General features: G+C 44.5%; 108 protein-coding genes, 3 pseudogenes, 1 riboswitch and 1 other annotated feature (1 of these 113 running past the window's edge). Of the genes and pseudogenes, 20 read left to right on the forward strand and 91 right to left on the reverse strand.

Translation table 11 applies throughout. The features are described from left to right. From gerE to sdhC, 5 genes are all read right to left on the reverse strand, one after another. On the reverse strand, positions 1–148 hold a 148-nt coding region (gene gerE / locus BTW01_RS00005), incomplete at its 3' end, for a spore germination transcription factor GerE (RefSeq protein WP_095252457.1). A gap of 115 nt (positions 149–263) precedes the next feature. Beyond that, entirely contained in the window at positions 264–707 is a 444-nt protein-coding gene (locus tag BTW01_RS00010) for an acyl-CoA thioesterase (protein WP_162101021.1), read from the reverse strand. Positions 708–994: 287 nt separating this feature from the next. Beyond that, positions 995–1,756, reverse strand: coding sequence for a succinate dehydrogenase iron-sulfur subunit (sdhB, locus tag BTW01_RS00015; protein ID WP_162101022.1), 762 nt, complete (start codon positions 1,754–1,756; stop codon positions 995–997). Between the two features lie 2 nt (positions 1,757–1,758). Continuing rightward, positions 1,759–3,519 (reverse strand): succinate dehydrogenase flavoprotein subunit, encoded by a 1,761-nt coding sequence (gene sdhA / locus BTW01_RS00020; protein ID WP_162101023.1) that lies wholly within the window; start codon positions 3,517–3,519, stop codon positions 1,759–1,761. A gap of 33 nt (positions 3,520–3,552) precedes the next feature. Continuing rightward, on the reverse strand, positions 3,553–4,161 hold the full coding sequence (gene sdhC, locus BTW01_RS00025; RefSeq protein ID WP_162101024.1) for a succinate dehydrogenase cytochrome B558: 609 nt from the start codon (positions 4,159–4,161) through the stop codon (positions 3,553–3,555). Between the two features lie 291 nt (positions 4,162–4,452). On the opposite strand from sdhC, the gene BTW01_RS00030 reads away from it, so the two are divergent. Next, positions 4,453–4,899: a YslB family protein gene (locus tag BTW01_RS00030; RefSeq protein WP_162101025.1), complete on the forward strand. Its 447-nt coding sequence runs from the start codon at positions 4,453–4,455 to the stop codon at positions 4,897–4,899. 41 nt (positions 4,900–4,940) lie between these two features. On the opposite strand, the gene BTW01_RS00035 is transcribed toward BTW01_RS00030, so the two are convergent. The 13 genes from BTW01_RS00035 to zapA form a co-directional block, all read right to left on the reverse strand. Next, positions 4,941–6,173 (reverse strand): aspartate kinase, encoded by a 1,233-nt coding sequence (locus tag BTW01_RS00035; protein WP_162101026.1) that lies wholly within the window; start codon positions 6,171–6,173, stop codon positions 4,941–4,943. Between the two features lie 125 nt (positions 6,174–6,298). Then, positions 6,299–6,480, reverse strand: a riboswitch (Lysine riboswitch). A gap of 64 nt (positions 6,481–6,544) precedes the next feature. Next, entirely contained in the window at positions 6,545–8,317 is a 1,773-nt protein-coding gene (uvrC, locus tag BTW01_RS00040; RefSeq protein ID WP_162101027.1) for an excinuclease ABC subunit UvrC, read from the reverse strand. Between the two features lie 135 nt (positions 8,318–8,452). Next, a complete protein-coding gene (gene trxA, locus BTW01_RS00045) occupies positions 8,453–8,767 on the reverse strand; it encodes a thioredoxin (protein WP_162101028.1) in 315 nt (104 codons plus the stop codon). Between the two features lie 416 nt (positions 8,768–9,183). Next, positions 9,184–10,161: an electron transfer flavoprotein subunit alpha/FixB family protein gene (locus BTW01_RS00050; protein ID WP_162101029.1), complete on the reverse strand. Its 978-nt coding sequence runs from the start codon at positions 10,159–10,161 to the stop codon at positions 9,184–9,186. 35 nt (positions 10,162–10,196) lie between these two features. Then, positions 10,197–10,970, reverse strand: coding sequence for an electron transfer flavoprotein subunit beta (gene etfB, locus BTW01_RS00055; RefSeq protein WP_162101030.1), 774 nt, complete (start codon positions 10,968–10,970; stop codon positions 10,197–10,199). Between the two features lie 14 nt (positions 10,971–10,984). After that, positions 10,985–11,761: an enoyl-CoA hydratase gene (locus tag BTW01_RS00060; protein ID WP_162101031.1), complete on the reverse strand. Its 777-nt coding sequence runs from the start codon at positions 11,759–11,761 to the stop codon at positions 10,985–10,987. Positions 11,762–11,774: 13 nt separating this feature from the next. Continuing rightward, positions 11,775–12,359, reverse strand: a complete 585-nt coding sequence (gene fadR, locus BTW01_RS00065; protein WP_162101032.1) for a fatty acid metabolism transcriptional regulator FadR — start codon at positions 12,357–12,359, stop codon at positions 11,775–11,777. 117 nt (positions 12,360–12,476) lie between these two features. Further along, a complete protein-coding gene (locus BTW01_RS00070) occupies positions 12,477–14,159 on the reverse strand; it encodes an AMP-binding protein (RefSeq protein ID WP_162101033.1) in 1,683 nt (560 codons plus the stop codon). 188 nt (positions 14,160–14,347) lie between these two features. After that, complete coding sequence (locus BTW01_RS00075) at positions 14,348–14,752, reverse strand: DUF350 domain-containing protein (RefSeq protein ID WP_162101034.1); 405 nt, start codon at positions 14,750–14,752, stop codon at positions 14,348–14,350. A gap of 14 nt (positions 14,753–14,766) precedes the next feature. Then, positions 14,767–17,124 (reverse strand): endonuclease MutS2, encoded by a 2,358-nt coding sequence (locus BTW01_RS00080; RefSeq protein ID WP_162101035.1) that lies wholly within the window; start codon positions 17,122–17,124, stop codon positions 14,767–14,769. Positions 17,125–17,144: 20 nt separating this feature from the next. Then, entirely contained in the window at positions 17,145–18,857 is a 1,713-nt protein-coding gene (gene polX / locus BTW01_RS00085) for a DNA polymerase/3'-5' exonuclease PolX (protein WP_162101036.1), read from the reverse strand. 73 nt (positions 18,858–18,930) lie between these two features. Beyond that, positions 18,931–19,464: a CvpA family protein gene (locus tag BTW01_RS00090; RefSeq protein WP_162101037.1), complete on the reverse strand. Its 534-nt coding sequence runs from the start codon at positions 19,462–19,464 to the stop codon at positions 18,931–18,933. Between the two features lie 6 nt (positions 19,465–19,470). Next, positions 19,471–19,728: a cell division protein ZapA gene (zapA, locus tag BTW01_RS00095; protein WP_162101038.1), complete on the reverse strand. Its 258-nt coding sequence runs from the start codon at positions 19,726–19,728 to the stop codon at positions 19,471–19,473. Between the two features lie 133 nt (positions 19,729–19,861). Here zapA and rnhC point away from each other — a divergent pair, with 133 nt between their 5' ends. Then, the gene (gene rnhC / locus BTW01_RS00100) at positions 19,862–20,803 is read left to right on the forward strand and encodes a ribonuclease HIII (protein WP_162101039.1); all 942 of its coding nucleotides are present in this window, start codon (positions 19,862–19,864) and stop codon (positions 20,801–20,803) included. Positions 20,804–20,838: 35 nt separating this feature from the next. Here the strand turns inward: rnhC and pheT are convergent, their stop codons facing one another. Both pheT and pheS read right to left on the reverse strand, forming a co-directional pair. Next, positions 20,839–23,253: a phenylalanine--tRNA ligase subunit beta gene (gene pheT / locus BTW01_RS00105; RefSeq protein ID WP_162101040.1), complete on the reverse strand. Its 2,415-nt coding sequence runs from the start codon at positions 23,251–23,253 to the stop codon at positions 20,839–20,841. 15 nt (positions 23,254–23,268) lie between these two features. Beyond that, positions 23,269–24,303, reverse strand: coding sequence for a phenylalanine--tRNA ligase subunit alpha (pheS, locus tag BTW01_RS00110; protein WP_162101041.1), 1,035 nt, complete (start codon positions 24,301–24,303; stop codon positions 23,269–23,271). Between the two features lie 80 nt (positions 24,304–24,383). Between pheS and BTW01_RS00115 the strand changes: the two are divergent. Further along, positions 24,384–24,591 (forward strand): annotated as a pseudogene (locus BTW01_RS00115) (hypothetical protein). Between the two features lie 66 nt (positions 24,592–24,657). Here BTW01_RS00115 and BTW01_RS00120 read toward each other — a convergent pair. Next, complete coding sequence (locus BTW01_RS00120; RefSeq protein WP_162101042.1) at positions 24,658–25,404, reverse strand: TrmH family RNA methyltransferase; 747 nt, start codon at positions 25,402–25,404, stop codon at positions 24,658–24,660. A gap of 118 nt (positions 25,405–25,522) precedes the next feature. Here BTW01_RS00120 and sspI point away from each other — a divergent pair, with 118 nt between their 5' ends. From sspI to BTW01_RS00140, 4 genes are all read left to right on the forward strand, one after another. Beyond that, the gene (gene sspI, locus BTW01_RS00125) at positions 25,523–25,738 is read left to right on the forward strand and encodes a small acid-soluble spore protein SspI (RefSeq protein WP_162101043.1); all 216 of its coding nucleotides are present in this window, start codon (positions 25,523–25,525) and stop codon (positions 25,736–25,738) included. Positions 25,739–25,807: 69 nt separating this feature from the next. Continuing rightward, a complete protein-coding gene (locus tag BTW01_RS00130; RefSeq protein ID WP_162101044.1) occupies positions 25,808–26,911 on the forward strand; it encodes a CdaR family transcriptional regulator in 1,104 nt (367 codons plus the stop codon). Positions 26,912–27,013: 102 nt separating this feature from the next. Beyond that, positions 27,014–28,426 (forward strand): glycolate oxidase subunit GlcD, encoded by a 1,413-nt coding sequence (gene glcD, locus BTW01_RS00135; RefSeq protein ID WP_162101045.1) that lies wholly within the window; start codon positions 27,014–27,016, stop codon positions 28,424–28,426. Further along, a complete protein-coding gene (locus BTW01_RS00140) occupies positions 28,423–29,757 on the forward strand; it encodes a (Fe-S)-binding protein (protein WP_162101046.1) in 1,335 nt (444 codons plus the stop codon). The genes glcD and BTW01_RS00140 overlap by 4 nt, the downstream gene beginning before the upstream one ends. A gap of 36 nt (positions 29,758–29,793) precedes the next feature. Here the strand turns inward: BTW01_RS00140 and BTW01_RS00145 are convergent, their stop codons facing one another. From BTW01_RS00145 to BTW01_RS00205, 13 genes and pseudogenes are all read right to left on the reverse strand, one after another. Then, positions 29,794–30,174 carry a VOC family protein gene (locus BTW01_RS00145; RefSeq protein ID WP_162101047.1) on the reverse strand — a complete coding sequence of 127 codons (381 nt, stop codon included), beginning with the start codon at positions 30,172–30,174 and terminating at the stop codon, positions 29,794–29,796. A 33-nt stretch (positions 30,175–30,207) separates the two neighbouring features. After that, positions 30,208–32,004 carry a carbon starvation protein CstA gene (cstA, locus tag BTW01_RS00150; protein WP_162101048.1) on the reverse strand — a complete coding sequence of 599 codons (1,797 nt, stop codon included), beginning with the start codon at positions 32,002–32,004 and terminating at the stop codon, positions 30,208–30,210. Between the two features lie 150 nt (positions 32,005–32,154). Then, positions 32,155–33,657 (reverse strand): alpha-L-arabinofuranosidase AbfA, encoded by a 1,503-nt coding sequence (abfA, locus tag BTW01_RS00155; RefSeq protein WP_162101049.1) that lies wholly within the window; start codon positions 33,655–33,657, stop codon positions 32,155–32,157. Positions 33,658–33,676: 19 nt separating this feature from the next. Continuing rightward, complete coding sequence (araQ, locus tag BTW01_RS00160) at positions 33,677–34,522, reverse strand: arabinose ABC transporter permease AraQ (RefSeq protein WP_162101209.1); 846 nt, start codon at positions 34,520–34,522, stop codon at positions 33,677–33,679. Continuing rightward, positions 34,523–35,464, reverse strand: coding sequence for a carbohydrate ABC transporter permease (locus BTW01_RS00165; protein WP_162101050.1), 942 nt, complete (start codon positions 35,462–35,464; stop codon positions 34,523–34,525). It abuts the gene before it with no gap. Between the two features lie 35 nt (positions 35,465–35,499). Then, positions 35,500–36,801: an ABC transporter substrate-binding protein gene (locus BTW01_RS00170; protein WP_162101051.1), complete on the reverse strand. Its 1,302-nt coding sequence runs from the start codon at positions 36,799–36,801 to the stop codon at positions 35,500–35,502. A 30-nt stretch (positions 36,802–36,831) separates the two neighbouring features. Continuing rightward, positions 36,832–38,016, reverse strand: a complete 1,185-nt coding sequence (gene egsA, locus BTW01_RS00175) for a sn-glycerol-1-phosphate dehydrogenase (RefSeq protein ID WP_162101052.1) — start codon at positions 38,014–38,016, stop codon at positions 36,832–36,834. Next, the gene (locus BTW01_RS00180) at positions 38,013–38,831 is read right to left on the reverse strand and encodes an HAD-IIA family hydrolase (RefSeq protein ID WP_162101210.1); all 819 of its coding nucleotides are present in this window, start codon (positions 38,829–38,831) and stop codon (positions 38,013–38,015) included. Before BTW01_RS00180 ends, egsA begins: the two co-directional genes overlap by 4 nt. Then, on the reverse strand, positions 38,809–39,498 hold the full coding sequence (araD, locus tag BTW01_RS00185; RefSeq protein ID WP_162101053.1) for an L-ribulose-5-phosphate 4-epimerase: 690 nt from the start codon (positions 39,496–39,498) through the stop codon (positions 38,809–38,811). The genes BTW01_RS00180 and araD overlap by 23 nt, the downstream gene beginning before the upstream one ends. After that, positions 39,491–41,197 (reverse strand): ribulokinase, encoded by a 1,707-nt coding sequence (araB, locus tag BTW01_RS00190; RefSeq protein WP_162101054.1) that lies wholly within the window; start codon positions 41,195–41,197, stop codon positions 39,491–39,493. The genes araD and araB overlap by 8 nt, the downstream gene beginning before the upstream one ends. A 15-nt stretch (positions 41,198–41,212) precedes the next feature. Further along, the gene (gene araA / locus BTW01_RS00195) at positions 41,213–42,703 is read right to left on the reverse strand and encodes an L-arabinose isomerase (RefSeq protein WP_162101055.1); all 1,491 of its coding nucleotides are present in this window, start codon (positions 42,701–42,703) and stop codon (positions 41,213–41,215) included. A gap of 147 nt (positions 42,704–42,850) precedes the next feature. Beyond that, positions 42,851–43,161: pseudogene (locus tag BTW01_RS18590) on the reverse strand (arabinan endo-1,5-alpha-L-arabinosidase); the annotation flags it as partial. 53 nt (positions 43,162–43,214) lie between these two features. Continuing rightward, complete coding sequence (locus tag BTW01_RS00205; protein ID WP_162101057.1) at positions 43,215–44,300, reverse strand: M42 family metallopeptidase; 1,086 nt, start codon at positions 44,298–44,300, stop codon at positions 43,215–43,217. 168 nt (positions 44,301–44,468) lie between these two features. Between BTW01_RS00205 and BTW01_RS00210 the strand changes: the two genes are divergently transcribed. Next, positions 44,469–44,861 carry a sigma-w pathway protein ysdB gene (locus BTW01_RS00210; protein ID WP_162101058.1) on the forward strand — a complete coding sequence of 131 codons (393 nt, stop codon included), beginning with the start codon at positions 44,469–44,471 and terminating at the stop codon, positions 44,859–44,861. A gap of 16 nt (positions 44,862–44,877) precedes the next feature. Here the strand turns inward: BTW01_RS00210 and BTW01_RS00215 are convergent, their stop codons facing one another. The 8 genes and pseudogenes from BTW01_RS00215 to BTW01_RS00250 all read right to left on the reverse strand — a co-directional run bounded on the left by BTW01_RS00215 (position 44,878) and on the right by BTW01_RS00250 (position 50,648). After that, on the reverse strand, positions 44,878–45,147 hold the full coding sequence (locus BTW01_RS00215) for a DUF1294 domain-containing protein (protein WP_162101059.1): 270 nt from the start codon (positions 45,145–45,147) through the stop codon (positions 44,878–44,880). A 55-nt stretch (positions 45,148–45,202) separates the two neighbouring features. After that, a complete protein-coding gene (gene rplT, locus BTW01_RS00220; protein WP_162101060.1) occupies positions 45,203–45,562 on the reverse strand; it encodes a 50S ribosomal protein L20 in 360 nt (119 codons plus the stop codon). A 31-nt stretch (positions 45,563–45,593) separates the two neighbouring features. After that, on the reverse strand, positions 45,594–45,794 hold the full coding sequence (rpmI, locus tag BTW01_RS00225) for a 50S ribosomal protein L35 (RefSeq protein WP_003184267.1): 201 nt from the start codon (positions 45,792–45,794) through the stop codon (positions 45,594–45,596). Positions 45,795–45,806: 12 nt separating this feature from the next. Next, the gene (gene infC, locus BTW01_RS00230) at positions 45,807–46,328 is read right to left on the reverse strand and encodes a translation initiation factor IF-3 (protein WP_082022621.1); all 522 of its coding nucleotides are present in this window, start codon (positions 46,326–46,328) and stop codon (positions 45,807–45,809) included. Positions 46,329–46,386: 58 nt separating this feature from the next. Further along, positions 46,387–46,517 (reverse strand) — a sequence feature (ribosomal protein L20 leader region). Between the two features lie 355 nt (positions 46,518–46,872). Further along, positions 46,873–47,568 (reverse strand): antiholin-like protein LrgB, encoded by a 696-nt coding sequence (gene lrgB / locus BTW01_RS00235; protein ID WP_162101061.1) that lies wholly within the window; start codon positions 47,566–47,568, stop codon positions 46,873–46,875. 20 nt (positions 47,569–47,588) lie between these two features. Then, a complete protein-coding gene (gene lrgA, locus BTW01_RS00240) occupies positions 47,589–48,029 on the reverse strand; it encodes an antiholin-like murein hydrolase modulator LrgA (RefSeq protein WP_162101062.1) in 441 nt (146 codons plus the stop codon). Between the two features lie 133 nt (positions 48,030–48,162). After that, positions 48,163–48,888: a LytR/AlgR family response regulator transcription factor gene (locus tag BTW01_RS00245; RefSeq protein ID WP_162101063.1), complete on the reverse strand. Its 726-nt coding sequence runs from the start codon at positions 48,886–48,888 to the stop codon at positions 48,163–48,165. Continuing rightward, positions 48,866–50,648 (reverse strand): annotated as a pseudogene (locus BTW01_RS00250) (LytS/YhcK type 5TM receptor domain-containing protein). Before BTW01_RS00250 ends, BTW01_RS00245 begins: the two are co-directional and overlap by 23 nt. Before the next feature lie 166 nt (positions 50,649–50,814). Between BTW01_RS00250 and BTW01_RS00255 the strand changes: the two are divergent. Continuing rightward, positions 50,815–51,597: an HAD family hydrolase gene (locus BTW01_RS00255; RefSeq protein WP_162101065.1), complete on the forward strand. Its 783-nt coding sequence runs from the start codon at positions 50,815–50,817 to the stop codon at positions 51,595–51,597. A gap of 40 nt (positions 51,598–51,637) precedes the next feature. On the opposite strand, the gene thrS is transcribed toward BTW01_RS00255, so the two are convergent. The 9 genes from thrS to BTW01_RS00300 form a co-directional block, all read right to left on the reverse strand. Further along, positions 51,638–53,569, reverse strand: coding sequence for a threonine--tRNA ligase (gene thrS, locus BTW01_RS00260; protein ID WP_162101066.1), 1,932 nt, complete (start codon positions 53,567–53,569; stop codon positions 51,638–51,640). A 399-nt stretch (positions 53,570–53,968) separates the two neighbouring features. Continuing rightward, positions 53,969–54,808, reverse strand: coding sequence for a putative sporulation protein YtxC (gene ytxC / locus BTW01_RS00265; RefSeq protein WP_162101067.1), 840 nt, complete (start codon positions 54,806–54,808; stop codon positions 53,969–53,971). Positions 54,809–54,886: 78 nt separating this feature from the next. Then, the gene (locus tag BTW01_RS00270; RefSeq protein ID WP_162101068.1) at positions 54,887–55,528 is read right to left on the reverse strand and encodes a TVP38/TMEM64 family protein; all 642 of its coding nucleotides are present in this window, start codon (positions 55,526–55,528) and stop codon (positions 54,887–54,889) included. Between the two features lie 33 nt (positions 55,529–55,561). Next, on the reverse strand, positions 55,562–56,497 hold the full coding sequence (gene dnaI / locus BTW01_RS00275) for a primosomal protein DnaI (protein WP_162101069.1): 936 nt from the start codon (positions 56,495–56,497) through the stop codon (positions 55,562–55,564). Positions 56,498–56,524: 27 nt separating this feature from the next. Next, positions 56,525–57,946, reverse strand: coding sequence for a replication initiation membrane attachment protein DnaB (dnaB, locus tag BTW01_RS00280; protein WP_162101070.1), 1,422 nt, complete (start codon positions 57,944–57,946; stop codon positions 56,525–56,527). A 114-nt stretch (positions 57,947–58,060) separates the two neighbouring features. Continuing rightward, a complete protein-coding gene (gene nrdR / locus BTW01_RS00285) occupies positions 58,061–58,519 on the reverse strand; it encodes a transcriptional regulator NrdR (RefSeq protein WP_162101071.1) in 459 nt (152 codons plus the stop codon). A 269-nt stretch (positions 58,520–58,788) separates the two neighbouring features. Continuing rightward, positions 58,789–59,169 carry an adenosylmethionine decarboxylase gene (speD, locus tag BTW01_RS00290; protein WP_162101072.1) on the reverse strand — a complete coding sequence of 127 codons (381 nt, stop codon included), beginning with the start codon at positions 59,167–59,169 and terminating at the stop codon, positions 58,789–58,791. Positions 59,170–59,407: 238 nt separating this feature from the next. Beyond that, complete coding sequence (locus BTW01_RS00295) at positions 59,408–60,430, reverse strand: glyceraldehyde-3-phosphate dehydrogenase (RefSeq protein WP_162101073.1); 1,023 nt, start codon at positions 60,428–60,430, stop codon at positions 59,408–59,410. 201 nt (positions 60,431–60,631) lie between these two features. Further along, a complete protein-coding gene (locus tag BTW01_RS00300) occupies positions 60,632–61,012 on the reverse strand; it encodes a winged helix-turn-helix transcriptional regulator (protein ID WP_162101074.1) in 381 nt (126 codons plus the stop codon). 180 nt (positions 61,013–61,192) lie between these two features. Here BTW01_RS00300 and BTW01_RS00305 point away from each other — a divergent pair, with 180 nt between their 5' ends. Both BTW01_RS00305 and BTW01_RS00310 read left to right on the forward strand, forming a co-directional pair. After that, positions 61,193–62,383: an MFS transporter gene (locus BTW01_RS00305; RefSeq protein ID WP_162101075.1), complete on the forward strand. Its 1,191-nt coding sequence runs from the start codon at positions 61,193–61,195 to the stop codon at positions 62,381–62,383. A gap of 29 nt (positions 62,384–62,412) precedes the next feature. Next, on the forward strand, positions 62,413–63,255 hold the full coding sequence (locus BTW01_RS00310; protein ID WP_162101076.1) for an aldo/keto reductase: 843 nt from the start codon (positions 62,413–62,415) through the stop codon (positions 63,253–63,255). Between the two features lie 37 nt (positions 63,256–63,292). Here BTW01_RS00310 and coaE read toward each other — a convergent pair whose 3' ends face one another. From coaE to BTW01_RS00360, 10 genes are all read right to left on the reverse strand, one after another. Next, positions 63,293–63,886, reverse strand: coding sequence for a dephospho-CoA kinase (coaE, locus tag BTW01_RS00315; protein ID WP_162101077.1), 594 nt, complete (start codon positions 63,884–63,886; stop codon positions 63,293–63,295). A 15-nt stretch (positions 63,887–63,901) separates the two neighbouring features. Then, positions 63,902–64,579: a sporulation membrane protein YtaF gene (gene ytaF, locus BTW01_RS00320; protein WP_225493884.1), complete on the reverse strand. Its 678-nt coding sequence runs from the start codon at positions 64,577–64,579 to the stop codon at positions 63,902–63,904. 120 nt (positions 64,580–64,699) lie between these two features. Next, positions 64,700–65,530, reverse strand: a complete 831-nt coding sequence (gene mutM, locus BTW01_RS00325; RefSeq protein WP_162101079.1) for a DNA-formamidopyrimidine glycosylase — start codon at positions 65,528–65,530, stop codon at positions 64,700–64,702. Between the two features lie 22 nt (positions 65,531–65,552). Next, on the reverse strand, positions 65,553–68,195 hold the full coding sequence (gene polA / locus BTW01_RS00330; protein ID WP_162101080.1) for a DNA polymerase I: 2,643 nt from the start codon (positions 68,193–68,195) through the stop codon (positions 65,553–65,555). A gap of 244 nt (positions 68,196–68,439) precedes the next feature. Next, on the reverse strand, positions 68,440–70,179 hold the full coding sequence (pnpS, locus tag BTW01_RS00335; protein ID WP_162101081.1) for a two-component system histidine kinase PnpS: 1,740 nt from the start codon (positions 70,177–70,179) through the stop codon (positions 68,440–68,442). Beyond that, the gene (gene phoP / locus BTW01_RS00340) at positions 70,172–70,894 is read right to left on the reverse strand and encodes a two-component system response regulator PhoP (protein WP_162101082.1); all 723 of its coding nucleotides are present in this window, start codon (positions 70,892–70,894) and stop codon (positions 70,172–70,174) included. Before phoP ends, pnpS begins: the two co-directional genes overlap by 8 nt. Before the next feature lie 214 nt (positions 70,895–71,108). After that, positions 71,109–72,047 (reverse strand): malate dehydrogenase, encoded by a 939-nt coding sequence (mdh, locus tag BTW01_RS00345; protein WP_162101083.1) that lies wholly within the window; start codon positions 72,045–72,047, stop codon positions 71,109–71,111. A gap of 42 nt (positions 72,048–72,089) precedes the next feature. Then, positions 72,090–73,361, reverse strand: a complete 1,272-nt coding sequence (gene icd, locus BTW01_RS00350) for an NADP-dependent isocitrate dehydrogenase (protein ID WP_162101084.1) — start codon at positions 73,359–73,361, stop codon at positions 72,090–72,092. A gap of 164 nt (positions 73,362–73,525) precedes the next feature. Further along, positions 73,526–74,644, reverse strand: coding sequence for a citrate synthase (citZ, locus tag BTW01_RS00355; RefSeq protein ID WP_162101085.1), 1,119 nt, complete (start codon positions 74,642–74,644; stop codon positions 73,526–73,528). Positions 74,645–74,977: 333 nt separating this feature from the next. Beyond that, on the reverse strand, positions 74,978–75,442 hold the full coding sequence (locus BTW01_RS00360; protein WP_162101086.1) for a DUF441 domain-containing protein: 465 nt from the start codon (positions 75,440–75,442) through the stop codon (positions 74,978–74,980). Positions 75,443–75,538: 96 nt separating this feature from the next. Between BTW01_RS00360 and ytvI the strand changes: the two genes are divergently transcribed. After that, positions 75,539–76,654, forward strand: coding sequence for a sporulation integral membrane protein YtvI (gene ytvI, locus BTW01_RS00365; RefSeq protein ID WP_162101087.1), 1,116 nt, complete (start codon positions 75,539–75,541; stop codon positions 76,652–76,654). Positions 76,655–76,686: 32 nt separating this feature from the next. Here ytvI and BTW01_RS00370 read toward each other — a convergent pair whose 3' ends face one another. From BTW01_RS00370 to dnaE, 7 genes are all read right to left on the reverse strand, one after another. Beyond that, on the reverse strand, positions 76,687–77,070 hold the full coding sequence (locus BTW01_RS00370) for an FxsA family protein (protein WP_162101088.1): 384 nt from the start codon (positions 77,068–77,070) through the stop codon (positions 76,687–76,689). A gap of 92 nt (positions 77,071–77,162) precedes the next feature. Continuing rightward, a complete protein-coding gene (pyk, locus tag BTW01_RS00375; protein ID WP_162101089.1) occupies positions 77,163–78,920 on the reverse strand; it encodes a pyruvate kinase in 1,758 nt (585 codons plus the stop codon). A 42-nt stretch (positions 78,921–78,962) separates the two neighbouring features. Then, the gene (gene pfkA / locus BTW01_RS00380; protein WP_162101090.1) at positions 78,963–79,922 is read right to left on the reverse strand and encodes a 6-phosphofructokinase; all 960 of its coding nucleotides are present in this window, start codon (positions 79,920–79,922) and stop codon (positions 78,963–78,965) included. 181 nt (positions 79,923–80,103) lie between these two features. After that, entirely contained in the window at positions 80,104–81,081 is a 978-nt protein-coding gene (gene accA, locus BTW01_RS00385) for an acetyl-CoA carboxylase carboxyl transferase subunit alpha (protein ID WP_162101091.1), read from the reverse strand. Then, a complete protein-coding gene (gene accD / locus BTW01_RS00390; protein ID WP_162101092.1) occupies positions 81,066–81,938 on the reverse strand; it encodes an acetyl-CoA carboxylase, carboxyltransferase subunit beta in 873 nt (290 codons plus the stop codon). The genes accA and accD overlap by 16 nt, the downstream gene beginning before the upstream one ends. 333 nt (positions 81,939–82,271) lie before the next feature. Further along, on the reverse strand, positions 82,272–83,504 hold the full coding sequence (maeB, locus tag BTW01_RS00395) for an NADP-dependent malic enzyme (RefSeq protein WP_162101093.1): 1,233 nt from the start codon (positions 83,502–83,504) through the stop codon (positions 82,272–82,274). Between the two features lie 138 nt (positions 83,505–83,642). Further along, the gene (dnaE, locus tag BTW01_RS00400; protein WP_162101094.1) at positions 83,643–86,990 is read right to left on the reverse strand and encodes a DNA polymerase III subunit alpha; all 3,348 of its coding nucleotides are present in this window, start codon (positions 86,988–86,990) and stop codon (positions 83,643–83,645) included. Positions 86,991–87,129: 139 nt separating this feature from the next. On the opposite strand from dnaE, the gene ytrH reads away from it, so the two are divergent. From ytrH to BTW01_RS00415, 3 genes are all read left to right on the forward strand, one after another. After that, entirely contained in the window at positions 87,130–87,471 is a 342-nt protein-coding gene (gene ytrH / locus BTW01_RS00405; protein WP_003223537.1) for a sporulation membrane protein YtrH, read from the forward strand. Then, positions 87,468–87,971 carry a sporulation membrane protein YtrI gene (gene ytrI / locus BTW01_RS00410; protein ID WP_162101095.1) on the forward strand — a complete coding sequence of 168 codons (504 nt, stop codon included), beginning with the start codon at positions 87,468–87,470 and terminating at the stop codon, positions 87,969–87,971. Before ytrH ends, ytrI begins: the two co-directional genes overlap by 4 nt. Positions 87,972–88,072: 101 nt before the next feature. Continuing rightward, the gene (locus tag BTW01_RS00415) at positions 88,073–88,264 is read left to right on the forward strand and encodes a hypothetical protein (protein WP_162101096.1); all 192 of its coding nucleotides are present in this window, start codon (positions 88,073–88,075) and stop codon (positions 88,262–88,264) included. A gap of 15 nt (positions 88,265–88,279) precedes the next feature. Here the strand turns inward: BTW01_RS00415 and nrnA are convergent, their stop codons facing one another. Then, entirely contained in the window at positions 88,280–89,221 is a 942-nt protein-coding gene (gene nrnA / locus BTW01_RS00420; protein WP_162101097.1) for a bifunctional oligoribonuclease/PAP phosphatase NrnA, read from the reverse strand. Between the two features lie 128 nt (positions 89,222–89,349). On the opposite strand from nrnA, the gene BTW01_RS00425 reads away from it, so the two are divergent. Continuing rightward, a complete protein-coding gene (locus BTW01_RS00425; protein WP_162101098.1) occupies positions 89,350–89,652 on the forward strand; it encodes a YtpI family protein in 303 nt (100 codons plus the stop codon). A 17-nt stretch (positions 89,653–89,669) separates the two neighbouring features. On the opposite strand, the gene BTW01_RS00430 is transcribed toward BTW01_RS00425, so the two are convergent. The 14 genes from BTW01_RS00430 to sppA all read right to left on the reverse strand — a co-directional run bounded on the left by BTW01_RS00430 (position 89,670) and on the right by sppA (position 102,226). Next, entirely contained in the window at positions 89,670–90,989 is a 1,320-nt protein-coding gene (locus BTW01_RS00430; protein WP_162101099.1) for a CBS domain-containing protein, read from the reverse strand. A gap of 119 nt (positions 90,990–91,108) precedes the next feature. Continuing rightward, positions 91,109–91,792 carry a metal-dependent hydrolase gene (locus BTW01_RS00435; protein WP_162101100.1) on the reverse strand — a complete coding sequence of 228 codons (684 nt, stop codon included), beginning with the start codon at positions 91,790–91,792 and terminating at the stop codon, positions 91,109–91,111. A 61-nt stretch (positions 91,793–91,853) separates the two neighbouring features. Beyond that, positions 91,854–92,621 carry an SDR family oxidoreductase gene (locus BTW01_RS00440; RefSeq protein WP_162101101.1) on the reverse strand — a complete coding sequence of 256 codons (768 nt, stop codon included), beginning with the start codon at positions 92,619–92,621 and terminating at the stop codon, positions 91,854–91,856. Between the two features lie 125 nt (positions 92,622–92,746). Next, positions 92,747–92,878 (reverse strand): hypothetical protein, encoded by a 132-nt coding sequence (locus BTW01_RS18595; RefSeq protein WP_258894761.1) that lies wholly within the window; start codon positions 92,876–92,878, stop codon positions 92,747–92,749. Between the two features lie 67 nt (positions 92,879–92,945). Beyond that, positions 92,946–94,331: an argininosuccinate lyase gene (argH, locus tag BTW01_RS00445; protein WP_162101102.1), complete on the reverse strand. Its 1,386-nt coding sequence runs from the start codon at positions 94,329–94,331 to the stop codon at positions 92,946–92,948. Next, positions 94,328–95,539 (reverse strand): argininosuccinate synthase, encoded by a 1,212-nt coding sequence (locus BTW01_RS00450; RefSeq protein ID WP_162101103.1) that lies wholly within the window; start codon positions 95,537–95,539, stop codon positions 94,328–94,330. The genes argH and BTW01_RS00450 overlap by 4 nt, the downstream gene beginning before the upstream one ends. A gap of 168 nt (positions 95,540–95,707) precedes the next feature. After that, positions 95,708–96,220 carry a MogA/MoaB family molybdenum cofactor biosynthesis protein gene (locus BTW01_RS00455; RefSeq protein ID WP_162101104.1) on the reverse strand — a complete coding sequence of 171 codons (513 nt, stop codon included), beginning with the start codon at positions 96,218–96,220 and terminating at the stop codon, positions 95,708–95,710. 84 nt (positions 96,221–96,304) lie between these two features. Continuing rightward, positions 96,305–97,492 carry an acetate kinase gene (locus BTW01_RS00460; RefSeq protein WP_162101105.1) on the reverse strand — a complete coding sequence of 396 codons (1,188 nt, stop codon included), beginning with the start codon at positions 97,490–97,492 and terminating at the stop codon, positions 96,305–96,307. Positions 97,493–97,833: 341 nt separating this feature from the next. Then, on the reverse strand, positions 97,834–98,820 hold the full coding sequence (locus BTW01_RS00465; protein WP_162101106.1) for a class I SAM-dependent methyltransferase: 987 nt from the start codon (positions 98,818–98,820) through the stop codon (positions 97,834–97,836). Between the two features lie 59 nt (positions 98,821–98,879). Further along, complete coding sequence (tpx, locus tag BTW01_RS00470) at positions 98,880–99,383, reverse strand: thiol peroxidase (RefSeq protein WP_162101107.1); 504 nt, start codon at positions 99,381–99,383, stop codon at positions 98,880–98,882. A 110-nt stretch (positions 99,384–99,493) separates the two neighbouring features. Next, positions 99,494–99,943 carry a GerW family sporulation protein gene (ytfJ, locus tag BTW01_RS00475; RefSeq protein ID WP_162101108.1) on the reverse strand — a complete coding sequence of 150 codons (450 nt, stop codon included), beginning with the start codon at positions 99,941–99,943 and terminating at the stop codon, positions 99,494–99,496. Between the two features lie 13 nt (positions 99,944–99,956). Then, on the reverse strand, positions 99,957–100,637 hold the full coding sequence (locus BTW01_RS00480; RefSeq protein WP_162101109.1) for a DUF2953 domain-containing protein: 681 nt from the start codon (positions 100,635–100,637) through the stop codon (positions 99,957–99,959). Positions 100,638–100,711: 74 nt separating this feature from the next. Continuing rightward, positions 100,712–101,206, reverse strand: coding sequence for an RDD family protein (locus tag BTW01_RS00485; RefSeq protein ID WP_162101110.1), 495 nt, complete (start codon positions 101,204–101,206; stop codon positions 100,712–100,714). A 12-nt stretch (positions 101,207–101,218) separates the two neighbouring features. Continuing rightward, positions 101,219–102,226, reverse strand: coding sequence for a signal peptide peptidase SppA (gene sppA, locus BTW01_RS00490; RefSeq protein ID WP_162101111.1), 1,008 nt, complete (start codon positions 102,224–102,226; stop codon positions 101,219–101,221). 185 nt (positions 102,227–102,411) lie between these two features. On the opposite strand from sppA, the gene BTW01_RS00495 reads away from it, so the two are divergent. Continuing rightward, the gene (locus tag BTW01_RS00495; RefSeq protein ID WP_162101112.1) at positions 102,412–103,218 is read left to right on the forward strand and encodes an NAD kinase; all 807 of its coding nucleotides are present in this window, start codon (positions 102,412–102,414) and stop codon (positions 103,216–103,218) included. Between the two features lie 29 nt (positions 103,219–103,247). On the opposite strand, the gene BTW01_RS00500 is transcribed toward BTW01_RS00495, so the two are convergent. The 5 genes from BTW01_RS00500 to BTW01_RS00520 form a co-directional block, all read right to left on the reverse strand. After that, positions 103,248–104,837 (reverse strand): amidohydrolase, encoded by a 1,590-nt coding sequence (locus BTW01_RS00500; protein WP_162101113.1) that lies wholly within the window; start codon positions 104,835–104,837, stop codon positions 103,248–103,250. A 20-nt stretch (positions 104,838–104,857) separates the two neighbouring features. Further along, positions 104,858–106,447 carry an acyl-CoA synthetase MbcS gene (gene mbcS, locus BTW01_RS00505; protein WP_162101114.1) on the reverse strand — a complete coding sequence of 530 codons (1,590 nt, stop codon included), beginning with the start codon at positions 106,445–106,447 and terminating at the stop codon, positions 104,858–104,860. Positions 106,448–106,625: 178 nt separating this feature from the next. Beyond that, entirely contained in the window at positions 106,626–106,841 is a 216-nt protein-coding gene (locus BTW01_RS00510; RefSeq protein ID WP_010329658.1) for an alpha/beta-type small acid-soluble spore protein, read from the reverse strand. A gap of 92 nt (positions 106,842–106,933) precedes the next feature. Continuing rightward, on the reverse strand, positions 106,934–108,139 hold the full coding sequence (gene thiI, locus BTW01_RS00515) for a tRNA uracil 4-sulfurtransferase ThiI (protein ID WP_162101115.1): 1,206 nt from the start codon (positions 108,137–108,139) through the stop codon (positions 106,934–106,936). A gap of 3 nt (positions 108,140–108,142) precedes the next feature. Next, on the reverse strand, positions 108,143–109,288 hold the full coding sequence (locus BTW01_RS00520; protein WP_162101116.1) for a cysteine desulfurase family protein: 1,146 nt from the start codon (positions 109,286–109,288) through the stop codon (positions 108,143–108,145). A 201-nt stretch (positions 109,289–109,489) separates the two neighbouring features. Here BTW01_RS00520 and brnQ point away from each other — a divergent pair, with 201 nt between their 5' ends. Next, entirely contained in the window at positions 109,490–110,827 is a 1,338-nt protein-coding gene (brnQ, locus tag BTW01_RS00525; RefSeq protein ID WP_162101117.1) for a branched-chain amino acid transport system II carrier protein, read from the forward strand. A gap of 55 nt (positions 110,828–110,882) precedes the next feature. Here the strand turns inward: brnQ and ezrA are convergent, their stop codons facing one another. After that, the gene (gene ezrA / locus BTW01_RS00530; RefSeq protein WP_162101118.1) at positions 110,883–112,586 is read right to left on the reverse strand and encodes a septation ring formation regulator EzrA; all 1,704 of its coding nucleotides are present in this window, start codon (positions 112,584–112,586) and stop codon (positions 110,883–110,885) included. A gap of 196 nt (positions 112,587–112,782) precedes the next feature. Here ezrA and hisJ point away from each other — a divergent pair, with 196 nt between their 5' ends. Continuing rightward, positions 112,783–113,589: a histidinol-phosphatase HisJ gene (gene hisJ, locus BTW01_RS00535; protein WP_162101119.1), complete on the forward strand. Its 807-nt coding sequence runs from the start codon at positions 112,783–112,785 to the stop codon at positions 113,587–113,589. On the opposite strand, the gene refZ is transcribed toward hisJ, so the two are convergent. Continuing rightward, positions 113,586–114,209 (reverse strand): forespore capture DNA-binding protein RefZ, encoded by a 624-nt coding sequence (gene refZ / locus BTW01_RS00540; RefSeq protein WP_162101120.1) that lies wholly within the window; start codon positions 114,207–114,209, stop codon positions 113,586–113,588. The genes hisJ and refZ overlap by 4 nt on opposite strands. 126 nt (positions 114,210–114,335) lie before the next feature. Here refZ and BTW01_RS00545 point away from each other — a divergent pair, with 126 nt between their 5' ends. Continuing rightward, positions 114,336–114,827 (forward strand): GAF domain-containing protein, encoded by a 492-nt coding sequence (locus tag BTW01_RS00545; protein ID WP_162101121.1) that lies wholly within the window; start codon positions 114,336–114,338, stop codon positions 114,825–114,827. 35 nt (positions 114,828–114,862) lie between these two features. On the opposite strand, the gene BTW01_RS00550 is transcribed toward BTW01_RS00545, so the two are convergent. Continuing rightward, positions 114,863–115,343: the end of a diguanylate cyclase domain-containing protein gene (locus BTW01_RS00550; protein ID WP_162101122.1), read on the reverse strand. It continues 1,253 nt past the right edge of the window; 481 of the gene's 1,734 nt are visible here — the last part of the coding sequence; its start codon lies beyond the right edge, outside the window; the stop codon is at positions 114,863–114,865.

The raw sequence follows: 115,343 nt of genomic DNA on the forward strand, positions 1-115,343 counted from the left end.
CATTTGAAATATGGTTTCGAACGGTTTTCTCACTGATAAATAGCTCGCTTGCAATCTCCTTTGTTGTCTTATCTTGAACGAGCAATTCGAACACTTCTCTTTCTCTTTTCGTTAGCAGCGGCTTCGATTGAAATTCTTTCTCCTTCAAGTATTGTAACCCTCCTTGCTAAGGTGAGAGCGAATCAGAAACGAATGGGTTTTGATATAGTCGAGATATCATATGTAAGAAGAGCACTGGAGGTGACGTATACAAGAGAATTAGTTTATGGTGTATGGAGAAGCTTTTCTTTTTCCTCATCCGTCCAGCTGACAGCCTTGCCGCTATCCTTTGAGACTTGGACCATCACAACGGCCCCGGTAAAGCAAGGCTCGCCTTTACAGTTTTCTCCGAGATAGTGCAAGGTAAGGGATGAGCTGCCGACAGCGCTTGTTTTCACATAGACGCGCAGCTTTTCATAAGGCATGACTTGCCGCAAATAATCGCATTGCTGGCTCGCCACAACCGTCATAGTCTGTTTATTATTGTTCATCATATTGAGTTTTTGGAAATAGGAGATCCGCACTTCTTCAAAATATATGAAAGGGATTACATTATTCATATGCCCAAACATGTCTGTCTCGGAAAACCGAACGGATACTTCATTAAAAAAAGAGAAGGACGTTTGCCAGTCTTGAAACGGCATGTCTATATAAGCGGGAAGCCTCATCTTTATTCATCTCCTTATTGTTAAAAAACCTCTCCCATGCGGAAGAGGTTTCAGCGTGTCGACATACCCTCGCATACTTTGTCAGGCCTGCGCGTCGGGCTCACGAATGATGAAAAGAAAGGCGGCTGCATACTTAGTCGTCCTGCCTAAACACCGCCTTCATCACATTCTGTGAAAGTCTGCTCCGATGCTCACCCTTTTTCGACTTCGAGGATTTTCAATCACGTTTAACATATAATGAAAAATGTAAATTATTTTATGATTTTGTCAACAATAGTTTTTGCTTCTTATACTCTGTCGCTTCCGAAGAAATTGCGGAATGCTTGTAAGTTTGTGTCTCTATTCAAAGCTGCAATCGATGTGGTGAGCGGAATGCCTTTCGGGCAGGATTGCACGCAGTTTTGCGAGTTGCCGCAATCTGCAAGGCCGCCTTCATCCATCAGTGCTTCTAATCGATCAGATTTATTCATGGCGCCTGTTGGATGCGCGTTAAACAGACGGACTTGGGACATCGGTGCCGGCCCCATGAACTTTGATTTGCTATTCACATTCGGGCAGGCTTCAAGACAGACGCCGCACGTCATGCATTTTGATAATTCATATGCCCATTGACGGCGTTTTTCCGGCATTCTCGGCCCCGGTCCTAAATCGTGCGTACCGTCAATCGGTATCCACGCTTTTACCTTTTTCAACGAATCAAACATTCTGCTGCGATCAACCTGCAAATCACGTACGACAGGGAATGTTTTCATTGGTTTTAAACGAATCGGCTGTTCAAGCTTGTCGATTAGCGCCGTACAGGATTGGCGGGGCTTTCCATTTATGACCATCGAACACGCGCCGCACACTTCTTCGAGGCAGTTCATATCCCATGTAACAGGGGTTGTCTTTTCACCTTTCGCGTTAACTGGATTCCGACGAATTTCCATCAGAGCAGAAATAACATTTAAGTTCGGGCGGTATGGAATTTCAAATTCTTCATCATAAGGCGTGCTGTCCGCTGTATCTTGACGTGTAATAACAAATCGTATTGTTTTTTGTTCACTCATGATTATTTCGCCACCTTCTTCTTCGAGTAATCCCGTTTCCGAGGCGGTATCAGCGATACATCGACATCCTGATACTCAAATTCCGGCGCTTCATACGGACTTACATGTTTAGCCATTGTTGTTTTAAGCCATTCATCATCATTACGTTCAGGATAATCCGGTTTATAATGAGCGCCCCGGCTTTCGTTGCGGTTGTATGCGCCAAGGGTAATAACCCTTGCAAGCTGAAGCATGTTCGAGAACTGGCGGGTGAACATCGCTCCTTGATTGCTCCATTTTGTCGTGTCATTGATATTAATCTTTTTAAACCGTTCCATTAGCTCTTGAATTTTGTCATCTGTTTTCAATAGCTTGTCATTGTGGCGGACAACCGTGACGTTTGCTGTCATCCACTCACCGAGCTCTCTATGGAGAACATAAGCATTTTCAGTTCCGTCCATGCTCATCATCTCAGCCCATTTTTCTTCTTCTTTTTCAACGTGAGCATCGAATAAAGACGAAGACATGTCTTCTGCCGAAGATTCTAAGCCGTTTACATACTTCACCGCATTCGGTCCCGCCACCATTCCTCCATAAATCGCAGAAAGCAGGGAGTTTGCCCCTAAGCGGTTGCCGCCGTGCATAGAGTAATCACATTCTCCAGCTGCAAACAGTCCCGGGATGTTTGTCATTTGATCGTAATCCACCCATAAACCGCCCATTGAATAATGGACTGCCGGGAAGATCTTCATCGGGAGCTTTCGCGGGTCGTCTCCCATGAATTTTTCATAAATCTCAATAATGCCGCCGAGCTTAATATCCAGCTCTTTCGGATCTTTATGAGACAGATCGAGATACACCATATTTTCACCGTTAATGCCGAGCTTCTGGTTGACACACACATCAAATATTTCGCGTGTCGCAATATCACGCGGCACCAGGTTTCCGTAAGCCGGATATTTTTCCTCTAAGAAATACCACGGTTTACCGTCTTTATATGTCCACACTCGTCCGCCTTCACCGCGCGCTGATTCACTCATCAGCCTTAGTTTGTCATCGCCCGGTATGGCTGTCGGGTGGATTTGAATAAATTCCCCGTTTGCATAATACGCTCCCTGCTGATAAACGATCGACGCAGCAGAGCCTGTATTAATCATAGAGTTAGTCGATTTTCCAAAAATGATGCCCGGTCCGCCCGTTGCCATAATGACAGCATCTGAACGGAAGGATTCAATTTGCATGTTTGTCAGATTTTGCGCAACGATTCCGCGACAGGTTCTGTCATCATCTAATACTGCGCCAAGAAATTCCCAGCCTTCGTATTTTGTGACCAGACCGGCAACTTCGTATCTGCGCACTTGCTCGTCCAGCGCGTACAGCAGCTGCTGTCCCGTTGTTGCACCCGCATAAGCTGTTCTATGGTGCTGTGTGCCCCCGAATCGGCGGAAATCAAGCAGGCCTTCAGGTGTCCGGTTAAACATAACGCCCATCCGGTCTAATAAGTGGATGACTGAAGGCGCCGCTTCACACATCGCTTTGACCGGCGGCTGGTTGGCAAGAAAGTCGCCTCCGTATACAGTGTCATCAAAATGCTCCCACGGAGAGTCACCTTCCCCTTTTGTATTGACCGCTCCGTTTATGCCCCCTTGCGCACAAACCGAATGAGAACGTTTAACAGGAACGATGGAAAACAGCTTAACCGCCATTCCTGATTCCGCTGCTTTTATTGTCGCCATGAGGCCCGCGAGACCTCCGCCGACTACGATAATGCTTGATTGACTCATGATAGCCCATCTCCCTCTAGTAATCTAGTACTCTTATACAAATGCAAAAATCGCTTTTAAGCCTACGTAAGACAGGACAACAAAAATAATTAGCGTAACATATGTCGAAATTCTTTGAGAACGAGGCGTTACCGTGATACCCCATGTCACAGCGAAAGACCATAAACCGTTCGAGAAGTGGAAAATTGTGGACAAAACACCGACAATATAAAAGCCAAGCATAGCCGGAGAGCTCAAAATATTCGCCATCATGTCAAAATTGACTTCAGCGCCCATTTGTGCGGCAATGCGGGTCTCCCATACGTGCCAGCTCACGAAGATGAGGGTGATAATACCGGTTACACGCTGCAGGACGAAGAGCCAGTTTCTCATATAGCTGTATTGGCCTGCGTTATTTTTTGCAGTAAACGCTATGTACACACCATAAACTGCATGATAAATTAATGGTAAGAAGATAATAAAAATTTCCAATGCATACCTGAAAGGCAGACTATCCATAAAATGAGCAGCATTATTGAATGCTTCAGCGCCTCTTGCGGCAAACTGGTTGACGACTAAATGCTGAATGAGAAAGATGCCGACCGGTATGACGCCAAGCAAGGAATGCAATCTTCGAAAATAAAACTCTCTGTTCCCAGACATTACGTTACCCCCTGTTTGATAAGTGCGAAATGTGCTAAATCTCTTCCCCCACTTCTTTCAATTGTAAGCACTTTATTAAGATTTATTGACAATTTCATTTTACTCCTCCCTCAAAAGGGCGTCAAGAAAACGCGTACATAAATTATAATTTTCCGAATTGATTAGCAGATTCAAAAATTTTATTTTATCAATATATGTTTTTGCTTAATTTTTCATAAGAATTACAGGATCATTCTGTAATCCTTCCCCCTGTTTAGGCTATAATATACGGAGGAGAGAGGGGAGACAGATATGAAGTCTAAATACGAAGCATCTATTGATAATCTAAAAGAAATAGAAATGAATGCCTATGCCTACGAACTAATACGAGAGATCGTTCTCCCGGATATACTTGGCCAAGATTACTCTTCCATGATGTATTGGGCAGGAAAACATCTCGCCCGTAAGTTTCCTCTTGAATCATGGGAGGAATTTCCGGCCTTCTTTGAAGAAGCAGGCTGGGGAACTCTCACCAACGTAAGTACTAAAAAACAGGAGCTTGAATTTGAACTTGAAGGGCCGCTCATTTCCAACCGGCTTAAACATCAGAAAGAACCATGCTTTCAGATGGAAGCTGGTTTTATTGCTGAACAAATCCAACTCATGAATAACCAGATTGCCGAATCATATGAACAAGTGAAAAAGAGAGCCGATAAAGTGGTTCTGACTGTAAAATGGGATATGAAAGACCCAGTGTAATAAAAAAGGCGGTGACTGCACAGTCCCGCCTTTTTTGATTGTCATTGCACAGCTGAAGGGTGTTTTGAAAGCTCAAATGCATCGTGCAGCGCTTCGACTGCTTTCACCATGTCATTTTCGCTTATAACGGTTGAAACTTTGATTTCAGATGTGCTGACCATTTTGATTAAAATATTTTTTTCCGCCAGTACAGCAAACATTTCAGCCGCTACACCAGGGTTTGAGACCATGCCGGATCCGACAATGGATACTTTAGCCAATTTGCTTTCTGTCTCGATTTTCTCAAATTCAAGAGCGTCTTTATACTCATCAAGCACCTTAACGGTTTGAGCGGCGTCTTCTGTTTTGACAGAGAAGGAAATGCCGGCCTGATTGTCTCCGGCTTGCGTTTGGATGATAATATCGACGTTAATGTTTCTTTTCGCAAGTGTTGTAAAAATTGTGGACAAGGTTGTCAGGCCGCCAGTCAGGCCGTAAATGGTGACCCTTGTGATTTGATCTTCGAACGCAATGCCCCTGACAATTAGATTTTGCTCCATGGATGATTCCTCCTCAATTAATGTTCCCGCTTCTGTTTCTGTACTTGAACGCACTTCCAACGTCACTTGATAATTTTTCGCAAATTCAACAGCTCTCGGGTGAAGAACGCCAGCGCCTAAATTAGCAAGCTCAAGCATTTCATCGTATGAGATACCGGCAAGTTTTCTCGCAGATTTCACAAAGCGCGGATCGGTTGTAAACACTCCCGGCACATCCGTGTATATATCGCATTTATCCGCTTGTAATGCGGCAGCCAAAGCAACTGCTGTTGTGTCAGAACCGCCCCGGCCCAATGTCGTGATTTCAGCGTCTTCTGTCATACCTTGGAATCCCGCGACAATGACAACCTTTCCTTGCTCAAGCTGATCTGCTAAAGCCGAAGTGTCTATATCTGTAATTCTGGCGTTTCCATGCACAGATTCCGTACGGATTCCCGCCTGCCAGCCCGTATAGGAAACTGCGTCATAGCCTTTTTCCTGCAGCGCCATGGAAAGCAGGGAAATGGTGACCTGCTCGCCCGTCGCCAGCAGCATATCCATTTCACGTTTGCTCGGCTGGTCAGAAATTGCTTTTGCAAGGCCGACCAATTCGTCAGTGGATTTTCCCATAGCCGAAACGACAACAACGACTTGATGGCCCTTCTGTTTTTCTGCAATTGCGCGGTTTGCCGCATTTTGAATTTTTTCGACTGAGCCGACGGAAGTACCTCCGAATTTTTGTACAATAAGACTCATGTATTACCACCCTTTACATTTTGGTTCGTGCGGGTGAGGAGAAAGAGCGCTTTGTCCACAATAAAAAAGCAATGAGAGGAATGTCTCTCATTGCTTATCAATTAATCATCATGAATGATTATGAACAACGAGATAGCCCTCCAAGAAAATGATTTCTTGACAGCCTTACATTTCTTCAATGCACGGCCAGCAAATAATACCGATGGGGGGTTTTATTTGCTTCGGCGACGCTCCCCTTTCAGCCTTTTTCACAGAATCCATCATTCTCTAAAGGCTTACTCTTGAAGTTCGCACCTCTATCTTCACCATATAACACGATCTAACTATGAAATTAGTTCACATTTTATCAGATCTTTTTTAAAAGGACAACATTAATTTTGCAATTTATCGTAAAGCAGCTGAGCCGCCGCTCCGGGAACACCCGCTTTTTGAATGTCCTCAAGGCTTGCTTCCTTCATTTTTTTCACAGAACCGAAATGCTTCAACAGCATTTTCTTTCGTTTCTCTCCGATACCCGGGATATCATCCAATACGGATTGAAATGCGCTTTTCCCGCGGATTTGCCTGTGAAAGCTGATCGCAAAGCGGTGCACCTCATCCTGAATGCGTTGCAGAAGGTAAAATTCCTGGCTGTTTCGTTCCAGATACACCGCCTCCAGCGGATCTCCGATTAGCAGATTTGAGGTTCTGTGTTTTTCGTCTTTCGCCAGGCCCGCAATTGGGATATCCAAGCCGAGTTCATTTTCAATGACATCCCTTGCGGCGTTGATCTGTCCTTTTCCTCCGTCAATGATGACCAGATCAGGCAGCGGCAGATTGTCGCGAAGCACTCTCGTATAGCGTCTTCTGACAACCTCTCTCATAGAACCATAATCATCCGGCCCTGTAACGGTTTTGATTTTATATTTGCGGTATTCCTTTTTATTCGGTTTGCCGTCTATAAACACGATCATCGCGGAAACAGGATTTGTCCCCTGTATGTTTGAGTTATCAAATGCTTCGATTCTATGCGGAGTGTAAATATTCAATGCTTCGCCAAGTTTCTGCACGGCCCCAATGGAACGTTCCTCATCCCGCTCGATTAGAGAGAACTTTTCTTTAAGCGCAATTTTCGCGTTTTTATGAGCCAGCATAAGCAGTTCTTTTTTCGAGCCTTTTTTTGGCTGGTGTACGTTTGTTTCCAGCAGCTGCTCAATCATGGATTGATCGACACTGTCCGGAACTAAAATTTCCTTCGGAAGGAAGTGGTTGTTTTTTGTATAGAATTGCCCGACGAACGTAAGAAACTCTTCATCTGCTTCCTGATAAAGCGGGAACATGCTGACATCGCGTTCAATAAGTTTTCCTTGGCGTATGAAAAAGACCTGCACGCACATCCAGCCTTTATCATACGCATAGGCGAATACATCACGATCGACTAGATCGTTCATCGTCATTTTTTGTTTTTCCATCGTTGATTCAATATGAGCGATTTGGTCACGAAGCTCTTTTGCCCGTTCAAACTCAAGATTTTCAGCAGCTTCAAGCATTTTCTCTTCAAGCTCTTTTTTAACCTCATTATAGCCGCCTTTTAAAAAGCGGGTAATGCCCTCTACCAGCTCTCTGTTTGTCTCTTCAGAAATATCCTTTACGCACGGAGCGAGACATTGCCCAAGATGATAGTAAAGGCACACCCTGTCCGGCAGCTTGGAGCATTTTCTGAGAGGATAGAGACGGTCGAGCAGTTTTTTTGTTTCCCTTGCGGATTGTACGTTCGGGTACGGCCCGAAATAGCGCCCCTTGTCTTTTTTGACATTGCGGGTGACAATCAGTCTTGGGTGGCGTTCTTGTGTGAGTTTGATGAAGGGATAGGTTTTGTCGTCTTTGAGCATGACATTGTATTTCGGGTCATGCTTTTTGATTAGATTCATTTCTAAAATAAGCGCTTCTAAATTGGAGGACGTCACGATATATTCAAAATCCTCGATTTCCGTCACAAGCCTTTGTGTTTTCGCATCATGAGAACCGGTAAAGTAGGAGCGCACTCTGTTTTTCAGCACTTTTGCTTTTCCTACGTAAATCACAGTCTGCTGCCGGTCCTTCATGAGATAACACCCGGGCTGATCGGGAAGGAGGGCGAGTTTTTCTTTTAGTTGTTTGTTCATACATTACCCTTCCTTATGTGTAATCCTTTGTTTCCAGTTTAACACGAACGTTTGTTTTTCTCTATGCTTCACGATTGGCGAATAAAAAAAGCGATCCCTCAATCGGAATCGCTCTGGCATGTAAACAGCCAAAAATTAAAGATGTTTGTTTACAAGCTCTTGTAGTGCTTCTTTCGGTTTGAAGCCGACAGAAGTTTCAACTACTTCTCCGTCTTTTAACACAAGAAGTGTCGGGATGCTCATAACGCCGTATTTTCCAGCTGTTTCTTGGTTTTCGTCTACATCGATTTTTACGATTTTCAGTTTGTCTCCCATTTCTTGATCCAGTTCTTCAAGAACAGGTGCAATCATTTTACAAGGTCCGCACCAAGGAGCCCAGAAGTCAGCCACTACGACGCCTTCGCTTGTTTCAGCTGAGAAAGATTGATCAGTTGCTTTTACGATAGCCATTATTGAATTCCTCCAATTGTGAAATGATGATTTTTAGTATAGCATCTCCCATTCATTCACGCTATTTTAATGCTTATAAATTATTTTTTCCTGATCACAATCGGTTTACTCATATTTTCTGGATTGAATGGGATGTCCCCTTTTCATTAAAATACGAATCTGATAATGGCCCCAATCACTACAATCGCCCCGATAATCATAAGAATGGTACGAAGCATAGAATAACATCTCCTCTTTTGTCATGTACCTTACTATACCCTGCCGGAGCGGTTTTAAAACATGAAAAAGAGAGTCGGTATGAAGGCCGGCGCTCTCTTTCGGATAAAAATCGGCACGCAGTACATGCCAATGGCGGTACTTTTATTATATTTGTTTTGTGTACACCCTCTCCGAACTTCAGCAGCACGGGAGTTCCTTTACGAGTGTATATTTAATTGTTTGAACTCCTCAGTTAATAACGGAACGACTTCAAATAAATCGCCTACGATGCCGTAATCCGCTATTTTGAAGATATCAGCTTCAGGGTCTTTATTGATAGCGACGATTACCTTGCTGTTTGACATGCCGGCCAAATGCTGGATAGCGCCGGAAATACCGCAGGCGATGTACAAATCCGGGGTGACGACTTTCCCGGTCTGCCCGATTTGGAGAGCATAATCACAATAATCTGCGTCACACGCCCCGCGAGATGCCCCTACTGCTGCGCCCAGCACCTCGGCAAGCTCCTGCAGCGGCTCAAATCCTTCCTTGCTTTTGACCCCTCGGCCGCCTGCAACAATCACTTTTGCTTCGGAAAGATCAACGCCGTCCGCTGTTTTTTTCACAATGTCTTGAATAACAGTGCGGAGATCAGTAAGAGAAACGTCAACGCTTTCGATACTTCCCGACCTGCTGAGGTCTTTTTCTGGAGCTTGAATATTATTGGGGCGAATCGTTGCCAAAACCATCGGATCGGTCGAAATCACGTGTTCAAATGCTTTCCCCGAGTAAATCGGCCGGGTTAACACGATATTCCCTCCGGTAACGCTTACATCTGTCGCATCAGAAATCAGTCCTGTTTGCAGACGAGCCGCGAGCTTCGGCGAAAGGTCCTTTCCGATTGCCGTGTGCCCGCAAATCACTGCATCCGGCTTTTCTTGGTCAATAATGGATCTCATGACCTGGCTGTAGCCATCTGCCGTGTATGCTTTCAGGTTTGGGTCTTCGGCTGTGAGAACTTTATCAGCTCCGTAATGGTGAAGCTCGTGTGCAACGCTTTGAATATTTTCTCCGATGAGAACACCGATGACTTCTCCATCACCTGAAATGGTTCTTCCTGCAGCTAATGCTTCAAAGGTGACATTCCGCAATTCTCCATTGCGGCATTCTCCTAGTACGATCACTTTTTTTCCCATTCTAACATCCCCCTGTTTCTTTGAATGTTCGAGCTTTATATGACTTTAGCTTCGCTGCGGAGCAATGAGACGAGCTCTTTTGCCTGTTCGGCAGGCTCACCTTGGAGAAGTTTCCCGGCTTCTTTTTTCGATGGCAGAAAACGATCAATGGTTTTCACCTTTGGTTCGGCATCCTCTTCGTCAAGACCGAGATCATCAAGTTCCAGCTCTTCAAGCGGCTTTTTCTTGGCCTTCATAATCCCCGGAAGCGAAGGATAGCGCGGTTCGTTTAAGCCCTGCTGAGCTGTGACAAGCAACGGGAGCGTCGTTTTGATTTTTTCAATATCCCCTTCTACATCCCTTTCCGCTTCCGCATCAGCGCCGTTGATTTCGAGTTTTGTAATCGTTGTGATGCACGGGATGTCCAGCAGCTCAGCAAGCCTTGGCGCTACTTGCCCTGATCCTCCATCAATGGCGACATTTCCGCCGAGAATCAAGTCAAATTCCTGATCCTTCATATAGTGATATAAGACTTGAGAAACGGAATATTGATCGGGTTCTTCGAGATCATCTTCTATGTTGATTAAAACGGCTTGGTCACATCCCATGGCAAGCGCCGTACGCAATTCCTTCTCGGCTTCTTCACCGCCGACCGTAACAGCGGTGATCGTGCCGCCATGCTTTTCCTTCAGCTGAATGGCTTCTTCTATCGCGTACTCATCGTATGGATTAATGATCCATTCCGCTCCGTCATCCTGAATCTTTCCGGCTTCAATCATGATTTTTTCTTCTGTGTCAAACGTCCGTTTCATCAGTACAAATAGATTCATGATCATATCCCCTTTTATTCGCCTTTGAATTGAGGCTTTCGTTTTTCGAGAAAGGCCTGGATGCCTTCTTTAGCGTCCTCTGACTGAAATGCTTCTCCAAACCGTTTTGCTTCAAGCTTTAAGCTTCCTTCGTAGGAATATATCTTGTTCGAATAAAGCAGCTCAAGCAGTGATGCCAGTGTTTGCGGACTTTTTTCTGCAAATTTAGCAGCAAGTGTCCTTGCTTTTTCAATCACCTCCGCTTCATCTTTTGCTCCAATTGATACAAGCCCGAGATCAAGCGCTTCTTTCCCTGATATTGGTTCTCCTGATCCGATGAGCTCTAATGCTTTAGCTGTACCGATATACCTCGGCAGACGCTGTGTTCCCGCAAAACCCGGAATAATACCGAGGTTAAGCTCGGGCAGCCCCAGCTTGGCGTCCTCTGACGCAATTCTGATATGACAAGCCATCGCAAGCTCCAGTCCGCCTCCAAGAGCGGCACCGTGGATTGCCGCGATTATCGGTTTTGAAAACCCTTCTATCCTCTCCATCAGCTGCTGGCCTCGCTCAGCCAGCAGTGAGGAATCCTCATTGCCTTTAAGCGATGTGAATTCTTTAATATCGGCGCCGGCGGAGAAAAATCTTCCCTCACCGTGAATGATGATGCTTCGTACGCCTGCATCTGTCTCACATTGATCAAGACAGGAAGACAGCTCTTCCAATATCCGGCTGGAAAGCGCGTTTGCCGGCGGATTGTGAATCGTCAAGACTGCCACAAATTGATCAACTGCCAATGATATTGCATTCATAGACAAGCCCCCTTTACTTATTATGAATTCCAGACGCTAACAGTTCTAAAACGCTGTCTGACAAGGCGGCAAGATCATACTTTTGGTCATTCATCACCCAAGTTGTCACGGTTTCGTCAATCATTCCGAATATCATCTGCCGGGCGAGGCGGACATCAAGACCTTCTTTTAATTCGCCTGATTGTATGCCTTCTGTCAAAATATTATCCAAAATATTCATATAGCCTTTTAATACTTCATTGATTTTCTGGCGCAGCTCCAAATTTGACTGGCGGAGTTCAAGCTGAGTGACAATTGCGAGGTTATGATCATCCGCTAAAAGGGAAAAATGCTTTGAAATCACAAGTGCAAGTTTCTCTTTCGCTGTTGTCTTTTCTTTTATGTCCTCTTCCATCCGCTCAATAAATTGGCCCATTTTTTCTTTGAAAAGAGAAATTAAAATATCTTCTTTATTTTTGAAATAAAGATAGATGGTGCCATCCGCCACTCCGGCTTGTTTGGCGATTTTAGATACCTGTGACTGGTGGTAGCCGTTTTCTGCAATGACTTCTACTGCTGCATCAATAATCTGCATATACTTTGGCCGTTTTTGCTTCAATGTTCATCGTTCCTCTCTATAGAAATGAATGACTATTCATTCATATTTTCATAATAAAAAGGATTTTCAGCTTTGTCAAGTTTATTCATAGGTATTCTCTTTTTCTCATATCATTTTTTATTTCATATGATGATTTTCAACTTCTTCTTCAAGTAAACGCCTTCTTAATATTTTCCCAACCGCCGTTTTCGGGAGCTCTTTTCTAAACTCATAGACTTTCGGCACCTTATAGGGAGCAAGACGGGATCTCGCAAAAGCGTCCAGCTCCTCTTCATCAGCTTTTGCGCCTTTCTTTAACACAACAAACGCTTTTACTGTTTCTCCCCTGTAGGGATCTGGCACACCGGCCACAACAATTTCCTGGATAGCTTCATGTTCATAAAGCGCTTCTTCTACTTCACGCGGATAAATATTATAGCCGCCGGCGATGATGATGTCCTTCTTTCTGTCGGCAATATAGAAAAAGCCCTCTTCATCCATATAACCCATGTCTCCGGTGAACAGCCAGCCGTCTCTTAGTACAGAGGCAGTTTCCTCTGGTTTATTCCAATATCCTTTCATGACTTGCGGCCCTTTTACAATGATTTCTCCATGTTCATACGGAGCGGCAGGCCCGCCCGTTTCTTCTGAATAGATTGCTGCGTCAGTACCCGGCCAAGGACAACCGATACTGCCCTGCTTGTTTTTTCCCCAGACAAAATTGGCGTGTGTCACTGGGGAGGCTTCAGATAAGCCGTAGCCTTCCACAAGCTTTCCGCCGGTTACCTTTTCAAATTTCTGCTTTACCTCCACAGGCAGCGCAGCTGATCCGCTAAGACAGCTTTTAATGGATGACAAATCATATTGCTGCAGTTCGGGATGATGTAAGAGGCCAATGTAAATTGTCGGTGCGCCCGGAAAAAGGGTCGGTTTCTGTTTGTCGATGATTTTAAGCGTTTCGAGCGGATCAAACTTAGGAAGCAGGATCATTTCGAAGCCTAGTTTAATCGAATAATTCATTACTGCTGTCAGTCCGTAGACGTGAAAAAACGGGACGATGCCAAGTACTTTTTCAGCCCCTTCTTTTACACCATACATCCAGGCGGAGCACATGTCAGTATTGGCCAAAATATTTTGGTGTGTGAGCATGGCCCCTTTGGGAGCCCCTGTTGTCCCGCCGGTATACTGGAGAACAGCAATATCATGTTCAGGATCAATCTTTGGGATTGTCAAGAGCGCAATTTTTTCCCCCTTCATGCTGGAAGCGAACATATGAATATGATCTTTTTTGTCAAAGTCGATGTGCACTTTTTGTTTTTGCGTCAGCGGGTAAAGGATGTTTTTCGGAAAAGGCAAATAATCTTTTATGCTGGTGATCAAAACCTGCTTCACAATTGATAACGTTTTCATTTTTACAGCCTTTGGGAACAGTAAATCTAAGGTGATGATCACGCTCGCCTCCGCATCTCGCAGCTGGTATTCAAGCTCATGCTCAGTATAGAGCGGATTCGTCTGCACCACGATGCCGCCGGCAAACAAGACGGCATAATAGGAAATGACTGCTTGCGGGCAATTGGGCAGCATGACAGCCACTCTGTCTCCTTTTTGCAAGCCGATGTCCTGCAAAAAAGCGGCGAGTGTAAGGGCATCTGTCAGAATGTCATGAAAGGTGAGTTTTTTTCCATAAAAAGAGATTGCGGTTTTATCAGGGAATCGTGCAGCGGAGTCTGTCAGGATGGATTGCAGGGTTTTGTTCGGTAACGGAAGCTCATGCGGGATATCGTCGGGATACTCGGTAAGCCACGGTTTTTTTGACTGCATAAAACCTCCCCTTTCGGTTTTAGATTTTCACCCTCTCATTATAGCAGATGCACGGTAAAAAAAAGAAAAAGAAAGGTAAATCTTTCTTTTTCTCATGATACGAACAGATATATAAGACCGATTAACAAAAAAATTCCCGCTACAGTGAGCAGTACTTTTGCAAGCTTTTCCATCTATTCTCCGTCCCCTTATATTCCGGCTGCCACCACAAAAGAAAGCCCCACAGAGATGACAAATGAAATGAAGCCGACAGCCCGGTTATCATTCTGGATTTCCTGATCAATTTTAAATCTCGGAGTCAAAAACTCAAAAATAAAGTAGCTGATCAGAAGCATGACAAATCCGTAAACGCCCCAGCCTATCATTTGCAGCAGAGAATTGTGCTGGGAGATGGAATGCTGAAATACATTTGCGATTCCTAAAATTTTTCCGCCGGTCGCCATTGCCACCGCAACATTCCCTTTTTGAATCTCTTCCCAGTTTTTGTAAGCCGTCACCAGCTCAAACACAGTCAAAAAGAGGACGAGGCAGAGAACCGCGACACTGTAATATGCCGCGATTTCCACAAGCTCGTTTTCCCAAAAATCACTCATGGTCATACTCCCTTTTATTTTAGTTCAACAACCGTAACGCCTGATCCTCCCTCACCCGCTTCACCGAAACGGGAGCTCTTGACGCTGCGGTGGTTTTTCAGAAGTTCCTGGACGCCTTTTCTTAAAGCGCCGGTGCCTTTTCCGTGGATGATTGACACTCGTGGATAACCGGCTAACACTGCATCATCCAAATATTTTTCAACACGGCTGAGGGCATTTTCATAGCGTTCGCCGCGAAGATCAAGTTCAAGCGATACGTGATAATCCTTTCCCTTGACCGCCGTTATCATTTTTTCTTTTTTCGGTGCCGGAGCTGATTTGATAAACTCTAAATCTTTTTCTTTTACTTTCATTTTTAAAATGCCGATTTGGACATTCCATTCATTGCTCCCGGTTTTTTCAAGCAGTGTTCCTTTTTGCCCGAAGGTGAGTACCTTCACCTCATCACCAGGCTTGAAGTCGCGTTTTTGTGTTGTCGGTTTTTCCGGTTTTTTGGACTTTTCAAAAGCAGGAACAGCGCCTTCTAACCGTTTCTTCGCGTTGATCAGCTCGTGATCCTTGAAGGATTTGTGTTCTTCTTTTATGGAGCGCAATTCATGAATAATGTCTTCGGCTTCTTTGGTTGCTGCTTTTACTTTTTCAGCCGCCTGCTGTTCAGCGTCCTCGAGCATTTTGTCTTTTTTGCTATTGAGCTCGATGATTTGCTGCTGCAGCTCTTTATGCAGCTTTTCTGCTTCTTTTCGGATTGACTCTGTCTCCGAAAGTTCTTCTTCCGCACGTTTTTTGCTTTGTTCAAGCGACGCAATCATCGTATCAACTTCGTTATGTTCAGCTGTCATTTCTGACTTCGCCTGCCCGATGATATGGTCTGGGAGCCCAAGGCGTTTTGAAATTTCGAAGGCGTTGCTTCGTCCCGGAACGCCAATTAAAAGTTTATAGGTCGGTGACAGCGTTTCGATGTCGAATTCAACACTGGCATTCATCACACCATCTCTGTTATAGCCGTACGCCTTCAGTTCCGGATAATGGGTCGTGGCTAGTACTCTCGCATTAGTGCGATGCACATCATCCAAGATGCTCATAGCGAGGGCCGCTCCTTCTTGCGGGTCTGTCCCTGCGCCAAGCTCATCGAAAAGAACGAGGCTGTTTTCATTAACTTCTGCTAAAATGCCGACAATGTTCACCATATGGGATGAGAACGTACTCAAGCTTTGCTCAATCGACTGTTCATCGCCGATATCGGCGAATACATGCTCAAACACCGCAGCTTCAGACTCTTCCTCTGCCGGAATATGAAGGCCTGATTGCGCCATCAAGGTTAACAGTCCTAATGTTTTAAGGGTGACTGTTTTCCCCCCGGTGTTCGGCCCTGTAATGACGATAGTTGAAAAATCGCCGCCAAGCTCGATATCATTGGCAACCACCTGATCAGGCGGCAGCAGTGGATGGCGGGCTTTTTTCAAGCGGACAAAGCCGTTGTCGTTCATGATCGGCTTTGTCGCTTTGACCGCTTTTGCGTATCTGGCTTTTGCAAAAATAAAGTCAAGCGTCTGCAGCACGTGCAAATCTTGAAAGATCTCTTCTGTGTGCTCTGCCGTTTTCTCTGTCAGCATGCGCAAAATCCGTTCAATTTCTTGCTTTTCTTTCACTTTCGCCTGCTGAAGCGAGTTGTTCATGTCGACAATTGCCTGCGGTTCTATGAACAGCGTCGCGCCTGATGAAGAAGTGTCGTGCACAATTCCTCCATAGCTTGATCTGTACTCTTGTTTGACCGGAATCACAAAGCGGTCATTCCGAATCGTAACGATCGTATCAGACAGCATTTTTGAAGCGGAGGAGGAGCGCAGCATTGACTCTAACCTGTCTCTGATTCTCGATTCAAGTGTTCTGAGCTGTGTACGGATTCCTTTTAACGTTTCCGACGCATGATCAAGCACTTCTCCATGATCATCGATGCAGAAATTAATATCCCGCTCTAAATCGGTCAGCGTGATAAGCTGTTCCGAACGCTGATGAATCAGCGGAATGTCGACGCCGTCTTCAGCCATTTGGCTGATAAAATGTTTCATTTGTTTCACTGCATAAAGCAGTCCTGAGATTTCAGTGAATTCTGAGGGACTGAGAACACTGCCGATTTCCGCCCGTCTTAACGCTCCTCTAACATCAGTAAGACCGCCAAATGGCGCCTGGCCTCTCAGCCGGATAATAGCAGAAGCTTCGTCTACTTCATCCAGCTGTTTTTTAATTTCATCTAAAGAAGCAGAAGGCTTAAGCTCAAGGAGCATCTCTTTTCCGAGCGATGAGGCGGCATGCTCAATAACCTGTTCTTTCACTTTATGAAATTCAAGAGCTGATAATACTTTTTGCTGCACGATTGTGTGAGCCTCCTTACTTAATCGTTGCGCTTCAGGAATGCCTGTACGTCTTCAAGTGACCGGGCATTCAGAACGTTTTTTGTTTCCGTCCAGCCTTTGCGCGCGGCAGTAACGCCGGTTTTCATATCGTCTAACATCTCAATATTATGGGCATCGGTATTGATCACCAATGTAACCCCTTGTTCGTTTGCTTTTATTACATGTTCTGTGCGCAGATCGAGACGCGCAGGGTTGGCGTTGAGTTCAAGCGCCGTATTTGTTTTCTTCGCAAGCTCAATCAGCTGATCAATGTTAATTTCGTAACCGGCCCGTCTGCCGATCAGGCGTCCGGTCGGATGGGCGATAATGTCAACATGTTTATTGGTCAGGGCTGTCTCAAGCCGTTTCATGATGACGTGTTCCGGCTGATTAAAACTGGAATGAATTGATGCAATGACGATATCCATTTCTGCCAGCATGTCATCATCATAATCAAGTGTGCCATCAGGCAGGATATCCATCTCGACACCTTTCAAGATTCGGAAATTCGAGAATTCCGCATTCAGCGCGTCTATTTCTTTTGCCTGCTGCTTAAGCCTTTCAGCAGTCAGCCCGTTGGCGACCTTTAAATATTGCGAGTGATCGGTGATCGCCATATATTGATAGCCTTTATTCATGCAGGCTTCAGCCATCTCTCTGATGGAAAATGCGCCATCGCTCCACGTTGAGTGCATGTGGAGATCTCCTTTGATTTGCTCTGGCTCTATCAGGTCAATGCTGTCGCTGTAGGTATCCACTTCTTGCCCGCTTTCGCGGAGCTCCGGCGGAATCAGCGGCAGTCCGAAATGCGCATAAAATTCTCGTTCACTCGGGAATGTTTTAATATCCCCGGTTTCAACTGTCTCGACGCCATATTCACTGATCCGCTCACCGCGTTCTTTGGCGATTTGCCTCATCTTAATGTTGTGATCCTTTGACCCCGTAAAATGGTGAAGCGTTGTCGGGAACTGCTCTTCCGTCACAAGACGGAAATCAACGCTCGTTTCATATTCAAAGGAAAAGATGACAGACACCTTTGTATCTCCGCTCGCGATCACGCTTTTGATATTTGGCAGCGCGAGAAGCTGCTCTCTTACTTCATTCGGATGATCTGTGGCAATGATATAATCCAAATCCTTTACTGTTTCACGCGCTCTGCGGAGACTGCCTGCGCGAGAAAATTTGATGACATCCGTCAATTGAGAAAGGTGCTCTTCAATGTCCCGGGCAACCCGGAGGGCATAGCCGATCGGGAAACGGTCAGGCTGTTTTCCAGCTTCTCCGAGCGCCTGTAATATTTTTTCTTCGGATTTTTTGCCAAAGCCCGCCAGACCTTGCACCTTTTGCTGTTCGCAGGCTTCCTTTAAGGATTCTGCATCATGTACGCCAAGCTCTTTATATAGCTTTGCAATTTTTTTGCCGCCCAGCCCCGGCAGCTTCAATAAAGGCACGAGCCCTTCCGGCACTTCTTTTTGCAGTGATTCAAGCGTGCTTGACTTTCCTTCATCTATATATTCTTTAATCACGCTGTACGTCCCTTTTCCAATGCCGGACAGCGACATCATATCGTCCATTTCTGATAAACTGCGGTCGTCCTGTTCCAGAGCTGCCGCTGCTTTTCGAAAGGCTGATATTTTAAACGGGTTGTCCCCTTTGAGTTCCATGTAGACTGCAATGGTTTCAAGCAGCCGGATAATATCTTTTTTATGCATACAATAACCCCCAGACGTTCACATATGTTTCCATCATACTCGAAAAAAACTTCTCCGGACAAGAGAAGTTTTTTTATGCCCCGTACTGTGTCCACAGCTCTTCTAAAAGCCCTGACAAATACGGTGTATGGTTAATGATCAGATTGGCGAGAGATGATTCGCTCATCATTTGCTGTAAAGCATCTACCGGAAGCACGGATCCGACATATAACAGCACAAATGTAAACAAATAGACTTCCAGAAAACCGAGAACCGCACCCAGCAACTGGTTGATTTGTTTAATCACCGGAATGCTGGTTACCATACTCAGGAATGAGCCGATGATTCTCAGTAAGATTTTAGCGATGATAAATAAAACGATGAACGCAATCGCATTATAGTAAGCCGTTTCTAAATTTCCCGTAAAAAAAGAAAGCGCCGGCTGTCCCCCCGAAAAGTCAGGAGCGGGAATCCACTTTAAATGCGGCGCCACATTTTTATAAAATAAAGCCGCAAAAGCGATCGATAAAATAAAGCTCGTCAAGCGGATAAACTGCAGGATAAAACCGCGTTTCAACCCCAGTAAAGTCCCCATCAGGAGCAAGATGATGATGATGATATCTAGCATAGTTGTTCAATCCTTTTTTTTAAGCTGACGCTCCAGTTTTTCACATTTCTCTTGTAATTTGACATAATCGTGCACCACATTTACAGCTGTCAGCACTGCAAGTTTATTTATATCAAGGTATGGGTTTTTTTCATTAATTTCTCTCATTTTATCATCAACAATTCCGGCGACATACCTCATATGGGCTTTGCTTTCTTCACCAATTATCGTGAAGTGCTGGCCGTAAATGTCAACGGTTGTTTTTGTTTTTTTGCCGTCAGACAACGTTTCTCCTCCATTCAACGAGAATCCTAGTTCTTATCATAACACGTTTATTAAATGAATGGAAAGACGAGCCTCCCGCTGTTATGATACACTGGTATATACAGTGAAAAGTGTAAAAAAAGGAGATTATTACGTGTCCCATTCTGTGATAAAAGTATCGTTGTCTGCTATCGACAAAATGAAAACGGCGTACAGCGGTTCGCTTACTGCCTCTGTTCCGCAGGGAGCCATTTTTCAGGCGAAACCGCCGGGCTGTACCATTACAGCATATCAATCAGGCAAGGTCTTATTTCAAGGCAAAAACGCAGCGGTAGAATCCGCGCGCTGGGGAACAGCAGTGCCTCAAGAAAAGAAGAAAACGGCCAAAAAGCCGGCTGATCCCCGCTATGCCCCTCCGGCAGATATCGCCGGAATGTCTGTTATCGGCTCTGATGAGGTTGGAACCGGGGATTACTTTGGCCCGATGACGGTTGTATGCGCATACGTTGACAAAACCATGCTGCCTTTAATGAAGGAACTCGGTGTGAAGGATTCTAAGGATCTAAAAGACCCGCAAATTATTGAAATCGCCCGGAACCTGATTAAAACCATTCCGTACAGCCTGCTTGTGCTAACGAATGAGAAGTACAACAGCATGCAGGAAAAAGGTATGAGTCAAGGAAAAATGAAAGCCTTGCTGCACAATCAAGCTATCACCCATTTGTTAAGAAAAATGGATGGGATAAAACCTGAAGCCATTTTGATTGACCAATTTGCTGAGCCCGGCGTCTACTTCAATCATTTAAGGGGCAGAGACATTGTGAAGGAGCGGACTTATTTCAGCACAAAGGCTGAGGGCATTCACCTGTCAGTTGCTGCTGCTTCCATCATTGCAAGGTATTCGTTTTTAATGGAAATGGATAAACTGTCGCGCGAGGCAGGCATGACACTTCCAAAGGGTGCCGGCCCGCACGTGGATGAAGCGGCTGCCAAGCTGATCCTTAAAGAAGGAGCATCCGCGCTCAGAAGCTTTACAAAACTTCATTTTGCCAATACGCAGAAAGCGCTGCGCCTTGCTGATAAAAAACGTTCATAGAAAAAAGCTTGCAGATTTCTCTGCAAGCTTTTTTATTAACCTCTCAAAACAGCTTGATATGTGTCTTCTAGCGCTTTTAGCACTTTGCTGTGTGCCTTTGTCACTTCTTCTTCAGTCAGTGTTTGTTCAGGGTTTACATATTGAAGTGAGAAAGCGACTGACTTTTTGCCTTCCTCCATATGCTCACCTTCGTAAACGTCAAAGACAGATACTTCTTTCAGAAGCTTGCCGCCAGCCTCTTTAATGACACTCTCGAGCTGGCCGCTTGTGACGGATTTATCAGTTACAAGCGCGATATCACGTGTCACAGACGGATATTTTGGAATCGCCGTGTAAACGAGCGGTGCTGTGTCCGCTGTGAGCAATGCATGAAGGTCAAGCTCAAACACGTATGTCTCTTTTATATCGATTTCTTTTTCCACTGATGGATGAACTTGGCCGATAAAGCCGATAAGAGAACCATCCAATAGAATGTTCGCTGTTCTGCCCGGATGCAGCTGTTTGCGTTCAGACTGTACAAATTCAATGCTGTCGAGAACATTTAATTTATCTAAAAGCCCTTCCACAATCCCTTTAGCGATAAAGAAATCAACCGGTTTTTTCTCTCCCTGCCACAGCTGCTTGCGCCATAATCCCGTAATAGCTCCTGCTACACGTTCTGTTTCAACAGGTTTTGTGCCCTCTTCCTTCGTCAAGAATACGGAGCCGACTTCGTACAGTGCGACTGAGTCTGTCTGTCTCGCCAAGTTGTAAGAAATGGACTCAAGCAGATTTGGAACTAGGCTGTGTCTGAGAATACTTCTTTCTTCACTCATCGGAAGCGCAAGCACGGTATTAAGTGATTTTTCAATCGCAAACGCAGCCGCTTTCTTCTCGTTTGTCAATGAGTAAGTAATGGCTTGTGATAAGCCTGCACCTTCAAGGAAACGTCTGACTTTACGGCGTTTTGCCTGATATGGCGTTAAGCCGCCTGTTGTTCCCGCTGTCTCAGGAAGCGTAGATGGAATATTGTCGTAGCCGTACAGTCTTGCCGCTTCTTCTATTAAATCCTCTTCGATTGTAATGTCGCCGCGGCGTGACGGAACCGTCACAACGAGAAGGCCATTCGCTTCACCGACCGTAAAACCGAGACGCTTATAAATGCTGATGAGTTCTTCTTTGCTGATTGTCATGCCGAGAACGCTGCTCACTTTGTCAGCAGAAACGTGAATGTTATTTGCTTCGATTGTCAGATGATCTTCTTCAACTGTTCCAGTGAGCACTTCACCGCCGGCATACAGATGAATCAGCTGTGCCGCTCGTTCTGCTGCAAGACGTACACGTGCCGGATCAATGCCTTTTTCAAATCTAACACTTGATTCACTTCTCAAGCCAAGGTCTTTGGAAGCCTTGCGAACCGTCTGTCCGTTGAAGTACGCAGCCTCAAGCAAAATCGTTTTCGTATCTTCCTGAACCTCTGATTCTGCTCCTCCCATGACACCAGCAACAGCTTGCGCTTTCGTTCCGTTCGTAATGACAAGGTGATCGGCAGACAGCTTACGTTCTTGATCATCAAGGGTTGCGATCATTTCATTTTCAGACGCTTTTCTTACGACAACTTCTTTGGAGCCGAATCTGTCATAATCAAACGCGTGAAGCGGCTGGCCGTATTCCAGCAGAACAAAGTTTGTAATATCCACGACGTTGTTGTGCGGTCGAATGCCTGCGTTCATCAACTTCGTCTGCATCCAAAGCGGTGACGGAGCGATCGTGACATTTTTAATGATTTTTGCCGCATACAGCGGGTTTGCTTCCTGATCTTCAATTTTGACAGTGATGTAGTCAGACGCTTGTTCTGAAGCAGCCGGATAATCCGTTTTTGGAAGCTTTACCTCTGTGTCTAAAATTGCCGCAACCTCGTAAGCAACGCCAAGCATATTCATGGCATCGGCGCGGTTTGGCGTTAATCCAAGCTCAAGGATCGCATCGTCAAGCTGTAAAGCCGCTAATGCATCGCTTCCTGTTTCAGCATCATTCGGGAATACGAAAATGCCCTCCGCATACTCTTTCGCCACTAGCTTGCTTTCAATGCCAAGCTCCTGTAAAGAACAGATCATGCCGTTTGATTCTTCACCGCGAAGCTTAGCTTTTTTGATTTTGAAATTGCCCGGTAGCACCGCTCCGACTGTTGCAACTGCGACTTTTTGTCCTTTATCAACATTCGGCGCGCCGCAAATGATTTGTACAGGTGCTTCCGCTCCGATATCCACTAGGCACTTATTCAGCTTATCAGCATTCGGGTGCTGCTCGCGCTCCACTACGTGGCCGATGACAACGCCTTTGATGCCTTCTCCTTTGTATTCAATTCCTTCAACCTCAATGCCCGCTCTTGTAATTTTCTCAGCGAGAACAGCCGGTTCCATGCCTTTTATGTCAACATAATCCTCTAACCATTTATAAGAAACAAACATCCTAGCATCCTCCTCTTACGCCTGTTTAAACTGCGAAATAAATCTGACATCGTTTGTATAGAAGTGGCGGATATCATCAATGCCATATTTCAGCATTGCGATACGCTCAACACCCATTCCAAATGCGAAACCTTGATATTCCTTCGGATCAAAGCCAGCCATTTCAAGTACGTTCGGGTGAACCATGCCGGCGCCGAGGATTTCAATCCAGCCTGTTCCTTTACATACTGAGCAGCCGTTTCCTCCGCATTTAAAGCATGTTACATCCACTTCTACTGAAGGTTCAGTAAACGGGAAGAAGCTTGGACGAAGTCTGATTTCGCGGTCTTGTCCGAACATTTTTTTCGCAACAAGTTCAAGCGTTCCTTTCAAATCACTCATGCTGATGTTTTTGTCAACGACAAGTCCTTCAATTTGCATAAATTGGTGAGAGTGCGTCGCATCATCGTTATCGCGGCGGTATACTTTACCCGGGCAAATGATTTTAACCGGTCCTTTGCCTTCGTGCTTTTCCATCGTCCGTGTTTGCACAGGGGAGGTTTGCGTTCTCATCAAAGTTTCCTCTGTGATGTAAAAGCTGTCCTGCATATCGCGTGCAGGGTGTTCTTTCGGCAGGTTGAGGGATTCAAAGTTGTAGTAATCCGTTTCTACCTCAGGCCCTTCCTCGACTGTGTAGCCCATACCGATAAATAAATCTTCAATTTCTTCAATGACAACAGTGAGCGGATGGCGGCTGCCGACTGCGACAGGGTTCCCCGGCAGCGTGACGTCGATTGTCTGTCCCGCAAGCTTTTGCTTCATTTCCTCTTCCTCAAGCTTTTCGTTTTTGACAGCAATCGCATTGGCGATACGCTCTCTTACTTCGTTCGCGAGCGCGCCCATTTTTGGACGCTCTTCAGCAGAAAGCTTGCCCATACCGCGCAGCACTTCTGTAATCGGCCCTTTTTTGCCGAGATATTGCACCCGAATATCATTGACAACCTTCAATGAGCTTGCCGCTTCTACTTGTTCTAAAGCTTCTTGTTCCAGCTGTTTTAGCTTTTCTTCCATTTTGCATCCTCCTTTTATGTAAACAAACCGTCATATGTCTTTGGAAAACAAAAAAACCCGCCCCTTGTACAAGGGACGAGTTGTGGCCGCGGTACCACCCTTATTTCAGACAGACTAATGCTGTCGTCAGCTTCATTGACATAACGGAATCAGATTCCGGTTCACCTTTACGCGCAATGCAGCGCGGTCCCGGTGACAACTCAAGAGGTGAAGACAACTTCCGGCTGCGTTAAAAATGCTCTCAGTCAGCGGCATTTTCTCCCTGGAAAGCAGTTGATCAGAAATTGAGGTCCTCTGTCACGGTTTTTCAAATATTATGTTCTATTATAGTGAAATCGAGCGCTTGACGCAACACTATCCTCGCAAGTGGTACATGAGGACGGCAGCTGCAATCGCAACGTTCAGTGATTCAGCCTGTCCGTAAAGCGGCACGTACAGGTTCAAATCTGTTTTTTCTAACAAGGCAGCATTCATCCCTGCCCCTTCATTACCTACAATAAGCGCAAAGGATTCAGCCTGAGGCAAATCTCGGTAAGGCGCTCCGGTTTGCAGCGCAGTGCCATACACTTTTACGCCCCCTGCCTTCAATTCGTCTACATATGTATGCAAGTTTCTTCTTACTACAGAAATATGAAAGTGAGAACCTTGCGCAGATCGCAGCGTTTTTCCGTTAAAAGCGTCGGTTGTGCCGTCACCGAGCACAACCGCATCTAAACCTGCTGCATCCGCCGTCCGTATCATTGTGCCGAGGTTTCCCGGATCTTGAACAGCGTCAATCAGCAGCACCCGCCGAGGTGACGTCAGTTTTTCCTCAGGCATACGGCACACAGCGGCAATCTGCTGCGGCGTTTCGGTTTCAGTAACAGCTGAAAACGCATCTTCACTCAGCACGTAGCACTGGATGCTCACATCAAGATCTGCCGGGATTTTCATTTCATCCTTTACAAGGATTTCTTTTACTATGCCCGGGCTCTTGAGCGCCTCTTCAACAAGGTGTTCTCCCTCTATCAGAAATGTATTCGTTTTAGCTCGTTCTTTTTTCGTGTGAAGCTTTTTCCAATCTTTCACTTTTTGGTTTTTTGCCGATTCTATTTGTTTCACTGTCTGTGTGGCTCTCCTTTTTTTAACATGCTGTTATTATATCGCAAGAACAGCACATAATAAACCAGGTACAGGGTTAGAATATACGTATTACATTTTAGGAAAAGGAGCTTTTTACATGGATCTTAATTTACGTCATGCCGTCATTGCCAATGTTACCGGCAATAATCAGGATCAGCTTGAACATACCATTGCGGACGCGATTCAAAGCGGTGAAGAAAAAATGCTTCCGGGACTCGGGGTTTTATTCGAAGTCATTTGGCAGCACGCGTCCGATAGTGAGAAAAACGAAATGCTAAAAACGCTTGAAGGCGGATTAAAACCTGTCCAATAAGGCATGAAACCGGGTGACAGCGCCCGGTTTTTTTCTTATATAATAAAAGCATGACGAGGGGGGATCGCCATGTTTTTACAGCCGATATTAGCGAAAAAAATCATTGCTGAAGTCAAAAAAATGTATGAACGTGAAATTATTATTGTAAATACAAACGGCCTTATTATGGCAAGCACAAATGATGAGAGGGTCGGACAATTTCATGAAGGAGCGCTCATCTGCGCAAAAGAGAAACGCAACGTCATTATTTCAAAAGAAGATGAAAAGAGACTAAAGGGAGTAAAGGCAGGCCTGAACCTGCCTGTATTTTTTGACCGTGATGTAATCGCCGTCTTCGGGCTGACAGGTGAGCCTGCTGAGATCCAGCCTTACGGGGAGCTGCTTCGAAAAATGACAGAGCTGTTCATTAAAGAATCATGGCACTTAGAGCAGTCTCAATGGCGTGAGAGAATGCTGGAGTCCTTTATGATCGATTGGCTGCAATTAAAAGAATGGTCTCTCGGGTTTCTTGAGAAAGCCCAGCTGCTTGGCGTTGACCTTTCCTCCACACGCCAAATGATTCTGATTCAAGGTGATGGGTGGTCATCTTATGATATTGAGCAAATGACACATATATGGAAATCCGCATACCCTTCGGATTTATTGATCAGGTGGGGAAATGAACGGATTCTCATTAATCACGAAGTGCCAAAACATGAACAAAGGGATCGGCTTTTACGAGAGGTCCTTCGCATTTGTTCATTTGCTCATCCCGCAAACAGACGATTTGCTGCTGGCGCCGGGAGGGCTGTCGCAAGCTCCAGCCTGGCAGACTCCTACGAGCAAGCGGAAAAAGCGCTGGCTGTCAGCCTAAAGCGAAAAACACCCATATTTGAGGAGGATTTGAAGCTTGATATGTGCCTGGAGGAGATCAGCCCGGCAACCCGAAATGAATTTTCCAAAAGAGTATTTCGTGAGGCGCTTCAGCAGCATGAGCTTATGAATACGATACGTACGTTCTTTCATCTTGATTTGTCTTTGAAACAAACAGCAGAAGATATGCATATTCACATCAATACCTTGCGTTATCGCTTATCAAAGGCTGAAGAGCTGACAGGATTGCGTTTTAACCGTACAGAGGATATGGCCGCGATGTATGTTGCACTCTATTTTTTAGATCAAGATACAAAATAGAGAGATTTTCAGCTTCATTTTTTATATGTTTCTCCATAGAAGGCTTTGCTTTTTTTCTTTTACAATAGATTGAAAGCGATTTTTAACAAGGGGATGGGGGAAATGATCACAAAAGATATAAAAGAACAGCTGATCCAAATCGTCGGTCCGGAAAATTTTGATGACTCGAATGCCGGCCGTCTCGTCTATTCATATGATGCAACGCCGCAGTTTCAGTCAATGCCTGATGCCGTCATTGCGCCGAAGAATACTGATGATATATCGCGAATATTAGCGATTTGCTGCGAACATCAAGTTCCGATCGTTCCAAGAGGATCAGGGACAAACCTGTGCGGCGGCACATGCCCGACCGAGGGAGGACTTGTGCTGCTCTTTAAGCATATGAACCGGATTCTAGAGATTGATGAAGAAAATTTGACCGCCACCGTCCAGCCGGGCGTCATTACGCTGGACCTGATTCGTGCAGTTGAGAGAAAAGGTTTATTTTATCCGCCTGATCCGAGTTCTATGAAAATATCAACAATGGGCGGAAATATCAATGAAAATTCCGGCGGACTCCGCGGATTAAAATACGGCGTCACCCGCGACTATGTCATCGGACTGGAGGTTGCGCTCGCAAATGGAGACATCATCCGCACCGGCGGAAAGCTTGCAAAAGATGTGGCCGGATACGACCTCACACGCCTTTTTGTCGGCTCAGAAGGAACTCTCGGCATCGTGACAGAGGCCATCGTCAAACTGGTCCCAAAGCCGGAAACAAAGAAGACGTTGCTTGCCCTTTATGAAAATATCGATGCCGCTGCTCAAACGGTATCAGACATCATTGCCGCTAAAATCATACCCGCCACGCTTGAATTTCTTGATCAGCCTACACTTTTGGTCATTGAGGATTATGCCAAAATCGGCCTTCCGACAAACGCAAAGGCGGTTCTGTTAATTGAACAGGACGGAGCGCTTGAAACCGTAGCCCAAGATATAGAAAGGATTGAGGCGATTTGCAAAAAAGGCGCCGCCGTCTCCGTTCAGACCGCACAAACGGAGGAGGAAGCGTTTGCCCTGACTGAAGCCCGGCGTTCTGCACTTTCTGCTCTTGCCCGCCTTAAGCCAACGACCATTTTAGAGGATGCAACCGTTCCTCGCTCAGAAATCGCCAATATGGTAAAAGCCATTAATGAAATTGCTTCTAAATACGATATTTCCATCTGCACCTTCGGCCACGCGGGAGACGGAAACCTTCACCCGACATGCACGACAGACATTAGAAATAAAGATGAGATGGAGCGTGTCGAACAGGCTTTTGCCGAGATTTTTGAGAAAGCGATTGAACTTGGCGGCACGATAACCGGAGAACACGGGGTCGGAGCTATGAAAGCGCCCTACTTGGAAATGAAGCTGAAAAAAGAAGGCATTGCCGCAATGAAGGCGTTGAAAGCGGCATTTGATCCTCAGAACATATTAAATCCGGGCAAAGTGTTTGCAAAAGATGACCGAAAACGTGTGGTGACGAAAAGATGACAACAAATAAAGAAATGAAACAGATCCAAGATGAGTTTAAAGAGCGCATGGATGAAGGCGAGCTGTTAAATTGTATGCGCTGCGGCTTCTGCCTTCCTTCCTGTCCGACTTATATCGAATCGGGTTTTCAGGAATCTCACTCTCCGCGCGGCCGCATCGCCTTAATGAAAGCTGTAGCCGACGGTCAGATTGAACCGGATGAAGATGTTGAACGTTCGCTGTCACTTTGCCTCGGCTGTCGCGCCTGTGAACCTGTATGCCCGTCAGGCGTGAAATACGGACAGCTGCTTGAGGAAGCGAGAGATATAATCCACCAAAATAAAAAACACTCGCTCGGTGCACGTGTCATGCGAAAAACAGCTTTTCACGAGCTGTTTCCGCACCAAAACCGCATGCGCTCTGCTGTAAGCCTTATCGGTTTGTATCAGCGCTCAGGATTGCAAACCGCTGTACGTAAAACCGGTATGCTTCGCGTTCTGCCAGAGCATTTGCGAACGATGGAAGCTGTTCTTCCCGATGTTCCTAAAAATAAAGATATGAAGCATCGGCCGCGTTTGCTTCCTTCCATTGGCCGCAGAAAAAAACGGGTCGCCTTTTTTTCAGGCTGCTTAATGGATACCATGTTTTTACCGACCAACAATGCGACATTGAAGCTTTTGCAGCTGGCAGGCTGTGACATTGTCATCCCGCCTGAACAGACTTGCTGCGGTGCCCTGCATGGGCATAGCGGTGAAAAAAACGCGGGCAAAGCGCTCGCAAAACAAAATATCGCTGCTTTTGAGGCATTAGACGTGGATGCCGTCATTACAAACGCAGGGGGATGCGGAGCCTTTCTCATTGAATATGACCATTTGCTGAAGGATGAACCCGAGTGGTCGGAACGCGCCGCCGCTTTCGTTCAAAAGCTGAAGGATTTTTCTTCTGTTTTGGTCGAACTCGATTTCCACCAAATAGGATTAACGCTTGAGACGCCTCAGGTCGTTACCTATCAAGATTCATGCCATCTAAGAAATGTGATGCATACTTCGATCGAGCCTCGACAGCTTCTTCAGAGCATCGATGGGGCTGAATTCATAGAAATGGAGAAAGCAGACAGCTGCTGCGGATCAGCGGGAATTTATAACATTGTAGAAGCTGACATGTCTATGAAAATATTGGATCGTAAAATGGATGCCGTCAAAGCAACAGAAGCAATTGTCATTGTGACAGCTAATCCCGGCTGCCTGCTGCAGATGAAGCTCGGCATTGAACGGGAAGGTCTGGGCCATAAAGTAAAAGCCGTTCACATGGCTGATTTACTTCTCGAAGCGGCTGGACACATAACATCATAAGAATGCCCAAAACAGACTTTGTTTTGGGCTTGTTCGTTATTCTATCGGACTGCAAATTTCAATATAATGTCCATCTGGATCGGTGATATAGGCGACTGTCTGTCCCCACGGTTTCACTTTCGGTTCCCCAATAATCGTAACACCTTGTTCTCTCACGCTTTTGATGACCGCCTCTACATTTCCAGTGACAAAACCGATTTCAAATGTGTGCGAAGCTGATGTATCTTGAATATCGAGCGGTGTGATGTCTCTGGCGCTTTCTCGCGTATTAAGCGCCAAAATTGTAGAGCCTGTTTCAAATTCGACATATGTGCCGTGTTCAGCACGGATCGGCAGTCCTAAAATATCCCGATAAAAATGAATGGCCCGCTTGCTGTCTGATACGTAAAGAATCAAATATTTCATTGATAGATTCATTTCAAATCCTCCTTAAACATTATCAATAGCGCTTTACCCCGGGATAGATGCTTCCATTCTTAAGCTTGGATCTTTCCACATTTGCGCCCATTTTTTCACAGCCGCCACGATAATGATGAAGCCTAAAAGCAGCATAATGATGGATAGTACGCCATTCAATACACTGTATCCTGCCGCTTCGGGATTGAGATACACATTACGCACCATCCAATAGCCTGCATAATTGACAGTGACATATAAATAGGCAAGCGGGATAAGGCAGGTCAGAATGTAACGGCGTTTATCAGCGATTTTTAGCACGATCGTCGCTCCGATAATAAGTCCTACTGAAGCCATCAGCTGATTGGACACGCCAAACAGCGCCCATATGGAACCGATATCCCCCGAATACAGCAAATATCCCCACATCAAGCAGGCAAGCGCGCTGGCAAATACCGATCCCGGAATCCAGTCTGTTTTCTTCAGCGGTTTATATACCTCTCCGAAAAAATCCTGAATTAAATAACGGGCAACACGTGTCCCCGCATCAATCGCTGTTAAAATAAAGACAGCTTCAAACATAATGACAAATTGAAAAAAGTATGAGGCCAAATGGCTGAAAAGCGGAATCCCAATAAAAATGTACGTCATTCCCACTGCAAGCGTGACAGCTCCCCCTGTTCTTCCTTCTAAGTCCAGACCGATTTCCCTGCTCAATTCAGGCAAATGAACGACATTCATGCCGAGCGTATGGAAAACCTCAGGTGTGCTGTTAATCGCAAAATAATCTGCCGGCTGCAAGGCGGTCGCTGCAATCAGCGCCATGATACCGACAAGACATTCTACAAGCATCGCACCAAATGCAACCGGCTTCATATTACTCCATTTATTCAGCATTTTCGGTGTCGTGCCTGAACCGACAAAAGCATGAAACCCTGAGATCGCACCGCAGGCGATGGTGATCGAAATAAAAGGCCAGACAGGTCCTGCCAGCACCGGCCCGCCCCCTTTTACGAATTCTGTAAATGCAGGAAACGGAATGGACGGATTGACGACAAACACCCCTGCAATCAAAGCGATAAAAACACCGATTTTCATGAAGCTGCTTACATAATCACGCGGTGCAAGCAGCAGCCAAACGGGCAGCGCCGCTGCAAAAAACGCATAAACAGGAAGCGCGATCGCAAGCGTTTTCGTATCCAGGGTTAAAAAAGCTCCTAGCTCGGTCGTTTGCACCCATGGACCGATAAAGACGCCTGCCATTAAAAAAAGAAAGCCGATCGATGACGTGAGCTTTAAATTTCCAGTTTTCTTATAAAATAAGCCTATACCCATCGCAATCGGAATCGTAATCCCTACTGCAAATGTGCCCCATGGATTGCGTTCAAGCGCGTGCAGCACAACCATCGACAGCCCCGCCATTGTAATCGTGATAATAAACAGCATGGAAAGTCCCGTACAAAAGCCGGCAACAGGGCCGAGCTCATCCTTCGCCACTTCCGACAGCGACTTGCCGTTTTTTCGCATCGATGCAAACAGCACAACAATATCATGGACGGCTCCCCCTATCACCGCCCCGATTAACAGCCATAATAATCCCGGCAAATACCCAAATTGCGCCGCCAAAATTGGTCCGACCAGCGGCCCGGCCGCTGCAATTGCCGCAAAATGGTGGCCGAATGAAACCCATTTATTTGTAGGCACATAGTCTTTCCCATCCTCAAGCGCGTGAGCAGGCGTCGGCTTGTCATCATTCACTTTGAGCACCTTCACCATCATAAATGTTCCATATAAACGGTAGGCGATAGCCAAAATGCACATTGACGCTATCACAATTGTAACCGCATTCATTTCCTCCCAACCCCTTTGCTGTTTTCATAAATATATCACAATTTCATCTTGAAAAGCGGTCATTTCCCTATACAAAAAAGCCGGCTGTAACAGGCCGGCCTGAGGTAATAAAAAACATGCCGAAGAAAGGAGTCTCTGGCTTTGTTTCTATTATGACTGTTTTTTCAGACGGATCACATTCCAGGAAAGCGGTGAGAAATACGCGGTTAAGCCGTTTTCGCTGACAGACGATGTGCCGTTGGAATGCGGGAGGACATTTTTTCTGTTATGCTGGTTTGTCGCTTTGATATCCTTATGCTCGAGTACGATGTGCTCTGCGATTTGATAGGATTCAAAATCTCTGAGCGAAATCTCTGTCTCCATCTGCTCCTCAGCTTTGTTCACCGCAAAAATCGTGAGGGTTTCTTCCTCTTCGGAATACACAACAGCGGCATCGACATATGGCACATCCGTAAAATCAGTGCAGTCGTACTTCGGCGAAGAAATAAGCGGTTTCAGTGACTCACCTCTTCCGTAAACAGAAGCATGCATGTACGGATAGAAAATCGGCTGTCTCCAAGCTTCTCCTCCTTTTTCCGTCATGATCGGTGCGATGACATTTACAAGCTGTGCAAGACAAGCGATTTTCACTCGATCTGCGTGCTGCAGCATCGTAATGAGGAGAGAACCGACCAGTAAGGCATCTTCAAAATTATAAATATCCTCTAAAATCGGACGCGCAGTTATCCACGGCTCAACTTTTTTATCCGCTTCATTTGAGTGATACCAGACGTTCCATTCATCGAGAGAGAGATTGATGGTTTTCTTGCTGCGTGTTTTTGCTTTCACATAGTCACATGTGGCAGCGACCGATTTAATAAAATGATCTAGATCCATGGAACGGGCCAAATAGTTTGGCAGATTGTTATCCCGGTTTCCGTAATATGTGTGAAGGGAGATATAGTCGACATGCTCGTACGTATGCTCCAGCACCTTTGCTTCCCAATCGATAAAGGTCGGCATTCCGCTGTTTGAGCTGCCGCAGGCAACAAGTTCAATTGATGGGTCAACCCACTTCATGACCTTTGCTGTCTCCGCTGCAAGCCGCCCGTATTCGTCAGCAGTTTTGTGGCCGATCTGCCATGGGCCATCCATTTCGTTTCCTAAGCACCATGTTTTGATGCCATACGGCTGTTCATAGCCATGCGATCTTCTTAAGTCACTCCAATAAGAGCCCTTCGGGTGGTTGCAGTATTCAACGAGATTGCGGGCGGCGTCAATGCCTCTTGTGCCAAGGTTTACGGCCATGTTGACACTCGTGTTCACCTTTTTTGTCCAACTTAAAAACTCATTTGTCCCCACTTCATTCGTTTCTATCGTTTGCCATGCCAAGTCAAGCCGTCTCGGGCGGTTTTCGGCAGGTCCGACACCGTCCTCCCAATTGTATCCGGATAAAAAGTTCCCGCCTGGATAGCGGATAATCGGGACCTGCAACTCTTTGATCAGCGACTGGACATCCTTTCTAAACCCGTCTTCATCCGCTTGTGGGTGATCAGGCTCATATATGCCTTCATATACCGCACGTCCCATATGTTCGATAAACGAACCGTAAATCCGTTTGTCTACTTCACCGATTTTATATTCTTTATCTACAATCATTTGCGCTTTTTTCATTACACGTTTCCTCCCCTTTTTACCCTTTGACTCCACCTACTGTCAGTCCCGAGATAAAGTACTTTTGGAAAAACAAGAAAATGATAATGACCGGCAAAATCGCAAATACTGAGCCAGAGATAAGCATGTCATAGTTGTTGCCGTAAGGGCTCAACAAGCTGGACAGCCCAATTGGAAGTGTAAACATTTCTTTCGAACGAAGCACAATCAACGGCCACAAGAAGTTGTTCCAGCTGTTTAAGGACTGAAGGATAATCATCGCGCCGAAAGCCGGTTTCATCAGCGGCGCCATAATCCGGAAAAAAATGCCGAATTCCGTACAGCCGTCCATCCGTGCAGAGTCCAGCAAATCTTTTGGAAGACCGAGGGCATACTGCCTGAAAAAGAAAACGGCTACCGGTGAAACGATGAATGGCAGGATAACACCCGTATACGAATCGATTAAGTGCAATCCGACGGTCAGCTTAAACAACGGAAGCATCATTACTTCAAGCGGGACCATCATAATAATCAGCACAAAAACAAAGATGATATTTCTGCCTTTAAATTCGTAAACCGCAAGTCCGTACCCAATCATCGAAGACAAAAACAGAGTGAGCACGGTCGTGAAAATCCCAAGCACAAGACTGTTAAAAAACCATTTGAAATAAATACTGCCTCCACTAAACAGAAATGTGTAGTTATCTAAACTCATCACTTCGGGATCAATATCAACATTCAGTCCTACACGCAAAAGCTCAGAGGACGGCTTTAATGATCCTAAAAGCAAACAGAAAATTGGGAAAATATATAATAGACTCAGCATGATAAAAAACAAGGTAAGCGCGATTTTGTAAACGCTGTACTGAGGACAGTGCCGCAATATTTATCCCTCCCCCTTAAACGAGCCTGACAGCTTTAACGAAACCAGGCTGACAACAAGTATCACAATCAAAAGCATAATACCGATAGCCGCTCCGTATCCCATTTCGTTGTAGGCAAGTCCCTGCTGGTACAAATATCCAACAAGCGTCAAGCCGATATTACCCGGGGAATTATTTTGCCAAAGGACGTAGCTTTCCTCAAACATCCTGAATCCGCCGATGATGCTGATGGTTAGCACATAAACCGTTACAGGCTTGAGAAATGGCAGCGTAATGTTGCGGAATTTTTTCATCGTATTCGCGCCGTCGATATCGGCGGCTTCGTACAGCTCTTTCGGCACATTCTGCAAACCGGCCAAAAAGTAAAGGATGTTGATACCCATCCATCTCCACGAAGCAAGCAGCACCATTAAAAACATGCCGGTATGTTCATTGTTCATCCAGTTCTGAGGTGAAAAGCCGAGATTGAGTAAGATAGAATTGGCCAGCGACGTTTCCATTTCTCCGAAGATCAGCCGAAATATGATCCCCGCCACAATGGTAGAAGTCAGTGCCGGAATGAATAGGGCTGATTTGAATATATTTCTGAATTTGACCAGCCTTGAATTCAGGAATATGGCCAGAAGCAACGGGACTGGAATCAGCACAATCAGTGTCCAAAAGGTGTACTCCAATGTATTCCAAAGAGCGGTATAGAACGTCGGATTGTTTAGCGCATTGTAATTGGATAATCCGACAAACGTCACCTCTCCCGGCAATATTCTTTGAAAGCTCATTATGAAGACGTTAATGATGGGGTATAAAAAAAACACGAGAAAAGATAAAATGAATGGCGCTGTAAACAAATAGGGCGCCGCTTTTTTCGAATAAAATAGATCTCGCCAACCTGATTGTTTCGCAGCTGTGGGAACGGGATGAACCGTTCCCGTTTTCACAGGTTTCATGAGAACCTCCCCGCTTTCACTTTTCGAATGGGATTCTATTTCTGTTTCAATTCACCTTCTGCTCTGTCCAAGGCTTGCTTAGGCGTTTTTTGCTGAGATTTAAGTGCGTCGAACAATACGCTCCTGTTGACAAGGTCTGAAGCCTTGGCAAAATCCTCATGTAAATAAATTGGATTGATTTCATCCTTGATATCGAGAAGCATAGAAAAAATGCCTGTTCCGTTTTGGAAGTAATCCGTGTATTTGTTTTTCTCCTGCAATTCCTGAGAGCTCCAGACATCCCAGCGGAGCGGGTCAAACCCGAGTACGCTCCAAAGCTTTTTGTTTCCTTCTTTAGAGCCCTTCGCATAGGCCAAAAACTCTTTCGCTAACACAACATGCTTGGATTGCTTTGGCACAACAGTTGCCGTACCGCCCAAACCTGCCGAACGGTCGCCTCCCTCTTCCCACGCCGGAAGCGGCCGGATGGCAATCTTTCCTTTTAAATCAGGCATATAATCTAAAAATCTTCCCATATACCAAATCGGCATCAGAACCGACGCTGCTCCACCTTGGTTCATAAAGCCGTAATATTCTTCACTGTGATGCCCGCCGCCTGGTGCGGCAATCATCGTTTTATCACTCATCATGTCCTTTAAAAATTGAATTGTTTTTACATTGGTGTCATTATTGAGGATCAGCTTGCCGTTTTGATCAAAATAACCTGAGTTTTGCTGTGAAATCATGGATAAGAACGTTGCGGAATCATTGGTTTCCACCGTTCCCATCGGCTTTCCGGTCACTTTGCGCACTTTCTGCCCGGCTTTATGGTAATCATCCCATGTTTTGATATCATCAGGATTGACACCGGCTTTTTGCATCACATCCATGTTATAAAACATAACTGTCGTTCCTACATGCGTATCCAGCCCGTAAAGCTTGCCGTTTTTGCTGTACAAGGTAAGCCGCGCCTCAACGAATTTATCGCGGTCCTTTTCAATCAGCGGTGTCAAATCGGCAAGCGGTATGTCAGTGCCCTTCAAAAAATTTGAAAAACGCGCCAATTCGACATCGGCAATATCAGGAACACCTTCTCCCGCAATTAAGGAGATAGACAAATTATCGTGCATTTGTCCATATGGATAAACGACCGTATTCAGTTTAATTTTGCGATCAGGGTATTTTTTGTTCCATTCCTGCACCATTTCTGCATAAAACTGCTCATGAAGGCCGTTAAATGTCCAAAAGGTCAGCTCGGTTTCATCCGATTTCCCGGATGATTGTTCTGCCGAACACCCAGCAATGAATAATGTCAGCAGCAGCATAAGCACAAGAAAACAGGCAGTCATTTTTTTCATTTACGTTACCCCTTCCGTTCTAGGTGCGGGCTACTCGTATAGACCATGATTGATCAGTGTTTGATTTTCATTCATGATTTTTAATCCGGTGCAGCGGTCTCTTAAGGTGTGAGCGTTTCTGAAGGCATTCATGACGGAACTCTGTCCGACACCGATTTCATCAAAAGCCGCAGGACCCCCTGCTGATCTCAGCCAATCGGCCAGCACTTTTCCTTCCGGGAGCGTTTGATAAGCCGATTGAACGGCTTGCTGATGACGCGGAGATAATTCGTGCAGCCCATCATCCTGAGCGAGCTTTCTGTATGTGTCAGTTAATAAAGCAGCGGCACAGCCGACCTTTGCCCCATGAAGAATCTGCGGCCGTTTTTTCTCCATTAATTCCATCTCAATCCAATGGGAAATGTGATGCTCACCGCCAGATGCCGGACGGGAATGATTTAAAGCCAGCATAACAAGCCCTGATACGATTAAAGACTCCATCAAAACCCGTATGCCGGTTTCCGTTTTCTTCGCAATGTCTTCTATGTGTTCGATACAGGCGTCAAGCGCCTCCTGAACGATCTTAGCCCCTGTTGGCGAATAAGGCTCGCCGGCAAGATGGCGGGATATTTCCCAATCAGCTAAAGACGTGATTTTACCGAGCATGTCGCCAAACCCTGCCGCCACCATTGACTGGGGCGCCGCTTTTAATAAATTCACATCAGCGAAGAGAGCGACAGGGGCCTTTGTTTGAATGGTTGTTTTCTTACCATATAAAATAAGCGGCGCCCCTGCCGACGTAAATCCATCTACAGACGGAGCAGTCGGGTAAGAAATAAACGGCAAACCTCTCTGAAACGCTGTAAAGCGCACGATGTCATGAATCGTGCCCGAGCCGACTGCGATCATGACTTCCGTTGTTTTTTTCGTATGGAGCAGCACATGAATGAGCAATCGTTCATCAGCCGTCACATCTCCGGCTTCATTTTCCGGAATGAGCAGGCATTCGGCTTGAAATCCTTCTTGATTCAGGCGATTTTCCAGATCAATGCCTGCAATGCGGTGTGTATTCGAGTCACAGACGAGGACAATATGTTTATTGTTTTTTCGTTTTATATAATCCAAAAGCGAATCGGGTGCTTGTTTATCGATAACAATTTCTTCAACTTCGACAGGAAACGTCTTTTCCCCAGCATGATCAAAAGCACACTGAACGTCAGCTGCAATACGGTTCATAGCAAATTCCCCTCCTCAGCCCATTTGGTTACATCCTTAATAGACCTCAGCACATAATCCGGCGTGTATAAATGCTTGTCACCCAGTTTTGCAGAACCAGTAAGCACTAAGGCGCTTTTCATGCCATAAAGCTTCCCCATCGCAATGTCAGATTCAATGCTGTCTCCGATAATCATGCATTCATGTGCGGACAGCCCTATTGCCGTACAGGCGGCCTCTGCCATCAGCCATGACGGCTTTCCGACAACAAGCTCCGTCTTCGCTTGAGCGGAAGCCTCGATCGCCCCAATCATGCCAGCCACGTCAATGGCATTGCCGTTTTCGTTCGGAAAAGAGCGGTCTTTGTTCGTCGCAATCATACGAGCACCGCCGGCAGCCGCTTGAAAGGCTTGATTTAAATCTTCATACGTGAGCGTCTCATGAAGGGAGATCACGAGCCAATCCGCTCCCTTCGGTTTGTTCGCCTGCTGCACACCCGCCAGTCTCAGCTCGTCAACTAAACCCTGCTCTCCAAGCACCCACACCTTTGAAAAACGATAATGATTTCTCAGAAATGCCGCTGTCACGCTTGACGACAGAACAATGTTGTTTTCTTCCGCTTCAATCCCTGCGCCGAGCAGTTTTTTTCTGCACATGGCTCGGGAGATATTCCCCCGATTGCTTAAAAAGACGATTTTCTTCCCCATTCCCCGAAGTGTATCGATCGCTTCTCTTGCCCCTTCAATCAACTCATTTCCTCTGAATACAGTACCGTCCAAGTCAATTAGAATGCCGGCCGGTAACACAGCGGAATTATGACTGGCCATAATACGCATTCGCTCCGTGCTTTCGATAAAAATGCTTCTCATGAAGGACTGTATTAATTGGGTTTACATCCTTGTTCAGCATAATGGAGTGGTAGGCCATTTCGGCAACCGTTTCTAATACAACTGCGTTATGAATAGCATGTAAGGCGTCCGTCCCCCAGCAGAACGGGCCGTGATTGTTCACAAGCACGCCCGGCACCTGTTCGTAGTTATGCTGCTGAAAGGTTTCCGCTATGACTTTTCCTGTATTCAGCTCGTAGTCATGAATGATTTCTTCATCGTACATTTCTCTTGTGCATGGAATCGCACTGTCAAAATAATCAGCATGGGTCGTGCCTAAAGGGGGGATGTCTCTGCCCGATTGCGCCCAGCTTGTCGCCCATTGAGAATGGGTGTGGACAATCCCTCCGATGTTCGGAAAGGCTTGGTACAAATAAACATGTGTAGGTGTATCTGATGAAGGCTTGAGCGCGCCCTCGACAACCTCTCCTTTAAGGTTTAATACAACCAAATCATCGGCTGTCAGATCACTGTATTCGACACCGCTTGGTTTGATAACAATTCTTTCTTTTTCACGGTCAATTCCGCTGACATTTCCCCACGTAAAGGTTACCAGCTGATACGCTTGGAGCTTCAGATTGGCAGCCAGCACTTCTTTTTTTAATGTTTCAAGCATGCTCCATCCCCCTATATGAATTCTTTTTGGCGGCAGATGAGAATTGAAGATTTTTGATTGTTTTCAGACGCTTCATCACATGGTTTTCTTTTCCGAAGTAGTGAACAAGCTCCTTATATTCAGCGTACAATTTTTCATAAACCGCTGCATTTTCGGCGTTCGGCGTATAAGAGATATCTTTCAGTTTCCCCATGTATGCCGCTGCCGCTTTGATGTCATCGTATCCGCCTTTTTCTTTGCCTGCTGCGACCGCGCCGAAAATGGCAGATCCCAAGGCTGGGGCTTGAGGTGAACCAGAGATTTTAATATCCATGTTTGTCACATCCGCATAAATCTGCATGACAAACGGGTTTTTCTCAGCAATTCCGCCGGCTGCGTACAGCTCCCCAATCGGAACACCGCTTTCTTTGAACGTTTCGATAATCATTCGGGTTCCGTAAGCTGTCGCTTCAACTAACGCTCTATAAATCTCTTCAGGCTTCGTCAGCAGCGTCATACCAAGCAGCAGCCCTGTTAAATCAGCATCAACAAGCGTAGAACGGTTTCCATTCCACCAATCTAAAGCAAGCAAACCGCTTTCACCCGGCGCTTGAAGATGTGCCTTTGCACTCAGCAGCTCATGAACGCCAATGTTTTTTTCCTTTGCTTCCTCTTGATATGCTTGGGGGACACATGTTTTCACAAACCAGTCAAAATGATCACCCACACAGGACTGTCCGGCTTCATATCCCGCGTAGCCAGGAAGTATTCCATTGTCCACGACCCCGCACATACCGGGCACGATATGTTCCGCTTCTCCCAGAAGAACATGGCATGTTGAGGTTCCCATAATCATCAGCATTTTCCCCGGCTCTGTGATGCCGACCGCCGGCAGAGAAACATGAGCGTCAACATTGGCAACTGCCACAGCCGTACCCGGAAGCAGCCCTGTCAGCTTTGCCATTTTTTCAGTCAGTCCGCCGGCTTTTTCTCCTACTGAATGAATAGATCCTCCCAATTTATTATTTGTAATCGTTTTCATTAATGGGTTTAATTTTTCAAAGAAATCATCTGACGGATATCCTGCTTTTTCACTCCAAATTGCTTTATATCCTGCAGTACAGTTGCTTCGCTTGAGCGAACCGCACAGCTGGTATACGATCCAGTCTGCAGCCTCGATGATCCGGTCAGCTGCTTCATAAATGTGAGGCGCTTCTTCGGCAATCTGCATAACCTTCGGAATCATCCATTCTGATGAAATTTTCCCTCCATATCGCTGCAAAAAAGCTTCTCCTTCTTCTTCCGCGATTTGATTGAGCCTGTCAGCATGTTTTTGTGCCGCATGATGCTTCCAGAGCTTCACATAGCTGTGCGGCTCCTCTTCATATTCCGGCAGCATGCATAACGGCTGCCCTGTGCTGTCAACAGGCAGGATCGTACATGACGTAAAATCAATTCCGACCCCGATAATATCTTTCGGTTCAATCCTCGTCTGTTCGAGTAACGACGGAATCGTTGTTTCCAAGACTTCCAGATAATCAGCCGGATGCTGCAGTGCCCAGTCACGCGGCAGCTTTTGACCCGTTTTGGGCAGGACAGTATCAATGACAGCATGCCGGTATTCTTTTACAGCAACCGCCAGTTCCTCACCTGTCTTGACGTGGACAAGCACCGCTCTTCCTGATAACGTTCCAAAATCAATCCCTATTGTGTAAGCCAATTGACATCCCCCTTTCTATTTTTGAAGCCGGTATAGCGCCTCATTCCATTTTAATTCGTGCTTCAGCTTGTGAACTGTCGTATCACGGGAAATAAGCACACTTTCGATCCCCGCCATTTCTGCCCAATCAAGCATTTGCTCCGCGGTCAGTTCATAAGACAAGCAGGTGTGATGTGCGCCGCCGGCTAAAATCCATGCCTCTGCCGCTGTTTTCAGTGACGGCTCCGGCTTCCAGAGAACACGGGCCACAGGCAGATTCGGCATTTCTTTTTCAATTTCCTGTCCGTTAACCTCATTCAAAACAAGGCGGAAACGCCCCCCGATATCAACAAGGCTTGCTTGAATGGCTGAACCGCTGATGCCGTTAAATACAAAACGCGCAGGATCCTCTTTACCACCGATTGAAAGCGGATGAACTTCAATTTTAGGCTGATCCAAAGCGACAGTCGGACACACTTCAAGCATGTGTGAGCCCAGAATCATTTCATTTCCCGGTTCAAAATGATACGTATAATCCTCCATAAAGGATGTCCTTTTTCCTTCAGCCATGATTTTCATTATCCGTACAAGAGCTGCGGTCTTCCAATCTCCCTCACCTGCGAACCCGTAACCTTTCTCCATCAAGCGCTGTACGGCAAGTCCCGGCAGCTGTTTCATTCCGTGCAGCACTTCAAACGATGTTGTAAAAGCTGTGTAACCTCCTTGTTCCAGAAAAGCGGTTAAGCCAAGTTCAATTTTCGCTTGTTCTTTAATGGACGCTGCCTTTACTTTGTCACGTTTTGTCTCCTCACTGATCATATAAAGCCTGTCATACTCCGCATACAGTGTCTCAACCTCGTCGTCCGTAATGCGGTTGATCACTTCTACAAGGTCTCCGATGCCATATCCGTCAACCTGCCAGCCAAATTGAATATGCGCCCCCACCTTATCTCCGTCCGTGACCGCGACGTGACGCATGTTATCTCCGAATCTGGCAACCTTTATATGTCTGCTTTCATTTAATGCAGCCGCCGTATCCATCCACTGGGAAATTTCTTTCTTCACTTCTTCATCATTCCAATAACCGGCAATAACTTTTCGATTCAGACCCATTCTTGAGTTGATATAACCGTACTCACGGTCGCCGTGTGCCGATTGGTTGCTGTTCATAAAGTCCATGTCAATCGTACCCCAAGGAATATCGCGATGATATTGAGTATGCAAGTGCATAAGCGGTTTTTGATAAGAGGAAAGGCCTTCTATCCACATTTTCGCGGGAGAAAATGTGTGCATCCATGTGATAATCCCGGCGCATGTCTCACTGTACTCCGCTTCTCTTAACAGCTGTCTGATGGTTTCCGATGAGGTGACGACGGGCTTATGCGTGATTTTATATCTGGAAGAAATCCCGCTGAGCCCCTCACAAATGCTTTCCGCATGCTGGTCCACCAGTTTTAGCGTCTCTTCCCCGTATAGGTGCTGGCTTCCTGTTACAAACCAGAATTCAAAAACTTTTGCCTGAAGCATGTTAACTGCCCCTTTCCTATTAGATAAAACGCTTTCAATTCCAGAAAAAAGATACGTATCAATAATAAAATATAAGTCTATAATAATTAATTTGTACGAACAATTACATTATAGTAATTGACTATTTTACTGTCAATCTTTTCTTTTTTAAAAAAGACGGGGCCTAGCCCGGCTTTTGGACGGCAAGCTCGAGCTCCGATACAAATCATTGATGACAAGCTTCGAAATGCCGTTATCCTTGGCATCATAAAGCATGACGAACAAGGATTTTTTCCGTTCAATATTCTGGCCGCCAGAACCTTTCCATTGGTCATTGCCAAAATCTAAAATGGTGTCTCCGCTTTCCAGCATGCTTTTCCGGTCTTATCAAGATAAGGGCCTGTCATGCTTCTAGATCTTCCGCAAACAATTTTGTACGTATTGTTTGCTCTGTCACAGGATTTTTTAAATGAAACATTCATTGGACAGACAAAAAAGAACCCGCCTTCATTAGGCGGATTCATCCGTATCTTTATTGGTACGTAATCTCATCAACCGTTTTCCGGTCTAATTTCTTAATGACTTCTGTAATTAATTTGACCGCATTTTCATAATCGTCACGGTGCAACATGGCCGCGTGCGTATGAATGTAGCGGGTTGCAATAGTGATAGACAGCGCCGGCACACCATTTGCCGTTAAATGGATGGATCCCGAGTCTGTTCCGCCCCCTGCAATGGCATCAAATTGGTATGGAATGCCTGCTTCTTCTGCGGTAGCAACAACGGCATCGCGCAACCCTTTGTGAGAGACCATAGATGCATCGTAAATGATAATCTGCGGGCCTTTGCCCATTTTGCTTTGTGCTTCCTTCTCGGAAATGCCCGGCGTGTCTCCTGCTATTCCGACATCAACACCAAATGCAATATCAGGCTGAATAGTATGTGCAGCCGTTTTCGCTCCCCTTAGACCGACTTCCTCTTGCACGGTTCCGACGCCGTATACAATGTTTGGATGATCTGTGTTTTGTAAGTTTCTTAACACATCAATGGCAATCGCACAGCCGATGCGGTTGTCCCAAGCCTTCGCCAGTAAGAATTTTTCATTATTCATGACCGTAAATTCAAAATGGGGAACGATCATGTCTCCCGGGAGCACACCCCATTCCAAGGCTTCATCTCGGCTTGAAGCACCAATATCAATAAACATCTCTTTTATCTCTATTGATTTTTTTCTCGCTTCAGGAGATAAAATATGCGGCGGCTTAGAGCCGATAACCCCTGTGATTTCGCCTTTTTTCGTTACAATAGTGACACGCTGGGCCAGCATGACCTGCGCCCACCAGCCGCCGACGGTTTGGAAACGGATGAAGCCTTTATCAGTGATTTGTGTCACCATAAAACCGACTTCGTCCAAATGCCCGGCAATCATAATTTTCGGCCCGTTTTCCGCACCTGTTTTTTTGGCAATTAAACTGCCCAGCCGATCTGTTGTCACCTCATCAGCAAATGGTTCTATGTATGATTTCATCACTTGCCTTACTTCTCTCTCATTGCCCGGTATGCCTTTTGCATCTGTTAAATCTTTCAGCATGGTCAATGTTTCATCTAATTTTGCCATGTTCCAAAACCTCCTTCATCAGTCCTATCTTCTTATTATACAAAACCTGGCGCTAACCATACGACTATTTCACTTGAAAATCGGGTATATGTTTAAAAAAAGTGAAACTTTTTTCTATGCTCTTCGTATTACATCAGATCACCACAATAAGGGAGGTGCCTTCACACAATGTTTGCCTTGGCTTTAAGGATCATATTCCTTGCACTTTTTGCTTATTGTATTTATGCCGTAGTCAAATATGCCGCAAACCCAAAGAGAAGGCTGAAGCTGGCCCAATCAAAAGAAGATTTTTATATGATTGATGAACAGAACAACGCTCGTAAGAACTTTCAACTGACGTATAAAGGCGTGCTTTTTGAAGGAGAAAAACATATTCCTTCCAAAGATCATCCGCTGTTTATCCACACTATCTTTGTCTGGACAGAATCTCCTGAGGAGCTGAAGCGTTTCTCCGCAAAAGATTTTGAGAACATCGAAGAAAAAGTGCTGGAACGTTATCCGAATTGTAAGATTGACTGGGACCAGCCGATTAAACTCGCAAAAAAAGCAGAAGAGCGCTAAAGCGCTTTTCTGCTTTTTATAAATCAAACGGACTGTAATACATACCGATCAAAATCGCTTCAATTATCAAAAGAAGCGGCACTCCATATTTAAAAGACGCATGCTTCGTTTTATGTCGGAAGGTTTGCATGCCAAGCCAAATACCGAGCGCGCCAAACACGATCGTTATCAGCCAGAGCCGTTCTTCAGAAATTCTCCATTTGTGCTGCTGCGCTTTTCGTTTATCAGCGCCCATCACCCAAAAACCGCACAAATTTATCAGCACCAGATAGACAGCAATAATCATGTGGCCTCATCCTTTATATAAAAAAGCCGCTCTGCTGGAGAGCGGCCCTGTATGATTACTTGTTTAATTGAGCTTTAGCAGCATCAGCAAGCTGATTGAATGCAGTAAGATCATTTACAGCAAGATCAGCAAGCATTTTACGGTTTACTTCGATACCAGAAAGCTTAAGACCGTGCATTAAACGGCTGTAAGAAAGACCGTTCATACGAGCAGCTGCGTTGATACGAGTGATCCAAAGCTTACGGAAATCACGTTTTTTCTGACGACGGTCACGGAAAGCGTAGTTTCCAGATTTCATGACCTGCTGGTTTGCTACTTTGTATAATCTATGTTTTGAACCGAAATAACCTTTTGCTAATTTAAGAACCTTTTTACGACGCTGACGCGACACAGTTCCGCCTTTTACTCTTGGCATAAAATTTCCCTCCTAATTGTTCCTTGTCCGATTACTTGATGTTAGCAAGCTGTTGTTTGATGCGTTTGAAGTCTCCTGCGCTTACAACAGCACTCTTGCGAAGCTTACGCTTTTGCTTTTGAGATTTGTTGGCGAATAAGTGACTTGTATATGCGTGAGAACGTTTTAACTTCCCAGAACCTGTCTTTTTAAAACGTTTAGCAGATCCGCGGTGAGTTTTCATTTTTGGCATGGGATTTCCTCCTTATTGCTTTTCGTTTTTCGGCGCGAGCATTAAGAACATGCTGCGGCCGTCCATTTTTGGTTTTGTTTCGACAGTCGCAACGTCAGCACATGCTTCAGAAAAACGGTCTAACACACGCTGGCCGATTTCTTTATGAGTGATTGCGCGTCCTTTAAAGCGGATAGAAGCTTTTACTTTATCGCCTTTTTCAAGGAATTTAATCGCATTTCGCAATTTCGTATTAAAGTCATGCTCATCGATTGTCGGACTTAATCTAACTTCTTTTAAGTTAATGATTTTTTGATTTTTGCGTGCTTCTTTGTCCTTTTTCTGCTGCTCGAATCTGAACTTACCGTAGTCCATAATGCGGCATACAGGCGGTTTTGCATTCGCTGCAACTAACACAAGGTCAAGATTTGCGCGGCCGGCGATTTCAAGTGCTTCCTGACGGGACTTGATTCCAAGCTGGTCGCCATTTTGTCCGATTAAACGGACCTCACGTGCACGGATACCCTCATTAACCAATTGATCTTTGCTAATAATGAGCCACCTCCATAGTTTCTTCGAATTGATTCACAACTCATTTTGACTGCATTCTGCAGGCAAACAAAAAGTGTGGGCGTTATAAAACACCCACACTACGAACATCTGTATCAATAAAAATGTACGGTCAACCTGCCAACTACATGCATGTGTCAATCAGGTGAGAAGCGGGTGCTTCTGCTTGTGATTTATATTCAATTCAATAACTATTCTACACAATACCGGACTTTTAGTCAAGAATGACTTATCCGGAACAACTTTTATATTGTAACATGGGTTTTCTAGGAGCGCAAGAGCGCAAAAGAAAATCTTTCAGCCTGTTCACTGAATAAGATCGATTCAGCGAGCAGTATCTCATATCCGCTCCTTGAAATAAGCTGATTTTCTGTTCACACACCCAGCAGCTGAATTCAGTCATGACCGGAGAGGAACACCTAAAGAACCAGTCATCTCTCCCCCATCCTTCTCATTATGATCACGGTTTCCTATTTAGATATATCGATCCGGAATACGCACGAAAAAGCCAAGGCTCGCAGGCCTTGGCTTATCCTCCGATCAGCTGGATGAACAAAGGGATGACTAAAACCGTCACCACGCCCACTACGACAACCGCAATACTTGCCATCGCAGCTTCAACTTCCCCCATCTCAATTCCGACAGCTACACCGAGTGCATGTCCGGACGTTCCGAGGGCCAATCCTTTAGAAATCGGATTTTTCACTTTAAACACCTTCAAGAATAATGCTCCTAGCGCATAAACAATAACAGCGTTAAAAATGACCGCAAAGGCTGTTATGTCACTGATGCCTCCGATGTCTTTTGAGAGCGGAAGCGCAATTGCCGTTGTAGCCGCCTGCGGAAGCATGCTTTTCATAACTGCCGCATCGAGGTGAATACCTTTTGCAAGCAAATAAACAATCGTGACTGAGCAGATAGAGCCGACAATAATGGAGGACATGATTTGCCACCAATATTTTTTCAGCTTATCTCTTTGTTTGTATAACGGAATAGCAAAGGCGATTGTCGCAGGCTCAAGGAAAAACTTAATGATTTCCCCCCCGTTATGATAGTCCGCGTAGGAAAAGCCGCCAATTTTCAAAAATGCGATCCCAAGCACCATGGCAACAAACAGAGGAGTGAAAAGGAAAAAGCCTTTCGTTTTCTTAAATAAAAAGGTGCCGATACCGAACGCTGCAAGCGATACGACAATACCGAAATAAGGACTCATTGTGCTTTCCATCTGATGAACCTCCTGTTTCCTTAATGATGAGCGAGTTCTTTATTGTTCGGCGGGTTTTGCGCTGTTTTTGTTTTCATGTCCGCTGCGGTCTCGCGTTTTCTGCTCAGCGAAAGAATCAGCTGTGAAAACAATCCCGTAGCCCCAAGCAAAATGATCGTGGCGAGCAGAATGACAAGAACAATTTGCAGGCCGTATTGCTGCATGACGCCAAGTGAATTCATAACAGATATACCAGACGGGACAAATAAAAATCCGATCAGAGAGGTTAAAGACGTTCCGAGTGTTTCTACTTGTTCCAGTTTAATGACTTTTAAGCATAATAGGAGAAATAATAGTACCAGCCCTACAACCGATGCCGGAATAGGTATCGGGACAATAGCGGCAATCATATTTGAAACCAGCATAATGACGGCAAAAATAAATGCTTGTGTTAAAAACCCGTACACTTTTTTAGCACTCATTTTCTTCACCTCTTTCTCTTTTGTTCCCTCATTATAAATAAGAATCTCTCCTTATGAAGCGCTTACAAGATAACATGCCGAATAGCGGCACTGAGTTGCAGAATCAAATGGCTGAAATACAAAAAGCCGCCCATCAAATATGGAGCAGCTTTTTCAATTCCTTCGCATATGTCCGGCTGACCGGTATTTTTGATCCATCTTTCATGATCAGGTTGTATGTTGAATTAAACCACGGCTGAATTTCTTTAATATATTCGGTATTGACAACAAAACTCCGATGGACGCGGATAAAATCAGCATCAGGCAGCTTTTTCTCAATCATAACGAGCGTATCGCTGACCGTGTAAGATGTATCAAAAGTTTTTACATTCACATGACGCTCTTCCGTTCCGGCATAGATAATGTCCTTCGTATCTACGATCACAATTGATTCTCCGACAGACAATGCGAGTTTATGCTGGCCGGTATGGCTGCCCTGATCTGCTTCAACGTTATCCCGATTCCCTTTTTTATATTTTTTCAGCGTTTGCTGAATTCTTTCCTCATCGAAAGGCTTTGTTAAATAATCAAGCGCATCCACCTCAAACGCTTTGAGCGCATATTGGTCATACGCTGTCGCAAACACAACAGCAGGAGGATGCTTCATTTTCTTCAATCGCTTTGCAATATCAAAACCGTTTTCTCCGGATAAATCAATGTCTAAAAATAGAAGATCAGGCTTTTGATCCATCATTTGGTCAAAAGCAGATTCAATATTTTCCGCTTCAGTAAGCTCTATTTCCTCATTGGTCCGCTTGAGCAAGTAAGCCAGTTCATCTCTTGCCAGCACCTCATCATCAACGATTAACACCCTGAGCATGTTCATTCTCCTTCTTGCATTTGTTTCATTGGCACTTGAAAGGACACCTCTGTCCCTTTATCAACTTCACTCCTGAGATGAAGCGCAGCCCGCTGCCCGAATAAACCGATCAGCCGCTGATTCAGATTATAAAGCGCTGTACCGGTTCCCTCTTTAGACGGAAATGGTTTCTTTCCTAGCTCCTGCAGAACATACGACGGAATTCCCCGTCCGTTATCCGTCACCTTCATATAGACGGATGTATCATCAGATTGAACACAAACCGTAACTTTGCACTTGTCTTGTTTTTTCGGAAACGCGTGCCGAAGCGCGTTCTCCACAAGCACCTGCAAAACAAACGGCGGGATTTCGATATGCTCCAGTCGTCTGTCGATGTTGAACTCAATCTTATATTTCCCGGGAAAACGCGCCTGTTCTAATGACAAATAGGCGTGAAGATGGTTCATCTCCTTTGAGAGCGGTATCAGCAGCTGTCTCGCTCCTTGAAGGTTTGAACGAAAATAAACACTGAGCTGTATTAAGAGCTTACGGGTTTTTTCCACATCCGTGCGGCATAACGCAGAAATCGTGTTGATCGCATTAAATAAAAAGTGCGGATTCACCTGTGCTTGAAGCGCCTTGATTTCAGCATCCTTGAGAAGCTTGCTTTGCAGCTCTGCTTCCCCAAGCTCAAGCTGTGTTGAAAACAGCATGGCCAGTCCTTCAGCAAGCTCCTCCTCTACTTGGTTCAGGCCTGCCGGGCTTTTAAAGTACATTTTTAAGGTGCCGATTGTTTTGCCGTTTGATGTCAGCGGCAGGACAATCGCCGCGTGCAAAGGACATTCCGCATGCGTGCATTCTATCTCTTCCTGTGACGCCGCCTTCATGATTCTCCCTGTTTTAATCACCTTTTTGGACAATCCGGTGATCAGGCTTTTTGATGGAATGTGATGATCTATTCCCGCGCCGACATGCGCAAGGATCTTCTCTTTGTCAGTGAGAGATACCGCATCTGTTCCCGTCAGCTTATGGATAATAGCCGCCACACTTTTACAGGAGTTTTCATTGAGACCTTGGCGGAAAAATGGAAGCGTCTGGTCAGCAATCGTCAGCACTCGGTGTGTTTCAAGCGCTCTTGCCTGCTCTTCCTTGCGAATGATCGCTTGAATAATGGACAGAAACACAAAACTGCCTGTTCCATTGATGAGTATCATTGGAATTCCAATCATACTGACAAGCTCCCAAGCATGATGAAGCGGTTTCGCCATCAGCAAAATAATCACCATCTGCAGGGACTCCATGCCGATTCCCACAAGAGCGGCAACGCGGGGTGTCGGCATTCGGTAGCGCTTCGTAAAATATCTGCCGATCAAACCTGCAAGAATACCTGCTAAAACGGATGATACCGCACAGCTGAAGGCCGTGCTGCCGCCGAGCGAAAAACGATGCAGCCCCGCCAGTATACCAATTCCCGCCCCTACATACGGGCCTCCGAGAAGCCCCCCTATTTCCACCCCTAAAATACGGGTATTCGCGATTGAGCCTGATGGATCTATGGCAAACACCCAGTCATTGTTTACAATCATATTTTTTTGGATTTCAATGCCTGTATAGTTGCTGATCATGCTGAAAAGAGAGAAAATAGAAATTAAAACCGCTTTTCCTTTATAGCCGTCCTGCTGTTGCAGCGCTTGTCTGAAAAGCTTCGTATGGGCAAGTATGAACCCCAATATAACGATAATTCCTACCCTCTCAAGCATCATAATCATTAAATGGATCATACATGTCACCTGTTCTTTCCGCTTTCATTCTAGCATGTTTTCGATTCACAGCTGACTGTTTTTTTAAAATCATCTGAAAACATATTTCGCAAGGCTTTCATCTATTGTAAAATAAAACGTGAGCTTTTTGACAGAAAGATTTGAATCTGAAGCAGAGGAGAAGATCATGAAAGCCGTATTTTTTGATTTAGACGATACACTACTTTGGGACGAAAAAAGCGTCAGAACTACATTTGCAGCAACTTGTTTACAGGCAGAAAAAAAATATGGCCTTGATCCGCGGGCTTTCGAAGAAGCTGTTCGTAAAGCGGCAAGAGAATTGTATATGTCATATGAGATGTATCCATACACAGTGATGATCGGCATAAATCCGTTTGAAGGACTGTGGTCCAATTTCTCAGAACCGATCAGTGAAGGCTTTCAAAAGCTGAACAAGATTGTGCCGGAGTATAGAAAAAACGCATGGACAAACGGACTGAAGGCACTTGGCATAGATGACCCCGCATACGGCGAATACTTAGGCGCGTTTTTTGCGGAAGAGCGCAGAAAGCGCCCGTTTGTATATGAGGAAACATTCGCTGTGCTTGATCAGCTAAAAGGCAGATATGAATTGCTGCTTTTGACAAACGGCGATCCGAGCCTGCAAAAGGAAAAGCTCGCCGGCGTGCCGGAACTCGCCCCTTATTTCAATGAAATCGTCATTTCTGGCGCTTTCGGCAAAGGCAAACCCGATGTTACCATTTTTGAACACTGCCTTCAGCTGCTGAATATTGAAAAAGAACATGCAATCATGGTCGGCGATAATTTGAACACTGATATTTTAGGCGCTTCAAGAGCTGGAATCACAACCGTTTGGATCAACCGTACGGATAAGAAAAATGAAACCGATGTGACGCCAGATTACATCATTAGTAGCCTTCATGATTTGTTTCCTATATTAGAGAAATAAAAAAAGCATGATCTCTTCAATGAGATCATGCTTTTTTATGTTATTTTTTCGCCTCGGCTACTGCCTTTTTCACAAAATCATCAAGTGAAATGGTTTCAGAGTTTTGCTCTCCGTACTTACGGACATTTACCGCGCCGTTTTCTGCTTCTTGATCACCGACCACAAGCATGTACGGGATTTTTTGCATTTGCGCTTCACGGATTTTGTAGCCGATTTTTTCATCACGGCTGTCAAGTTCTACGCGCAGACCTTCACGCTGCAGGCGTCCCTGCACTTTTTTTGCATAGTCTAAATGCACAGTCGGAGAAACCGGGATGACTTGGAATTGAACCGGTGCAAGCCATGTTGGCAGTGCGCCTTTATGTTCTTCAATTAAGAAGGCAACAAAGCGTTCCATTGTTGATACGACACCTCTGTGAATCACAACAGGACGGTGCTGCTTGCCGTCTTCGCCGATATAAGTCAGATCGAAACGTTCAGGCAATAAGAAGTCGAGCTGGACTGTAGACAATGTTTCTTCTTTGCCGATGGCTGTTTTTACCTGAACATCAAGTTTAGGGCCGTAGAATGCCGCCTCACCTTCTGCTTCGTAATAGTCATGGCCGATTTCGTCCATTGCCGCTTTCAGCATAGATTGCGCTTTGTTCCACATTTCATCGTCATCAAAATATTTCTCTGTATCTTCTGGATCACGGTAAGACAGGCGGAATGTGTAATCACTTAGACCGAAATCTTCGTATACATCTTGGATTAAACGGACTGTACGGATAAACTCATCCTTAATTTGATCCGGGCGCACAAAGATGTGTGCATCATTTAACGTCATTCCGCGCACACGTTGAAGTCCTGACAGCGCACCTGACATTTCATAGCGGTGCATCGTTCCAAGTTCCGCAATACGAATTGGAAGTTCACGGTAGCTGTGAATGTCTTGTTTGTAAATCATCATATGGTGCGGGCAGTTCATCGGACGCAATACAAGCGTTTCATTATCCATTTCCATCGGAGGGAACATGCCTTCTTGATAATGATCCCAGTGTCCTGATGTTTCATACAGCTCTTTGCTTCCGAGCACTGGTGTGTATACATGCTCATAGCCGAGGCTGATTTCTTTATCGACAATGTAGCGCTCGATGACGCGGCGGATTGTCGCGCCTTTCGGCAGCCAAAGCGGCAAGCCTTGTCCGACTTTTTGAGAGTTCGCAAACAGTCTTAATTCTTTGCCGAGCTTTCTATGATCGCGTTCTTTCGCTTCTTCAAGCATGCGAAGATGCTCTTCAAGATCAGCTTTTTTGAAGAAAGCTGTGCCGTATACGCGCTGAAGCATTTGATTATTGCTGTCACCGCGCCAGTATGCGCCCGCAAGACTTAAGAGCTTAAACTCTTTTATTTTCCCTGTGGAAGGAACATGCACGCCGCGGCACAGGTCAAAGAATTCGCCCTGCTCATAGATCGAAACGGTTTCTCCTTCAGGGATTGCATCCAACAGTTCAAGCTTCAGGTCGTCGCCGATTTCTGCAAAGCGGGCTTTCGCTTCTTCGCGGCTGACTTCTTTTCGAACGATCGGAAGGTTCGCATTGACGATTTTTTTCATTTCTTTCTCGATCTTCGGCAGATCCTCCGGCGTAATCGCCTCTTCCATTTCTACATCATAGTAAAAACCGTTTTCGATGACTGGGCCGACTCCGAATTTCACATCTTTGTATATGCGTTTAATCGCTTGAGCCAGCAAGTGAGCCGTACTGTGGCGCATAATTTGAAGACCTTCTTCGGAGCCTTCTGTAATGATTTCCACTGTACCGTCTTCATTGATCGGCGTTCTTAAATCGATTTCTATTCCGTTCAGTTTTCCGGCTAATGATTTTTTCTTTAATCCCGGACTGATGGATGCCGCGATATCTTCTGTTGTTGTTCCTTTCGCAAACTCCTTGACTGCTCCATCAGGAAATGTGATTTTCACCATATCTGACATCTAGGTCACTCCTTTTTTTGCATATAAAAAACCCCGCCCCCTATGAAAGGGACGAGGTTGAATAAACGGAATCGTGGTTCCACCCTTTTTTCCGCTAAGCCAATAACTCCGGCTCCTGCGGCTCTAAGCTCTGTAACGGGAGTTCCCGTCAGCCATTACTGCCCCTTATCGAGGGGTTCACAGCTGAAGTTCAAAGGCGGTAAAGCGAATGGTCCTTAGCTAGGAAGCTTGCAGCCTGGGCTTCCCTCTCTTTGAGCCGGTATCATTCCTTCGTGTCCTTATCAATACGTGTGTCTTTCTTAATCTTCTATGTATTATAAATTGTTCATTCCAAAAAATCAACACGATCACATTTTCTTTTTTCAAACCGACAGCCTTATATTTACAGGCTGCCGGCTCTTATCCTTCTGAGTGCTTCACAGGTATGTCTGCGTCTGAAAAAGTGTGGAGTGGAAGCATTTCCATTCGCTCGAGAAATATATTTTGAATGGTTCTTGCCATCAGATGCTCCGGCTGATCGGTATAAAGAACCACTTCATCAGGCGCAATGGATATCAGAGGCGCGAGCAAATGAGAATCAATATACATAGGATGATCCCGGACGAATCGCCTGTCTATGTATTTCATTTTTTCCCGTTCCGGCATATAGCGCAGCTCCCATAAGGTAAAGGTACCATCATGGACAATATGCACCTTTTTGATTCGCGGCTGTTTGGCCATTACATAGTCTCTGAGTGTTTGAATAAAGTTTTGATATTCCTGTTCTATCTTATATTCATCTATCGCCGCTTCCGTGATGTCTCTCAGCTGCTTGTAGTATTGTCCAAGCCGGAAGGTCTGAAAGGAACGAATGGAAAATACGCCTTCCTCTAAACCGATCGTTTGAAGTTCACTCAAAATAGCTTGTTTCCGCGAAAGCTTTAGCGGCTCAATCGCGTCCGCCTCTCCTTCAATTATACTGTGTGCGAGCTGCAGGATCTGCTGCTGTTCATCATTGTCTGTGAAACAATATGTTTCCTCAATCAATGACAGCATATGCTCGTCTTCTTTGCACTCCAAAAAAAACTCGACCAGAATCGGCTCCATAAAACGCTGAATAGAGAAAGCCGGCTGCGCTTTTTCAATCCCAATTTTTTGCATGCCTTCCCGGACAATGATATTGTGCCGATCGTCCGAATGCTGAATGAGATGTAAAAAAGCGGCTGCATCATGGTCATCTTCGAAGATTATTTCAAGCATGTTTGTCCCCCCTTACGGCATCTGTTACAAGTATATGGGGGATGTTTTTAAAATAGACGTAAAGGTCATTGGCAAATCTTAATTTGATTCTTGAAACAAGCTTTTCATTTTCTTTTTGAAGATAAACGGCAGTGAAATAAAAACGATATACAAAAAGAGCACCATAAAAAAGGCAGGCAAATTGCCTGACAAAAAGCTCGCCCCCAGCACATTAAGCGCGATGGTCCCTGGGATGATCCCCGCAGCCGTCGCCGCAAAATAGGACAGCGCTTTGACATTAGAAAGGCCCGCCGCATAACTGACGAAATCAAAATTGATCGGCAGGATTCTTAAAAGAAAGATATAAAAAAAGCCGTGATCCTCCATTTGCTTCTGAATGGCTTCCAGCTTTTCGTACTGGCCATTCTTTTTCGCGACAAATAGACCTGCTGCAAAAAACGATACAGCAGCAGCGCACATCGATCCGAACAACGTATAAAGCGTACCGAGGAGCGGACCAAACGCAAGGCCGCCCGCTACAGAAATAACAGACACTGGAAATAAAACAAGCGGCCTGACGACGGATATTCCGATAAACATCAGAGGAGCAAAAACCCCAAAAGACAATACCCAAACTCTGATCTCTTTCGGCGATACATTCAAATACCTTTTATTTCCCCAAAAGATTAAACCAACAATAGCCAGCAACGCCAGCCATTTAAGAACGTTTTTTCGTTTCATATCTTCAGTTCCTTCCCCTTTGAACCGCAGCAATTACGGATGGCGGCGGTTTTCGCCATCAAGGCGGATCGGAGCAGCCAAATATAATATCCGTTCCATTAATCTTGCCGCTTTCACCTCTTCCTTTTCTCCTCTTTGTGAATACGTAAAATGATGCTTCAGTTCGTCAGGTGAGAAGTTAGAAGAAAAGAAAGTCGGCAGTTGCTGGGACATTCTGTGCTGAAGCACTGTTCCGATGACTTCATCTCTTACCCAGCTCGTCATTGATTCCGCTCCGAGGTCATCGAGCATCAATACTGGTGTCGTTTTAACCATATTAAGCTTCTCCTCCAATGAATGGTCTTGAAGCGAGTTCTTGAGCTCTCTCACAAATTCGGGCACATAGACGATCATGGAGGAATACTCTTTTTCCGCCAGCTCATTGGCAATCGCAGCGAGCATAAACGTTTTTCCTACTCCGAATTTTCCGTATAAATACAGTCCTTTCCCTTTTCCCGTCTCATTATAGCTTTTCAAAAAATCTGTAACATGCTGGAACATCGCAAGCCTGCTCGGATCATTGATATCAACCTGCTGGAATGTTGCTCCGAGAAGGTCCTTTTGGATATACATGCTTTTCATAAGGGACTTTTGTTTTTTCTGCTGGTCGAGTTTTCGTTTGACCGGACATTCAAAATACTCAATATCAATAGCGCGGCCATTGACAACAAGCTTCGGATGGTAGCCCTCAAGCAGGTTATTGCAATCTTCATCTTCCGAACAATAGGAGCAATTCTTGCTTTGCCCGATATATTCATAGAGCTTATTTAGGCTCTTTTCGATCATTTTTTGGTCTATTATCTCTTCGTTTTCCTTCAAAAATACCTGAACATCTTGATCATTCATGACTTTTTCTTTCATTTGTTCAAGGCGTTTTTGGAAATCCGGCCTGCCGGTTACGCCCTGCAAGGAACGGCCGATTGGTTCCATCTATTGCTTCACCCCGCATCTCTGTCATTAATAGGCAGAGTATTTTTTCAGTTTTTCCATTTCTTCCATCATCTTTTTCTTCTGTTCTTCCAAATCCTTCGGCTGCAGCTTCTGCTGTTTGGATTCTGAATCGGACGCTGTCTCCTTTTCCTTCATCCAGTCAGGAAGCTTTTCTTCGCGGATCACTTTTTTGTTCCGTTTCGAAGGCTGATTTGCTTTTCCTTCAGCCCATTCAAGGTATTGGCGGTTTTCTTCTATTGCAAGTTTCATCGCTTCTCTGACCGTTTTCACCTTTTTGCGCGCCCAATGCGAAGCGATTTTTTGGATATAGTTTTTCGACAGCTTCATATCGGTTTTCAGCATGACGTAATAAATTAACACATTTGTAACGCCTGGTTCGAGCTTCTGTTCAAACATAATGTCTTCTATGATTTTCATATCAGCTTTTGACGGCTCTGTTCCGTCGGCAATATCCTGTAAAAGTTTCTTTGGAGAAATCGCTTCAAGCAATGCAATCAGCTTCCCGTCCAGCGAATCCTCTTCGGCCGGCTTTTCGCCTTCACGCAGATGCACCGGCTGTGTTTTTTCCACTAAGTCAGGCAGCTTTCCGTTTCTTTCGATTTGATACCAGTCGCTGGCCGCTTTTCGTAAAGCCTCCGTCGTAATAGCGTCACGCTCATCAATCGCACTCATAACGACATTTTGCATTTGCAAAGGATCTATGCCATACAAATAGGAAAGCTTTTTGATTGTGTCCCGCACTTGCTGGGTCATCGCTTTTCTCGGAATCATCGTCTCAGAAAGTCCCGCTAAAAACAAATCAAAATCAAACACATCTTCGGTTATCGTGTAGGACGGAGCCTCGCCGACAGAGGTATACTCTGTACCTTGCGCCAGCCTTGCCGTTTCCGCCATATCAGATGTGAGCTTCCATTCACTCGGCTGCAGCGATTCAAATGCATGATTAAATGGACGAGTAATGTCCTTCGCATCTTCTGCAATGGCCGGGTGCGTGAAAAATTGTTTTAATTGCTGATATTTTGTTTTCCCGACTCTATTGTACAGAAAAACATTCAGCATTCCGTCTTCAAAAAAATCATTTGGCCTGAGCGGCGGAAGGAGTTCATATATAAAGAGGCGCTCCTGCCGCTCGGATTCTTTCATATATACTTTTAGCAATCCGATGCCCTCGAGCTTCCCCTGTTCCTGATGGAGCGTTTTTAAGTTGGACTGTGTCATCCCCATCAGCTGTCTATGTGTGGACTCTCCGCCCCACAGACGGTTTTGTTCAAGCTCTCCCCACAATGTCATATAAAGAGAGAATGCAACAGGTCCGATTAAGGGCTGATACAGCTGTGTAATAATTTGTCTGTCTATATCTTGCAGCATCGATCTGCTTTTGACCACATACGGATCTACAGGCAGTACATCTTTCCAATAGTCAGCCATACATTCTCAAACCTTCCGAATTTGTTTCTACCTTTCATTTTACACCGTTTCTCATATCTATCAAATGCCAATTTTGCACATGAGAAAAGAGCTAGAAGAATCCTCTTAGCTCTTTTAACGTTCTTTTTTTATTAAGTCTTTTAATTCGTCGATAAAAACGTTTATATCTTTAAACTGCCGATAAACGGACGCAAACCGTACATATGCGACTTCATCAATCTTTGCCAGCCGGTCCATTACCATTTCTCCGACGAGCTCGCTTTTCACCTCGGAACAGCCTTGATTGCGAAGTTCTTTTTCAATATCAAAGCACACGTCTTCAAGCGTTTTGAGTGACACAGGCCTTTTTTCACATGCTTTTATGAGGCCGCGCAGCATTTTTTCTCTGCTGAATTCCTCGCGCACACCTTCTTTTTTCACGACGATGAGCGGGGTTTCCTCCACTTTTTCAAAGGTCGTAAACCGGTAGTGGCAGGATTCACATTCGCGTCTTCGGCGAATCGATTTTCCATCATCCACAGGCCGGGAATCAAGGACTCGCGTTCCATTATGCTGGCATGAAGGACATTTCAATAAAATCAGCTCCCAACTATTTCGTTCCCTGCAATGTATTTTCGGCAGCCTCCGCCTTTTAACATAAATGTGACAGCATCTGTCGGGAGAGCCGTTGTGTAAAGCTGTATGTACAGCATCAGGTGGTTTGTGAAAATCTCTTTCTTATTTTACAAAAAAAATGAAAAAAGAAAAAGCTGACCGCCTTGTTTCTTTATAAAAATAAAAGGAGCATAAGCTAAAAGCACGTAATGGCTTTCTAGCTTCAGCTCCCTTTGTGTTCGTGTTTACTATAGTACTTTCGCTTGCGCCTGTTTAATTTGCACAGGCCCCATTCCTCTTGGTATTTCAATGTTTTCTCTTGTATCAGCATGTAATGCCTCTGCAATATGGTCAGCAGCAACATTAGGATCTAAATCTCCACAAGTATAAACATCAATGCTCGCATATCCGTGCTCAGGAAAACTGTGAATTGTTAAGTGTGATTCAGAAATAATCACAACTCCGCTTACGCCCTGCGGTGCAAATTTGTGAAATGCAACCTCGCGCACCTCAGCTCCTGATTTTAGAGCAGCATTTACAAACGTTTTTTCAATAAAATCCATGTCATTCAGCTTATCAAAATCGCATCCCCATAGCTCGGAGATAACGTGACGCCCCATTGTTTCCATAGTCATGGACCCCCCTTAACAAGAATTAAAAAGTGAAATTCCAACAACTGGGCCGGCCATTTACCACGGGGGAAAGTTAGTCCGGAGAGGTCCTAACCCTTTAAGTAATTCCGAAACAGTCTCAAGCAAGAAGTTCACGAAAAATAGTATACTGTGTTTAAGTCTAATTTGCAAGGTGCGTTTTTTCAGAAATAGGCTGTTAAGGGTTTTTTCTGCAAAATGCGTCCATGACCTTATTTTATACAGCAGATGGATATTTCATTCGTGCAGCTACATAACGAATCAGATCAACAACTCTGCATGAATACCCCCATTCGTTGTCATACCATGCGAGCACCTTTACTTTTCTGTCTTCCATTACCATTGTCGTCAGCCCGTCAATGATCGCTGAATGCGAATTTGTATTATAGTCAGTTGAAACGAGCGGTTCATCTGAATAATCAAGAACACCATACATTGAGGTTTTGGCAGCCCGTTTAAATGCTTCGTTTACCTCTTTTGCCGTTACACCTGTTTTTAGGTCGACAACAAGGTCAACCAATGAGACATTCGGAACAGGGACGCGCAAGGCAAGGCCGTGGAGCTTTCCTTCCAGATGCGGCATCACGAGCGATAGCGCTTTTGCAGCTCCTGTTGTCGTCGGAATGATGGATTCCCCGCACGCCCGTGCCCGGCGCAAATCTTTATGCGGATTATCAATATTTTTTTGGTCATTCGTATATGCGTGAACTGTGGTCATCAGCCCGCTTTCAATGCCGAATTCTTCATCCAGCACTTTGACAACAGGCGCAAGGCAGTTTGTCGTACATGACGCATTTGAAATAATGACATGGCGGTCAACGTCGAACTGTCCCTCATTGACTCCCATCACAATGGTAACGTCTTCATTTTTCCCCGGAGCAGTCAGAATGACTCTTTTCGCGCCTGCTTCTATATGGCCCATTGCTTTATCTTTTGAATTAAACTTTCCTGTAGCTTCGACAACAATGTCAACATCATATTCCCGCCAAGGCAGCTGTTTGGGATCACGGCTGTTTAATAAAAGCACTTTCTTTCCGTTCACAATCAGGCTGCCCTCATCAGCAACAACCTCTTCGTCATACCTGCCGTGAATTGTGTCATACTTTATTAAATGAGCCAGCGTTTCTGCGGAATAACTGGCATTAATGGCCACTATTTGAATTTGATCGTCTAACATCGCTTTTCTAAAAACCATTCTCCCAATTCTTCCAAACCCATTGATCGCTATTTTTACCATCATGTTGGACACCCCTTATCAATATGTCATTCTAATTTGCTTTTATATGAAATTAGTATAACACATTAGAGAAAAATCGCCAGTACATATTGAAAAAAATCTCCGATTCTAACGCTAACTTTATGAGACATCATCGTTTTTTTGCACAGTTATTAGGCGCAAAAAAACAAAAAGCAGCCAGCGCTCTGCACTGACTGCCCTTTTTTACAATTCCTGTTTCAGCTTATCATTAAGTACGCTTTCTTCTAACACAGAAAATGTATCTCCGTACACTCTGTTAATATGATTCGCTCCCCAATCACACAGCATATTTAAAATCCCTTCTAAGCTGCGGCCGTATTCACTGAGTTCGTATTCCACTTTGGGAGGAACCTGATTGTACACAATCCGGTTAATGACACCGTCCGCTTCCAGCTCACGCAGCTGCTGGGTCAGCATTTTTTGTGTGATATTAGGCATCAGGCGCTTTAATTCACTCGTGCGTTTCTTCCCATGGGTTAGATGGCATAAAATGACGCATTTCCATTTCCCGCCGATCACTTCAAGAGTCGCTTCAACAGAAATGTTATATTTTTTCTTTTCCATACAGTCCATTCTCCTTACAGGTACCAAAAAGTGGCTATAGCACTTTCAAGTACGTACTTTTCTTTTTTAATGATATCTTTCATAATCACATTTGCCGGCTGATTTGAATCTGCTCTTTTATTTATATAGCTTACTCGGCAGAATTTCAATCATACAACACATCACAAAGGAGGGAACATGATGACTTCAGCCAATAAAAGCAGCCTTCCTGCACTTCTGGCTCTGGCTATAAGTGCATTCGCTATAGGGACAACCGAATTTATCAGCGTCGGCCTTTTGCCGTTAATTTCTGATAATTTGGACATTCCTGTTACAACAGCAGGTTTGACTGTTTCCCTTTATGCGCTTGGCGTTACAGTCGGAGCGCCTATCTTAACTTCATTGACCTCAAGCATGTCACGTAAGACACTATTGCTGTGGATCATGTTGATTTTTATTGTTGGGAATACGATGGCTGCTACTGCTACAAGCATCGGGATTTTATTAGCAGCACGTGTGATATCCGCTTTTTCACACGGTATATTTATGTCGATCGGTTCAACGATCGCAGCAGATATTGTCCCTGAGAATAAACGAGCAAGCGCGATTTCGATTATGTTTACAGGGCTTACTGTGGCAACTGTAACCGGAGTTCCTTTCGGCACGTTTATCGGCCAGCAGCTCGGCTGGCGTTTTGCCTTTATGGTCATTATCGCTGTCGGAATCATTGCTTTCATTGCAAATGGCATTCTTGTCCCGTCGAATTTACGAAAAGGGACGAAAACGACAATGCGGGATCAATTGAAGCTTGTAACAAACAGCCGGTTATTGCTTTTATTTGTCATTACAGCGCTCGGGTATGGAGGAACATTCGTTGTATTTACGTATCTGTCTCCCCTGCTTCAGGAAGTAACAGGCTTCAAATCCGGCACTGTAGCAGTTATCCTGCTCGGATACGGAATTGCCATCGCAATCGGCAATATGATTGGCGGAAAGCTGTCAAACCGAAATCCGATTGCCGCTTTATTTTATATGTTTATCGTACAGGCAATTGTTCTGTTTGTACTCACATTTACGGCTCCCTATCAAACAACAGGCCTGATCACCATTCTCTTTATGGGTTTGTTAGCCTTTATGAACGTGCCCGGCCTTCAGGTGTATGTCGTCATGCTGGCTGAGCGTTTTGTTCCGAGTGCTGTTGATATCGCATCTGCGATGAATATCGCGGCCTTTAATGCAGGAATTGCGCTCGGCTCATATCTTGGAGGTGTGATCACCGATTCAATCGGACTGATTCATACTGCTTGGATAGGCGGGTTAATGGTAGTCGCTGCAGTCATCTTGACGGGCTGGAGCCGCTTGATGGAAAAACAGGATCAACAGGCATCCTGACAATTTTAAATGTAAAGGAGAAAATAAATATGACAACACATTTACAAGCAACAGCAACTCTTCATAACGGGGTAAACATGCCACGGTTCGGCCTTGGCGTCTTCCAAGTGGAAGAAGGATCTGAATTGGTAAACACAGTTAAAGCTGCTATTGTTCACGGATACCGCAGTATTGATACTGCCGCTATTTACGGAAATGAAGCTGGAGTCGGAGAAGGACTACGGAAAGGCATTGAAGAAGCAGGGATCTCAAGAGAGCACCTGTTTATTACATCAAAAGTATGGAATGCTGATTTAGGCTACGAGGAAACAATTGCTGCATTTGAAACAAGCCTGTCAAAACTCGGTTTGGAGTATTTAGATCTCTACCTTATCCACTGGCCTGTAGAAGGAAAATATAAAGAAGCCTGGAGAGCCCTTGAAGCACTGTATAAGGAAGGCCATATTAAAGCGATCGGCGTGAGCAACTTCCAAATCCATCATCTTGAAGACTTGATGACGGCTGCTGAAATCAAACCTATGATTAACCAAGTTGAACTTCACCCCCGTCTTACACAAAAAGAGCTGATGGCATATTGCAAAAAACAAGGCATCCAAATGGAAGCTTGGTCACCTTTAATGCAGGGACAGCTGCTGGATCACCCTGTATTGACAGACATTGCGCAAACCTATAACAAATCTGTCGCGCAAATTATTTTGCGTTGGGATCTGCAGCATGGCATCATTACGATCCCTAAATCAACGAAGGAACATCGCATTAAAGAAAACGCGAGCGTATTTGACTTTGAGCTAACACAGGATGACATGAACCGAATCGATGCCCTGGATGAAAACCTGCGCGTCGGTCCTGATCCGGACAACTTTGATTTTTAATGAGAAAACACCGTTCGCTACGAACGGTGTTTTTGTCTTATGCCCAGCGGCTGATGATGTCATCAAGCTGCTGTTTAGTCTCTTCAAGCGTGCCGCTGTTGTCGATGACTTGATCTGCTCTTGCTGTTTTTTCCTCTAAAGGCAGTTGAGAGCTGATACGGCTGAGCGCGTCTTCTTCCGTCAGCTGATTGCGCTTCATCAGACGCTCCAGCTGAAGCTCCTTTGTCACACTGACCACAATAATTTTATCAACTAAAGATTCTAATTTACTTTCGAACAGAAGCGGGATATCCAGTACAACAAATGCCTCCTGATTCGCAATCGCTTCATCACGGCGCTTCAGCATTTCCCGCCTGACTGCGGGGTGAACAATGGCATTTAAAGCAAGTCGCTTTTGTTCATTTGTAAATACCAGTGCACCGAGCTTTTTTCGATCTATATCGCCATTGGGGAGCAGAATGTCTTGACCGAATTCGTCAATGATTTGCTGGTAGGCCGGCATCCCTTTTTCTACCGCTTGTTTGGCAATGATATCTGCATCGATAACGATTATTCTTTTTTCAATCAGCATATTGGCGACCGTGCTTTTGCCGCTCGCTATTCCACCCGTTAAACCAATGACCAAGGTCAAGAGATTCACTCCTTTTTACAATTTCCAGAGCCCGATCGTGATCAGCAAAATCCCCGGCAAAAACGCCATTTTATCAATCCATTTCCATTTTGACAGAATATGTCCGGCATTGATTCCGATCGATACAAACAGAGAGCTCATGATGGCCACGGAGATACTCATCACAATTGGTGAAAAACCGAGAATGGCTGCGCCTATCCCTGCTCCAAAGGCATCAATTGATAAGGCAACCCCCAATAACAATGCCTCAACTCCATTGATCACACCCGATTTGTCGATATCAGCACACATCGGTTTTCTTAAAATATGAATCACAATTCCTAATGACCGAACCTCTAAATTAAGCAGCGTTTTTTCATGCAATAAGTATTCTTTGTCTTTTTCCGGTTTGAAAAATTGATACAAAACCCACGCTCCAATTCCGACCAATATCAAACCGCCAAGCTTCTCTGTCACATATACAGGAAAAAACTTTGTCAGAAAGCTTCCGATCAGCATGGATATAAACATGACAACACCGGAACAGCAGGCGATAATCACAATCGCTTTAAACGGTATTTTCATTTTTCTCAATCCGTACGTAAATCCGACTGAAAAACTGTCCAAGCTGACAGCCAACGCCAGCAGCAGTATAGAAACCATTTGCATACCCGTTTCTTCCTTTCTGTTGGTGCTCTTATATAGACAAAAAATGCCCGGGATTCATCACCATCATATATATGGCAAAGTGAAAAATCCGTGTTTCGAAAAAGGCATCCTCTATTACAGAGTTATTGATATATGCACCGACAGCTTGGACAATGAAGCTTTAAGCTATTTTTTATGCTGGCACTTCGCACAAAAATGCGTGCCCCTGCCTCCGACGACGATTTTTGAAATCATCGTTCCGCAATTTTTGCACGGCTCGTCTTTTTTTCCGTATACAAAATGCTGCAGCTGGAACATGCCGATTTCCCCTTGGGAGTTGATATACGAGCGGACTGTGCTGCCGCCCGCGTCAATCGCTTCCTGAAGGGTATTTTTGATTTCAGCGTGAAGTGTTTTGATTGTTTTGTCAGATAATTGATTTGCTTTCGTCTCAGGATGGACACCTGCTCTGAAAAGAGCCTCGTCGACATAAATATTTCCGAGCCCGACAACTGTTTTTTGATCGAGCAGAGCGGTTTTGACAGCACGGTTTGTTTTGGCAAGCTGTTCTTTTAAATATGCACTCGTAAATTCTTCATCGTCAGGCTCCGGCCCTAACTGAGAAAGCGGGAGCGCATCCGCCTCCTCTCCCGGTTTAAATAAGTGCATGGTTCCAAATTTCCGCACATCCCTGTAACGAAGCTGGGTTTCATCTGTCATTGTAAATATGACATGCACGTGTTTATCGTCTGGCTCCCCCGCTTGATGAAGCCCGTATTTCCCCTCCATTCGCAGGTGGGAAACCATCACATAATGATCTAAATGAAACAGCAGAAACTTTCCCCGTCTTCCGATAGACTGTATCGTTTCTCCTGCTATTTTTCGCGCAAATTCCTCCGGTTCGGCAGGCCGTTTAATAATATTCGGCCATCTGATCTCTACCGATTTGATTGTTTTTCCCTTTACAAGCCCGGTCAGAGTGCGCCGGACTGTTTCAACCTCTGGTAATTCCGGCACATCCATCACTTCCTATCTCTGTTTATTTCGCATCATACCAAGATGGACCTGATGCAAAGTCCACCTTTAACGGCACATCTAATGCCAGCGCATGCTCCATCACTTCAGGAACAAGCTTTTCTAGAATTTCAATTTCTTCCTTCGGCGCTTCAAAAATCAATTCATCGTGTACTTGAAGAAGCAGCCTTGCCCTCAGCTGTTTTTCTTTTAGTTTGGCAGCCATATCAATCATGGCTTTTTTAATAATATCGGCGGCGCTTCCTTGAATCGGCGTATTCATTGCCGTCCGCTCCGCAAAACTGCGGATATTAAAGTTTCGGCTCGTCAGCTCTGGAATGTAGCGGCGGCGGTGCATAAGCGTTGTCACATATCCTTTTTGCTTTGCGTCCTGAACGGAATCCTCCATGTACGCCTTTACGCCTTCAAAACTTTCTAAATAGCGATCAATGAATGCTCCGGCTTCCTTCCGGGTAATCCCGAGATTCTGTGACAGCCCGTAATCACTGATGCCGTATACGATGCCAAAGTTGACTGCTTTCGCCTGACGTCTCATCGCAGATGTCACTTCATCCTTAGCGACATGGAACACATCCATTGCCGTTTTCGTATGAATATCCATATCATTCGTAAAAGCCTCAATGAGATTATGGTCCTTTGAAATATGGGCAAGCACCCGCAGTTCAATTTGTGAATAATCAGCCGCAAAAATGAGCCAGTCTTTTTCCGACGGAACAAAAGCTTGGCGGATTTTGCGCCCTTCCTCAAGCCTGATCGGTATGTTTTGCAGGTTCGGATCAGTCGAGCTGAGGCGGCCGGTTTGCGTTAAAGCTTGGTTAAAGCGTGTATGCACCTTATGCGTATCCGCCCTCGTCACTTTTAACAGCCCTTCAATATATGTCGATTGAAGCTTGCCGATTTGTCTGTACTGTAAAATATAGTCAACAATATCATGTTTGTCCGCCAGCTTTTCTAGCACATCAGCAGACGTTGAATAGCCTGTTTTTGTTTTTTTCACGACAGGCAGGCCGATCTTTTCAAACAAGATGACACCGAGCTGTTTCGGAGAATTGATATTAAACGGCTCTCCCGCAATCTTATGGATTTTTTCTTCATATTCCTTCAGCTTCGCGCTCAGTTCTTCACCCATCCGTTTTAAACGCTCAACATCGACCTTGACGCCACTTGATTCCATTACGCCGAGAATAAGTGCAAGCGGCATTTCGAGCTCTTCAAACAGTTCAAGCTGATCATTGTTCTCCAGCTCCTGAACGAGCTTTTCCCGCAGACTTTGAATCGCCAACGCTTTTCGGACAAGGTGCTCAGACAGTATGTCTTCTGACGGCACCGCCCGCTTTGCTCCTTTTCCGTAAACCGATTCGTCACTTGATACGAGATGCAGGCCGTAATCCTTGGCCACACTCGCCACATCATCATATGAATTGCCTGGATTGATGATATAAGCTGCAAGAAGCGTATCAAATTCGGCTCCTTTCAGCTCAATGCCTTGCCAGCGCAAAGCGACAACAGCCCGTTTGCTGTCAAAGACCCATTTCTTCTGCTCGTCATTTTCCACCCATTCTTTAAATACCTCAGACGCAACGGCAATGTCTTTCGGAATAAAATAGGAGCCCGTTTCGTTTACGATCGAAAATCCGAGAATCGGCTCTTCATGATAATTATCGCCAATCTGTTCAACGACAAATGCGGATGGAGAAACCAATATTTCGCTCGTGACGTCTTTGACGGTTTCGACATCAATGTCTTCTAATTCCTGATCTTGCGCTGCTTCTTCACCGCCTTCCCCAAGACGTTCAAGAAGCGTATTGAATCCAAGGTCTTTAAAGATCCCAATCACCTGTTCACGATTAAAGCCTTGATATTCCAAGCCAGAAACAGACACTTCAATCGGGGCGTCCGTCATAATCGTCGCAAGTTCCTTGCTCATCAACGCCTGATCCTTAAATTCCTCAAGCTTTTCCTTCAGTTTCTTTCCGCTCACCTCATCAATGGACGCCAAGAGCTTTTCCACGGAATCGAACTGTTTTAAGAGTTTAATCGCTGTCTTCTCTCCTACGCCAGGCACCCCCGGAATATTATCAGAGGAATCGCCCATGAGGCCTTTCATGTCCACGATTTGTTCAGGCGTCAGCCCGTATTTCTCTTTGACGTGTTCCGGTGTGTAAAATTCGACATCGGTAATTCCTTTTCTCGTAATGGCAACTGTTGTTTTCTCTGTTGCCAGCTGAGTTAAATCCTTGTCTCCTGAAAAAACCTTTACTTCAAATCCGTCTTTTTCAGCCGCTTTGGCCAGTGTGCCGATAATATCGTCGGCTTCGTATTGTTCCAATTCGTAGCGGCTGATCTGGTAGGCATCCAGCAGCTCGCGGATAAATGGCAATTGTTCGGAAAGCTCAGGCGGGGTTTTCTGTCTGCCGCCTTTATATTCTTTGAATGTGCTATGACGAAATGTTGTTTTTCCGGCATCAAAGGCAACCAGCATGTGCGTCGGTTTTTCATCCTCAAGCATCTTCATTAAAATCATCGCAAAACCGTAAACGGCATTCGTATGAACACCTTTATCATTACTTAACAGCGGCAATGCAAAAAACGCCCGGTAAGCCAGACTGTTTCCGTCTACAAGCACTAATTTTTTTCGTTCCGTCATTCAATATCCTCCTAAGAAGCAACAGGCTTCTATTCATCTCTTTCATAGTCTTTAGCTCCTCTTATTTTAACAAAGTTCAATTTGAAAGGAAAATACGTAAACTCTGAGGAGCAGACACAAAAAAGGACGGGAACACAAAATGGTTCCCGCCGTCAAAATTGGCTCCTTGGATGAAGGGGTTCTACTACATCCTACCAGCATAGGTTTAACAGTGCATGAAGATATTGTTAAACCTTTGTAAACATTAGGCGGACGTTTCTGCGAGCCGTTTCAATGTCACGGTAAAAACCGTTCCCCGTCCAGGTTCGCTTGTGACATCTATTTTCCCTCCATGCGCCTCTATTAAATGCTTTACGATCGCAAGCCCCAGTCCGGTGCCGCCCGAATTCCTGCTTCTGTCTTTATCCACGCGGTAAAACCGTTCAAAGATGCGCGGAATTTCCTCTGTCTGAATTCCGATCCCGGAATCAGCAACTTCAATCTGAATATCTTTTTCTCCCGGCTTTACATTAATGGCTACAGAGCCCCCCTCCGGCGTGTAGGTTAACGCATTGTTTACGAGATTAAGAAATACCTGTTTCAGTCTGTGCGGGTCACCTGACACATAGAGCGGGTCTTTCGGGACATTGAGCTGTAAGGAGATGCCTTTCTCATCCGCCTTATGCTTCAAAAGTGTTTCAATCTCACCAAGCATTTTGGCTGGTTCAAACGTGTCGACGCTGAGCGTGAAATTTTGCTGTTCGATTTTGGAGAGATCGAGAAGATCCTGAACCAAAGACTGAAGCCTTTCGCTTTCCTTTAAAATAATGGAAAGAAATTCAGAAAGCGCTTCTTTGTCCTCCATCGCCCCATCCAATAACGTCTCCGTAAACCCTTTAATGGACGTAATCGGCGTTTTCAGCTCATGAGAAACATTAGCCACAAAGTCCTTTCTCATCTGCTCTAATTTCTTCGTCTCCGTCATGTCATGGAAAACGAGCACAATTCCTTTCCATTCATCATCCGGCCCCATAATCGGAACGCCGTCCACTTCGAAATAGCGCCGTTCAATGTTAATCGGAAGCCTTAATAGCTTGCATTTCTTTGTCTCTGTCATAAAGATGTCTTCGACAAGCTGGATCACTTCTTCATGTTCAAATACATCATGATAAAGACGTCTCAGCATCTCGTTCGGGTTGATATGAAACTGCTTGGCGTAAGCCCTGTTCACGAGATTGATAAAGCCTCTGCCATCAATCATAATCAGTCCGGAGCCAATATTTTCGATGACCGTCAGCAGGCGGTCCCGCTGCATTTCTTGCGTTCTCGTCATTTCCATCAGATCAACGGCCAAGCTGTTCATCGCACGGCCTAGCTTATCAGTGTGCCTGATATAGCCGCCGTACGTCCTGGCATCGTAGTTCCCCTTGGACAGTTCTGTCGCTACGTTTGTCGCTGCGTCAATTGACCTTTTATAACGCGAGGTCATACTGGAATAAAAATAAACAATGACAATAAGAGCGGTGAAAAGACTAGCCGTCAGCATTCCCCACAATTCGCCTTTTAAGCCGTAGCTTTTTTTAGAGACAGAAAGCAGCACATATCCTGTTTTTTCGCCTTCGCTTTTAAGCGGAAGTCCGTAATAAAGCTTGTTATCCGCTGTGGAAAGGACACCCTCATGACCGGAAACAAGCGCCTCTGCTTTTTGAGAATCTGCCGTGCTCCCCTTTGGCCCGTACAGCACCTTGCCATCTGTATCGATAACAAATGCGCTCACACCCAACGCGCCGCCTGCATCTTTAATGACTTTCTCATTTCTTTGATCATTTAAATTGCCGGCATTAAGCAGTGAAGCCATGTATTTGGCTTCTTTCTCAATGTGTTCCTCCGCTTTCCTTTGATCAGCTGATTCAAAGAGCTGCTGCAAAAACAGTCCGAGGACGCTGAACACCAGAATCATACAGACAATAAGTAAAGAAAAAAAGCGCATACGGTGTTTATTCATTCATTTTTGGCTCCTCCAATTTATACCCCAATCCTCTAATCGTTTTTATATAGATTGGTTTTTTCGTATTGTTTTCAATTTTGTCACGGAGGTGGCTGATGTGCACATCAACAATTCTTGTATCCCCGGCAAAATCATAATTCCAGACAGCGCTCAATAAAAGATCTCTCGTCAGCACTCTGCCTTTATGCCTGCCCAAATACAGCAACAGTTCGAATTCTTTCGGGGTCAGCTCAAGCTGATCTTCTTTAAAATACGCTTCATAATGGTCAGGCAGAATTTTCAGATCACCAATGACAATCTGACCTTCAATTTCATCGCTTTTCGATTCACTAGAGGGCGCAGCCATTTCCGAACGTCTTAAAATCGCTTTGACTCTTGCATTTACTTCCCTTGGACTGAATGGCTTGGTCATATAATCATCAGCACCGAGCTCAAGTCCTAATACTTTGTCGAACTCTTCATCCTTCGCTGTCAGCATTAAGATCGGAAACATGAGTTTTTGCTGTCTCAGCTGCTTGCACACTTCAATTCCGTCCAGTTTGGGAAGCATCACGTCAAGCACAATTAAATCAGGCTTTTCTGTTTCCGCTTTTTTGAGTGCTTCTTCCCCATCCGAGGCGGTGATGACATGATAGCCTGACCGTTCCAAGTTGTACTGCAAAAGAGTAACAATAGATTCTTCATCATCCACAACTAAAATTTTCTTATTCATGCTGTGCCTCCAGTATTATAATTCCCCGACATCCTATTTCTCTATTTTATGTCATCTTAACATGTTTCATGATCTTATTTTAACGAAAGCAGGACATTCCGACAATTCGCCTTTTACATCATTTTTCAAAAGAAATAATGGTATTTACGAAAGCGATTTCATTTATAATAAAAAGAGAAAGGCTCTATTAAAAGCAAGCCTTTCTCTCATTTTATTAAGATAATACTTTCATGACATTTTTGACAGATTCAACTGATTTATTCAGCTGTGCTCTTTCATAGTCTGTCAGTTCAAGTTCAATGATTTGCTCAAGACCGTTGCCGCCTACAATTGTAGGAACACCAAGGTAGATGCCTTCATAGCCATATTCCCCTTCGAGATAAGCAATGGTAGGAAGGACGCGGCGCTGATCTTTCAAGATGGCTTCGACTATTTCGGTCAGAGAAGCCGCAGGCGCATAATACGCGCTTCCGTTTCCGAGAAGATTCACGATTTCGCCGCCGCCTTTTCTTGTACGCTCTACAATGGCGTCAATCCGTTCTTTCGGAATGAGCGTTTCAAGCGGGATACCGCCGGCATAAGAATAACGCACAAGCGGCACCATATCGTCCCCGTGGCCGCCAAGAACGAAACCAGTCACATCTTTTACTGACAGGTTTAATTCCTCTGCCACAAATGTTCTGAATCTTGCTGTATCAAGCACACCAGATTGGCCGATTACGCGCTCTTTAGGGAAGCCCGATTCTTTGTACACCGCGTATGTCATTGCATCAACAGGATTTGTCAGCACTACAATAATAGCGTCAGGAGAATATTTCACGATTTCTCGTGTAACACTTCTCATAATTTTTTCGTTTGTAGAGACTAGATCATCTCTGCTCATACCAGGTTTTCTTGCGATACCAGCTGTAATAACAACAATGGCAGAACCCGCCGTATCCTCATAATTAGAAGTACCCGTAATTTTCGCGTCAAAGCCTTGAACCGGGCTTGCTTCAAACATATCAAGCGCTTTTCCTTTTGTCGGGTTTTCCAATTGCGGGATGTCAACAAGAACAACATCTGCCAGCTCTTTTTGAGCGATTAAAAATGCAGTTGTCGCTCCGGTAAAACCTGCTCCGATAACAGAAACTTTTTTACGAGTATTTCCCATGTCTCTCTTCCCCTTTATAGCTAGTTTAGGCTGTTTCCTTGCTTAGTCCATGTTTTTAATCAGTTCTTCTCCGAACTCTGAACATTTCACTTCAGTTGCGCCATCCATTAATCTGGCAAAATCGTAAGTTACGACTTTAGAAGCAATTGTTTTTTCCATAGATTTGATCACCAAATCAGCCGCTTCGTTCCATCCTAAATGTTCAAGAAGCAGAACGCCTGAAAGAATAACAGAAGATGGGTTTACTTTATCAAGGCCTGCATATTTAGGAGCCGTTCCATGCGTCGCCTCGAAAATGGCATGTCCTGTTTCATAGTTAATATTCGCTCCAGGAGCAATGCCGATACCGCCGACTTGTGCAGCAAGCGCATCAGAAATATAATCGCCGTTCAGGTTCATTGTCGCAACGACATCAAACTCGTTCGGACGCGTTAAGATCTGTTGAAGGAAAATGTCAGCAATGCTGTCTTTGACAATGATTTTGCCTGCTGCCTCCGCTTCGCTTTGCGCTTTGTTAGCGGCGTCTTTTCCTTGTTCTTCAACAATACGGTCATATTGAGCCCATGTGAAAACTTTTTCACCGTATTCTTTTTCAGCCAGTTCATAACCCCAGTTTTTGAAGGCGCCTTCTGTGTACTTCATAATGTTTCCTTTATGAACAAGCGTTACAGATTTACGGCCATGCTCGATTGCGTAATCAATGGCTGCTCTGACCAAACGGCTTGTTCCTTCTTCAGAAACAGGCTTAATGCCGATACCTGATGTTTCAGGGAAACGGATTTTGTTGACGTTTAGCTCATTTTGCAGGAAGCTAATGAGTTTTTTCACGTCTTCAGAGCCTTTTGCGTACTCGATGCCTGCGTAAATATCTTCTGTATTTTCCCGGAAGATGACCATATCAGTATCTTCAGGTCGTTTTACTGGTGAAGGCACTCCTGTAAAGTATCGTACAGGTCGTAAGCAAACGAATAGGTCAAGCTCTTGTCTGAGCGCTACGTTCAGAGAACGGATACCGCCGCCGACCGGTGTCGTTAACGGACCTTTAATCGCGATGAAATATTCGCGGATCACATCTAATGTTTCAGCAGGAAGCCACTCACCTGTTTTATTATAAGCCTTTTCTCCGGCATAAACTTCTTTCCATGTAATTTTCTTTTCGCCTTTGTATGCTTTTTCAACCGCTGCTTCCAAAACCTTCGAAGCCGAGTTCCAAATATCAGGACCGGTTCCGTCTCCTTCGATAAACGGGATAATCGGGTTGTTTGGTACGTTTAATACTCCGTTAGAAACTGTAATTTTTTCGCCTTGTGCCACAATAAAAACCTCCCAATATGTAATTCATATTTAGAAAACATTTTATTTTCCTCATATAGAAAACAAAATGACTTTTCTCAACATTCGATATAAAGTGTAAACCACGTTTGCCGTTCTGAACAAGAGGCTAACCTCATTAACGAAAGCCAGCCTCTAATGGTTCTTTAGGCTCTTTTTTCAATCGGAATAAATGCTTGTTTATCAGGACCTGTATAATCTGCACGCGGGCGGATCAGACGGTTGTTGTCATATTGCTCAAGAATATGAGCGAGCCAGCCGGACATTCTGCTTACAGCGAAAATCGGTGTGAACAAATCATGGTCAATACCGAGGCTGTGATAAACAGAAGCCGAATAGAAATCAACATTAGGAGGAAGCTTTTTCTCCGAGGTGACGATCTCTTCTATACGAATCGACATCTCGTACCATTTGCTTTCTCCTGTCAGGTTGGTCAAGCGCTTGCTCATTTCTTTCAGATGCTTCGCGCGCGGGTCGCCATGCTTATATACGCGGTGACCGAATCCCATGACTTTTTCTTTCTTTTCAAGTTTAGCGCGGATGTACGGCTCAGCGTTCTTTACTTCACCAATTTCTGTCAGCATTTTCATTACGCCTTCATTCGCACCGCCATGGAGAGGACCCTTCAGTGCGCCGATTGCAGCAGTAATGCCTGAATAGATATCAGAAAGTGTTGCAACACAGACCCTTGCTGTGAACGTTGACGCGTTCAGCTCATGGTCAGCATGTAAAATCAGTGCCTTGTTGAAGGCTTCAATCTCAATGGGCGAAGGCTCTTCACCGTTTAATGTGTAGAGAAAATTCTCAGCAATGCCATAGTCTTCTCTCGGTTCAACAGGTTCAAGGCCCTTGCGGATTCTGGAGAATGCTGCAACCAGGCCAGGCACCTTTGCCTGAAGACGGATCGCCTTTCTGTAATTGGCTTCCGGGTTCATGGTATCAGCCTCGCTGTCAAGCAGGCCTAATAATGAAATTGCTGTCCGAAGAGCAGCCATGGGATGAACATTTTCGAGGGAATAAGATTTGAAGTGCTCAATTATTTCTTGTGGAACGGCAGCTTCCTTTGCAAGCTGCTGCTTTAACTCTTCAAGCTCTTTTTTATTTGGCAGCCTTAAATGCCAAAGTAAATAGATGATTTCTTCAAAACTTGCGTTCTCTGTTAAATCATCGATATCATACCCCACATATGTAAGGGTATCATCAATAATAGAACTAACAGATGATGTTGTTGCTACAACCCCTTCTAGACCGCGTGTCGCTGTCATATATAACATCTCCTTTTCAATAAATTTCCCCTTTAAGAGTGTTGTAAAAACATGTGGCTTACTTAAAAAGCATGATGCAAGTATCTCTCTCCCCCAAAAAGAAAATGCTTACATTTTACAGCCTACTAGTACTGCAGCCTGTTGCTTATGAAAGAACATAACAAATTCTTATAAGCTTATTTAAGTTTAAGCCTATTCTCATTATAAACAATAATCAGACATTTGTTAAAGGTTTACCTATAATTTTTTTTCATATCGTGATTTTTCCGTAAAAAACGCCTTTATTTGCGGGTTTTTGCATACAAAAAAAAGCGGCTTTTCGGGCCGCTTTTTTCATGAAGTGAACATTTTTACGAGCTGCATGGCAATATAAGCAATCCCCGCTCCGATCAGCGGCCCTACTGCAACACCGCCAAAAAGCGCGACTGCAAGAATGGTCCCGATCACAAGAGCAGTTGTAATATGCGGGTCATTTTCCAGCAGAGTCAGTCCGTTTTTGGCAATCAACGCCACTGCGATACCCGCTCCCAAGGCGATCCATGCATAGGAAGAACGCATTGCTTCTCCAAGCTGTTTAAATCCGATTTCTCCTGTAGCGATCGGCACAAGAACAGCAATGGTAATAATGGTCACACCCCAGTTGATGCCTTTTGACTGGATAGTTGGTAATAATTTTTGGTCAAGTCCAACGATTTTGATGATCAAAAGGACAGATACAGCAAAAAGCAATGATTGATTTTTCGCGATAAGTGCGATAGCCAAGAGTAAAATTAAAAATAAGTTCGCTTGTGTAAACATATGCTATCTCTCCTTTAAGATGTATGTATTCATATTCGGCCAGCGCGTGAATACATATATAAAATAGGACATGCTGCCGAGAGGAGGATCGATTTCGTGAATCAATCTTATGTCACTATTTTTTTCAGAACCCTCTTTGTCATATCAATTACCGGGGGATTGGTAGCTGTAGCCTATTATTCGTTTCCGTTAACATATCCGTTCCTAATCGCTCTTATTCTTTCATCAGCGATTCATCCTGTTGTTGACTATTTGGACAAAGTGACAGGATTCCCCCGAACGATAAACGTTCTGGGCGTGCTTGCTTTTTTTCTGCTCGCCGCCTTCGGCGTACTCACTATTCTGGTAGCCGAAATCGTAACCGGGACAGCCTATCTTGCAAAAACGCTGCCTCCGCATATCAGCACATTTATCTCATATTGCGCAAAATTGTTTACGGCTCATATCCAGCCGCTCTATAACGAACTGACCCTTTTATTTCAAGAATTGGAGACCAATCAGCAGGCTTCCATCGTTACACATATCCAAACACTCGGTGATTCTGCCGCTAAAAATGCCGGGCTGCTACTGTCCCACATTCTAGAAATGCTCCCGAGTTTTTTCGCGCTTCTCCCCAACACAGCTGCTGTGCTCATTTTTTCTCTTTTAGCAACTTTTTTTATGACAAAGGATTGGCACAAGTTGAAAGCCATGCTCGTTTCCATTCTGCCGGATCGGGTTACAGTCAATGGCAAAGCTATCAGCAGCGAATTAAAAAAAGCAATGACCGGGTTTATCAAAGCGCAGGCCGTTCTTGTTTTTATTACGATGGTGATTGTATTTATCGGCCTTTCTCTCTTAAAAATTGAACATGCTGCAACAATTGCTTTTTTAATCGGGCTTGTTGACCTTCTCCCTTATTTGGGAGCGGGCTCCGTATTTGTGCCCTGGATTTTGTATTTATCGATTACAGGACAGCTGCCACAAGCGATTGGAATCGGTGTATTGTACCTCATCGTTCTGATTCAACGGCAGCTGACAGAACCTAAAATTTTAAGTAAATCTATCGGGATCGACCCGCTGGCAACGCTTATCGCCCTTTTTGCCGGTTTTAAATCATTCGGGTTTTTAGGACTAATTGCAGGGCCGGCTGTTCTCGTTATAGTTCAAGCCTTCATCAAAACAGGCGCATTAAAGGAGATATGGTCCTATATCACCGTTCAGCCAAAATAAAACAGCAGCCCATTTTGCATGGCTGCCGTTTTTTATTTGATGATAATCCGCTTGTTCTTCGACATTCCTCTCAGCCATTTGAACAGAATCGGCTTACACCAGCTGCGGGTAAATGGGATAAGCAAACAGGCACCGGCCAAATCTGACAAAAAGCCCGGAAGCATCAGCAATAGACCGCCAATAAAAATGCACAGGCCATCAGCCATCGCTTCACCCGGCATTTTACCATATTGAAAATCATGCTGAACCTTGTAGTATACTTCGGTTCCTTGTTTTTTTGCAGCTGCTGCGCCGATAATGCCCGTCAGAATCATTAAAAGAACTGTCGGCAAAATGCCGATCAGCTTCCCTGAAAAGAGGAATATGCCGATTTCTATTGCCGGAAATACAATAAAAAGCAAAAATAAAAATCTCATATCCAATCCCCCCACACGTGTAGCACGCCTCTGTTTTGTATAAGGCGAGATAAGAGAAAAGGAAGGGATTCCCCTTCCCGTTTCATCTGTGATTAAAGAACGCTCGCACGGCCTTGGTAGACTGCGCCTCTGGAAGCGTCAACTGTGATTTCTTGGCCTTCTGTTAAAATAGATGTCGCTTTTTCAAGGCCAACGATAACCGGAATGCCAAGGCTTAATCCGACTACCGCAGCATGACTTGTCAAGCCGCCTTCTTCAGTAATAAGGGCAGACGCCTTTTCAAGAGATGCCATCATGTCACGGTCAGTGCTTTTTGTAACAAGTACCGCACCGTCAGTCATTTTTTGCTCAGCTTCTTTTGCAGTTTGTGCAATGACAACCGGACCGAATGCTGATTTGCGTCCGATACCTTGTCCTTTAGCGATGATATCGCCGACAGTATAAACTTTCATTAAGTTCGTAGTGCCAGATTCACCGACAGAACCTGCTGTAATGACAATGAGATCGCCGTGTTTTACCAACCCGCTGTTCAATGAATTTTGGACAGCATCCTCAAGCATCTCATCTGTTGTGTTCGCATTTTGGCCGCTTTCTGCAAATACGCCTGATACAAGCGCTAGTTTTCTGGAAACAGAATCATTTACAGTAACTGCAACAATCGGCGCTTGCGGACGGTATTTCGCGATCATACGCGCTGTATGGCCGCTTTCAGTTGGTGTTACGATCGCAGCAGCATTGAGGTTAATCGCCGTATGCGCGACAGATTGTCCAATTGCGTCTGTAATCGTCATTCCTACTTGACCTCTGCGTTTAGAAAGAATTTCTTTATGATTTAAAGCTTCTTCAGAACGGGACGCGATGTTGTGCATGGTTTGAACCGCCTCAACCGGATAGTTTCCGGCAGCTGTTTCACCAGAAAGCATAATCGCATCTGAACCGTCGAAGATCGCGTTTGCTACGTCACTTGCTTCCGCACGAGTCGGACGCGGGTTGCGCTGCATGCTGTCAAGCATTTGTGTCGCTGTAATAACAGGTTTGCCAAGCGCGTTGCATTTTTTGATCAGTTCTTTTTGCACGAGCGGCACTTCTTCAGCCGGAATTTCCACGCCTAAGTCTCCGCGTGCAACCATTAAGCCGTCAGACACTTCAAGAATCGCATCGATGTTGTCAACGCCTTCTTGGTTTTCGATTTTAGGGATGATTTGAATATCCTGAGCTTTGTGCTCTTCAAGCAGCTCACGGATTTCAAGCACGTCCGTAGAACGGCGTACGAAAGACGCTGCGATAAAGTCTACTCCTTGCTCAATACCGAAAACGATGTCTCTCGCGTCTTTTTCAGTGATACCAGGAAGGTTGACACTTACGCCCGGTACGTTAACACCTTTTTTGTTTTTGAGTGTTCCGTTGTTTAATACTTTTGTTTTGATTTCGCGTTTAGCGGCATCAACAGCAAGTACTTCAAGACCGATAAGGCCGTCATCTAGGAGAATCGTTGAACCTTGTCCTACGTCATCGACTAAACCTTCATATGTCACTGAAATTTTATCTGTCGTACCTACGACCTCATCCATTGAAACGATAAGCTCCTTACCTGTTTCAAGCTCAATGCCGCCGTTTTCCATCGTATGTGTGCGGATTTCAGGACCTTTTGTATCAAGCAGGATACCGACGTTTTTGCCGACCTTTTTGCTTGCTTCACGGATATTTTTAATTCTTGCACCATGTTCCTCAAAATCTCCGTGAGAAAAGTTCAAACGAGCCACGTTCATGCCTGACTCAATTAATTTCGTAAGCATTTCGATGCTTTCACTTGCCGGACCAATAGTACAAACAATTTTAGTTTTTCTCATTTGGTTCACTTCCTTCTGAAATCTTCAGCCTTCAGCTGTGCGTTAAATAGACAGTTCTTTTGAAAGCTTATACATGTTTTGCTCAACTGTGTGTTTTGTCTCTAATATTTCTATAATATCATGGTCTACAAGCTTATTGTTTTGTATACCCACACAGCGTCCGCCTTTTCCTTCAAGCAGCAGTTCAACTGCATATGCGCCAAGACGGCTTGCCAGCACGCGGTCAGCAGCGCTCGGAGAACCTCCGCGCTGGATATGGCCCAATACAGATACCCTAGTTTCAAGGTTTGTTTCTTCTTCAATGCGTTTCCCGAATTCAACGCCGCTTCCTACACCTTCGGCAACAATAATAATACTGTGTTTCTTGCCGCGTTCGTGGCCGCGTTTTAAGCGGGCAATGATTTCGTGCATGTCATAGTCTGCCTCAGGGATTAAGATCGATTCTGCGCCCCCTGCAAGACCGGCCCACAATGCGATGTCGCCGGCATGGCGGCCCATTACTTCGATCACATATGTACGTTCATGAGAAGTCGCTGTATCGCGAATCTTATCAATTGCGTCAATTACTGTATTTAAAGCTGTATCAAAACCGATTGTAAAATCAGTGCCCGGAATGTCATTATCAATTGTACCCGGTACACCTACACATGGAAACCCGTGTTCCGTTAATTTTTTTGCACCCATATAGGAACCGTCTCCGCCGATGACAACAAGCCCTTCAATACCGAGCTTCTTCAAGTTTTCAATCCCTTTTTCCCGGCCTTCAACCGTTTTGAATTCAGGGCATCTTGCCGTATAAAGCTTTGTTCCTCCGCGATGTATAATATCGCCTACAGATCCGAGCTCAAGTTTTTCAATCTTACCGCTGATCAACCCTGCGTATCCGTTGTAAATGCCGTACACTTCAACATCATGATAAATCGCTTTTCTGACTACTGCGCGAACTGCTGCGTTCATTCCTGGGGAATCTCCGCCGCTCGTTAACACCCCTATACGTTTCATTTCATTCACCTCAGCAACATATATGATTAAACATAACACGATCATTGCCCTAAAAACAATGAAAAGGGATCTCCATCCTCCCTATGAAACCCTACCTATTATACAATTAATTAAATTGTTTTTAAATAAAATTTAAAGATTGTCACAAAAAATAAACGTGAGCCAAAGGCTTCACGTTTATTTAGTTTACCCCGATAAATTGATCTTCAACCGAGACTTTGCCAATTGCTCTATATTTTTCATAACGCTGCTGAATCAATTCTTCTTCGTTCAGCTTCAACAAAGTTTTTAACGATTGTTTGAGGGTTTCGTCCATATAGCTTGCCTGCAGCTTGACATCGTGATGCGCTCCGCCTTTTACTTCTTTAACCATATGATCTATAATACCTAATTCTTTTAAGTCAGGCGCAGTGATTTTCATTGTTTCTGCTGCTTTTTTAGCAAGACTGGAGTCCTTCCATAAAAGTGCTGCAGCACCTTCCGGAGAAATAACAGAATAAGTGGAGTTTTCCAACATGTGCATGTGATTGCCTACACCCAAACCAAGAGCTCCGCCGCTTCCGCCTTCACCGATGACAATGCAGACAACAGGCACTCGAAGGCCCGCCATCTCAAACAGATTTTTTGCAATGGCTTCACTTTGTCCTCTTTCTTCCGCTGCTCGTCCGGGGTATGCCCCCTTCGTATCAATAAAACAGATAATCGGTCTGTTAAATTTATCAGCTTGTTTCATGAGACGCAGTGCTTTTCGGTAGCCTTCAGGGTGCGGCATTCCAAAATTACGGACAAGGTTTTCCTTCGTGTCTTTGCCGCGCTGATGCCCGATTACCGTTACAGGAAGTCCGTGGAACTTTGCAATCCCGCCGACAATGGCTTCATCGTCCCCATACGCCCTGTCTCCGTGGCATTCAAAAAAGTCGGTAAACAGGTGTTCAATATAGTCAAGCGTTGTCGGACGTTCCGCCAGGCGCGCGATTTGAACCCGGTCCCAAGGCTTCAGATTTTTGTAAATATCATCTTGAAGCTTAGCGAGACGGTCTTCAAGCCGTTCGATTTCCGCACTTAGATCCATATCGGAATTTTGGGTGAATGTTTTTAGTTCGGCGATTTTCGTTTGCAGTTCAATCACTGGTTTTTCAAAGTCTAATCTTGCAGCCACTCAATGTCACCTCCTGTTTGATGCATATCCAGCAGATTTCCTAACGTTTTTTTCATGTCATTTCGATGAATAACCGCATCAAGCTGTCCATGCTTTAATAAAAATTCAGCCGTTTGGAAGTCCTCAGGCAGTTTTTCTCCTATTGTCTGTTCAATAATCCGTCTTCCGGCAAAACCGATCAGCGCGCCAGGCTCAGCGAAATTGTAATCGCCAAGGGATGCAAAGCTCGCTGATACGCCCCCTGTAGTCGGGTGTGTCATGACTGAAATGATGAGGCCTTGTTCTTCACTGAACAGTTTTAAAGCAGAGCTTGTCTTAGCCATCTGCATCAAACTTAATACGCCTTCCTGCATTCTCGCGCCGCCTGAAGCCGTAAAAATAATAAACGGAACTTTATCAGCTTTTGCTTTTTCAATCGCAAGTGTGATTTTTTCACCGACAACTGAACCCATGCTGCCCATTCTGAATGAAGAATCCATGACTGCAACAACTGCCGGGTATCCGCTGATGGTGCCTTTGCCTGTCACAACAGCCTCGTTTAAAGATGTTTTCTCACGGTCTTTTTCGATTTTTTCCATATACCCTGGGAAACCGAGCGGGTTTTCCGATAGCATTCCCTGATTGAATTCTTCAAAGGATTGTTCATCCATCAAGCTTTCAAAACGCTGTTTTGCATTCATCGGGAAATGATAATCGCAGTTCATGCATACCCGCATATTTTTATCCAACTCTTTAGTGAGCATGATTTTTTTGCACTTAGGACATTTTGTCATAATACCTTCCGGAACATCGTGTTTCGCTTGATCAGATGGCACGGAAGCATACTTTTTCTTTTTCGTGAATATATCCTTTAACAAATGATTACCTCCCTTTTGTGAAGGGTTCTCTTCACCGCATGTCATCAAATAGATAGACTTGCTAATAACTTTACCGAAACTATTGTACTTTTTTTGTCAAACGCTGTCATCCTCAATTCGACAACTTTTCATTCAATAACATGTTCGGAAAGGTTCGGATGAATTCAGATAAGACATTGAAACAACAGGTTTGGTAACGCATTCAAAAAAATTGTTAAACACGCCTGAAATTTTTTTAAGACCAGCCTTTTAAAAAATTTCAGGCGCTAGTTTAACTTGAGAACAGCGCGTCGGTCTCCGCCAACACGCTGCCATTTTTGGAATGAATTACGATTATTCACCAATAATTGTAAGTTTTCTCGTTTTATCAGCAACTTCCTCAGGATCAACAGTGATTCTTGCAACACCTGTTTCCATTGCCGCTTTTGCCACAGCCTTCGCAACAGCAGGCGCAACACGTTTATCAAACGGTCCAGGGATGACGTAGTCTGCGCTGAGCTCATCCTCTGAGACAAGTGAAGCAATGGCTTCAACTGCCGCGATTTTCATTTCTTCGTTAATGTGAGTAGCGCGAACGTCAAGCGCACCGCGGAAAATACCAGGGAAGGCAAGCACATTGTTTACTTGGTTCGGGAAGTCAGAACGGCCCGTTCCAATAACGCTTGCACCAGCTTCACGCGCATCTTCCGGCATAATTTCCGGATTTGGATTTGCCATCGCAAAAATAATCGGGTCTTTTGCCATGCTTTGAACCATTTCTTTTGTTAACGCTCCTGCTGCAGATACGCCGATAAATACGTCAGCATCAACGATGACATCTTTCAGAGAACCGTCTTTGCGGTCTTGGTTTGTAAATGCCGCTACTTCGTTTTTGACATCGTTCATGCCTTCCGGACGCCCTTCATAAATTGCTCCTTTTGTATCGCACATCACGATGTCACGTACACCGAAATGGTGAAGAAGCTTGATAATCGCAATGCCAGCTGCACCGGCGCCATTTGCGACAACTTTAATAGATGACATGGATTTTCCAGACAGTTTCAGTGCATTTACAAGACCTGCTACCGTTACAATGGCAGTACCGTGCTGATCATCATGGAAAACCGGGATGTTTGTTTCTTTTTTGAGGCGTTCTTCAATGATAAAGCAGTTTGGTGCTGCGATATCTTCAAGGTTGACGCCGCCAAATGTCGGTTCAAGCAATTTAACAGTTTCAACGATTTTATCAACATCGTTTGTATTTAAAGCAATCGGGAACGCGTCTACGCCAGCAAAGCTTTTGAATAGAACAGCTTTTCCTTCCATGACTGGAAGCGCTGCTTCAGGACCGATATTTCCCAGGCCGAGCACAGCTGTACCGTCAGTAACAACTGCTACCATGTTCCCCTTCATTGTATAATCATATACTTTGTTAATGTCTTCATGAATATCCTTACAAGGTTCTGCAACCCCCGGGGAATACGCAAGACTTAAATCTTCGGCATTTCTGACTTCTACTTTCGCTTTAGATTCTAGTTTCCCTTGATTTACTTTATGCAGGTGCAATGCTTCTTCTCTTAATGACATTTTCTTAAACACTCCTTAAATGGGTATTGTTTGATTCGTATTTTGCTGCGTTCATTGCTGCATTCTGCGGAGTTTATCTATCTGAATATTTAAACAGGTTCACATAATTGCTCCAATTGTACAACAATCAGTGACACGTTACCACTGTTTTAAAACGACATTTTTTTGGCCCAACAGTTCTTTTAAGCGATATAATACCTGGTAATCCGCATTGATATGAAACGACTCAGGCAGCTTAATCGTCTGTTTCTGCCTTTCATAATAGAGATAAACGCCTGTTTCCCCTTTATGCTCCAGCAAAATGCGCTTAATCTTTGCCAAGGTCTCCTGGCTGTGCTGACTGCTTTCTATTTTTATATAAACCGATGGCGCTTTTTCCGCATCCATATTATCTAATAATTCTGCCTGGGACATGATGAACTGGACCTTATCCTGCCTTACTTCACATTTGCCCTCGGTGAACAAAAGAGCGCCTTCTCTTAAAACAGGGGAAAGCTGTCTGAATTGTTCAGGAAAGACTACGGCTTCCATTTCACCGGTTTCGTCACTGAGTGTTAAAAATGCCATATTTTGACCTGTTTTTGTCCGAATCGTCTTTATCCTCGACAGCAGGGCACCGAGAGAAAGCGGCCTTTTAACAGCCTGCTGGGCCTGCAGAATGGACGCTGCCCCATGTGCGGCAAGCTGTTTTCGATAGGCAGAAAGCGGATGATTTGAAAAATAAATGCCAAGCGTCTCTTTTTCAAATGCCAATAAATCCACAAGCGGAAGCTCTTCCGTCTCTACATACTTCGGCTTAATCGAAAACGATTCATCTAAAAACAATCCCATTTGGTCATCGTCCGCGGCGAATAGCTCAGCATGTTCCAAAGCAACATCAATGGATGCGAGCATCGTGGCCCGGTTTTGGCCGAATTCGTCCATCGCACCAGAAAAGATAAGTGCTTCAAGCATTTTGCGATTTACGTTTTTGGACGGCACACGAAAGCAGAAATCGAAAAGATCTTCAAATGGTTTCTCTTTTCTTGCTTTATAGATATCTTTGACTGCTGAAACGCCTACACTTTTTATCGCACGAAGGCTGTATCTGACAGATCCGTCTTCAACTGTAAACGGAAAACTGCTTTTGTTCACTGACGGAGGAAGGATACGAATCCCGCTCCCCTTTGCTTCGTAAAGATATTGAGCTATTTTGTCCTCATTGCCAATGACGCTTGTCAGCAATCCGCACATAAAATATAACGGATAATGAGCTTTCAAATACGCAAGCTGGCAGCCTATCATACTGTATGCCACCGCATGGCTTCGATTAAAGCCATAGTTCGCGAATTTGACGATTAAATCGTAGACTTCATTTGCAGTGTCTACAGAATACTCCTTTTTTAAGCACCCTTCAACAAAATGGCTTCGCTCTTTGTCCAGGATTTCTTTTTTCTTTTTGCTGACCGCCCGCCTCAGCATGTCCGCTTCACCTAAAGAAAACCCTGCCATGCGGGAAGCAATCATCATAATTTGTTCCTGATACACAATAACGCCATATGTATCTTCCAAAATGCTCCTTACATCTTCATGAGGAAAATGAACAGGCGCCCGTCCATGTTTACGGTCGATAAAAAGCGGAATATTTTCCATCGGACCAGGCCGGTACAGCGCATTGACTGCCACAATATCCTCCAGACCTGAAGGTTTAAGCCGCTTCAGGACGCTTCTCATCCCTGCGGATTCAAGCTGGAAAATCCCTGTCGTATCCCCTCTTGACAGCAAAGAGAACGTTTTGTCATCACTGTACGAAATATTTGAAAGATCAATTTTAATCTTTTCTTCTTTTTCGATCATTGAAGTGATGGACTCAATCAAGGTCAGGTTGCGCAAGCCTAAGAAATCCATTTTCAAAAGGCCCAAGTCTTCAAGATGATCCATCGCATATTGCGTCAAATATATCCCTTCATGCCCTTCCTGAAGCGGAACGACATCTGTTAACGGCTCTTCACTAAGGACCACACCCGCTGCGTGGGTTGATGTATGTCTTGGCAGCCCTTCTATTTTTCGGGCAATTGTATAGACTTGCTGAAGCAGGTTTGACTCGCGAAGCCGCTTATCCAGCTGAGGCGACTGCTTTCTCGCTTCATCCAGCGTTATGCCCGGCCTTGAAGGAATGAGTTTTGCAAGCTGATCAGCTTCCTTTGGGCTTACACCGAATACTCTGCCGACGTCTCGAAGCGCCGCTTTTGCCGCAAGTGTTCCAAAAGTAATAATTTGCGCAACATGCATCGCACCGTATTTCTGCTGCACATATTGGATGACTTCATCTCTTCTTGTATCCGGAAAGTCGATATCAATATCTGGCATGCTGATACGTTCGGGGTTTAAAAATCTTTCAAACAGCAAGTGATGTTTAATCGGGTCAACATCTGTGATATACAGCACGTAAGCTACAAGAGAGCCTGCCGCAGAACCTCTTCCCGGTCCCGTGACGATTCCTTTTTCATGAGCATGCTTCATAAAATCCCACACGATCAGAAAATAATCGCTGAACTTCATTCGTTTGATGATATCCAGCTCATACTGAAGACGGCGAATGTATCGCTCATCAGGCGTGCCAAGGCGGCTCCGGAGCCCTGCCATACAGATATCCGTTACATAATCATCGGCGGACGTTCCGTCTGGAGTCGGGAAAGATGGGAGACGGGCTTGTCCGAGACTGACATCCACCCGGCATTGTTCGGCGATTTCAACAGAAGCCAGCAACGCTTCGGGATGCTCCCGATAAATGTTTTGCATTTCTTCGCTTGGTTTCAAATCGAGATCAGGAAGATCTTCAGCAGGTGCATCCGTCAATTTTTCACCTGCTTTAATCGCTTTCAGACAGCGATAAGCAGTCTTGTCTTCTTTCCTTATGTAATGCACATCGCCTGTCGCAGTAACGGGAATGCCAGTTTCTTCAGACAGCCGCAGAATCTGCTCAGACAAGGATTGATTCCCTTTAAAGGGCTGATACGAGACATAAAAGGCTTCTTTTCCGAATATCGACTGAAACTCAAGTGCAGCTTGAGCGGCCTGTTCAAACAGCCCTCCTTCAAGAAGCATTTCAATATATCCTTTTTCACCGGGCGTTATTGCAATAATGCCTTCTCGATAACTGTGAAGCCATTTCAGCTTTAGCCCGCCTTTTGATTTTGATTGCAGGACGCTGCTGATTTTCAGCAGATTTTGATAGCCTGTATTTGATTTTGCCAGCAGAACGAGCGGATAGGCTTCAAGCTCGTTATCATCTGTAAAAACAGAAGCCGTCAAACCGATTATCGGGTGAATCCCCCTCGTCTTGCATGCTTTATAAAATTGAATAGCTCCGTACATGACATGATCATCTGTCAGCGCCAAAGATTCATATCCGAGCCTGTCAGCTTCACTGACGAGCTCTTCCACAGCCGCGGCGCTGTTTAGCAGGCTGTACCCGCTATGCACTTGCAGGTGAACAAAAGACATGCTATCACCTCTTTCTCAATACGCTCCATTTCTTTCTTCATTATAAGTCCGGTTTCCATAAGAAACAAATGTTCTTTTTCGACTGGTCATCATACTTGTCCTGAAAACTCAATATGATATAAAAGGTGAGGTGATAAAGATGGATCAGGAAGCAGGATTTATGGTGAATTTTATTAATAGTTACTTCATTGCCTTAGGGGTGCTGATCGGAGGCGCACTTATCGGAGGACTCGGAGCCTATTTGGCAGGCGAAGCGCCGCTTACGGCCATTACAAAGCTTGCGAACCGGTTAAAAATATGGGCGCTTGTCGCAGCTATCGGAGGCACCTTTGATGCAGTATACAGCTTTGAACGCGGCATTCTTGAAGGCAATACAAGAGATATTTTTAAGCAGCTTCTTTTGATTATCTCAGCCATGGGCGGGGCGCAAAGCGGCTGGCTCATTATTTCATGGCTGACTCAGGAGCATCTTTCTTCATGAGGGTTCCACAGCAGTACAAAAAACCAGGGTGGCAGCGCTTTTTCGCGGGAATGATGTGCGGAGCCATAATCAGCTGGTTCTTTTTCCTGTTTACTTACGGAACATTCCAAGAGGAACAGGTCACCCTCATTGAAAAACAAAAAGAGCATGTAAAAGACTTGAACAATCAAATTTCGATCTATCAGGAAGACCTCCATAAATTGAATGAAGATAATAAAAGAAAACTGCTGATTCAAAGCGTCAGCGTCAAACTGCTGAATGGAGATAAATATAAAATATCGCAGCCGGATAAAACGAAATTCGAGGAACATGTAAAAGATGATATCTCAGAGGTGATTACAAAAGACATCGAAAGCGTCTATCAAACAAAGGATCTTTTAAAACGGACTATTGAAAATAAAGTCTATATGATCAATGAAAAAAAATACGAAGCAACCGTTAAAGAATTAACAATTTATACAAGACTGACCGTAGAGCTCGAAATATCATTCGCCACGTAATTATGGATTTTTTTAAAATTCACCAAACTTCTGTCGCTTTTTCCCATTCTTTTTTATAAACTATATGTGAGGCTTATTGACGAAAGGAAGGAGGAAGGGAAATGGAGGTTTACAGTGACCGTCAGTTAGCAAAAGATCAAACAGCCCGAATCAGACAAGGTTTTTCTGCATACGCCGAAACAAACTCACTCGCTTCCCTCATCAAAAAAGAACTTCAATCTCACAATCTCCAAGTCTATGAGGACCTTACTGACTTTGGATGCTGGTTCATTCCCGTCACTGGTGAACACTAAGAGAGGGTCTCCCCTCTACTCGTGTTCTTTACATAATGTTTCAAGATCGGCTAAAATCCGATCAGCCTCATCCCAGTTGTAAATAGAGGCGCCTGAGGCAAGCGGATGCCCTCCTCCGTTATATTTCCGGGCAAGTCCGTTAATGACAGGTCCTTTTGAACGGAATCTGACTCTGATTTGATCGTCTTCTTCTACGAAAAACACCCAAGCGCGAATGCCTGAGATATTGCCAAGCGTCCCGACAAGCTGAGACGCTTCCGAAGCCGTTGTGCCAAACTTTTCAAGCGTATCTTTTTTAATGAAAACAGAAGCGGCTCCGTTTTCGGACAATGACACATTTTGGAAGATAAAGCCATTAAGCTTCACTACATTCAGTTTTGTTTCATACAATTGATTAAACAGCTCTGAGGAAGAGAATGGATACTGAATGAGCTCGCCTGCATATTTTAATGTTTTTTCCGTTGTATTCGGAAATAAGAAACGTCCGGTATCTCCGACAATGCCGGCGTAGATCAGCTCTGCCGCTTTCGTATTAAGCTTCCAGCCATGCTCTTTTCCTTCTAAATACAGTTCGTAAATCATTTCACTTACTGAGCTTGCGCTTGTATCGACCCATAGAAGGTCTCCGTATGGATCTTCATTCGGATGGTGGTCGATTTTCATCAATTTGGCTCCTGAAGGAAAACGCTGATCGTCAATTCTTTCTTGATTTGCCGTATCACAGACAATGACAAGTGCGCCTTCATATGTTTCATTGTCCACCTCATCAAGGGAATATAAGAAAGAGAGGGACGGTTCCGGCGTGCCGACTGCGAAAATATTTTTTTCAGGATATGATTCACGCAGGATTTCTGTAAGTCCGCACTGTGATCCGTAGGCATCCGGATCAGGACGCACATGTCTATGTATGATAATCGTGTCATATAATGATATGGTTCTGATCAGTTCTGTTTTCATTTGGTACTCCTTTATTGTTTTTATTCATTAAATCACATTCTCTGCCGACGGAAAAGATAAAAACGTCAAAACCAAGCCCGTTTTTATTAGGATGGGTTTGTAAACTTTTACGATGGAGGATTTCATTTATGCTGGTTCTTGTTTTTTTGATTGGGCTTTCAGCCTGCTTTTATGTGTATTATAAAGTAAAAGACATACGGGCAAAACAAGCTTTGGAAAAAGAAATCTGTTCAGCAAAATCAAGCATGGCCTTAGGATCGCTGGTCCTATTCTACGGTCTCAACCAAATGATATTATTCCATTCAGTATTAACGTTAGTCATCGGCGGCATCTTTATCATCATAGGAGCAGGAAGCGCTTGGGCAGGTTATAAGGCTTACAGGCATTACAATCCCCTTCACGCTAAAGAAGCTGAAAGAGATCACGCGTAGGGGGCGCCTGACGTCCCTTAGCTTCTTTCCATCAGCTGAACCATCAGCATCGCTTTTGACACGATATGGCCTTGGTTATGCACCTCTACCTCCATTTTTCCGAACTTTCGGCCGGCCTCTAAAATGCGCGGTTTGACTTCAATGACCGATTCCATCTGCACAGGCTTCAAAAAGAAAATGGTGATGCTTTCTATGACAAGCTCGCCGCGTTTTTTCGAGCGTAAAAAACGGTTTGCCGCTTGCGTCAAAATGGTCGTAAACACACCATAAGAAATGGTTCCGAGCTGATTTGTCATCTGCGGTGTAACCTCATACTCGTAAACCGTTTGCCCCTCTTTATCATTGTCCTCATCTTTAAATCCCCTTGAAACGATATCATCAAGCTTCTCTCCGACCTGCGGCTGCTTTTGAATCATTTGGAGGGCCTTTAACACGTCTTGGCGGCTGATCATGCCGATCAGTTTTTGGTGTTCGTCCGTGACGGGAAGCAACTCGATCCCTTCCCATACCATCATCTGCGCAGCTGAGGCGACAGATGTTTTCCCAATCACCGTAACCGGATTTTTGGTCATGACCTTTTCGATAGGTGCATTTCGGTCATGGCCGGCAATATCTTTTGATGTCAGAATGCCGTGGATTTTCATCTGGTCGTCGACAATTGGAAATCGGCCATGCCCCGTTTCAAAGTTTTTCTCATACCACTTTTCAAGCTTTTCCTTAGGCGAAAGATATATCGTGCGGTCAGCGGGCGTTAGGATGTCCTCCACCAGGACAATTTCTTTTTTGATCAGCTGGTCATAAATCGCCCGGTTGATCATTGCGGCGACTGTAAAGGTGTCATAGCTTGTTGATAAAATCGGCAGCTCAAGCTCATCTGCCAGCTGCACAATGCTGTCATCCGTATTGAAACCCCCGGTCACCAATACAGCCGCTCCCGCTTCGAGCGCTTGTCTGTGTGCATTGATTCTGTTTCCGACAATCAAAAGATTGCCTGCTGCAGTGTAACGCATCATCGCGTCCAGCTCCATCGCGCCGATAACGAACTTATTCAATGTCTTATGAAGCCCTGCCCGGCCTCCGAGCACTTGTCCGTCTATGACATTTACGACTTCTGCATATGTAAGTTTTTCAATGTTTTCTTTTTTCTTTTGTTCAATTCTGATAGTGCCCACACGTTCGATTGTGCTGACAAACCCTTTATTTTCTGCTTCCTTGATCGCTCTGTACGCAGTGCCTTCGCTTACTTTCATTTCCTTTGCAATTCGTCGCACAGAAATTTTTTCACCGACAGGCAGTGAATCAATATATGTTAAAATTTGTTCATGCTTCGTTGCCAAGCCTTTCACCTCTAAGGACAGTCTTCTGTTTTTATTATAAGGGCTTGGAGGATTTGTACGCAATGAGGCTGGAAAATAAAAAAACATCTCCTGATTCATCAGGAGATGTTTTCATCCGTTTAAAGCTCGATCGTCTCACCAGCAGCCATTACTTTACCGACTCCGCCCGGCAGGCTGTCAGCAAATGCCTCAGGATCTTGTTCGATGACCGGGAATGTATTGTAGTGCACCGGCACGACCTGCTTTGCCCGCAGCCATTCAGCGGCAAGCTTGGCGTCTTCAGGCCCCATCGTAAAGTTATCGCCAATCGGCAGGAAGGCAAGGTCAATATGATTCAATTCGCCTATCAGCTTCATATCTGAGAATAGAGCCGTATCACCCGCGTGGAAAATTGTTTTACCTTCGACAGTCAGCAAAATACCGGCCGGCATGCCTGTGTACGTGATCGTTTTGTTTTCTTCGTCTGTGATCGCTGATCCGTGAAAGGCCTGTGTGAGCTTCACTTTTCCAAAATCGAACTGGCGAGAGCCGCCGATGTGCATCGGATGAACATTCAAGCCTTTCCAGCCTAAGTACACGGCGAGCTCGTTTGGAGCTACGACAAGCGCATTGTTTTGCTTGGCGATTTGCTCTGTGTCGCCGACATGATCATTGTGGCCGTGCGTCAATAAGATGACATCTGCTTTTACATCCTCCGGCTTGATATCCGTTAACGAATTCCCTGTCAAAAATGGGTCAAATATTATATGGTGCTCCTTCGTTTCCACTGTAATGACAGAATGTCCGTGATATGTCACTTTCATTTCTTTCACCTCGTCACGATATTTTGATTTTTTATTTTCCCTTTTTAAAAAGCTGAAAAACTTATGTTGCTTGATTCTTATTAATGACATTGAGGCCACCGGTGGCTTCAATGACAGTTCCTGTTACAAGGTCTGAGTTCTCCTCACACAAGAAAGCGATAATCCGGGCGATATCTTCGCCTGTGCCGGATCTTCCAATCGGCGTTTTTTCTTTGCCGATTCGCTTTCTGGCTTCCTCTATTGAGGCTTCCTTCATCCCACCGACAATCTCTCCTGGGCAAACCATGTTAGCGGTTATGCCGAATTCAGCTTCTTCAATGGCAATGGTTTTCGTCAAAGAGGCCAAACCTACTTTTGCAGCGCCAAATGCCGATCGATGAAGCCATCCGGGCGCATGCGCCGCGCCTTGGAATCCGTATGTGATGATGCGTCCGAATTGCTGTTGTCTCATCGCGGGGATAATCGCTTTGAATAAATGAAAGACAGCGCTTAAATTACCTTCCAGCATGCCGTACCATTCATCATCAGTGTAATCAGCTAACTTTTTACGTTCAAATATGTATGGCCCCGCGTTGTTAATCAAAAAGTCGATCCTTCCGAAGCGGTTTAAGGCAGCCTCTGCCATACGCAGCAGATCTTCTTTTTTTGTGACATCACCTTTTACAAATTGCAGCCGGTCAAGACAATCATGACAGGCTTCCTTTAGGCAGTTGACAGCTTCCTCGTCCTGTCTGTAATTGACTGTTACTGAATACCCCTCTGCAAGCAAAGTCTCAGTCACTTTGCGTCCTAAACCTTTTGAACCGGCAGTAATTAAAGCATGTCGCACATGAATACCTCCCAAAGCAACGTCGCCGCTTTCATAAAGCGTTTCTTCTTCTACTTTACTATAAAAGGCCTTCAATATCACTTTTTACACTTTGACATACAAAAAAAGCTGCCTGTACAGACAGCTTATTTGGCAGTAGACGAAGACTCCTGATCAGGCATATCGACATAACCGCTTTGATATGCTTCTGAAATAAGCCTTGTCGTCTCCTGGCTTTCTTGTTCATCATATATATAGCGTTCCGGCTCTTTTTTCATCATTCAGCCTCCCATCATCATTGTAGAGATAGGTTGGCTATAATGATGAGATTTTATGAAGGAAATATTAGCAAACTCCGGCTGCAACGCAAGCTTTCGCTTTTTCAAGCGCCTGCTCCACCTGTTTGAACCCAGTGCCTCCTGCGCTCATTCTTTTTTCAACCGCGTGGTAAGGGTCTAAGACCGTGTAAATATCTTCTTCGAAAAGCGAGCTCGCCTGTTGAAAATCACTAAACGGCATATCGCTTAAATAGATCCCTTTTTCAATACATGTGTACACAAGTTTCCCGACCACTTCATGCGCTTCTCTGAACGGCATTCCTTTTTTCGCTAAATAATCAGCCAGTTCTGTCGCATTTGAAAAGTCTTGTTTTGTCGCTTGCTTCATGACCTCTTTGTTTACAGTCATCGTTTGGATCATGCCCGTGAAAATTTGCAGGCTGCCCTCGACTGTTTTTACCGTATCAAACATGCCTTCTTTGTCTTCCTGAAGATCTTTATTATAAGCGAGCGGAAGGCCTTTCATGATCGTAAAAAGCCCCATCATATCGCCGTATACACGTCCCGTTTTCCCACGGATCAGCTCTGCCATATCAGGGTTTTTCTTTTGCGGCATCATGCTGCTTCCAGTGGCATACGTATCGTCAAGCTCGATGAATTTAAACTCCTGAGAGCACCATAGAATGATTTCTTCAGAGAAACGGGATAGGTGCATCATCAGCGTACTGCTGTTGCTTAAAAATTCCAAAATGAAGTCTCTGTCGCTGACGCCGTCCAGACTGTTTTCATAAATGGAATCAAAGCCGAGCAGTTCTGCTGAATAATTACGGTCGATTGGGAAGGTTGTTCCCGCGAGTGCCCCGCAGCCTAACGGAGACTTGTTAATTCTCTTCATTGAATCCTGAAAGCGCTCCTTATCGCGCTCAAGCATCCAGAAATAAGCGAGCAGGTGGTGAGCGAATGAGATCGGCTGTGCGCGCTGCAAATGTGTGTAGCCCGGCAAAATCGTTTCGACATTCGCCTCCGCCTTTTCAATCAGCGTGCTTTGGAAAGCTCCAATCAGTTCGATGATGTGGCTGACATGATTTTTTAAGTATAAATGCATATCAGTCGCCACCTGGTCATTCCGGCTTCTGCCGGTATGCAGCTTACCGCCGAGAGGGCCGATTTCGTCAATCAGCATTTTCTCAATATTCAAATGTATATCTTCATAATCGACTGAAAATGCCAATGCTCCCTCCTCTGCTTTTTGCAGAAGGGTATTCAGCCCCTCACGGATTTTCTGCTCTTCTTCCGCTGTCAGGATACCGCATTTTTTCAGCATGGCAGCATGTGCGAGAGACCCTGTAATGTCTTCAGTGACTAAATTTTGGTCAAATGATATGGACGCGCCAAATTCGTCGACCCATTTCTCCGGTGTTTTTTGAAACCGGCCTCCCCAAAGCTTCTTCATGCTTTCATCTGCTCCTTCTTTTTCACGATGCTGTTCACTTTTGTCGGAAGTCCCCAAAGCTCAATAAATCCAATTGCCGCATGGTGATCAAACGCATCGTCTTTCGTATATGTTGCAAGTTTTTCATCATATAGAGAGTATTCTGATTTACGCCCCTCTACAATCGCATGGCCTTTAAACAGCTTCACACGGACAATGCCTGTGACATGCTGCTGCGTTTCCTTTAAGAAAGCGTGCAGCGCATTTTTTAATGGTGAGAACCATAAGCCGTTGTAGATAATCTCCGACATTTTTTGCTCGATGATCGGTTTAAAATGAGCGACCTCTTTCACCAAAGTTAGGTCTTCTAGTTCTTTATGCGCTTTGATGAGTGTCATCGCACCAGGGCATTCGTAAACTTCCCGGGATTTAATGCCGACAAGACGGTTTTCCACGTGGTCGATACGTCCGACACCGTGTGCGCCTGCCACTTCATTCAGCTTTAAAATCAATTCAGAAAGCGAGTAGGATACACCGTCAATCGAAACAGGCACGCCTTGTTCAAAAGCAATTTCAATCACTTCCGGCGTGTCCGGCGTTTTTTCCAGCGGTGCCGTTAAATCGTATGCACCTTCTGGCGGCGCTGCCCATGGATCTTCTAAAATACCGCACTCGTTTGCACGGCCCCAGAGGTTTTGGTCGATAGAATACGGGCTGTCAAGATTAATCGGAATCGGAATGCCGCGGCTTGCCGCATATTCAATTTCTTCTTCACGTGACCACTGCCATTCGCGAACCGGCGCGATAACTTCAAGGTCAGGGTTTAATGATTTAATGGAGACTTCGAAACGAACCTGGTCATTTCCTTTGCCTGTACATCCGTGCGCGATGGCCTGCGCATCTTCTTTTTCCGCAATCTCAACCAGTTTTTTCGCGATAAGCGGCCGGGACAATGCCGAAACGAGTGGATATTTCCCTTCATACATCGTATGGGCCTGCAGAGAGATAAGCGCATAGTCCTGTGCGAATTCTTCTTTTGCATCGATCACGTAGGAGTTTGTTGCACCGACTTCCAGCGCCTTCTGCTGAACAAATGCCAAGTCTTTTCCTTCACCGACATCCAGACAGCAGGCGATCACATTATATCCTTGCTCTTGGAGCCATTTTATTGCGACGGAAGTATCAAGACCTCCTGAATATGCTAACACGACTTTTTTCTGTTCTGACATGATAATAATCCCCTCTCAACTGTGTTTCTTTTTGTATAAAAATAAATTATATTTAATAAAAATGCATTTTGTATGTATACACTGTAACAAGTATGTTTCTTTTTTTCAAGCCTTTTATAAAAAAACTTCACCTGAATTTTCAGGTGAAGTTTCGCAGTATTTATTCATTTACTTGTCTTTTCTGATTTCTCTGACCACATGTGCAAGTTCAGGAATAATAAGCTTATTCATTGCCAGCTTTACCGCACCGCTTGAGCCTGGTGTTGAGAAAACAGCTGTATGCTGGATGACGCCTGCGGCAGCTCTCGACATAATCGCGGCAGTACCGATATCCTCTGTATAACTCAGCATCCTGAATATTTCTCCGAAGCCCGGCAGCTCTTTCGAAAACAGCGGCGTAATGGCTTCAATTGTGACATCCCGATTGGCTATGCCTGTCCCGCCGTTTAAGAGCACTGCGTCTGTATGTTCATCCAAGCAGCCTGCAAGCACAGCACGCTGCAAAGCATCCTTTTCATCTTTTATGATTTCATATGAAGCGATGTGATGACCTGCATCTTCTAAAAACGAGATCATCAGCTTCCCGCTTTTATCGGTTTCTTCCGTTCTCGTATCACTGACTGTGATCACTTTGCATCGAACAATATCAGGAGCTTCTTGTTTATGCTCTTGAACACTCATCGTTCCACCTCTTTTATTTTTTCTGTCTATCACAATCATGCATGAACAAAAAAGCACATTCAAGAGAATGTGCTTTCATACGATTTATTCTGCTAAACGGACAACGTCACGTGCAATCATGACTTCTTCATCAGTCGGAATGATCATGACTTTCACTGGAGAATGCGGATAGCTGATGAAGCCTTCCTCGCCGCGAACGTTATTAAGCGCAGGGTCCCAGTATACACCCATAAATTCTAAGCCGCAAAGGACGCGCTCTCTCACTTCTATACTATTTTCACCGATTCCCGCAGTAAAGATAATCGCATCCACACCGCTCATTCTTGCTGCATAAGAACCAATGTATTTGTGAATTCTGCTTGCGAAGACTTCCAGCGCCGTTTCTGCTCGCTCATTTCCTTCTTTCGTTGCTTTAACGATGTCACGAAGATCGCTTGAGAAGCCAGAGATACCGAGCAATCCGCTTTTTTTGTTTAATGTATCCAGTACTTCGTCAGCTGTCTGGCCTGTTTTCTCCATGATATATGGAATCAAGGCAGGATCAATGTTTCCAGAACGGGTACCCATTGCAACGCCAGCAAGCGGCGTAAAGCCCATGGATGTATCAATTGATTTTCCGCCTTCAATAGCTGCAATACTCGCGCCATTTCCGAGGTGGCAGGAAATCAGGCGCAGGTCTTTTAATGGGCGGCCGAGTAGTTCTGCCGCGCGCTCAGTCACATATTTATGTGAGGTGCCGTGAAAACCGTATTTACGGATGCCGAATTTTTCATAGTATTCGTATGGCAGGCTGTACAGGTAAGACTGCTCAGGCATTGTTTGGTGGAACGCCGTATCAAAAACAGCAACCGCAGGAACATTTGGAAGCACTTCTTTGAACGCTTTAATTCCAACGATATTTGCCGGGTTGTGAAGCGGTGCCAATTCAGAGATATTTTCAATTTCCTTAATCGTTTCATCCGTCAATAAAACAGAATCGCTGAATTTTTCTCCGCCGTGCACGACACGATGGCCGATTCCGTCAATTTCATTTAAATCCTTAATAATGCCAAATTCCGTTAATTTGTTCAGCAGCATTTTAACAGCTACCGCATGATCCGGAATATCAGTAACTTCTGTATTTTTTTCGCCGTTTACAGAAATCGTGAATACGCTGTCGGCGATACCAATTCGTTCAACTAGACCCTTCGTTAAAACGGTTTCAGAAGGCATTTCGAAAAGCTGAAATTTCAAAGATGAGCTTCCTGCGTTAATTGCAATAATTTTGGACATGATTGACGCTCCTTTATACTCTGTATCAACAACTTCGTTTTCGTACTTTTTTCCCGGTGAATATCTTTACTTCTCCGAAAATATCTGACTTTTTCATTTAAACATTGTCATGCCAGCATTTCAAGTGAACTTGTGTATTGATAACGCTTACAATAAGAAGTCATTATTTTCAGATATATCGTCTGTAGATTTTGTAATGACGAACGCTTACATTTAGCGGGTTTTCCTTCTGTATTTTGTGTTTCAAAACTTGATTCAATTCGTCAGACCGATTTCAAGAGCATAAATAAAAACAGCTTAAGCACCATCGCATGACGGCTGCCTAAGCTGCTGTTCGACACCTATTTCTCTTTTTTAAACCACTCATCAAATTGAGCCATCATATCAAGCATTGCCTTTTGATTTGAAAAAGATGGCAGACTCGCAAGCAGAATTTGACTCGGTGCTTTCGTCTCTGTTCCTTTTTTCTGAAGTACAAGGATGCTTTTCGCATGTGCCTCATCTTTAAAAATAGATTTTGGCAGCTGCAAAAGCGCGTTGATATGAACTTTATCTTTGAAAAATTGTTTCAGCTTTTCGCTTTGGGAGCTCTCAAATAAATGATTCGGGATCATAAAAAATGAGTAGCCGCCCGGCTTGGTATGTTTGAGACTCTGTTCGATAAACAGATGATGGGCGTAGGAATGGCCTTCATCTGCTTTGAGTTCAAATGCTTCTGCCCCCTCGTCATTCGGATAATAGCCGACTGGCAGGTCACAAATGACTGTGTCAACAGGATCGATAAACAGCGGCTCAAGGCTATCCTGATGGAAAAGCTCAAGCTCTTTTTTCAGAAGATTCGCTTGGGCATATGCGATTTTCAGCAGCACATCATCAATTTCAATACCATAGCTATTTGCCGTTTTTTCAGATAGCTGGTTCAGCACTGTGAATAGAAGGTTTCCTGTTCCGACAGCCGGATCAAGAATCGTCAGTTCCTTCTTGTCCGCCATAAACTTATTCACCAAATAACTGATGAAAAGCCCGATCGTGTCAGGTGTCATTTGTCTGTTCGGATGAGAAATATCTTTCAGACCCTTCAGGACAGCAAGCTGAAAAGCTTTGCGCACCCACTCGTGCTCACACGTCTCGAATTCCGCTTTTTCAAGCAGAGCTTGAAGCTGTCCGTCTTTCTTGTCAGACAGTTTCAGCTGATCCGTTTTTTCAAGAAAATACATTTCTCCCGCTTCAGCCAGCGCCTCTATATATGAAATTTGCAATTCATTCTTTATGATAATCGCGGCCTCGTCTAACAGCTCGTAAACCGCACCTACATGGTCTTTTTGCATATGTGTTCCTCCTTGCCATAAAAAAAGCTCCGGCGGCAGCCTGGAGCTTTTTTCCCTGCTTACTTTACTAATGCTTTGGCAGCCTCAATTGGCTTTTCATAATTCGGGTGGTTTGTCGCTTCACTTACATATTCTGCATAAACGACTTTTCCGTTCTCATCAAGGACAAATACGGAACGCGCAAGCAGACGAAGTTCTTTTATATACACACCGAACGCTTCGCCAAATGACATATCTTTGTGGTCAGACAGTGTTTCCACTTTGTCAATTCCGTTAGCACCGCACCAGCGAGCTTGTGCAAATGGAAGGTCCGCACTGATTGTGTAGACATTGACATCTCCAAGCTTTGCAGCTTCTTCGTTAAAACGGCGTGTTTGCGCGTCACAAACGCCTGTATCAATTGAAGGGATAACAGAAATAATCGTTACCTTTCCTTTCATATCAGCTAACGATTTTTCTTCAAGGCTGTTAGTCAGCACTGTGAAATCAGGAGCTTGATCCCCTGCTTTCACTTCTTGTCCGACGAGTGTAACCGGACCGCCTTTGAATGTAATTTCAGCCATTATAATTCCTCCCTATTGTATGTATGTCTCTATCTATCATAGTAAAGTTTCCTGCAAACTGCAAAGTTTATGCCAAAAAAGTTAACTGCGGCCTCCGCAGTTAACTTACTTTACTCATTCATATTGTTCATTTGATTTTGACCCTGACCTTGGTTCTTGTTATTTTTCTTGAACATTTGCTGAATACGTTCAAGGGTTTGAGGGGCTGCATCTAAAATTTTTTCAATCAAATGGGTATTTTCATCTAGATGGAGCATTCTGACGCCGGTCGTTCCGACAATTAAAAATGCGATCGGCGTAATGGATACACCGCCACCGCTTCCGCCTCCGAAAGGAAGTTTCTGTTCTCTCGTCTCATCGTCTTCCGATTTTTTTTCTGCCGGCTTTCCGCCAAACTCGCTTCCCCCTGCGGCAAATCCAAATCCAACTTTAGAAACAGTCAAAATCACGCTTCCATCCGGCGTTTCAACCGGGTCACCGATGATAGTATTTACATCAATCATTTCCTTCAAGTTTTCCATTGCGGTTTTCATTAAACCTTGGATGGGATGGTCTGCCATATACGCTTCCTCCTTAAACTGATGAATCATTCTTTGAAGTCATTCGGGATGACGGATTCTTTTTTAATACGGATAGCTCCCGTCCGTATTTGACGAATTTGAAAGCTGCAAGCATAGCATGTCCAAAGCGAAAAAAGAATATACACTGAAAATGGGTCTTGGAAACAGGAACTTGAAACGATGGAATCACTTCATAAACGGGTGTATTCACAAAATCCAGATGGTCATTCAGCATCGCAGCGATACCGCCTTTCACACCCCAGACAGCGCCTGTTAACACACCTGTCACTGCCGCATCCTGAATTCCGACAACTGTAACCCATTCGAGTTTTGTGATATGTAAATGCGCCAAAAAAGACGCGCTGATTTTTTTTAATTTTGTGACCTGATGCAGAAGCGTTTGGATTTTATGAATGCTTTTCTGTACATCATCTTGTGTAATTTTTTTCTTTTCGCTGTTTTTTTTCATTTTGGATTCCGTTTTTTGTTTAATATCCACGGTTCCATCGTCTTTGTTGAACTTAATCGCCGGGATTATTTTTTTTATCCTGATGAGGCCAAACAGCGCTGTGATCTTCAACGTTAATTTGTCATTATCATCGGCATGAAGATACTCCATCGCGACATGGATCTTCATTCTAAAAAGCAGTATGATCCCTATGAGAATAAGAATGGCTGTCAGCACATATACCATTTTCTTCACTTCCTCTAGGAGCATTATCGCCAAATCCAAAAAAAATAAACCCGGAGGAAATCCGGGTTTATCGGTTATTTGCGGTACAATTTTTCATGCACTACTGTCGTATCTGCAATGTAATCATGAATCCCCTGCTTTGTGGGCGAAAACGCAATGACGATATATAAAATCCAAAACTTATCAATATACCGTCCGACTACTTCACGAAAAATGACTGCGCCCCATGTCAGCTTGCGATCCGGCTTCACAGAAACCACCTTGAGGCCGAATACCATTTTCCCAAGCGTCTGCCTGAAGAACTTTGTCATCAGCGCAAAATAGGCAAGATACACAACAAGCGTAGTCACAGTGTAGGCCGAGAAAGTAAACATGCCGGATGTTTTCGGCAAGTCCAATACGGTAAAGAGGGGAGAAACAAGCAAATGGTTTAATCCCCATACAACGAGCCAATCCAGCAAGAAAGCCCAGAAACGAACCCAAAAGCCGGCATAGGCAAGTGTCAGCGGTTCCGCTTCTTGCAGGCTTTTGATGTCATCGCGCTCTAACTCTTCATATGTCGTGTCCATTATTGATCCCTCCTACTTCGCATAGAGATACATCATTCTCGGCGAGCCGGATTGTGAAAGAATTTCTCTCATATTCAGAAAATCAATTTCACTCTTAAACATTTTGTTAGCACTCATGGAAAACAGTGAGCCTAATCCAAAGCTTTTCTCATAAGAAATGACAGTCGCATTTTTCAAATCCTTATGATCCTTTTTCATCGCTGAAATGGTGTCATCATAAAAACCAAGCTCATCAACAAGCTTCAGTTTTTTCGCCTGCCGTCCGTCATACACGCGTCCATCCGCAATTTTCTTCACGTCAGCTTTCGACATGCCGCGGCCTTTGGAAATGACATCAACAAAACCTTCATACGAATTATCAACCATGGATTGCATGATGTCCTTTTCTTCTTTCGTCATTTCACGGGAAGGAGACATAATATCCTTATGGGCCCCGCTCTTAATTATTTCAAAAGAAATGCCGAGCTTATCGGCAAGCTTTGAATAATTGACGCTTTCCATAATAACGCCGAGTGACCCAGTCAAGGTTTCCGGTGTCGCAAAAATCTTATCAGCCGCCGTTGAGATGTAATAGCCGCCAGATGCTGCCATCGATCCCATCGACACGTAAATCGGTTTTTTTGTTTCTTTCTTGATTTCTTCTAGTTTCTTATGTATTTCAGCACTTTCGTACACTCCGCCGCCCGGAGAATTCACCTTCAGAACGATGCCTTTGACCATTTTATCCTCTTTTGCGCGCTCAAGGTCTTTTAAGAATGTTCTGTGGTTATATCCGTCTGAACCGAGCAGACTGCTTGAATCTCCATTATCCTGGATGGTGCCGCTGACCTCTAATACGGCTATTTTACTTGAGAGACTGCCGTTTTCCAGCGTCTTTTCTTGCGTTTCATCTGTCAGTGATGTGAGATCTGTTTGAGCGCCTTTTGCACTTTCAAAGAAACTCATTGAGATGCTGACGATGATGGACACGCCGAAAATCCCCAAGGCAATCACTAATGCAATCCATCTTTTTGCATTCATTTTTTTCTCCTCCTTTTTCCCAAACTCTCTCATTATACGATTGAAAATGAAAAATGTTTCATTTGATGAGAAAGCTCCGGCTTAACTGGCTGCCGGCAAACATGGTACACTTATGGCCAAAGGTATTTTATCACAATACTGGATGACAGAAAAACTTAAATATGACAGCAAAGGGGATATGGGATATGACCGATCAGCGCCGTAATGTTTATTTTTTTCACAAACAAGACCAAAAAACAAACGAACAAGCCAGCTCTTTAATACAATTGGCTGAAGAGCACGGATTTACGGTTGTGAACCATCAGTCAGACGCCGATATTATTGCCAGCACTGGCGGGGACGGTTCATTTTTGCAGGCAGTCAGAAAAACGAATTTCCGTGACGACTGCTTGTATGTCGGCATTACCAAAAAGGGGAAAGCTCATTTATATTGCGACTTTTATAGTGATGAGCGGGAAAAATTGGTCGATGCGATGACGTTTGAACAATTAGAAGTCAGAAAATATCCGCTGATTGAAGTGGCAGTGGATAACGCCAGCCCTTTTCACTGCTTAAACGAGGTCTCCATCCGTTCAAGCATCATTAAAACCTTTGTCATGGATGTGCTGATTGATGATCTGCACTTTGAAACGTTTAGAGGTGACGGAATGATCATCTCAACCCCTACAGGCAGCACCGCTTATAATAAGTCTGTAGCAGGAGCGGTTGTTGATCCGCTGCTCCCATGCATGCAGGTATCTGAGCTTGCCTCACTCAACAATAATACCTACCGGACACTCGGCTCGCCATTTGTCCTCAGTTCTGACCGAAAACTGACCCTTCGTGTGATACAGGACGGAAATGATCACCCAATCATCGGATTGGACAATGAAGCTCTCAGCACGAGAAACGTGAAAACAATCGAAATCAAACTGTCTGACAAAAAAATTAAAACAGTGAAACTAAAGGACAATTCATTCTGGGAGAAAGTGAAGCGTACCTTTTTATCGTAAGCAAAAAGGACAGGCAGCTGCCTGTCCTTTTATAAATTCTCATACACAATCTGGCCGTTGATCACGGTTTTTTTTATGTCCAAAAGATGAAGCTGGGCGGGATCAATTGTAAAAGGATTATCACTAAGAACTGTAAAATCCGCGTCATAGCCTTCTGCAATCTTTCCGCGTGACTCCTCTTTATAAATGATCCGGGCGCTTCCTTCCGTATAGAGCTTTATCGCTTCATATACAGATAAACATTCGCTTTCATTATAGCTTGGCCCGTTCTGCTCATGACTGCTTTTCCTAAGCACCGCCGACTGGATGCCAAGAAGCGGGTCAACAGGCTCTATCGGGGCGTCTGAACCGCCCGCGCATAAAATGCCTTTAGACATCAACGTTTTCCAAGCAAAAGCTGTGTTCATCCTGTCTTCTCCAAGACGGTCAATGACCCACGGAAAATCACTGGCGACGAAATGAGGCTGAAGATCAAGTGCGATCGGCATCCGTGCTGCTCTTTCAATTAATTCGTCGTTCAGCACTTGCGCATGAATCAGCCGGTCATGCCGTCCGTTTGCGGGCGGATGTTTTTCAGCTGCATTCAGCACTTTTTCAAAAGCGAGATCACCGATTGCGTGAACCGCAACCTCCATGCCTTTTTCTCTCGCTTTTTGAACGAGCCGGGCAAGGGTTTCATCATCATGAACTTGAACCCCGCTAGTGGACGGATCGTCCTGATAGGGTGCTTTCAATAAAGCGGTTCTCCCGCCAAGCGCTCCATCTGCAAAGATTTTCATTGCACCGAACTCCACATACGGGCCGATTGGCTTCTCTAGCTGCTCCCATCGATCGACTGCTTCATGATGAACGAGCAAATGGCAGCGGAACGGGTACGCCCCGCTTGCAGCAGCTTTCTCATACGCTTTCATCGGCACAGAAGCATCGCCGTAATAGGACAAGTCTTCCGAATGCCCTCCCGTCAGGCCTTTTGCCCAGCAATCCTTTATCGCAGCCGTAAGCGCCTCATCAACATAGTGCTGAGAGACTGGCGGGACAGCTTTCAAAATTAAATCCTGCGCCTTATCAAACAGAAGTCCGGACGGCTCACCATTTGCATCTTTTACAATGACTCCCCCTTCAGGGTCGGGCGTGTTTCTTGAAATTCCTGCTGCTTGAAGGGCTGCAGAATTGACAGCTATCGCATGCCGGCATATTCGTTTGAGTAAGACGGGCCTGTCTGGAAATAAATGATCAAGATCATGCTTAACCAAATAGTCCGGTGTCTTAAATTGATTTTCATTCCAGCCCTCTCCAATGAGCCAATCGCCCTCAGAGAGCTGCGCTTCTCTTTCCTTGGCAGCCTGTAAAATCGCTTCTTTCGACGTTAGCGCGGACAGATCAAGCTGGAGCTGTTTTTCACCGTGGCCGATCAAATGCAAATGGCTGTCGACAAAACCCGGAAGCATGACCGCTCCGTCCAGATTGATTTCTTCCGTTTCCGGAGACCCGTACTTTTTCTTTAGACATTCATAGCTGCCAGTGCCCTTTATGACACCGTCCTCAACATAAACTGCCTCTGTCCGATCGTCTTCTTCGAGCATCGTATAAATGAAACCGCCGTGCCATATCGCCTTCACTTCACGTTCACTCTCTTTCGTTATGCCTTTTTATTGGCTTTGAGCTGTTCTTCGCGTTGTCGTAATTCCACTCGTCTGATTTTTGCAGAAGCCGTTTTCGGCAGGCTTTCTACAAATTCAATCTCTCTTGGATATTTGTAAGGAGCAGTGATTGTCTTCACATGATTTTGCAGCGTTTTGACAAGCTCATCACTGCGTTTATCGTAATCTTGCAGAACAACGTATGCCTTAACGATTGAGCCTCTGATTTCATCCGGGCTTGCAACAACCGCACATTCTTTCACTTCAGGGTGCTTAACAAGCGCATCCTCCACTTCGAATGGCCCGATCGTATAGCCGGAGCTGATGATAATATCGTCATTGCGGCTTTCAAACCAGAAGTATCCGTCTTCATCTTTTTTGGCTCTGTCTCCTGTGAGGAAATAATCGCCGCGAATTTGCTTTTTCATTCTTTCCGGATCTTTGTAATATTCCTTAAAGAGCGCCGGTGTACTCAAATGAACTGCGATATCGCCAACCTCACCCGTTTTACAGATTTCGCCGTCTTCGTTAATGATCTCAACCTGATTGCCCGGTGTCGGTTTTCCCATGCTCCCTGGTTTAATATCTGTATCTTTTAAGACACCGACTAACAGTGTGCTTTCTGTTTGGCCATATCCGTCCCGCACCTTAATGCCAAAGTGCTTTTGGAACACATCAATGACTTCGCGGTTGAGCGGTTCACCTGCGGAAACAGCGCTATGCAAAGCAGAAAGATCATAGCGGTCTAAGCCATCGACCTTCGCCATTAAGCGGTATTCTGTCGGCGTACAGCAGAAAACATTGATTTTGTAGCGGTTTAACAGTTCTAAATATTTTTCCGCTTTGAATCGGCCGTAGTATATAAAACCTGTCGCTCCGCTGCCGAGTGTCGCTAAAAACGGGCTCCACACCCACTTTTGCCAGCCAGGAGCAGCAGTCGCCCAGACGGTATCCTTTTCAGAAATATCAAGCCAAGCGCCGGCAGATGTTTTTAAATGAGCAAATGCCCAACCGTGTGTATGTACAACACCTTTAGGCTGACCGGTTGTCCCAGATGTGTAAGATAAGAAAGCCATATCTTCTCTAGTTGTGTCAGCTGTTTGGAATTGGCTTCCGTCTGCTTCAATCGATAAGAGATTTTTCCAGCCGGCATCGTTTTCGCCAATAGACAGCTTAATCAGTTTGTCAGCCGTACTGACATCACGGAAGGCGCCAATAAATGCAGAATAGACGATAGCGCCTTTTACTTCCGCATGTTCAATCCGGTATTCAAGATCTTTCGCACGAAGCATTTCGGAACACGGGATGACAACCATTCCTGATTTCAGGATAGCCAAATAAACAGCATAGGCTTCAAGCACCCGCGGAACCATTACAATCAGCTTATCTCCCTTTTTAAACCCAAGGTCAGCCAAAGCCGCCCCGATTTTATTTGTTTCTTCCATCAGCTTTTCATATGACCAAGATTTTTGTGTACCTGACTCATCTTCCCATAGAAGAGCGGTTTTTTGTCCAGCAGCACTGAACTTTTCCATTTCATTCACTAAGTTGTATTGCATAGGTGCAATTAAATCTTCTCGTTTTAACACGAACAACTCCTCACTTTCTCCACCCATTATACATAAATTCAGGTCCTTTTCGTAAGGATATGCCTAAAAATAAGCTGCGTAAACATAGATTTTATAGGCCGCTAGTCCTTTTTTATATATAAAAACGAAAAAGAGTGGGGATATCCCCCACTCCTAAGCCATTATGTGAAATTGTAAATTAGAATTGTCCTCCGCCCATGTTTTGTTGAGCAAAAGATACAAGACGTTTAGTGATCTCTCCCCCAACAGAACCGTTAGCGCGAGAAGTTGTGTCTGCTCCAAGGTTTACACCGAATTCAGAAGCGATTTCTAATTTCATTTGGTCGATAGCTTGAGCAGCTCCTGGTACTAGAAGTTGGTTACTGCTGTTACCGTTTTGACTGTTTTGTGCCATGTGTCTCACCTCCTTGTGAGTATAGAATGTGTTAAAACACATGGCTTCATTCAGAAAAACTTTGGTAATTGTATACAGGAGCTGCAGCTGATTTAAAAGAGTTCCATGAATTTATCGTTTGCTTCTTGTTCGCTATACAGTGTCACTGTCTCAATGTTTTCAACTGCTTCTTGGATATACGGCTCAAAATCAACAAAGCTTTCATAGTGTTCGATTTTTTCTTTTTTAGGGCGTGTTTTCGGACTAGGCGGCGTAAAGATCGTACAGCAGTCCTCAAACGGCTGAATGCTCGTCTCATACGTACCGATTTCCCTTGATTTTTCAATGATTTCTGTTTTATCCATGCCGATTAACGGACGCAAAATCGGTGTTGACGTCACCGCATTAATTGCATACATGCTTTCAAGCGTTTGGCTCGCTACCTGGCCGAGGCTTTCTCCCGTAATGATAGCAAGCCCGTTTCTCTTTTCTCTGATTCTGTCTGCAATTTGGAGCATGAGGCGGCGGGTTGCCGTCATTGTGTAGTTTTCGGGAATTTGTTTTTGGATCAGCTCCTGCGTTTTTGTAAACGGTACAATATGAAGCGTCATGCTTCCGCCGAAATGGGCCAGGCATTTTGCCAGATCCATTACCTTTTGCTTTGCGCGCTCGCTTGTGTACGGCGGGCTGAAGAAATGAACAGCTTCTACTGATATTCCTCGTTTCATCGCATAAAAACCGGCGACAGGGCTGTCAAAACCGCCGGAAAGCATCAGCATTGCTTTGCCTGCTGAACCAACTGGCAGGCCGCCTGCTCCTTTTTCATTGCGAATCGTCAAAAACGTCGCTTCCTCCCTGATTTCGATTCTGAGCGGGATATCAGGGTTGCGGACATCGACGGTCAATCCTTCTGTATGCCGCAAAATATGGCCGCCGACTTCAGCATTCATTTGATTGGTATCTAATTCAAATTGTTTATATGCTCTTTTTGTCTCTACTTTAAACGTATCACCAGGCTGATACTGGTCCTCTATCGCCTTTAGAGCAGTAGCTTTTATCTCATCAAGACGGCTGTCACACTTAATCGCCAGGCTGAAGCTTTGAATGCCAAACACCTGCTTTAAATGAGGGAAAAGAGCCTCAGGATCTTGGCCATTTAATGTAATCGTCATCCGGTCCCGATTGGAAAAGTATTTTAAGTTCGGATAGTCTTTCAAAACGAGTCTGATGTTTTGCTTTAAGCGCTCAATAAAGCTTTTTCTGTTTTTGCCTTTAGTCGAAATTTCCCCAAAACGAATTAATATATGATCGTAATTCATGTTCTACCTCATCATTTTCTTTAATTTTTTGATGCCAGGAACGAGTGCGTCCATAAAAGGTTCTGCCACTTCGCTTGTTTGGCTGTAATGTAAGCTGATTCTGATGCTGCTTCCGGCAACTTGCTCTCCCTTGCCCATCTGTAAGAGAACTTTGCTGGGCTTATTTTCTTTTGCCGAGCAGGCTGATGTCGTTGAGACGAATATATGCTGTTCCTCGAGCATGTGTAAAAGCACCTCTGCTTTGATTCCCGGGACAGAGAAATTAATAATATGCGGCGCGCTATTCATTTGAGGCGTGCTGACAACAACGCCTTCAGTTTCACTCAGCCTTTTCATAAACAATTCCTTTGCAGCAGCCATCGTGCCAAGCCGTGTTTCAAAATCAGCAGCGGCAAGATTAATGGCTTTGGCAAGCGAAACCGCACCCGCTGTATGTTCCGTCCCTGCTCGTATGCCTTTTTGCTGAGAGCCTCCCGTTATTAGCGGAATAAGGCGTGTTCCTTCTTTTACGATAAGCGCCCCCGTCCCCTTCAAGCCGTGAATTTTATGCCCGGAAATCGAACAAAGGTCAATGCCGGACGTTTCAATAGCCAGAGGCACTTTATAGATGCCTTGCACATAATCGACATGAAACAAAATGTTCGGGTGCTCTTTCAGCATTTCTCCCGCCTCTTCAACCGGCTGCACGGAACCAACTTCATTGTTCACATGCATCATGCTGACAAGCACGGTATCCGGACGGATCGATTGTTTTAGCTCTTCAATTGATACAAAACCATCTTCGTTCACCGAAAGATAAGTAACATCAAACCCGAATAACTCTTGCAGCTGTTCTAACGATTCCGTAACGGACGGATGTTCAATAGAAGTGGCAATGATATGTTTTCCTGCTTTTATTTTTGACAAAGCCGCTCCTTTTAAAGCCAAATTATTAGCTTCTGTAGCGCCTGACGTAAATACAATATCATAATTCTTTAGGCCCATGGCTCTTTTTATCTGCTGTTTAGCTGCCTGAAGCAGCTGTTCCGTTTCAGCTCCATACCTGTGCAAAGATGAAGGATTTCCAAAATACCGCCGGCTTGTTTGTTCATATGTATTCAAGACGTCATCATAAGGTTTGGTCGTTGAACTATTGTCTAAATATAACATCTTTTTACTCCTTTAACATGAAAGCGATACAAAACTAATTTTATATGTTACCATAACAAATTATTGCTGAAAAAGTAAATGAAATTACTATTGACTTCTTCATTCATTCACATATAATTAAATTTGTTACTTTCGTCATATTATCTGACAATTAATTGACAGAATATTCTACCATAGTAAATTTAGGAGGACTTATACGTTATGAAATCATCAATATCAGCCAAGGAAACGATCGCCATCGGGCTTATGCTTTTTGCGTTGTTCTTTGGCGCAGGAAATATGATATTTCCGCCGGAACTTGGACAGGCAGCCGGGGAAAATGTTTGGAAAGCGATGACAGGATTTCTTGTGACGGGTGTCGGTCTGCCGCTTTTAGGTGTTGTAGCTGTTGCATTAACAGGTACAGATGCTAAAGGCCTTGCTGATAAGGCACATCCGGTCTTTGGAACCATATTTACAATCGTTCTTTATTTAACAATCGGACCGTTGTTTGCGATTCCGCGAACAGGCACTGTTTCTTATGAAATTGCGGCTGTACCTTTTGTTAGCGGCATGCCTGCATGGCTCACACTTCTTATTTTTACGTTTCTTTTCTTTGCTGTTACGTACTATTTGGCTTTAAATCCTACAAAGCTAGTTGACAGAGTCGGCAAGGTATTAACTCCTATTTTACTTGCTGTCATTGCAATCTTAGTCATCAAAAGCATCGTGACGCCTATGGGAAGCGTTCAGTCACCGCTTGAAACATATGCTTCCGGATCATTGTTCAAAGGATTTTTAGAAGGATATAAAACAATGGACGCACTTGCTTCTATCGTGTTCGGAATTGTTGTTGTGAATGCCGTTAAGGATAGAGGCATTACCAGCCGTAAATCAGTTGCTTCCGTATGTATTAAAGCCGGACTTGTGGCAGCAGTAGGACTTGGCCTGGTTTACGTTTCGCTTGCATACTTAGGAGCTACAAGCACAGATTCTATCGGACTTCTCGGGGCAGGAAGCAAAATTTTATCAGCATCATCACAGCACCTGTTCGGATCTTTGGGAAATATCATTTTAGGCGTCGCTATCCTATTCGCATGCTTGACTACAAGCATTGGCCTTGTCTCTTCATGCGGAAATTATTTCTCAAAACTGATTCCTTCATTATCTTATAAAGCCGTTGTAACGATTGTCACTGTGTTCAGCTTTATTATTTCTAACTTTGGGCTGTCAAATATCATTTTGTTCTCAGTTCCTATTTTATCAGCTATTTATCCATTAGCAATTGTTATCATTTTGCTATCATTTATCGAAAAATTATTCAAAGGCAGACGTGAAGTATATATCCTTTGTTTGATTGCAACTGGTATTTTTAGTATTATCGATGGCCTGAATGCTGCAAGCATTCCGATCGGTTCTTTAAATAAGATTCTCAGTGAATCGCTGCCATTTTACAGCTTAGGGTTTGGCTGGGTCATCCCTGCAATCATTGGAGGCATCGCCGGTTATCTGATTTCTCTTGCTACCGGTTCAAATAAAAAGCCTGCTAATATCAGCTAGTAAAGACGAAAAGCCTTATTGGACATGCATCCAATAAGGCTTTTTTATCTGCAATTTATTGATATTGCCGCTGTTTTGTCTTTTGTGATTCTATTTTTCGAACAGAACCTGGTGCGGCTTTTTCAACCGCGGCCGCTGCAATTTCATATGCTTCACTGTAGTCATATTCATAAAAACGTCTTTCCGCTTCTTTCAGCTGTTCAGATAAAATATGATTCTGGCTTCTGAACCGGTTTCCAAACTGAATGATTTTTTCAATGAGGACTACCTGATCGACAAGTTCCTCTGATTCCCGGCTCGCCCTGTTGACGATTTCTTCTGCTTGCTGCAAATGGGCTCCGGCTTCTTCCATATTTAATGGAAGTTCGTTTAGTTGGTTGACTGTTTCTTGAATATGATGATATGCGTTTTCCAGCATCTCTTGAATATGGCTTGGAACGCCTGGAATATTGCTTGTCTTTAGCAATCTTGCTGTCTCAGAAATTGTTTTTTTCAAATTGCCGAGCGTCTCTCTCGCCTGAAGCTCTTCTTTTCTCAATGCTTGCAGGTTTTCACGGTATTCCGCATGCTCTTTTTTCACTTCTTCAATCTGCGTCTCTATTGAAGCAACCTCTTCTACTAAAAGCGAATAGGCGACGTGCTCTGCATCGAGCTTATCTTTAACAGATGAAAGCAGCTTGCCAATTTCATCAAGACGCTTTTCAAAAGCCTGCTGTTTCCCAAGCTCGCCAGCTGTCAATCTGTAGCTTTCCTTCACCAGCTCAGTTTCTGTCTTTGTATGTTCTTTCTCTTCTTTCAGCTTGTCATAAGCAATAATCAATTCAGGCATTTTGCTTAGGACAGATTGGCCAGCTTCGACTTCACCCTCCAGCTGCTGATAAACAGCTTGAATGTTTTCGTCTATGAGCTGCAGAATTGCAGAGGCTTCATCAATATCCAGCTCAGTCAACAAGACATGTTCCGCCCGTTTCAGCTGATTTGACAGATTTTCCAGCTCCTTATCAAGCTGGATATGCTCAAGCCTATACCCTTTCTCCTTCATTTCGCGATAGCCGTCCTTGAGCTTCGCAATCTGTCCGGGCACCGTCTGTTTGCAGTCAGCTAACAGCTTCGGTACGTCATCTATATATGACTGAAGCCGATCAAGGTTACGGTCCTGCTCAAGCAGCACTTGTCGTGCGGCAATATAGTTTCCGCTTTCTGTTTCTTCCTCAAACTGTTTTATTCCGCTCCAAATGTCGTCAAGATCCTTTTCAAGGCTGTCATAGAGCTCTCCGTAAAGGTGGCTGTATGCGAGCAGGTTTTTTCGCGACTTTGAATAGCGTTCTCTCACCTGTTCAATCTCTTCACGGCTCTTTTCCTCACTTGTAACGAGGTCGCTGATTTCGCGAAGAATCTTTTCAATGTTCGATTCCGCAGCTGTCAGCAGGTCGTCGATATGAACGAGCACTTGATTAGCCTTTTTAAAACGGTATTTGTCTGCGTTTTCTTCGGCGTCATAAAGGAGCTCTTCGACCTTTGGCATGTGGGCTGTAACAATCTCATCCCATTCTTCACGCCACTTTTCAAAGAACTCTTCCGTCTGCCCCGTCATTTTTAAATGCTTGATTTTGGACATTTCTTCCACGATTGACCGATTTAGAATTTCAATCTTCCAGGATTCCAGCCGGTCAATTTCGCTGTAAATTTTTTTCCTGAAAAAGTAGCCTGCTGCAAACAGCGCAAGCAATACAATTAATAATCCAATGACAAACTCCATAATGAGCCCCCTTGCTGTTAACCTTAATCTGTCAGGGTGTTTTATTTATTCAGAAAGATTTCAGGATATGTATTGAGAAAAACTGTCGTTTTCATTGTTATTATGATACCATGTAACCAACATTTTTTGACCAGAAATCCAAAACTTTTTGTACGAAATCGGCAGGATTTGACTATTTTTTCATGGGGTGACACCAATGCAAAAGCGAGACGGACATATTCACACACCATTTTGCCCTCACGGCTCCGATGACACACTCAGACAATATGCTGAAGAGGCGCTAAAAAAAGGCTTTGAAACAATTACATTTACCGAACACGCCCCATTGCCGCCCTCATTTACTGATCCTACCCCGCTGAAAGACAGCGCAATGGCACAAGCCTCTCTGGAGCGCTATATCAATGAAATAACCGGATTAAAAAAAGAATATCGTGGACAGCTTACTATACAGACGGGCCTTGAGGTCGATTATATTGCTGGCTTTGAAGATGAAATCAAATTATTTCTGGATACATATGGGCCCTATTTAGATGACAGTATCCTATCCGTTCACTTTTTGCATGCAGGCTCTTCCTATCTGTGCCTTGATTATGATGAGCATACCTTTAAAGAGCTGATTTCAGCCTGCGGAAGTATTGAAGCTGTGTATGAGCAATATTACCGCAGTGTCTTTTCTTCCATTGTAGCACCTCTAGGCCGCTTTAAGCCAAAAAGAGTCGGTCATATCACACTCGTCCAAAAATTCATCAAACTGTTTCCATACAGCATGCCTGAATATATTCGCGGACTTGTTTCACAGTGCCTGAATGCTATTGAAAAAAATGAAATGGAGCTTGACTTCAATACTTCCGGCTTAAGAAAAACTCATGCTGGCGTCATTTATATCGAGGATTGGATGCTGAATGAAGCGAAGCAAAAAAAAATCCCGCTTGTGTTTGGGTCTGATGCCCATCAAGCGGGAGATATCGGGTACGCATATGACACGTTTTTGGAGCGGTTCTAATTGATCAGTGCCATGTCTCCTGTCCGGAAGACGCTTCTAATCCAAACTTTGATTTCTTCAAAATACATTTTATAAAAGTATGGCTCGTGCGGCTGCATGTAGAGCACTTCTGAGATATATTGAGGCTGGAGATATGGCATCATTAAGAGAGATTTTAATTGGAGAAGAAAATGGGGCAGCGGCAGCGTTAAATGTTCGCATCGTTTTTCTCCTTCCTCAATGACCAGCTGGAAGATATATTTTTCCTTCATTAAGTATGTGGACATGATTTCCCTGATTAGCGTGGAGTCAATCGTAACTTCCCGATAGACAAAACGAGTTAATTGACGATGGTTATGCTGATAGGATAAAATATCGAAAACCAATTGGAGAAGCTGTTCCTGCGTACTTTGAGAAGAGATAGTGCCTGCCGCTGTTTCAAGTGTTTTGCAATAGCCTTCGTAAAACTCTGAAACTAAGTATTCCATCAAACCTCCTTTGCCTTTAAAATAGTAGGAGATGTGCGCAACATTTACATCAGCTGACTTTGCGATTTCACGGACAGACGTACCAGAGAATCCTTTTTGGTTAAAGAGCATGACAGCAGATTCAATAATTTTGTCTTTGGTGCTTACTTTCATACGGCTCACTCCTTCCTCTTGATATTATTCAAGCAGAAGGCCTTTGTTCCTGTAAGAACTTATCGACAAATGCCGGCAGAAAAGCCGGAACTCTGTTTTATATTATAGAAAAAGTGAGGGTTTTCCATGTTCCATGTCGAAAAACAATCTGAAGATAAAGAAAAAAACTATCAGCTTCTGCTAAAACAGCTCGAAGCCATCATCGAAGACGAAACAGATCCTATTGCAAACTATGCAAATGCTTCAGCACTTCTGTACCACTCGCTGCCTGAAGTAAACTGGGCAGGTTTCTATTTTGCCAAAGAAGAGGATGGACAGCTTGTGCTAGGGCCATTCCAAGGTCTGCCGGCGTGTGTACGGATTCCTTTCGGCAGAGGCGTCTGCGGTACAGCGTATACAAATGGAAAAACAGAGCGTGTCGCAGATGTAAACGCGTTTCCGGGACATATCGCCTGCGATGCTGCGTCTCAATCAGAAATTGTGCTCCCGATTCATGTAAGCGGAAAAGTTGTCGGCGTCTTGGATATCGACAGCCCAATGAAAAACCGTTTCGATGAAATGGATGAAAAATATCTTTCGCAATTTGCCGAAACGCTTGAAAAAGCGTTGGCACAGTAATCGAAAAGCCCAAAACAATTTTTGTTTTGGGCTTTTTATTTTATTGATTCATGAATCATCAAACGGTTTTTTCCGCTTCGTTTCGCGCTGTACAGCGCTTCATCAGCCTCATGCACAAGCTCCTTTAGAGACTTTCTCGTTTCTGCTGTCCAGCAGGAGATCCCGCATGAAATCGTTACCTCGGGTTTCGTACTATTTCTGACCGCATCAATCAATTGCTCAGTAATCCGTTTTCCCATCGCAACAGGCGCATTCGGCAAATAAATCGCCAGCTCTTCGCCTCCCCAGCGGGCGCCTACATCTTGCTTTCGGATGTTGCTTTTCATCACCGAAGCGACTTGAATTAAAATCTCGTCTCCAGTTTGATGACCGTATGTATCATTTACATTCTTAAAATTATCAATATCAACCAGGATAAAGACACCCTTTTGGTCGACTTTCATGCTGTATTGAATTTTTTCATCTAAATATGCCCTTGAATACAGTTCAGTCAGCTGATCCGTTTTGACGAGATGC

This window comes from Bacillus sp. SKDU12, assembly GCF_010093085.1.
GTDB classification, from domain to species: domain Bacteria; phylum Bacillota; class Bacilli; order Bacillales; family Bacillaceae; genus Bacillus; species Bacillus mexicanus.

Excerpts from the sequence above, each read along its gene's own strand:
- BTW01_RS00010 (WP_162101021.1), bottom strand. The coding sequence starts at position 707 with ATGAGGCTTCCCGCTTATATAGACATGCCGTTTCAAGACTGGCAAACG.
- sdhB (WP_162101022.1), bottom strand. The coding sequence starts at position 1,756 with ATGAGTGAACAAAAAACAATACGATTTGTTATTACACGTCAAGATACA.
- sdhA (WP_162101023.1), bottom strand. The coding sequence starts at position 3,519 with ATGAGTCAATCAAGCATTATCGTAGTCGGCGGAGGTCTCGCGGGCCTC.
- sdhC (WP_162101024.1), bottom strand. The coding sequence starts at position 4,161 with ATGTCTGGGAACAGAGAGTTTTATTTTCGAAGATTGCATTCCTTGCTT.
- BTW01_RS00030 (WP_162101025.1), top strand. The coding sequence starts at position 4,453 with ATGAAGTCTAAATACGAAGCATCTATTGATAATCTAAAAGAAATAGAA.
- BTW01_RS00035 (WP_162101026.1), bottom strand. The coding sequence starts at position 6,173 with ATGAGTCTTATTGTACAAAAATTCGGAGGTACTTCCGTCGGCTCAGTC.
- uvrC (WP_162101027.1), bottom strand. The coding sequence starts at position 8,317 with ATGAACAAACAACTAAAAGAAAAACTCGCCCTCCTTCCCGATCAGCCC.
- trxA (WP_162101028.1), bottom strand. The coding sequence starts at position 8,767 with ATGGCTATCGTAAAAGCAACTGATCAATCTTTCTCAGCTGAAACAAGC.
- BTW01_RS00050 (WP_162101029.1), bottom strand. The coding sequence starts at position 10,161 with ATGGGAAAAAAAGTGATCGTACTAGGAGAATGCCGCAATGGAGAATTG.
- etfB (WP_162101030.1), bottom strand. The coding sequence starts at position 10,970 with ATGAATCTATTTGTACTGATGAAACGGACGTTTGACACAGAAGAAAAA.
- BTW01_RS00060 (WP_162101031.1), bottom strand. The coding sequence starts at position 11,761 with ATGAATGCAATATCATTGGCAGTTGATCAATTTGTGGCAGTCTTGACG.
- BTW01_RS00070 (WP_162101033.1), bottom strand. The coding sequence starts at position 14,159 with ATGCAGTCAAAAAAACCGTGGCTTACCGAGTATCCCGACGATATCCCG.
- BTW01_RS00075 (WP_162101034.1), bottom strand. The coding sequence starts at position 14,752 with ATGAGTGATTTTTGGGAAAACGAGCTTGTGGAAATCGCGGCATATTAC.
- polX (WP_162101036.1), bottom strand. The coding sequence starts at position 18,857 with ATGCATAAAAAAGATATTATCCGGCTGCTTGAAACCATTGCAGTCTAC.
- BTW01_RS00090 (WP_162101037.1), bottom strand. The coding sequence starts at position 19,464 with ATGCTAGATATCATCATCATCATCTTGCTCCTGATGGGGACTTTACTG.
- pheT (WP_162101040.1), bottom strand. The coding sequence starts at position 23,253 with ATGTTTGTTTCTTATAAATGGTTAGAGGATTATGTTGACATAAAAGGC.
- pheS (WP_162101041.1), bottom strand. The coding sequence starts at position 24,303 with ATGGAAGAAAAGCTAAAACAGCTGGAACAAGAAGCTTTAGAACAAGTA.
- sspI (WP_162101043.1), top strand. The coding sequence starts at position 25,523 with ATGGATCTTAATTTACGTCATGCCGTCATTGCCAATGTTACCGGCAAT.
- BTW01_RS00130 (WP_162101044.1), top strand. The coding sequence starts at position 25,808 with ATGTTTTTACAGCCGATATTAGCGAAAAAAATCATTGCTGAAGTCAAA.
- glcD (WP_162101045.1), top strand. The coding sequence starts at position 27,014 with ATGATCACAAAAGATATAAAAGAACAGCTGATCCAAATCGTCGGTCCG.
- BTW01_RS00140 (WP_162101046.1), top strand. The coding sequence starts at position 28,423 with ATGACAACAAATAAAGAAATGAAACAGATCCAAGATGAGTTTAAAGAG.
- BTW01_RS00145 (WP_162101047.1), bottom strand. The coding sequence starts at position 30,174 with ATGAATCTATCAATGAAATATTTGATTCTTTACGTATCAGACAGCAAG.
- cstA (WP_162101048.1), bottom strand. The coding sequence starts at position 32,004 with ATGAATGCGGTTACAATTGTGATAGCGTCAATGTGCATTTTGGCTATC.
- abfA (WP_162101049.1), bottom strand. The coding sequence starts at position 33,657 with ATGAAAAAAGCGCAAATGATTGTAGATAAAGAATATAAAATCGGTGAA.
- BTW01_RS00165 (WP_162101050.1), bottom strand. The coding sequence starts at position 35,464 with ATGAAACCTGTGAAAACGGGAACGGTTCATCCCGTTCCCACAGCTGCG.
- BTW01_RS00170 (WP_162101051.1), bottom strand. The coding sequence starts at position 36,801 with ATGAAAAAAATGACTGCCTGTTTTCTTGTGCTTATGCTGCTGCTGACA.
- egsA (WP_162101052.1), bottom strand. The coding sequence starts at position 38,016 with ATGAACCGTATTGCAGCTGACGTTCAGTGTGCTTTTGATCATGCTGGG.
- BTW01_RS00180 (WP_162101210.1), bottom strand. The coding sequence starts at position 38,831 with ATGCGTATTATGGCCAGTCATAATTCCGCTGTGTTACCGGCCGGCATT.
- araD (WP_162101053.1), bottom strand. The coding sequence starts at position 39,498 with ATGCTTGAAACATTAAAAAAAGAAGTGCTGGCTGCCAATCTGAAGCTC.
- araA (WP_162101055.1), bottom strand. The coding sequence starts at position 42,703 with ATGCTTCAGGCAAAAGTTTTTGAATTCTGGTTTGTAACAGGAAGCCAG.
- BTW01_RS00205 (WP_162101057.1), bottom strand. The coding sequence starts at position 44,300 with ATGGCAAAATTAGATGAAACATTGACCATGCTGAAAGATTTAACAGAT.
- BTW01_RS00210 (WP_162101058.1), top strand. The coding sequence starts at position 44,469 with ATGTTTGCCTTGGCTTTAAGGATCATATTCCTTGCACTTTTTGCTTAT.
- BTW01_RS00215 (WP_162101059.1), bottom strand. The coding sequence starts at position 45,147 with ATGATTATTGCTGTCTATCTGGTGCTGATAAATTTGTGCGGTTTTTGG.
- rplT (WP_162101060.1), bottom strand. The coding sequence starts at position 45,562 with ATGCCAAGAGTAAAAGGCGGAACTGTGTCGCGTCAGCGTCGTAAAAAG.
- rpmI (WP_003184267.1), bottom strand. The coding sequence starts at position 45,794 with ATGCCAAAAATGAAAACTCACCGCGGATCTGCTAAACGTTTTAAAAAG.
- lrgB (WP_162101061.1), bottom strand. The coding sequence starts at position 47,568 with ATGGAAAGCACAATGAGTCCTTATTTCGGTATTGTCGTATCGCTTGCA.
- lrgA (WP_162101062.1), bottom strand. The coding sequence starts at position 48,029 with ATGAGTGCTAAAAAAGTGTACGGGTTTTTAACACAAGCATTTATTTTT.
- BTW01_RS00245 (WP_162101063.1), bottom strand. The coding sequence starts at position 48,888 with ATGCTCAGGGTGTTAATCGTTGATGATGAGGTGCTGGCAAGAGATGAA.
- BTW01_RS00255 (WP_162101065.1), top strand. The coding sequence starts at position 50,815 with ATGAAAGCCGTATTTTTTGATTTAGACGATACACTACTTTGGGACGAA.
- thrS (WP_162101066.1), bottom strand. The coding sequence starts at position 53,569 with ATGTCAGATATGGTGAAAATCACATTTCCTGATGGAGCAGTCAAGGAG.
- ytxC (WP_162101067.1), bottom strand. The coding sequence starts at position 54,808 with ATGCTTGAAATAATCTTCGAAGATGACCATGATGCAGCCGCTTTTTTA.
- BTW01_RS00270 (WP_162101068.1), bottom strand. The coding sequence starts at position 55,528 with ATGAAACGAAAAAACGTTCTTAAATGGCTGGCGTTGCTGGCTATTGTT.
- dnaI (WP_162101069.1), bottom strand. The coding sequence starts at position 56,497 with ATGGAACCAATCGGCCGTTCCTTGCAGGGCGTAACCGGCAGGCCGGAT.
- dnaB (WP_162101070.1), bottom strand. The coding sequence starts at position 57,946 with ATGGCTGACTATTGGAAAGATGTACTGCCTGTAGATCCGTATGTGGTC.
- speD (WP_162101072.1), bottom strand. The coding sequence starts at position 59,169 with ATGGAAACAATGGGGCGTCACGTTATCTCCGAGCTATGGGGATGCGAT.
- BTW01_RS00295 (WP_162101073.1), bottom strand. The coding sequence starts at position 60,430 with ATGATGGTAAAAATAGCGATCAATGGGTTTGGAAGAATTGGGAGAATG.
- BTW01_RS00300 (WP_162101074.1), bottom strand. The coding sequence starts at position 61,012 with ATGGAAAAGAAAAAATATAACATTTCTGTTGAAGCGACTCTTGAAGTG.
- BTW01_RS00305 (WP_162101075.1), top strand. The coding sequence starts at position 61,193 with ATGACTTCAGCCAATAAAAGCAGCCTTCCTGCACTTCTGGCTCTGGCT.
- BTW01_RS00310 (WP_162101076.1), top strand. The coding sequence starts at position 62,413 with ATGACAACACATTTACAAGCAACAGCAACTCTTCATAACGGGGTAAAC.
- polA (WP_162101080.1), bottom strand. The coding sequence starts at position 68,195 with ATGACGGAACGAAAAAAATTAGTGCTTGTAGACGGAAACAGTCTGGCT.
- pnpS (WP_162101081.1), bottom strand. The coding sequence starts at position 70,179 with ATGAATAAACACCGTATGCGCTTTTTTTCTTTACTTATTGTCTGTATG.
- phoP (WP_162101082.1), bottom strand. The coding sequence starts at position 70,894 with ATGAATAAGAAAATTTTAGTTGTGGATGATGAAGAATCTATTGTTACT.
- mdh (WP_162101083.1), bottom strand. The coding sequence starts at position 72,047 with ATGGGAAATACTCGTAAAAAAGTTTCTGTTATCGGAGCAGGTTTTACC.
- citZ (WP_162101085.1), bottom strand. The coding sequence starts at position 74,644 with ATGACAGCGACACGCGGTCTAGAAGGGGTTGTAGCAACAACATCATCT.
- BTW01_RS00360 (WP_162101086.1), bottom strand. The coding sequence starts at position 75,442 with ATGTTTACACAAGCGAACTTATTTTTAATTTTACTCTTGGCTATCGCA.
- BTW01_RS00370 (WP_162101088.1), bottom strand. The coding sequence starts at position 77,070 with ATGAGATTTTTATTTTTGCTTTTTATTGTATTTCCGGCAATAGAAATC.
- pyk (WP_162101089.1), bottom strand. The coding sequence starts at position 78,920 with ATGAGAAAAACTAAAATTGTTTGTACTATTGGTCCGGCAAGTGAAAGC.
- pfkA (WP_162101090.1), bottom strand. The coding sequence starts at position 79,922 with ATGAAACGTATAGGGGTGTTAACGAGCGGCGGAGATTCCCCAGGAATG.
- maeB (WP_162101093.1), bottom strand. The coding sequence starts at position 83,504 with ATGTCATTAAGAGAAGAAGCATTGCACCTGCATAAAGTAAATCAAGGG.
- dnaE (WP_162101094.1), bottom strand. The coding sequence starts at position 86,990 with ATGTCTTTTGTTCACCTGCAAGTGCATAGCGGGTACAGCCTGCTAAAC.
- ytrH (WP_003223537.1), top strand. The coding sequence starts at position 87,130 with ATGGATCAGGAAGCAGGATTTATGGTGAATTTTATTAATAGTTACTTC.
- ytrI (WP_162101095.1), top strand. The coding sequence starts at position 87,468 with ATGAGGGTTCCACAGCAGTACAAAAAACCAGGGTGGCAGCGCTTTTTC.
- BTW01_RS00415 (WP_162101096.1), top strand. The coding sequence starts at position 88,073 with ATGGAGGTTTACAGTGACCGTCAGTTAGCAAAAGATCAAACAGCCCGA.
- nrnA (WP_162101097.1), bottom strand. The coding sequence starts at position 89,221 with ATGAAAACAGAACTGATCAGAACCATATCATTATATGACACGATTATC.
- BTW01_RS00425 (WP_162101098.1), top strand. The coding sequence starts at position 89,350 with ATGCTGGTTCTTGTTTTTTTGATTGGGCTTTCAGCCTGCTTTTATGTG.
- BTW01_RS00435 (WP_162101100.1), bottom strand. The coding sequence starts at position 91,792 with ATGAAAGTGACATATCACGGACATTCTGTCATTACAGTGGAAACGAAG.
- BTW01_RS18595 (WP_258894761.1), bottom strand. The coding sequence starts at position 92,878 with ATGAAAAAAGAGCCGGAACGCTATATATATGATGAACAAGAAAGCCAG.
- argH (WP_162101102.1), bottom strand. The coding sequence starts at position 94,331 with ATGAAGAAGCTTTGGGGAGGCCGGTTTCAAAAAACACCGGAGAAATGG.
- BTW01_RS00450 (WP_162101103.1), bottom strand. The coding sequence starts at position 95,539 with ATGTCAGAACAGAAAAAAGTCGTGTTAGCATATTCAGGAGGTCTTGAT.
- BTW01_RS00455 (WP_162101104.1), bottom strand. The coding sequence starts at position 96,220 with ATGAGTGTTCAAGAGCATAAACAAGAAGCTCCTGATATTGTTCGATGC.
- BTW01_RS00460 (WP_162101105.1), bottom strand. The coding sequence starts at position 97,492 with ATGTCCAAAATTATTGCAATTAACGCAGGAAGCTCATCTTTGAAATTT.
- BTW01_RS00465 (WP_162101106.1), bottom strand. The coding sequence starts at position 98,820 with ATGCAAAAAGACCATGTAGGTGCGGTTTACGAGCTGTTAGACGAGGCC.
- tpx (WP_162101107.1), bottom strand. The coding sequence starts at position 99,383 with ATGGCTGAAATTACATTCAAAGGCGGTCCGGTTACACTCGTCGGACAA.
- ytfJ (WP_162101108.1), bottom strand. The coding sequence starts at position 99,943 with ATGGCAGACCATCCCATCCAAGGTTTAATGAAAACCGCAATGGAAAAC.
- BTW01_RS00480 (WP_162101109.1), bottom strand. The coding sequence starts at position 100,637 with ATGGTATATGTGCTGACAGCCATTCTTATTCTCATAGGGATCATACTG.
- BTW01_RS00485 (WP_162101110.1), bottom strand. The coding sequence starts at position 101,206 with ATGGACACGACATATGAAGAGTTAGAGCGCGATGACATCAAAAGCCTG.
- sppA (WP_162101111.1), bottom strand. The coding sequence starts at position 102,226 with ATGAATGCAAAAAGATGGATTGCATTAGTGATTGCCTTGGGGATTTTC.
- BTW01_RS00495 (WP_162101112.1), top strand. The coding sequence starts at position 102,412 with ATGACCGATCAGCGCCGTAATGTTTATTTTTTTCACAAACAAGACCAA.
- BTW01_RS00510 (WP_010329658.1), bottom strand. The coding sequence starts at position 106,841 with ATGGCACAAAACAGTCAAAACGGTAACAGCAGTAACCAACTTCTAGTA.
- thiI (WP_162101115.1), bottom strand. The coding sequence starts at position 108,139 with ATGAATTACGATCATATATTAATTCGTTTTGGGGAAATTTCGACTAAA.
- BTW01_RS00520 (WP_162101116.1), bottom strand. The coding sequence starts at position 109,288 with ATGTTATATTTAGACAATAGTTCAACGACCAAACCTTATGATGACGTC.
- brnQ (WP_162101117.1), top strand. The coding sequence starts at position 109,490 with ATGAAATCATCAATATCAGCCAAGGAAACGATCGCCATCGGGCTTATG.
- ezrA (WP_162101118.1), bottom strand. The coding sequence starts at position 112,586 with ATGGAGTTTGTCATTGGATTATTAATTGTATTGCTTGCGCTGTTTGCA.
- hisJ (WP_162101119.1), top strand. The coding sequence starts at position 112,783 with ATGCAAAAGCGAGACGGACATATTCACACACCATTTTGCCCTCACGGC.
- refZ (WP_162101120.1), bottom strand. The coding sequence starts at position 114,209 with ATGAAAGTAAGCACCAAAGACAAAATTATTGAATCTGCTGTCATGCTC.
- BTW01_RS00545 (WP_162101121.1), top strand. The coding sequence starts at position 114,336 with ATGTTCCATGTCGAAAAACAATCTGAAGATAAAGAAAAAAACTATCAG.